Source organism: Alkalihalobacterium sp. TH-98 (assembly GCF_057473385.1).
Genome location: NZ_JBYCKM010000009.1, coordinates 230,687 through 346,029 on the forward strand (window position 1 = coordinate 230,687; position 115,343 = coordinate 346,029).

Genomic DNA, 115,343 nt, shown 5'->3' on the forward strand with positions numbered 1-115,343 from the left:
CCTTGAAAAAGTGAATGGAGTAGCTGAAGACTTAACATGGGAAGTTTACCGAGATACATTAATAGAGCAAGCAGAACAAGGAGTAGACTATTTTACGATACACGCCGGGGTGCTACTCCGATATGTACCACTTACAGCTAATCGTTTAACCGGTATTGTTTCTAGAGGTGGTTCAATTATGGCTGCATGGTGCCTTGCCCACCATCAAGAAAACTTTCTCTATACTCATTTTGCTGAGATCTGTGAAATTATGAAGACGTATGATATCGCTTTCTCATTAGGTGACGGTTTGCGCCCAGGCTCAATTGCTGATGCTAATGATGAGTCCCAATTTGCTGAACTGGAAACACTAGGAGAATTAACGAAAATTGCTTGGGAACATGACGTTCAAGTAATGGTAGAAGGTCCTGGACATGTACCCATGCACAAAATCAAAGAAAATATGGATAAACAACTTGATATTTGTCATGAAGCACCTTTCTATACATTAGGTCCACTCACTACTGATATCGCACCAGGGTATGACCATATTACTTCAGCGATCGGTGCGGCGATGATTGCTTCTTACGGAACAGCCATGCTTTGCTATGTAACACCAAAGGAACATTTAGGGTTGCCGAATAAAGACGATGTTCGTGAAGGTGTTGTAACCTATAAACTTGCTGCACACGCAGCTGATTTAGCGAAAGGGCATCCAAATGCCCAACGACGAGACGATGCACTTTCAAAGGCTCGCTTTGAGTTTCGTTGGCGAGATCAATTTAACTTATCTTTAGACCCAGAAAAAGCAATGAGTTTTCATGATGAAACCCTTCCAGCAGAAGGCGCCAAAACCGCCCACTTCTGTTCAATGTGCGGGCCTAAGTTTTGTAGTATGAAAATCTCTCATGATATTCGTCAAACCGCAAAAGAAAAAGGAATCGATGAACATACTTTACTCAAAGAAGAAATGGAAAAGAAATCTGAAGAATTCAAGGAACAAGGAAGTAAAATATATAGATAATAAAAAGAAGCTGATTCATAGATAACTAATCTATAAATCAGCTTCTTTTTTGTAAAGGTCCGGTAATGTAAATGACTTAAATCCACAGCAAAATTATTGCCATTCCCCGTCGCGGTCCCACTTTCCTGAACGAAGACCAACAGTTTCAAGTAATAGAGAAATCAATGACCTTGGTTCACCTATTAATGAATTTTCTGTACAGCTTGACTCTGGTCTATACTCCATATCAAGCGCATCTTTTAATGTTACTTCCTCTAAAAAGTTCGTAACATCTGCTTCATTAAAGCAAGGAGGAGAAACATAGACGTTAAGTGAATGATCTACTATCATTCGAGCATTAGCTGGTGCGACTTCTGTCGTTTTAACCAATGATCCAATTAAAGCAAAAAGTATAATAAAAACAGAAAGCAATATAGAAATTTGTTTGTTCATTTTTTCATGCCTTTCATCTAGCTCGTAATCTATTATTTATTCTAGTACGAAATCATCAGATGAGCAATGAACAACGCTTGAACTTTATTTATATAAGCCATTCACCAAAATTTCCAAAGCATAAGGTGCTCGAATCCCTTCTGCTGCTGCAGATAATGGAATTACAATAAAATTCTCATTTTTAATAGCTGTAACATCTTCTAGTGCCGGATGACGCAGTAATGTATCTTTTTTCTCTTCAGCCGACGTTTCACCATAATCAACAATGATGATTATTTCAGGATCTCGATCCACTACTTCTTCCCAGCTTACTTCTGCCCAGTTTTTATCGATTTCACTAAATATATTTTCTGCTCCCGCTAGCGTGATTAACGAATTTAAAAAATTTTGTGCCACTGTAAAAGGTGCCGTATCTCCGCTATCAAATACAAATACTTTCTTCTTTTCTGTTACCTCTGGAATATTTTTTTGAATTTCAGATAGTTCTTCTTCCATCGAAGCAATTATTTGTGCTCCTCTTTCTTCGACGTTAAAGATACGTGCTATATTTCGAATATCTGAATAAATATCATTAATTGTCGGGCCAACTTTACTAGAAGACTCATGTAAGTATGCATTGATGCCAAACTCTTTTAATTGTTCAACAGTACCAATATTATCCTCGCGAAATGCACTTGCCCACCCTGCATAAGCGAAATCAGGTTCTTCTGCTAAAAACACTTCTTGCGATGGGTATCGATCCGAAAGAACTGGGATTGACTCATAAGCATCCTTAAATTCTGGTAAGACGGCATCATCTAAATATGCGGTTCCCACCATAAATTCTTCTAATCCAAGAGCTAGCATCACTTCAGTTACGTGTTGGTTTAACGTAACTGCACGCTTAGGTGCTTCAGTGAACACTAACAGCTGCTCATTATTTTCGATTTCAAATGATTCATATTCATTTTGGTCGACCTTTTCAACTTCTTTAACTTGAGGACTATTCGTTGTTGTCACCTCTTCGTTTGTTCCCGTCTGCTGCCCACATCCAACTAGCAGTGTGGATGTAAGTATAATAGCTGATAAGATCGATTTCATTTTATTGATTTTTTTCATATTCATTCTCCTTATTTTTTAATTTAGCAATAATTGTCCAGCGATTACTTACTTGATAATCTGTTACGTCTCCTCGAATGGGAATTGGATAACCCCCATTTGTCCAAACCTCCTCTTTAAAAGGTTCTAGATTACGTTGGAATTCATTTATACTCCCATCAAGAGTTTCATCTCTTCTTAATACCGCTTCAGCTCTTTTTTTAGCTAATTGAGGTATTAATGTTGTTCCCCTAATACGTTGATAACTAGTTTGATAATTTTCGAACATGTCGATTACTTCAAAGCCTTCTGCGTTTAATAGATAGCACATTTCCCTAGGAAGTATTAAACTATACTCCCGGTCTACTTTATATCGAGAAACTTCATTGTTTTGTTCATATGTTTCATAGGTTATCGTTGTTTCAAATGTCTGTCGGTTTAAGAGAGTTACGCCCTCGGTTGTCTTATAAATTCGTTTCTTCCCCCATTGTTTACATTGACTTACCTTCCAATTTCTCTCATTCGGTGGAATGATAAGGTCAACTGCTACTAAACCACTATCTACAAGATGTTTTTTCACGTTTGCCAATACTTGCAACTGTTCATCAGGTAACAGAAAGTGTTGTAAGAAGCCTTCTGTTAGTAGAATATGGCTAAATTTGATAGAAGAATTGATATCTAATGCATTCTTTTGTATTAAAGTTAACTTAGACACATTTCTTAACCTTTTTCGTTTCTTTTCAGCTATTTCGAGCATATCTTCACTCGTATCGAGCCCTGTTACATCAACTCCCTGAACAGCCAATTCATACGCGATTCTGGCTGTCCCAACTCCTAACTCTAATACACAAGGTTCAGGAGTAGTATTAATCATTTGTTTAAAGAATTCGACACCACTTTTTCCAGTAAAAAGATCGAAATACTCGGCTTCAAGGCCAATATAAGGTTGAGTGATTTGTCTTTTATGCCGATCCCCCTGCATACCACAGCGGTTACAAAGCGACCCAGCTAACTGTTCAAATGGTGTTCCGATTGGAATTCCGTTTTTCGTATCACCATTTCTTTCTTCATATTGAAATCCACAAAAATTACATTGATATTCGCCCATTCTCTCCTCCTAATTATTTGAAACAATAGGCCTCACATTTTCACCTTTTTACCTAACCGCCATTTTCGAAGTATATAAAACATGAACCTTCCCAGTAATTGGGTGTTTAAGAATAGTCGCATTAACATGGAAAACATCGGCTAATAGTTTTACGGTCAGCACCTCTTCTGGTGAACCTTTTGCAACGATTTGCCCTTCGTTTATCACTAGTAATTTATCGCAATAAGCAGCAGCTAAATTTAGATCATGTAAAGCTGCTAAAGACGTTAGTTTTAAACCTTTTACTACATCAAGAAGCTGTAATTGATGCTGAATATCAAGATGGTTTGTCGGCTCATCTAGTATAAATAATTTGGGTTCCTGTGCAAGAGCTCGTGCTATTAATACCCTTTGCTTTTCACCGCCTGACAAGTGTGAAAAACTCCGATTTCGGAAATGCTCCATTCCTACTTCGTTTAGTGACCGGGTTACTATTGTTTCATCGTATTCATTATCTTTTTCTAAAAACCTCTTATGTGGATGTCTCCCCATCCGCACAATATCTTCTACTGTAAAATCAAATGGCACTGAGCTTTCCTGACCAACAACAGCTACTTGTTGAGCAAAACTACGATTTTTCCACTTATTTGTGTTCGATTGGTTCATTAGTATGGTCCCGTTAGAAGGTGCATAAATCCGATAAATCGTTTTTAATAATGTCGATTTGCCACTGCCATTCGGTCCGATCACACCAACAAACTCACCATCATTTACTTGGAAATTGATATTTTGAATGATTGGATTTTGGTCAATTTCCGTCACCACATTTTGGACTGAAAGCTTCACTACTTTCCACCATCCTCTGTTCCAAATGAATAGTTACTTCTTCTTAATAGCCATATAAAAAATGGACCACCACATATAGCTGTAACAATACCTATTGGTAATTCTTGAGGTGAAACTACAGTTCTTGCTGCAACATCTGCCCATACAAGAAAAATTGCACCTATTAAACTACTGACAATTAGCACTCTTCGATGATCAGAACCAACCATTAACCGAACGATGTGTGGTACCATTAACCCGATAAATCCTATCGCACCACTCACAGAGACCATAACTCCAGTTAATAAAGCCGTTAATAAGACCAAGAATTTCTTAAACACGTCAATGTTCATCCCTAACGTTGTAGCAGTTGCATCTCCCATCAACAGTAAATTAAGAGGACGATAGGATAAAACTAAAATAATTATGCCTATTATTAATGAGAAAAAAGGAACCGGAAGTTGCTCCCATTTTGCACCAGCCAAACTCCCCATCATCCAAAACATCGCATCTCTTATTCCTTCTTCTCGCGGAGCAGAAATAACAATATAGCTTGTCACGGCAGATAACATCATCGAAACAGCAATTCCTGCTAGAAGCAGCCGGACAGTAGATATTTTTCCGCGAACTTGTGCAAGCATAAAAACGATTAATACTGAAGCAAGTGCACCTAAGAAAGCAGCCATTGACAATGCATAATGTCCAAATAGCTTAAATGCACCAAAGATAATGACTAACGTTGCACCGACAGAAGCACCAGAAGATACACCGAGAATAAAAGGATCGGCTAAGGAGTTCCGTACTAATGCTTGAATGGCCACACCTACAACCGCTAGCCCTGCACCTACTACAGCACCTAATAAAACCCTCGGAAACCGAATTTCCCATATAATCTGTTCCTGTGATTTTGACCAATCATGAACGATCATTTCATTTATATATGGGAATTTAGAAAATGCTATTTTCCAAACAGTTAATGGAGAGATAGAAACAGGGCCAATCATTACAGCTGCTGTCATGGAAGTAATTAGTATACTCACTAATATGAAAACGAAGAGCAGCTGTGAAACGTTTATTATCTTTTTCTTATGTAGTAATTTAGGAGATGATTTGATTTTTAGGTCAGTCTGCATCTTTCGTCCTCCTTTATAAATCATAATTATTACGATTTAAGTCATACTACTATTACCAATGGTCATGACTTTTATTGTTTTAACCTTGTATACGCAGGTCGTGAACTTTCCACCAAAATAGATGCTTCCATAGGAAGCTATATCTATATTTGGTGGTTATATCTTCAAGTTTCTATGACACAGTTAAAGCTTCTTCTCTAAACCACTTGATCTTTTCTCGTAAAGTTACAATTTCACCAACTAGAATAATAGCAGGATGAGAGATACTAGCTTCTCTTGCCTTCTCTTCAATCGTTGTTAGCGTACCGACAACCGTCCGTTGTCTTTCCGTTGTTCCCCATTCAATAATAGCTACTGCAGTTGAGGGTTTTTTTCCATGAAGAATTAATTGATTACAGATTAGAGGTAAGTTCTTTACGCCCATATAAAAAGCAATTGTATCTATTCCACTTGCTAATGCACTCCACTTGACTTCATTATTTTCTTCGTTTTGCAAATGCCCTGTCACTATCGCAAAGCTAGATCCGTAATCACGGTGAGTTACAGGAATGCCAGCATAAGCTGGTGCAGCTATTCCAGAGGATACACCTGGAACAATTTCATATTGGATTCTATGGTTGGCCAGAACTTCTGCTTCCTCACCAACTCTACCGAACACACAAGGGTCCCCCCCTTTTAGTCTAGTAACCACTTTTCCTTCCTCTGCTTTGGCCACTAATAATTGATTAATTTGCTCCTGTTTTAACGTATGCTGCTTCGGAAGCTTTCCGCAATATATAAATTCCGCACTTACATTTGCATAATCAAGTAAAGATGGGTTTGCTAGTCGATCATAAATAATCACATCCGATGTCTTAATACACTCCAAGCCTCGGACCGTAATTAATTTCGGGTCACCCGGTCCTGCCCCAACTAAGTACACCTTTCCATTTTTCATTTCGTTCCCGCCTTTACACCGTACTTTCTGTTGCCTCATTGCTCTTTTCAATCCCTAGGTCAGCGAAAGTAGCCATCTCTGTTAAAATTCTTGTTGCCGCATCTAGCAGTGGATAAGCTAATGCCGCTCCCGTTCCTTCTCCTAATCTTAAGTCGAGCGAAAGCAACGGTTTTTTATTTAAATATTCAAATACAGCCTTATGTCCGGGTTCAACAGACTGGTGGCTAATGATTAAATACTCCTTAATCATTGGACACATTTCATGGGCAACCAATGCGGCTGCAGTCGAAATGAACCCATCTACAATTACAGGTATACGATTTGCTGCAGCTTGAAATAGAATACCCGCCATGGCTGCAATTTCAAGTCCACCGACACGAGCTAACACTTGAAGTGCGGACGCATTATTTACATTTCGACGTCGTAGAGCCTCTTCAATGATTGCTATTTTATGTTGATGTTCGTCTGTATTGAGTCCAGTCCCACGACCGACAACATCTTGAACAGCGGCTTTCGTATAAGCTGCAATTAATGCACTGCTAGCCGTCGTATTTCCAATTCCCATTTCGCCAATAATAATTAGCTCATGTCCTTGCTGAATTAAGTTTTGAGCGACTTCCATACCTGCTTCAATCGCTTGAACAGCTTCTGTCTCACTCATCGCATCTTCTATAAAGAAATTATTAGTACCATTTTTCACCTTTTTCTTTACTAGAGAAGGATGACCTACTTCACCATTAACGCCGATATCAACGACGGTTACCGTTGCACCGATTTGATTTCCGAGAACATTAATTGCAGCACGACCGACGATAAAATTTTGAATCATTAGTTTTGTTACTTCTTGTGGATATGCTGAGACTCCTTCAGAAACAATCCCATGGTCTCCAGCACAAACCACTATGGCAGGCTTCTTAACCGTTGGCCGTTCTTTTCCAGTAATTCCGGCTAATTGTATAGCCATCTCTTCAATCCTACCGAGCGCTCCAATTGGCTTTGTTAATTGGTCAACATGTTCGCTAACTTTTTTCATTATTTGTTGATCTAGCGGTTTTATTTGGGACAATATTTTATTGATTTTCTGCATCATTCTTCTCCTTATATTCTAAACATTTCTCAACAAAGGACTTTGCCATATCTGGGTTTGAAGCAAAATGAATATGTGTATATCCAGCAACTAGATGATCGGTTTTATAGCCCTCTTTTTTTTCACCACGAAGTGCTTTTACAAAATAAGCCCTCTGAAAATCAGAATCACTTTCAAATGTAGAATAATGAAACTCATGACCACGAGCTTCTGCTTCTTTCCCTAAAAGAAACGTCCCATCAATGGCGGTTACTTGCCGGTACCCGAGAGCAGCTAAACTTTCCTGCATCTTAACTCTTCCAGGTATGACACCAACCATTGGGTATGTTTGCCCTTGACTATTTGTAATGGAGTCCGTTAAGTACATAAACCCTCCACATTCAGCAAAGGTAGGCAGTTCATTTGCTATAGCATTCTTAATATCTTTTCTCGCTAGAGCGTTTTCTGATAGCTCTTTGGCAAATTCTTCTGGAAAACCGCCACCAATGTACAAACCGTCTACTGCAGCCGGTAACGTTTCTCCTTTTAGAGGGCTAAAGAAAACTAACTCAGCACCTGCTTTCTCCAAAAGCTTAAAGTTTTCACGATAATAAAAGTTAAATGCAGAGTCATAAGCCACCGCAATTTTCACTTTAGGATCTTCCTCTTCCTGTTTTAAAAATAAATCGGTTTTAGGCTGAAGAACTGGGCATTGTTCTGCAATGCGTAATAACTCATCTAAATCCATGCGATCAGCAACTACTTCACCAAGTTCATTAAAAAACTCGTCCAGTTCACCTCGTTCAATCGCAGGAATTAATCCTAAATGTCGTTCTGGAATGTGTAAGCCGTCACCTTTTAATAAATAACCGACAACTGGAACATCACACTCTTGTTCAATTGCGGTTTTACAAAGCTCATAATGCCCTTTGCTCCCCGCTTTGTTTAGGATGACACCCGCAATATTTACGTTTGGGTCGAGTATTTGATAGCCTTTAACGATGGCAGCCGCACTCCTAGCCATACTCGCAATATTAACAACTAAAATAACTGGCGCCTGAAGTAGTAGGCTAATCTCAGCTGTACTGCCAATATTGCTCTTTGGACTTTTTCCATCATAAAAACCCATTACTCCTTCAATAATTGATATATCCGCCTCTTCACTTGCCTTCACAAAGATATCATTGACGATATCATGATCGAGCATCCAGCTATCAACATTTCGGGAATGTCTACCTGTTACAGCTGTATGATAACTAGGGTCAATATAATCTGGTCCACACTTAAATCCTTGAACAGTTAAGCCTTTCTTTTTAAAGGCTGCCATTAAGCCAATCGTTAATGTCGTCTTTCCCACTCCACTATTTGTTCCTGCAATCACTATTCTGCGTTGCATCATGTCACATCCTTACTTTTTAACAGCAATTGATATCGTTACATTTCCACTTTTCTTTTTTTCTAATATAAGCTCATCTACTCCTGCGGCTAGAAGTGCAGCCGGCTCGCTAACACCATAAGCACCGGTAAATTTATAAACTGTTTCAGACGGATTTTTTATAGGAACTGCATTTAATTGCTCTGCAGTATAGTAGAGAAACTCCCAGCCAAATTCATCACATACTTGAATCAGTCCTTCTTCATCCTTTTTCAAATCAATGGTCGCAATCGACTTTACCGAATGAATTGAAATATGTTGTTCTTTCAACGTCTCGTAAATGACGCTTTTTATTTCTTCCATATTTGTCCCACGATTACAACCAATCCCTAAATAAACAGATTTGGGCCGATATAAAACTCCATTTGCTAACAGCTTTTGCACTTGTTCTTTTGATAAAATTCTATGAGTAATAACTAGTGCTGCATTAAAATCAATATCAACTACTTCTTCATACGATTGTACCACTTTCATTTGCTTCGGGAGCGACCGTTCATGTTTCCACCATGTTCTTTCACCTGACTCTTGCAAGATAAGAAGCGGTTCCTCATTTACAACAGCTGCACTTACAGGTGTCACATTTGAAAAGTCTTCAATTATCCAGCCAAATTCACGTCCAAATATATCCACTGGAATTGTCTTTTGAACATCAGATGCTGTCGTAATTACCGGAGTCGCATTAATGTATGAAGCCACTTGACGGGTTAAATCATTCGCCCCCCCAATATGGCCTGAAAGCACACTAATTACAAATTCTCCTTTATCGTCAATCACTACTATTGCAGGGTCCGTTTTCTTATCAATTAAAATCGGCGCAATCATTCGCACGACGGCTCCTAATGAAATCACCATAATAATCCCGTCATATTTTTTGAACATATCAGGCAATAAAAGTCGAATCGAACCTTCAAATAAGTGAATATTTCTCTCGGTTTCATCCCCCCGTTCAAACTTTTTCATGTAGTACAAATCCGCTTTTGGCATGAATGTACTTAATTCTCGAATGAGTTCGACTCCATGCTTTGTAATGGCAACGATTGCAATGTTATCCATTAACGGACTCCCCTTTTCGAAAACCGTGGGTAAACGATTTATCATAGAGCTTAGACTCATATTTTCCTTCTTCCATTAATAGTTCCTCATTGGCTGCTTTACTGATGATAACCATTGCTTGTTTACGAATGCCTTCTGCTCTCATTGCTTCATCTAATTGACCTAACGTCGTTTTCACAACTTTTTGATCTGGCCACGAGGCACGATAGACTACGACTACTGGATCCGTCTCAAGCCACCCTGCTTCTAAAAATTCTCTTACTACTTTCTTAATTAGCGTCGCGCTTAAAAACAAACAGGTCGAACTATGATGATTTGCAAGATCTCGTAATTGTTCTTTCTCTGGCATTGGTGTTCGTCCTTCAGCACGCGTTAATATAACGGTTTGCGTTAATTCAGGAACCGTTAACTCGATCTGTGCAGCAGCTGCTGCTGCAAAAACTGAACTGACACCTGGAATGATTTCATAATCAACATCAGCACGTTTTAAATAGCGCATCTGTTCTAAGATCGCACCATAAACAGAAGGGTCACCTGTATGAACGCGTGCTACACTTCGCCCATGTTTAACATTTGTTATCATACAGTCAACAAGCTCTTCTAAATTCATACCGGCACTTTTTAAAACTTGTGCGTTTGGTTTTGCCACATCCATAAGCTGTTCGTTCACAAGAGAGTCTGTATATAAGATGACATCCGCTTGCTTTAAAATATTTTGCCCTTTGACTGTTATTAGTTCTGGATCCCCTGGTCCAGCTCCTACAATATAGACTTTAGCTTCCAACAAACGTTTCACCTACTTTCTTACTAACATTAACGTTAAATATTCTAGTTCAGCATTTTTTAGTTCACGAACATCTTTCCATATATATTCCTCACCTGACGTTACTTTTGTGACGACTGTCGCTTTATCAATTAAATCTAGCTCTTCTAATAGTTCAATCATCATCGGTAATACTTTAGCTACTTTTATGAACACCATTCCATCATGATCTTGTAGCGCTTTTTTCATGTCATCCCGATTGTCCGTTGCTGGAATAATCCCTGTCCAATCATCACCGTCCGCAAGTGGTATACCGAGTCTTGATGCAGCCCCATTCACACTCGATATTCCAGGAATGGATACAATATTAACTTCTGGATGAAGCTCTTTCATTAAGCGGTACATATGAATAAATGTACTATATAACATCGTGTCCCCTTCTGTTACAAACGCAACATCTTTTCCTTGTTGAATACACTCCCATACTTGATCAACAATCGTCCGCCACTCTCTATCTAGAATTTCTTGATCTTTTGTCATTGGAAACACGAGACCTAGCATTTCTTTATTCGTTGTATCGATATATTGTTCTACGATTTGATAAGCATAGCTTTTACTACCTTTTCTCTTCTTTGGGTAAGCAACAACATCTGCTTCTTTAAGCATCCTGTAGGCTTTAATCGTAAGTAGTTCCGGATCACCTGGGCCTACCCCGACGCCATACACGGTTCCGAGTGTCATTTATTGCTCCTCCTTCTTTGTGGCTGTAATAATGTAAATTGGATTCAAACCTTCAAAACGGTTCATATGTAAAATAGGTTTACTTCTTGAAATTTGGACAAGGTTAATCGATGTCTCAAACCCTAGAGAATGAAATATTTCATTGGCTAGATATAGAGTCTCAATCGTCGCTGCATTGAGAACTATTCGTCCTCCTTCTTTTAAACGTTCATCACAGATTCTTAATAGTTCTCTCATTTCTCCACCTGTTCCGCCAATAAATATGGCATCTGGATCAGAAAACTCCTCTAGGCCTTCTGGCGCTTTACTACATTTCACTGTAATATCGGTTCGAAACTTCTTCGTATTTTCTAGACAGTTTTCATAGTCTGCTTGATTTTTTTCAATCGCAAATACCTTACCTTGTCTAGCAATTCTTGCGCTTTCAATTGCCATAGACCCTGTACATGTGCCTATATCCCATATGGTTGAGTCCTCTTGAATATTTAATTCAGCTAAACTTAGAACTCGTACTTCTTTTTTTGTAATTAGTCCTTTATCGGGCTTTCTTTGTTTAAATTCATCATCGGATATTCCAATTGACCAGGTTGGCCCTTTTCTATTCTGCTTTAAGATAACGATATTAAGTGGGTGCCCTTCATAATCAGACATTTCTTCTAAAGAAAGTGAAACAACTTTTTCATTTTCTCCACCAAGAGCTTCTGCTACATAGGCATCATACTCTCTCATCCCGTATGAAAGAAGATACTTAGCAATTTCGGCTGGTGTGTTCGTTTCATCTGTTAACAGACACACCTTTTCCTTGCCATCAACCTTTTGAGCTAATCCTTTCATTGTCCGCCCGTGAACACTAATAAACGTACAGTCATGCCAACTTTCTTGCACTTCAGCAAAAGCTTCCTGAATTGAGCTGACATTAGGATAGATTTCGACGGGGATTTTTTTTGATAGATAACTACCAATCCCGTAAAATAAAGGATCTCCAGAAGCTAACAGAACACAACTTTTCGTTGAAGACTGAAGCCGCTCTACGACAGCCTTTAGGTTACCTTTCAATGGAATACGCTCTCCATTGAAATCTGGGAAAAAGCTCAGATGCCGTTCTCCCCCTATTAAACATTCACTTTCATTAATCCACTTTTCGTAAATTGGTAAAATACTAGTCCTTCCGCCATCCGTTATCCCTATCACTTTAATGGGTTGTCCCATACTACAACCTCTCTTCCTAATACTTCTTTATTCATTGATATAATATAGACTTCTATATCCAGACCGCCCTTAATTTCTTTAATACTCATATGTCCTATTGATAGACATAGTTTTGAGAAAAAGGCATGGTATTCATGCTCCAACATGAGAGTACCTACTTGGGATGCTGTATTAGCCCCACGAATTTCTTCTTGTAATTCGCTTGGTACTCCCGCTTCTTTTGCTACTTCAGCCAGAAAATTGAAGTCAACCGGCGCACTTTTAGAGTGCACCATCATGACCCCTTGAGCTACTTTTGAAAATTTCCCCATCATTCCTACAAGCGTTATTTTCTTTACCCTTTTCGCTTTACATTGCTTTAAAGCAAACCCGACAAAATCACCCATTTCAATAAAAGCTTCTTCTTTAGCTTCAGGATGAGTTTCAATGGCAAACTTCTCACTTCTACCACCTGTTGTTAAAAATAAGTGATCACATCCGTTAGTAACTGCTACTTGAATCGCCTGAGCAATACTCGCTTTAAATGCTGAAGTTGAAAAAGGTACAACCGTCCCTCTCGTACCTAATATTGAAATTCCTCCAATAATACCTAACCTGCCGTTTAATGTTTTCTTCGCAATTTCTTCTCCATCCGGTACGGAAATGATAATACTTACACCCTTTACGAGAGAAAATTTCTCTAATACGTCTATAGCAGCCTCAATGATCATTTTTCGTGGAATAGGATTGATGGCAGCTTCACCGACCGCTACTGGTAAACCAGGCTTTGTTACCCTTCCGACACCTACACCTCCGTCTAGATGGATACCTTCATCCAGACTTAATTGAACGGTCGCGATAATTTGTGCTCCATGAGTTGCGTCAGGATCATCCCCACCGTCCTTAATGATTGTTGCGCTAGCTTCACGTTCATTAAATCTTACATTTTCCATGTTGAAAGTTACCACTTCACCAACAGGTAAACGAATGGACACTTGTCTCACTTCTTTTTGCAAGAGGAGTGAAAGTAAGGCGGCTTTTGTTGCTGCCGTCGCATTAGCACCAGTTGTATATCCATGCCGCATATCCTTCGGGTCTTTTTCAACTTTCTTCTTCATGTTCTACCCCTGCTTTTCAGCCATAAGTGATAATGCATTTAATGCAGCAACAGTAACTGGGCTTCCTCCTTTACGTCCCATGTTTGTAATAAATGGGATATCTAATTTAGCCAGTTCTTCTTTTGATTCAGCAGCTGATACAAAGCCAACTGGCATCCCTATAACAAGTCCTGGTCGGGCCTCACCGTTCTTTACTAAACGAATTAATTCTAGTAATGCAGTAGGTGCATTACCAATCGCAAAAATTCCACCTTCAGCTTCTTTAATAGCTTTCCGAATAGAAATAATTGCCCGCGTTGTATTCAGACGTTTTGCTTCTTTCATAACATCTGGATCAGAGATATACACATGAACACTCCCACCGAACTTTTCAATTCTAGGTTTACTAATCCCGACTTGAACCATTTGTACATCAGCGACCACTTTTTTTCCCGATCGAATTGCTTTAATTCCTGCTTCTACTGCGTCTCTATGAAATACAACACTACGTCCTAACTCAAAATCAGCAGACGCATGTATAATGCGCTGAACAACTGGATATTGTTCTTCTGTAAAATGGTGTACACCCAACTCGTCAGTGATCATTTGAAAACTCAATCCTTCAATTTCTTGTGGTTGTACGGTTAACGGCTTAAATTCTGTTTGAAAATCCATTTATAGCACCTCAATTTTTTGATTTATCGTTTCTAAAACATCGTAATAAGTCCTGCAAACAATACCGTAGTCTAATTCAGGTCTTGAAATCATTACAATCGGTATATTTAGTTCTTTAGCAGCTTCAACTTTTTCGTCCACAGAACCGACCTTACCACTTTCTTTCGTAATCATAAGCGTTACATTATATTGCTTAAACAGTGCAATGTTTAGCTCCTTAGAAAAAGGACCTTGAATGGCTACAATATTTTTTTGTTCAACACCTAATTCCGCGCATTTTTCCATGTTATCTTTACGTGGAAGCATCCTTGCAATTAATCGAATCCCATCAACATTCAATAATTGCTCTGTAAAAATTCGAAGTGTTTTACTTCCAGTTGTAAGCATAACCGTCCCCTTTTTCTCTTTGGCAAGCAGTGCTGCTTCTTTATAAGAAGAAACATGCGTAATCTGTCCAGTACGACCCTGATACTCTTCCCTTTCATAGCGTATATAAGGTACTTGTGAGATACGACTCGCTTCAACTGCATTTTTTGATGCTTCTTCCGCAAATGGATGAGAAGCATCGACGATCATTTGTAGTCCTCTTTGTTCAATGAATGCCTCCATTTCTTCAGCGGTTAGTCTTCCAACAACGGTTTCAATATTCGCTTCACGAAGAGAAATAGCCGCATTATCTGTTACGACCGAAGCAATGATGTCATGACCTGCGTCTCTAAGTGTTATCGCCAATTCTCTTGCATCACTTGTCCCAGCTATTACATAAATCATCTTCATCCTACCTTTGAACTTCATGCTGATGGTTGTGATGATGAGTATGCCCATGATGATCATGGTGGTCATGGTCGTGGTGATGATGTATATCCATATGTTCCATTGCATGTATGCGGTACGAACAAACATCACAATTGAGTTTTGCTTTACCTTGCAGTGCTTCTTGTGCCCTTTCAACAAAGATCGTTTTCAGAATAGGATGGAAACCGAAAAATTCAGTCATCGAAAAATGTAATTCTGGATACTCAACTTGAAAGGTTTGAAGCTTTTCAGACATTCGGTCCATTAATATCCCTGTAAAGAAAAAGTAAGGAATAATATAAATGTTCTTGACTCCTAGCTTTATTGATCTGGCAACACCTTCTTCAACTGTAGGTGAAGTTACACCAATAAATGACAGTTCGACATTAACCATATCTAATTTTTCAGAAAGCAATCTACCTATCTTGTATAGCTCACTATTCGCATCTGCATCACTGCTGCCGCGGCCGACTAATAAAATACCGACATCTTCTTTTCCTTTCTCGTTAGAAAAGCCAACATCAAGTAGACGCGATTGTAAAATATCAAACACTTTATCATGAACACCGATTGGTCTACCATAATTAAATTCGACATGAGGATACATGGCTTTTGCTTCATCAATTTCAACCGGGATATGTATTTTCGCATGCCCCGCTGAAAAAAACATCATTGGAACGAGGCCAACTTTCGTTGCTCCTTGGTCCACACATCGTTTTATCCCTTCACGTATTGTTGGAGTGGAAAACTCTAAAAAGCAAGTTTCAACGATTGGATACGGTATCTCCCCTTTCATTGACTCAACAAATTGAAGAAGTTGTTCATTACCTTCCCGCTTTTTTGTACCGTGACCGATAAATAAAATTGCATTCATTGCGTTTCCTCCTTTTTATTTAGCAACGTCTATTAATCCCCACAAGCCATATCTACTACCACTTGCTCGGGAACTTCTTTGTAATAAAATCCTTCAACAACTTGTACTCGTTTAAAAAACTTATGGAAGCGCTCATTTGGTAACCCTCGATTTTTGTAATCTTCTACTATGTTAACAACAAGGTCGACAAGCTTTCCTCCTTCTAATCCTTCAGCAACAAGCTGTCCGACATGAGCATTTCTACCTGTTGTTTTAGCTCCTAAAAATAAATCAAAACCTTTCTTACGATATATGATCCCTATATCATTTGTTGGTGCACTATAGCACGCCATTCCACAGCCGTTAAATCCAATATTTATTTGCTTTGGTACAGACATTCCGCCGATTAGTTGTTGAAGTTGTTCTACTTGTGGAATCGAGTCTGCTTTTTCACCGTCACAAAAATCACATGCCTTTATGTTGACCACATCACCTGTTGGAAGAAGTAGAAAGCCTGTATTCTCCAAACTTTCCGTTATTTTATTTGGATTGGATGTCTTAACTGAAACTTTGATTAAGTGATCTGGTGTATACTCAAGTGTTGCTCCCTCTCCTACCGTTTCTACCAATGCTGTCAATTGTTGCGGTGTTATTTTTTTATTCGCAATCCCAGGTGAAACTGCAAATTCAAAAATGTCTTCCTGTTGAAACTCGTTTCCTTTTTGTCGGCTGTTTTCTAGTGGTTTTGTTTTAATATCCAGTTTTGAAAGCGCCTCTTCTGCTAGAATGCGCGGACTGAGCGGTCTGTCAGCTATCAGTCTTTCATCTTCTACTCCCCCATGAAGTGCCCAAGGTTCTGCTTCTTTTTTTAGCCGTTCATGTGGTTTAAGTTGTTGTTCAGTCTCATTCAATGTGTATTTTCGTTGATACCCTCTTGGCGTAATCATTTTTCCTTCATAGATGAACGTAGAATTATTTCCGATAATAACCGTGGTTAACATCCCTATTTCATGGTCCAACATATGTTCTAAATCAGTAATAACAATTTGTTCTCTTTCTCGATAAGCACTTTTCACCAATCCAACTGGTGTATCTGGTGAACGATACTTTAATAAAATCTTTTGTGTCTCGACAATTTGTCTTGTTCTTTTCCCGCTTCGTGGATTGTATAACGCGATTACGAAATCAGCTTCAGCAGCAGCATCCACTCGCTTTTTTATTAATTCCCACGGCGTTAAATGATCGCTTAAACTAATCGTACATGCATCATGCATAATTGGTGCTCCTAATAGCGATCCACAGGAATTGATAGCCGAAATGCCAGGTATAATTTCTACCTCAACACCCCCTTCTTCCTTCCAGCCTTTTTGAATGAGAACTTCATACACAAGGCCAGCCATACCATAAACACCTGAGTCTCCACTAGAAATGACAGCTACTTTTTTTCCTGTTTCCGCTTGGCGAACAGCTTCTTGTGCTCGACTCACTTCTTCTGTCATACCTGTGCGTACAATTTCTTGATTTGTAATTAACGGACGAATTAAATCAACGTATGTACTATAACCGATGATGGAATCGGCTTCTAAAATGGCTTCTTTCGCTCTAAAGGTCATATGCTGTTCACTACCAGGTCCAAATCCGATAATTAGTAGCTTACCTCGCTGCATCTACTTCCTCTCCTTTAATGGTTGATTTATTTTATAAAGCAATACACCAATACACCAAATAAAAAAGCACCCCTAACCATAGAGTAATGGTTAGAGATGCTCATAACTTCCGCCCAAATAAAATAATTCGCATGAATAATTAAATTCAGAAAATCCGCTCTCTAACACCTCCCTATCTCCCGTAGGTCAGACAGTGTTGTTAGAAAAGGCAGGTCTCCTGGCTCATGGTTAGTGCAATCTATTCCTTCCCATTCATAGAACAGTGGTTTAATAGACTACAACCAAATTACAGTGGCGGGACCGCGTCGGACTTTCACCGAACTTCCCTTTTAAAGATCTTAATAGCATTCTACTAGAATTGTTTACAAATTCATGTAATGAACACGAACACTGTTAAAATCTTTACCCTTTCCCAACATATGTGATTGTATTAAAAGATTAATGGAAAAGATAAAGGTTTGTCAATCTATTTTTAAAATTATCTAAATATGTCGAGTTCAATAAGGAGGACAAAAAGAGCCGAGAAAATCGAGAAAGCGTAGCCTCCGAGCACCGGAACGTATAGTGTAAATACGTGAGGAGCGTAGGAGCAAGCTGACGAAGAGTTTCGACAGCTATTTTTCCCGGACTTTTTGAAAATCCTCTAAAATTGTCGATTGATTATAGAGCACACTCTTCTATTTCAAAGCCTAAATCTTCGATAATATTATGGTCTTCTGTAACTGCTTGGCCTTTCGTAGTTAAATAATCACCTACGAATATAGAGTTTGCAGCAAATAACGCTAACGGTTGCAATGTACGAAGGTTTACTTCTCTTCCTCCAGAAACCCGAATTTCTTTTGAAGGGTTTATGAAACGCATCAAGGCTAGTACTTTTAGTGATTTCATCGGTTTCGTCCGTTTGTAGTTTTCTAGTGGAGTTCCTGGAATCGCATGTAAAAAGTTCACTGGGATGGAGTCAGCATCAATTTCTCGTAATGAATACGCAATCTCAACAATTTGCTCATCTGTCTCACCCATCCCAATAATACAGCCAGAACAAGGAGACATACCTGCCGCCTTCACTTCTTCAACCGTATTTACACGATCATCATAAGAGTGAGTTGAAGTGATGTTTGTATGATTGTCCTTATGTGTATTAAGGTTATGGTTATAACGATGAACCCCTGCTTCTTTTAACTTTTTAGCTTTTTCATCGCTTAAAATTCCTAGGCATGCACAGATTTTCAGGGGCATTGTCGCCGTAATTTCACTAACCGCATCAATAACTTGATCAACTTCTTTTTCAGTAGGACCTCGCCCGCTCGCAACAATACAATATGTACCAGCTTTTCTGTTCATAGCTTCTTTGGCACCTGCGATTAGAGTCTCTTTATCTAGTAACGAATACTTTTCAACAGGTGCTGTTGAAACGATCGATTGTGAGCAGTAACCGCAGTCTTCGGGACATAACCCACTTTTTGCATTAAAAATCATATTTAGTTTTACTTTTTTTCCGTAATAGTGTTTTCTTACACGAAAAGCGGCTTGCATAATCGGTAAAACCTCATCATCATCTGCTTGAAGAATACTTAATCCCTCTTCAATGGTTAGTAATTCGCCATTTAACGCTTTATCTGCATACTGTTCCCAAATACTTTTTGTTGATGTTGTTGTCGTCATTTTCTCCCAACCTTTCGTCAACTATCTTTTAATATAAGTTAACATTAAATAGTGAGGTTGACAAGAATTATTTACCATATTATTAGGCAGTGAAAAGGTCCAATTACCCCATTAAGACAAGTTTTTTGATGTTTATAGTTGATAAATGAAAAAATGAGCAGCCATTATGACCGCTCCTCTTCCATCTCCATGTATTGTTGCATACGCTTTTCAAACCATATTTTTCTCTCCGAATTATAAATGACCTCATCGGTGATCAACTCATTAAGAAACTGATGACATACCTTCTTTTCACTAATGTTTTCTAGAATCTCTTTTCGCGACTCCCTTAAAAATTCAACATACTCTTCATATTCTTGTCCATACTCTTCACTGAGTTGGTTGACAATTTTCTTTGCTAACATTGGACTTGCTCCTTCTGTTGAAACAGAAATCGTAAGCCTTCCTCTATGTAAGGTAGACACCATGTGAAAATCACTTAAGTCAGGTTGATCTACGATATTTATTAACTGATTTGGTTTTCGATCTTGATAAACGGTTAAATTTACCTCAGGGTCGTTTGTAGCTGCTATAATTAGAAATGCTTGATCTAGAAACACTTTATTATATGCAGATTGAATCCATTGAACCGACTGATTTTCAACTAACTCTATTAGGTTTTCACTTAATTGAGGTGAGACGACTGTTAACTTAGCCCCATGACTTACTATTTTTATAGCTTTTCGTTCGGCGATTTTTCCACCACCAATGATAACGACCGGCTTATCCTTGAGGTTCAAACTAATTGGCATGAAGCTCATGATGACTGCCTTTCATTAACTCTATCGTTTTTGAATAGATTAAGTTCCTAATTTGCTCGTGATACCCTAGAAAATTGCATAGATGTACTTGTTTATGATCAGTTATTTCTATATCGATAATAGCTCGCCCCATTCTTTTCATGAGTACACCGGTAAATAATAGATAAGGCATGACATAGATAATCTCATTATCTTCCTCTATGATTTGTTTTAGGCCGTCTTCAAATATCGGTTCAGAGGCTGCTAAATAACTAGGAGTTACTTGATTTAGTTGAAGCTTTTCTTTTAATCGTCTTGCAATTTCTTCAAAATCAGCTTTGGCCTCCATATCACTACTGCCTCTTCCGACCAGTAAAACAGAAGCCTTGATTTTATCATTTGTCTCTTTTTGAAAACCTTTTTCTTGTAAACGGTCGAATACGATGTCGATCATACGATCATCGACTCCAATAGGAGAACCATATATAAATTGAACCTCAGGGTAAAGCTGTTTCGCTTTTCCAATTTCTTCAGGAATATCTTTTTTAGCATGTCCCGCTTCTAATAATAAAACGGGCTGAACAAATATTCTTGTCGCTCCTTGTTCAATACAGCTTTTAATCCCTTCTTGGATTGTAGGTTTTGTTAATTCAATAAACGCAACCTCTTTGATTGATAATGGCAGCATCTCCATGACCTTATTAATAAACACTAGAAATTGTTTATTCCCTGCATTAATTCTTGAGCCATGCCCAATATATAATACACCATCCATTTTTTACACCCTCTTCCTTACACACTTTCAAGCTGAGATTGCTTAAGCAGAAAATCGACCAAAGCAGAATGAGATGGTTCATTTAAAACATGGTTAACTTTAAATCCAGCATTTGATGCTGCTTGGGCAGACTTTTCTCCGAAACAGATTACATCTAATTTTAATAATTCCTGATAAAGTTGTGGAGAAATTTGTTCCGCTCCAATTTTTAATTCTAGTACTGATTTTGCACTAGGAATGATAATGGTCGATAACAACTGATCATCCATCAATCGTTGCAACACAATTTGTGAAGCGTTCGTAATATGATTTTCATGGGTAACCATTGTGTCTATATTTGTAAATGCTTCTACTGCTTTTTTTTCACCGACAACTAGGTGATTAGCTGATTGTGCTATTTCTTGAATCTTTTCAGCAATACAGCCAAACTTTCCAAGCTGTTGAAGTGACTTATCAGAAAGCACTTGAAACTTCGCTTGGATTGACCGTATATCAAGTCGCTGTATAAGTAACCATTTAAAGAAATAACGAATACTGTCTGGTGATGTAAATGTGATTTTATCATATTCATTTATCTTTTTAGTTATATCATTATTTTGACTGGAAGATAGAAGTGAAGTCTCTTCAAACGAAGGATAATTATAGACATCTGCACCTAATTCACTTAGTTTTTCTTCCAGTAGGCTTTTTTCAGTACTTGTCCGTGCAACTAGTATTTGTTTGCCGATTAAAGGTTTCGTCTCGAACCATTTTATCTTCTCTCTTAACGCTACAATGTCACCAACTAATGTTATCGCTGGATTTTGAAACTTCGTTTTTTCCACCTTATCCCCAATTGTTTCTAATGTTCCTACTAACGTTTTTTGTCTTCCGTATGTCCCCCATTGAATTAATATGACAGGCGTATGGGCAGGACGACCATGCTTCATTAATTGCGTCGCAATATGAAAGATATTACTGACTCCCATATAAAAAGCGATCGTATCGATCCCTTTTGCAAGTGAACTCCAATCAATTAACGGTTGGCCTGAGGTTGATTTATCATGTCCCGTTACAACCGCAAATGTTCCTCCATATTCACGATGAGTCACTGGAATTCCAGCGTAGCTTGCGGCGGCTATACTTGAGGTTATTCCTGGGACTATTTCAAAAGGAATGTTTGCTTGTGCTAAGCTATCCGCTTCTTCTCCCACCCGTCCAAACACACTTGGGTCTCCACCTTTTAAGCGAACAACAACCTTTCCGGCTAACCCATGTTCCACAAGAGTTTCATTAATTTTTTCTTGTCTCATAATGTGACGCTTCGGAAGCTTTCCTGCATAAATTAATTCAGCATCTGGCTTAGCCAGTAACAAAAGAGTCGGGTTCACTAACCGATCATAAACAATAACATCTGCTCGTTCAATTACTTTTTGTGCTTTAATTGTAAGCAGCCCCGCATCCCCTGGTCCTGCACCTACTAAATAAACTATTCCTTTTTTCATTTTAGCTTCCCCTTTACCGTTCAGAATTCTAATCATTTTATTTATGTACTTTAAGCTTATTCATATACACTTCATGTAAATTTGTACTCGTTCCTCTTTTTATATCCGAGTTTATTTATATGTTTTATAAAGTATATTAAAAATTAACCCTTCTTGCAACAATAAAACGCATAGTTGATGCTGACTAACTTGTGTAATAGGTGGATAACTTTAGTTATATAATTTTAGTTTATACGAACTTATCTCAATATATAAAAAGTGCCGGCTATCTTGAGTAGTACTGTACAAGAGCAGATGCGGTTTGGTCTTGTATAGTCTAACATTCAAGTTTAACAGGCACTTCATTTCAAGCTTTTAGGAATAAGCGTTCAAACTCTGTTGCACATAATGGTTTACTTATAATATACCCTTGTATTTGATCACATTTATGATCTTTTAGAAACTGTAACTGTTCCTGAACTTCCACACCTTCAGCAATGACTGACATATGAAGGCTGTGTGCCATAGCTATAATGGCACGAACAATCGATGAGTCTCCATTTTTTGATATTTCATCTACAAAAGATTTATCAATTTTTAACGTATCAATCGGATAATCCTTTAAGTAGCTGAGCGATGAATAACCAATACCAAAATCATCAATTGAAATTTTAATTCCCAATTGGCGCAGTGCATTTAGTTTTTTGTTCACATAATCTTTTTCATGTACTGCTACGTTTTCTGTAATCTCAAGTTCTAAATAATTGGGATCTAGTTGAGTCTCTTTCAATATAGATGTAACGGTTTCTACAATGTGAGGGTCTAAAAATTGCCGAGCTGATAAATTTACAGATACCGTAATTGAATGAGAGTTCTTAGAATGCCACAACTTATTTTGCTGACAAGATGTTCTTAGCACCCATTCGCCAATATCATTAATCATTCCTGTTTCTTCAGCTATTGGAATAAACTCAGCTGGAGACACACTCCCTAACTCTTTGTTATTCCAACGGATCAATGCTTCCATCCCAACGATCTGTTTGGTTAGAATATTTTGCTTAGGTTGATAGTGCAAAGTAAACTCGTTATGATCTAATGCAGTTCTTAAATTTTTTTCAATTTGTAATTCTCTAGATAATGAATGGTCCATCGTCGACTCAAAGAACTGGAAAGAGTTCTTCCCCTGCTTTTTCACTCGATTTAATGCAATATCAGCCTTTTGATACAATTCCTCAAAAGTACTGCCATCTTGTGGATAAACGCTAATCCCCATACTAATGGATGCAAAATGGTCTGTCTGGTCTAAGCGAATAGGGAGCTGTAATGAGTTCATACAGTTTCTTGCAATTTGCTTTATTTCCTCATATGTCACATCACGTAAGTAAATTAAAAACTCATCACCGCCATGCCGGGCAATAAAGTCCTCTTTTCTAAGATTTCCTCTTAAACGATTAGCTACTGATTTTAATAATAGGTCACCATACCGATGACCTAATGTATCATTAATGATTTTAAATCGATCTAAATCTACACTAACAACAGCAATTTGTTCATTAACTTGCTCGACCAGCACTTGCTCTAACTGATTTTTAAAATACGTCCGATTCGGTAATTTCGTAAGTTCATCGTAATAGGCTAACTTCTTTACTTTTTCTTCAACTAACTTACGTTTACTAATATCAGTTCGGATCGAAACATATTGATAAGGTTTCCCACTGTCATCTAAGAAAGGGACGATCGTCGTTTGAACCCAGTAATAGTTATTATCTTTCGTCTTATTCTTTACTTCACCTTGCCAAACTTGACCACTTCTAATCGTTTTCCACATTTCTTTAAAGAACGAGCTAGAATGATAACCTGAATTTAAAATCCGATGATCTTGTCCTAACAATTCGTTCCTGTTGTACTTCGAAATTTCGCAAAATTTATCGTTAATGTATTGAATTTTACCGAATGGATCAGTGATTGCTACAATTGCTGATTGATCCAAAGCAAATTTAATATCCTTTATTTCTTTCATTGATTGTTTTAACTCTGCTTCAGCCTTTTTCCGCTTCGTATGATCCTCAGAAATAAGCAAAATTCCTAAAAATTGATCTTTCTCATATAAATGCACAGAAAAAATTGAAACATCAAGATAAAGTCCCGAACGTTTTTTCAATACACAATCTTGCTTTATTATGAACTCTTCATTTTTCATCTGTTCAAAAAGAGAGCTATCACTACCTTCATTTAAGAAAATAGGGTAACGTTCACCCATTACCTCTCCTTCTAGCCACCCAAACATCGTTTCAGCACCGTAATTTAACAATTTAACTTTACCATCTATATCTAAAACAGCAATTGCTAATGGTGAAGATTGGACAATCGATCTTAGGAGGTCACAATTTTCCCATAACTGGTTTCTTGCTATTTTCATGATTGTTTCAGGATCATTTGTCACCATTATGTATCCTACTTTCATTGTGAGTATCACATTAATAATCTCTTTTGTATCTTTAGTACTATTTTACATACTTTTTAAAGACAATGGTGTGAAAAGAAAGATAAGTTTTTACAAATTTTTTAACCTTTTTACTTAGAGTCTTATTTTAAGAATACATGTTAGATTATCTTACATTGAACCCTTTTGCTTATTTTCTTTGTGTTATAGTAATATTGTAGAAATAGACAGAAAAGTTTTACAAAGGAGAGGAGTCGGCGCATGTCGTATAAAGATAAAAAAGTGATTACGATTGGCATAGTCAGTGAGTTAACAGGGCTATCCGAACGAAAAATACGTTATTATGAAGAGCGCAAACTCATCTTCCCTGAACGTTCCAAAGGTGGTACACGAAAATACTCTTTTCTAGATGTCGAACGACTTGTTGATATCGCAAATAAAATGGAAGATGGAATGCAAACTTTTGAAATCCGCAAAATGGAGCAAAAGCAACTTAAGAAGAAAGAAGTTCGCGAAAAAATGCTACGCGGTCAGCTAAATGCCGCTTTCAATATGAGAAAGTAAGCAATTAAACATTAATGTTTAATTGCTTATTTTTTTTGCTTTCATAAGAAATTCAGTTTAAGGAAAACTATAAATAATATGTAATCGAAAAGTTTTTCAATTTGAGTTATGAAAGGACTGACTCTCATGTCGTACGACTGCATTATCATCGGTGGCGGTATTGGAGGACTCCAGGCAGCAATTCAACTAGGTCGTTATAAGCACAATATCGCAATTGTTGATAACGGTGGCGGCCGTTCAACCTTATGCAAGGAGTACCATAATATTCTCGGCTGGCCTGATGGAGTAAATGGTGATTTCTTTCGAGAAGCAGGAAAAAAGCAAGCTTTATCTTATGATGTAAAAATGATAGAAGATACAGCATCTTCAATAACTAAAAATGAGGACGGTACCTTTTCTGTTCACTTGAAAAATGGTAATTCTCTTCAAGGAAAAAAGCTATTATTAGCAACGGGAATGACTGAACGAATACCTGATCTTGACGGGATTTATCCATGTTTAGGTAGATCGATTTACATTTGTCCTGATTGTGATGGGTATGAAATATCGAATAAAAAAACGATCGTCATCGGTTCTGGAAATAAAGGAGCACACCTCTCTTTACTACTTACGTATTGGACAAAGGACATCATCTACGTTAACCACGATCTTGATGATATCGATAAAGAATTAAAGGCGAAATTAAAAAGTAGACATATCCCTTTATATCAAGAAGAAGTAAGCGAGCTACATTATATAGAGGAAGGATACCTGTCTGGCGTTACATTATCTAATGGCTACAAAATAGAGGCTAATCATGCTTTTCTTGCCATGAAAGGAACAAAAGTTAATTCAAATATTGCAAAGGAGATTGGAATTGAACGACTGGAAAATATGCATGTCAATGTAAATCACCGTACAAAAGAAACAAATATACCTAACGTTTGGGCCGTTGGTGACCTAGTCAATCACTCTCAATTACTGAGTGTTGCTATGGGTGATGGCGCACAAGCTGCGATTTGGATCCACAAAAGTTTACAAAAGGAGCTGGCTACATAAATGAAAAAGTCCTTGATCTTCTTGGCATTCCTTATTTTTCTTATGACATTTCAAACAACACTTGTCGCCAAAGAACATTCTACACACGAAAATTTACAAGCTGCTATAATTATCGATGATTTTGGTGGAGATGTGAAAGGTGTAAATGAATTTTTCGACTCTAAAATCCCAATTACCGTTGCGGTTATGCCCTTTTTAAAAAACAGTGAAGAACAAGCATTAAAGGCACATGAGCTAGGCTTAGAAGTAATGCTCCACCTGCCTCTTGAACCTAAAAAAGGAAAAAAATCATGGCTTGGACCTAATCCGATTACAAGTGATTTAAGTCATGAAGAAATTAGAAAAAGAGTAACTGCTGCTATCGAAAGCATTCCTCACGTTGCTGGTGTGAACAATCATATGGGATCCAAAATTGTAGAAGACGAAGAAATTATGCGAGTAATTCTAGAAGTTGTTAAAGAATATGACTTGTACGTCATCGATAGTGGAACGAGTGGAAAATCGGTTATTCCAAAATTAGCAGAAGAAATGAATATCCCTTGGTCGATCAGGGATACTTTCCTTGATGATACACATTCGTCAAGCAGTCATGTACATCAACAAATGATTAAATTAGCTAAAGTTGCAACCAAACACGGAAAAGCTATAGGAATAGGACATGTCGGAATAAAAGGAACAGAAACTGTGAAGGGCGTAAAATCTGCTCTACCTCATTTTAAAGAAAAAGGGATAGAGGTCGTACCAGCGTCACACTTATTGCAAACAAAAGTAGAAGAAAACCCTGAGAAGTTCTGGCAGTCAGAATAACTACGGGAAAGGAGGATTATCTTGTTACTTAAAGAAAAACAACAAACGAGTGAGACATTTACAGCAAAAGATGGAACTACGGTAACGATTCGCCCTGCTACAACTAAAGATAGTAAAGGTATTGTTAATGCTGTTTCAGAAATTGTAGCAGAAGGTACTTTTCTACAAAAAGAATCCGTTCGAATTGATGAAGAGGAAAAACAATTCATTCAGGAAATGCAGGAAAACGGCAACATGTATGTTGTTGTTGATATTAATGGAAAAATAAGTGGATTAGCTCGAGTCATACGCGGTTCTCTTGAAATGAAAAAACATACGGGATTGTTTCGTACATGGTTAACTCCAGATGCTCAAGGAAAAGGTATCGGAAAAAAATTAATGGCTTTTACCCTAAACTGGTGTAAATCAGTGCAATTGCATAAATTATGTCTTACTGTATTTTCTTCCAACCACATCGCAGTTGAACTTTATGAAAAAGCCGGTTTTGTTGTGGAAGGGGTTCAAAAAGAACAAGTGTGCTTAAGAGGAACTTACGATGATGAAGTATTAATGGCTTACTTTTTTAACTCAGGTGGTGAAAAGAAATGAAAAAGATGTATCAAATCGCACTATTTGTCGGTGGATTTATATTTTTAGGATTTATAGCTCTCATCCTCACTAACGGTGACCAACTGGGAATGCAACGTACCCCGCCTCCGAATCAAAAGGATGAAAAAATAGAACAAAAGGGTATGGATCAAGTGTTAGCAGAAGATCTTTCAATGACAACATCGATGTTTCTTTCACAGTTGTCTCTTCAACTTGATCGCTGGGCAGAACAAGATTTAAATGACAAAGAATTAAAACAAAAATTTCAACAGGAAGTACACGAGCATCCTCACTTTCATTCCTTCGCAATCGTTGAAAATGGAAAAATAACGGAGGCGACCGGTGAAATAAGTGCAGATAAATTGAAAAAACTTCATCACCAGCAAGGTGAATTAACTTTTTCTGACCCATATCAAGTAGAAAATGAACACCTTTTTATGATTAGTAAAGAAATGGATGATGAAAAAACCGTTGCAGGTGAGATCAATTTAAGTTTTGTGAAAAGTTATATTAAAGACTTAGCTTCTGTGGCTGATTCAAATGGAAACTTCTTCGTTTCAGGGGATGACCCAGAAGTTCAATGGAAAACAACGAAAGATTTGCCTAAAGGTGTATCGGCCCAAACCGTGCCCGAGCTCGGTTGGCAAATTGTCGTACATTCTGATCTTGAAGACGATGAGGAACAACATTATGTAGAAGGACAAGCTGTAATTAAGCTTGTTAAGAACCAAGATAGTGAAGCTTGGATTGAGGAACAGGCTGACTTATCATTAATCAAAAATAGTGACCCTTATTATGTTGTAGAATCTGCTGCTAAATCAACAAATGAACTACTGCAAGAGTTAGCTGATCATCCTGATGTCGAATTCGTGGAACCAAACTTCGTATTTACTAAACAAGCTACGCGAACCGTTGTCCCGAACGATGAATTCTTCCAACCTTATCAATGGAATTTGAGCCAAATACAAGCTGAAGAAGGTTGGGAAGTTACTGATGGTGCCGAGGAAACAACGATTGCTGTACTTGATACGGGAGTTGACCCTAACCATCAGGACCTAAAAGGAAAAGTACTTGAAGGGTTTAACGCCTTTGATGGCACTTCTAATTCAAATGATCAACACGGTCATGGTACACATGTTGCAGGTATCGCAGCAGCCCTTACAAATAACGTCACAGGGATCGCAGGAGTTGCATGGCAAAATAATATTCTACCTGTAAAAGTTCTAAATGAGAAGGGTGAAGGCTCTTCGTTTGAAGTAGCAAGAGGAATACGCTGGGCGGTTGATAACGGGGCCCAAGTAATTAATATGAGCTTGGGTGATTATCATAACTCATACATTCTACACGACGCTATTAAATACGCACATCGAAATGATGTTGTCTTAATCGCAGCAAGTGGCAATGATAACACCAATGAACCGATGTATCCCGCAGATTATGCAGAAGTACTGACAGTAGCAGCAACAGACGATACAAGAGAACGCGCCTTCTTCTCTAACTACGGGAACCACATTGATGTTGCTGCACCAGGTGAACACATTCCAAGTTTATTCCCAAACAATAATTATGTTATCATGTCCGGAACTTCCATGGCTGCCCCACATGTTGCTGGTTTAGCCGGGTTAATACGTTCGATCAACCCTGAGCTATCGAATGAACAAGTTTATGAATTAATAACAGAGACTGCCATTGACTTAGGAGAACGAGGTCATGATCCATTTTACGGATCCGGTGAAATCAATGTTGGAGACGCATTAAAACAGTTAATCAACTAATAGATCAAAACACAAAAAGGAGCACTACAGTAAATATATAATCTGTGGGTGCTCCTTTAATTTATTGGATTATGCCATTTTCCTTTAAGTACTGGACCACGCGGTTAGCTGCTTCTTCGATGGATAATACATCTGTTTCTATTGTTAATTCCGGTGAAATTGGCTCTTCATATGGCGAGCTAATTCCTGTGAAATCAGGGATTTCACCAGCTCTTGCTTTTTTATACAACCCTTTTGGATCTCTTTCCTCGCATTTTTCAAGAGAACACTTAACGTAAACTTCAATAAATTCACCCGTTTCAACTATACCTCTTACATTATCTCGGTCTTCTCGAAAAGGAGAAATAAAAGCGGTACTTGTAATCACTCCTGCGTCAACAAACAATTTAGCTACCTCACCGATTCGACGTATATTTTCTTTTCGGTCCTCATCACTGAAGCCTAGACCTTTATTTAAACCATGACGTATATTATCACCGTCTAAAACATAACTATTGATGTTACGTTTATAAAGTAAATGATCTACTGCATTAGCTAAAGTCGATTTACCTGACCCAGACAAACCTGTAAACCATAATATAACACTTTTATGTTTGTTCTTCCCTTGTCTCTCTTCTTTATCGATTGTTGATTGATGCCAGACGATATTATTACTCATTTCTACACTCCTTTTATCCTCATAGGGATACTGTGTTTTATTTCAAACTATAAGGTCCGAAAACAACTTTACTAAATTCCCCCACCATGATCATGAAAGGCTTGTTTTTCTTTTTTTACAGCTCTTGCTAAGCTAATTGAACCAACTGTAGCAATAAAAACACTGACAATCACTACCACTGTATAAAAATCAGCTTGTAAAAAGACGAGAATTAAACCATAACTCATTACTAATGAGAACACAGGGGATACAACCCAAACCTTTACAATTTTTCTAATAATCCCTTTTTGCCATAATTGAAAGCCATTTTCTGCTGTCCCAATCCCAACAATAGCTGAAGTGGTGACTTGAGTTAACGGAACAGGTAAACCAAAGATCGACGCAATAATTACTAAGGTCCCACCTGTTGTTGAAACTGCTGTTCCTTGCATTAATGACAGCTTTGTAATCCGCTTTCCGTTCGTTTCAAGAACACGTCCACCTAGTAAGATTGCACCTAACCCAACAAATAAACCGCCGACAATAACTGCTGTATTAATGTCTATAAGTCCCGCACCAACAAGCGGCCCTACAGCATTTGCGACATTATTCATCCCTGCAGCATATGCCTCTAAACATCCTGATAAAATTAATAAGAAGACGAGAACTTTCTTCCATCTTCCTTTCCCAGTAAGACTAGGATATTTTTTCTCAAGTTTTGTTATTATTTTTCCAGCTATAAAAGCCAACACAAAAGCGACAATTGGTACGATTACCCAAAAAGATACGATCATAATTAACTTATCAAAGTATAATGATTGAAAAGCTATACCTGCTCCGACAATTGCCCCAACAACAACCTCACTAGTGGAAAGAGGAATTCCCATTAGATTAGCAATAAATAACGTTAAGCACGCTGACCCTAAAATTATAATGACTAATTGAACGTCAATGATAGAAGAGGGAATAATTCCCCCTCCAATCGTCTTTACAACTTCACCACCGGCTAAAGCGCCAATGAATGCACTAACCGCTACTAGTATCATCGCGATTCTCTTTTTAGGAATTGCACCACTGCCATATGCTGGTCCCATCGCTGCAGCGGTTCCACTAGCACCAATATTCATAGCAAAAAATAAAGCAATAATATAGGCAATTGAAACTAACAGCATATTTCAATCACCACATCAGCGCGATGATGAACTTTTCTCATAGCGTTCTCTACTCCTTATGCATGAACTTTGCTCATGCCCCGTATTAATACTTCTACAACCTCTTTACGACTAAATTCAGGCGGCGGAGTTTGACCATTGCTTAGCATTTCACGCACCTTTGTTCCTGATAAAATGACATGATGTTCTTTCCCATGTGGGCATGTTTTTGTACTCGCCATATTCCCGCAAGCTTTGCAATAGAAGCTATGTTCAAAGAATAATGGTGTAATCCCAAGTTCTTCTGGTTGGAAATTCTTGAAGATTAATTGCGCATCATACGTTCCATAATAATCTCCTACTCCAGCATGGTCACGACCTACAATAAAGTGGGTGCACCCATAATTTTTACGGACAATCGCATGGAAGACGGCTTCTCTCGGTCCTGCGTAACGCATCGCAGCAGGAAATACCCCTAAAAACACTCGATTTTCTGGATAGTAATTCATTAATAAAACTTGATAGCTTTCCATACGAACATCAGCCGGAATATCATCAGACTTTGTTTCCCCTACAAGAGGATTTAAGAATAAACCGTCGACAATTTCTAATGCCGACTTTTGAATATATTCATGAGCTCGGTGAACTGGGTTTCTCGTTTGAAATCCAACAACCGTTGCCCAACCCTTTTCCTCAAATGTTTTTCTAGTTTCAGTCGGATCCAAATAAAACTCTTTAAACCTTTCACGCTCAATCCGTTTTACAAGTTTAATCGGCCCCGCCACGTATACGTTTGGTCGGGAAAATAATTTAGCGACACCTGGATGAGCTTTATCACTAGTTCTGTAAACATTTACAGCTTCATGGTCCTTATTAGGTTCAAACAACTCCGCTACTTCGATGACACCGTAAACTGAACCCTCTTTCGTAAGCTTTACTTGTTCACCCATAACAAGTTGCTCACCTTTTTCTTTTGTTACCGGTAAAGTAATGGGAATACTCCAAACCGTTCCATCTGCTAATCTCATCTGATCTACTACAGATTGATAGTCTGCTTGATTCATAAAGCCTGTTAACGGACTAAAAGCCCCGTTAGCTATTAACTCCAAATCAGATAAAGCAAAATCGTCCAATTCTATTTCTTTTTTAATATGAGAAAAATCATATGACTCGTTAATTAAATTTATAAGTTTACCACCATGTGCCTCAATTGTTGCCATTCGTTATTCTCTCCTTTTTTCGTTGAAGTAGTTTACTGTCACTTTATTTAATCTAAACTTACTTATCACTGTTACCAGGAAGGTGTAGACCGCATTCCGTTTTGGCTGAGTTTGCCCACCGTCCACTTCTCGGATCCATTCCTTCAGCTACTTGTGAAGTACAATGAAAACAACCTATACTAGGATAATTGTTATCGTGAAGCTCATTGTATGGAAGTTTATTGAGCTTGATATACATCCAAATCTCTTCTTCCTTCCAGTGGATGAGGGGGCAAATTTTTATTGAATGAAAACGACGGTCAATATTTACGTATTGTGTATTACGTCTCGTCGGTGACTGTTCTCTTCGCAAGCCCGATATCCAAGCGCTGTACTTGGATATCTCTTTTTCGAGCGGTTCCAGCTTCCGCAACTGACAGCAACGATCTGGATTGCTCTCCCACAGCTTATCCCCATATTCTATTGCTTGTTGCTCAACAGTTAGTTCAGGTTGGATGATTTGAATGTTAAGGTTCGGATACTTCTGTTTTGCCTTATCAATCAAATCATATGTTTCATTAAAATGAAAATTAGTGTCTAGAAACAGGATCGTCGCTTTCGGGTTAACCTTACTAATTAAATCAACTAACACGACTCCTTCAGCGCCGAAACTACAGGAGTACACTAACTCATCTCCATAGGTTTCATACGCCCACTTTAGAACATCGACTGTGTCTTTTTCCTTTAAGACACTTTCATTTAGATCCTCTAGTTGTCGTTCTGACACGGTTTGAAAAGTAACCATCCATCACTTCTCCCCTTTATCTTATTTTCAATTTTCAATAAACTATTAAACATTTCTGTTGTTCATCATTAAAAAAGAGGCGGCACTCAGCACGGAAATCCGGTTACTGAATGCCGCCTCTAGTTTTTCTAGTCAGCGAACGTTAGACCTTATTTTAAACGAACTTTTTCATTTTTTTCGATTTGAATGACTTTTTCATCTTGAACGACAATCGTAATTGAGCCGTATTTTAAATCGTTGAGGAGAAGTTTTATTTTTTCAAAAACTTGCTCTAGGTCTTGGTCGTTTCTTGTCCCCACCGGCTCCGCCTCCCTTGTTTTTAATTCCTTGTATTTTTATCAGATTTATATGTTTAATTGAATTATATCCATCATCTAACAGTGTGTCAACCAACTTTTTTGAAAATATATCTACAAAAAAAGGTCAGCACCCTTAACATAAAAGGTACTGACACTTTTATACAGAAAACGATTATTGGGTAATCGTTCCTGATACATTTGTAATTTCTACTTTCCCACTGCGATTTTCCAATATACTTACGTCACCATTAACTTGATCGATATAAATGGAGCCGGATCCACTGCGGACTTGAACGTTTCCTGTTATTTCTTCCACATTAATTTGACCTGATCCACTTATTAATTTAAGTTCACCTGTTTGAGTTAAAATTTCAACGGCACCGGAATTGTTATTTATTGAAATATCGCCGTTGTTATTCATAAGACTAATGGCGCCGGTCCCATCCGTAATCGTTATATTTCCATTCGTATTCTCAATCTCAATCTTTCCGGCCCCTTGAGTTAAAACTAATGAATTAGACAGTTCGCTTATTCCTAAGTTTCCACCAGCATGATCGATAATAACCTCAAGATCACGAGGCACATAAGCTTTAATATGAATGCGTGCCTCGATAGGAGATTGATCCCCACGATAAATGTTCGTTATTAATTGTGCTTCATCATCCACTTGTTCCAATGAAACACTCATATTATCAACTTGAAATTTTTCTGTAAGATCTGCTTCTTCACCTCTGGAAGCAAATGCAGCGATCACTTTTATATCCATACGGTCTTCACCGAAAACTTCAATTTCACCTTCATCTAAATCCATGACAAACCTTTGTAAATCTGTTGCATCTATTGAGTATTCTTGCTCATTTTGTATCATAGTTAAATTACAACCAACTAGTAAAAGTAGTGACAATAATACTACTAGAGATAAGCCGAGTTTCTTCATTTGAAATAAACCTTCTTTCACATTATCATATCGGCTTTACGATACCATATCGGTTAAAAAGTGTACAGTGAAAACTTAGCGTCTTTTGACAAGGTCTGAAAAGTGAATCACTTCGGCTGGTTTCTTTTCCATCACAATAAACTCAGTACGAAACCCTTCTTTTTTTCTTTTAAAAAATGTCTCTTTTGTAATAGGTCTAGGTGCAGACCAAGTTAAGGACTTTATATTTTCCCACGAGTCGTGAGTAATAATTTCTTGTTTATAGTAATAACAATTTCCTGAGGAGTATTGTTTACAAATGTACTTAACCGTTTGTTTCGTATGCATCCTACGTTCAACTCACTTTTTAACTTTTCATCTAGTTTCACCAGCTTTACTTATTTTCAAACTTACACTTATTTATCATCAGTCAACCCTCAGGTATCATATATTAGTGAGGAAGCGTTTTCTATGGATCTTGACAAAGTTTTCTGTTCCTCATAGTATTAAATAGTGCACAATTACTTCGTATTTACAATTTTTATAGAGAAGAAGTGATGCTGATCATGCTACAAAAATTAAAAGATAGTAATATCATGGATAATGAAATCAAAGAATTAATGATACCTGCTGACAAAGTTGCTCACGTTCAATTAGGAAACCCTCTAGAGCATGCCCTTCTTGTTCTTATTAAATCTGGTTATTCCGCTATTCCAGTTCTAGATTCAAGCTATAAACTGCACGGTCAAATTAGTAAGGCTCTCATTTTAGATTCTATCTTAGGACTTGAACGATTTGAATTAGAGCGGCTGAACGAGCAACGTGTAGAAAATGTAATGGAAGAAAAAATTCCATGGATTAATAAAAATTCTACTTTCTCAAGAGCATTGGCAATGTCAATCAATCACCCATTTATTTGTATTCTAGATGACGATCGTTCCTTTATTGGCATCTTAACTCGAAGGTCTATATTAGCTTTGATTAATCGTTATTTGCAAAAGTAATGAATGTAAACTGATCTGCTTATACGCTGATCAGTTTATTTTTATTTCAAAACAGTGTTAGAATAATGATTGTTATGTTATTAGAAAGGGGTTATATTTTTGGAAACCGCATTATTTTCTCCAGTTACAATAAAGAACGTTACACTACATAATAGAATCGTCATGTCTCCTATGTGCATGTATACTGCCAATACAGATGGAAAGGTAAAACCATTTCACATCACTCATTATGGGAGCAGAGCCATTGGCGGAGTCGGATTAGTGATGATTGAAGCCACCTCAGTTACCCCTGAAGGTCGTATATCTAATCAAGACCTTGGGATTTGGAATGATGAACAAATTGATGGTTTGCGTGAGATCGTAAAAGAAATTCATCGTTATGATTCAAAAGCAGCTATTCAACTAGCTCATGCTGGACGTAAGGCAGTGGCTGATGGAGATGCGATTGCTCCAAGTCCAATTCCTTTTAATGAAAAATTGAAGATGCCAACCGAGATGGACGAAAAAATGATTTACGATACAATAGAAAATTTTAAACAAGGAGCCGTTAGAGCAAAAGAAGCGGGGTTTGATGTGATTGAAATTCACGGAGCGCATGGGTACCTTATTAATCAATTCCTTTCACCTTTATCGAACAAACGCACTGATGATTTTGGTGGAGCTATTGAAAATCGATATCGCTTTCTTGAAAAAATCATTGATGCTATAAACACCGTTTGGAACGGACCATTATTTGTTAGATTATCAGCAAATGAGTATACTGCCGGTGGAAATGACATAAATGATTTTATTTATTTTTCCAAACGAATGAAAGAGCAAGGTGTTGATCTCGTTGACGTAAGCAGCGGCGGAGTTGTAGTCGCTCCTATTCATGCCTATCCAGGTTATCAGGTTACTTACGCCGAACAGATTCGAAAAGAAGCCAACATTAAAACCGGTGCTGTCGGTCTTATAACATCTGGCATTCAAGGTGAAGAAATCTTACAAAATCATCGTGCAGATTTCATTTTTGTCGGGAGAGAGTTATTACGTAATCCATATTGGGCACTACAAGCTGCAAAAGAGTTAAATGTTGAGATACCTACACCAAAGCAATATGATCGGGTTTGGTTTTAGAGCATTAATAATACAAATCTAGGTTAGTGGTCAAAACCCGTAGGTAAAGAAAAGCTTTCCACTCACACCTTAAAAGATACGGGCAGCGATATTAGCATAAGAATTAAAATGCCACGAGAATTACTCTCCCGTGGCATTTTTTATTTAGCTAGTAAATTTCTCTACCAATACTTTTTTCCTCCCAGAAAACATTTGCCTGAGAACAAGTGTGATAAATAAATTTGGGATTGATGCTTGAAAGTTCACAATGTCCGTCATTTTTGTTCGATTTCCAGCAGACTCAAACTGATGCCTGTGTTCCCACTCAATAAAAGGAAATGGAAGCTTTATTCCTTTATCAATAAAAAACTCTTCCTCTTTAACTTCAAGAATTTTGGCCGTCCATTTCTTTTTAGCTACACCGAAATTCAGTTCCATTTCAATATGGTTCCCCTCAATCGTGCTAGGATCAGAGTGAAGCTTAATTTTTGGAAACGATGTGATAACAGTCAAATTTTCAGCACTCTTAAAAAAGTCCCAAACCTCACTAAGTGGTGCATCAATAGTTGTTTCGTATTTAAATGTTCCTCTCCCCATACCTGCCACCCCCATTGGATACTTTATCCTTATTTTAAATTTATAGTACAATTAATGTAAACAATTACGACTGGAGGATTACAATGAGCTTTCGCTTTCAAAAACGAGTTCGAGTTGCACCAGGAGTACGGCTGAATATAAGCAAACGAGGGATAAGTTCTTCAATAGGTCCAAGAGGGGCAAGTCTTACTGTTGGCAAGCGCGGGCTATACGGAAATGTAGGCATACCCGGAAGCGGCCTCTCCTACCGTACACGTATTGATCGACGCAGCGGTCAGCGCCTAATTAATGTTACTGATAAAAATCAAACCTATGAAAACGTACAATTATCCTTTAATACACAGGATAATGCCGTTCAATTTTTAACAGACAAAGGAGAACCATTACCTATAACAGTGGAAAGAAAGCTTAAGAAAGAATTTTCCAAACAAGTTGAACAAATTTACCTGGAAAAAGAACAAGAAATTAATGCTCAAACCGAGAAACTTTTACAGTTACATCATCAAGTCTTTAAAGCTTTTTCCATTCAAGAATTGCAAAATCTCATTGAAAAAAATCTTTCTTTTGAAGAAATGGAACCTAATCAAAGTGAAATAATTGACCAACTAAATGAAGAAAGAAAAAAACAACTGAACTTCATTGAGCGCTTAGTCCTTCTTTTCCCTGCTAAAAAGAGAAAGTTTGAAAGTCGCTTGCAAACAGAAGCAGACGAGATGTTTCAAGAACAGTTAGAGGACTATATCGAACAAAAGCAGTTATTTTTAGAGGAAAAACAGAAAAGGGAAGACCTCCTAGCATCTGTTTTAAAACATGACGTTCAAGCAACAGAAGATTGGCTTGCTTTGCACTTAGAAGAGTTAGACTTTCCATTAGAAACAAATGTCGATTTTAAAATGCTGAGTGAACACACAATCTATTTTGATGTCGACCTGCCAGAGCTTGAAGAAGTGCCTTTAGAGAAGGCAACAATTATGAAGTCTGGAAAGTTAAAAATTCAAGAGAAATCCCAGCGTGAGACGCGTGAACATTATGCAGTGATGGTTGGAGGCACAGCACTTTATTTATGCTCCTTTGCCTTTGCCTTTGTACCTACATGTGAAAGAGTTGTCATCTCTGGATATACACAACGTTCAAATGAAACAACAGGACATAAAGATGATACTTACATATACAGCTTAATAGTTGAACGAGATCGTTTTTATTCATTAAACATGGCTGGTCTCCACCCCATTTCAGCCTTCGAAAACTTTGAGCATCGGTTAAATGCAACGAAAACGTTTATTTTTAAAGAAATTATTCCTTTTCGTCCTGAAGAGTTTACAGGGTAATCGCTATGAATTATCATTTTATACAATTAGTGACCGGACTTATCATTGCCCACCTGCTATTATGGGCCAGTTTTGCCTGGCAACCTGTTTCGTTTTGGATCATTTTCTCGCTTGCTTTATTGATTTTAATTGGTATTGCCTTCGGTTTCGGATCTATATATAGTCGTACAGTTACTCTTAGACACCTTTTGTTGGCATTAGGAAGTGGTGTTGGACTCTATGCTTTGTTTGCCTTTGGAAAATTCCTAATTGAATGGCTCAATTTACCGTTTCTTACACAACTGAATGCACTCTATGCACTAGTACAACCAATCGAATGGTGGCACTTTCTTATGCTGTTTTTAATCGTCATTCCTGGAGAAGAACTGTTCTGGCGTGGCTTTGTTTTACAGAAGTTACGCTTTTGGATGAAACCTGTTCCAGCCATCTTCATCTCAACATTTTTATACGCTGCTGCACATATTTACGCCGGAACTCTTCTATTATTGCTAGCGGCACTAGTCGCAGGACCCGTATGGGCTTATCTTTACTACCGAACTGAAAACATGGCCATCCCTATTTTATCTCACGGCATATTTAACTTATTTTTATTAGTGCTTTTTCCTTTGTTGTAAAAAAAATCCCGAGCGTCTTAGAAGCTTGGGATTTTACTATAATTGAAGAGCATTTTAACTTTTAGGCATAAATATTAACGATTAAACCTTTGATTTCACCGACCATATCAAGGATATCAAGACCTCTTTTTTGTTTATCTAACACCGCATTCGTTAAGTCCAATAACTTCCGGTCCACCTCTTGAACAATCTTATAAACTTTCGTACGGCCGCGTCGGTTAAAACCACGCTTTTCTTCGAGACGAAGCCCTAGCGAAACGGCATCTTCCATAAACTCTTTAATGAGCGCTTTATATTTTCGCAGTTCATCAACCGTTCGGGTTTCTGCTAACACTTTTCCTTGATCATCAATTTTTTGCATCAATTGATTGATTCGTTCATACGCTTGTTCATCCCGTTGCTTCCCCATTACTTCCGCAAATGAAACCGAAGCTGTCGGGCCTTGTGCTTTTTGCTCGACTCGATTTAAATTAGCTCTGCCAATACGTTGAACATCCATACTCTTACCGCCTCTACTTAAAATTCTTCTCTCATTTTATCACACTGTTGGAGCAGGAATAAGACCAAGTTAAATGAAGACTTGACCAAATTTGGCCAAGTCTCCAGAGGTATCCATTATTGAAGTAATTGAAGAACACCTTGAGGTAACTGGTTCGCTTGTGCAAGCATCGCGGTTGCCGACTGATTAAGGATATTATTCTTCGTAAATTGAGTCATTTCCAGTGCCATATCAGCATCACGGATACGTGATTCCGCAGCTGTTAAGTTTTCATGCGTTACTTGTAAGTTATTGATTGTGTGCTCCATACGGTTTTGAGTAGCACCGAGTTTAGCACGCGCTTCAGAAATTTTGTTTATTGCTTGGTCTAAAGCGTGGATTGCACTACTTGCTCCCTTATGTGTGGAGACATTTACTGTCTCAATACCTAGCGTTACAATATCCATACGTGGAATATCAATCATAACGTTTTGGTTAGTATTGGGGCCAATTTGAAATGCTAATGCATTATTAGTCACTGAAAATTTAGTTGTTCCATTTTGAATTTGATTGTTAATATTGATTTCTATTCCACCATGCCGTATTACTCCATCTTTACTTGTATACGTTTTAGCTGCAGAAAGAATATTATTAGCTGTTGCATTATTGCCCTTGTATAGTGTGACTGTTGCTTGCTTTTCTACGTTAAGTTTTACTGTACCTGCACCAAGTATATTCTGTGTATTAATTGATAATCCACCAATATTGACAGTACTACCATTATTAGCGACACCTACAGAACGGTCTCCTAAAGGGAGTCCATCTGGTCCAATTACTTCTATATGAGCACTCTTTGTTGTTACTCCACTTACAGTATCTTCCTCGTAGTTACGAATATTAATTGTATATTCACCAAACATTTGTTGACCATTATTTGCTGGATTTAAGGCTATCCCCCCTGCTTGCACATTAGTATTTGTAATTCCACCATTTTCTTGAGTTACTTCTAATTTAGGTACAACATTAGCAAATTGCATATGGTAAGTATCAGATGCTAATCTTGCATCTAAAACTTTAGGTGTGCCCATAATCCTTGCGCCATTATCGTTTGCATTATTAATTGAAGTTAACACCGCACTCGAGCCATCTAATAGTTTACGTGTATTGAACTCTGTTTTATCAGAAATACTATCAATCTCTAACTTCAACTGATCAATCTCTTTCTGGATTTGCTCACGGTCATACTCTGTGTTCGTATCGTTTGCTGCTTGTACCGCTAATTCGCGCATACGTTGAAGCATTGTGTGTACTTCTTGCATTGCACCTTCTGATGTTTGCATTAAAGAAATACCGTCTAATGCGTTACGCTCAGCTTGTTTAAGACCACGGATTTGAGATCGCATTTTTTCAGAAATCGCTAATCCCGCAGCATCGTCAGCTGCTCGGTTGATGCGTAGACCTGAAGAAAGCTTTTCTAAGTTTTTTGATGTATTAAATTGATTTTGGTATAGATTACGATAAGCATTCAATGCTTGGATATTATTATTAATTTTCATATAAGTTTGACTCCTCTTCTTTTATTCGTAGATTGATGCTTGCTCATAAGCATTCGATTTTTGTTTTATCACTTTCGGTTGGATATCTGTATTTTTCTTCATCGCTTGATTCCAAGCAGTCATAATTTCACTTAAAAGATTTAGAACCTCTTTAACACACTCTACATTTTTTGTATAGTTAGCTTGAATTAATTGATCAGCCATATAGCTATAAATACTATCTAGTTGATCGGCGACAATACCTGCTTCATAATTTAGCCCTGCACCTAATCGCTCAATAATATCACTAGCCTTTTGTAAGTATAAATTAGCTTCAATATATTCCTTATTTTCAATTTCAGTAATAGCTTTTTCTAAGTTTGTATAGCATGCTTCATAAAGTAAAGCCGTAATTTCTTGTGGAGATTTTTTATGAAGTGCTTCATTCGTCAAAATTTGCGTCAAGGTTACACCCCACTCCTATATTTCTACTTTTTTTATCGACAAAATCATTTGTTTGTTTAATACTTTTTCTCCATTTGTTCAATTAAAAGCAAAATTTCTGCCATAACCGAATATAGTTGCGGTGGAATGTTCTCACCCAAATCCATATCTAATAGATTTTCCACAAGCAACGGGTCTTCTTGCATATGAATGTTATTTTTTTTTGCTAGACTAATAATTTGATTGGCGACATCACCTTTCCCTTGCGCAACTACTTTAGGTGCCCCGCCGTCTTCCTTATCATATTGAATCACCGCAGCTGTTGTACCGTTTGTTACACGTCGCTGCTTATGATTAAAGTGTTTAGAAATCATCATATTTTATAATCAAAGCCTTTCTCTGTAAAAATCGGTTGTTGAGATTTGTTTTGTACCTCAGTCTCTTCTCTCGTTGTATCTTCTTTTTCATTATTAAAATCTAGTTTTGTATACTTTATACCGTTAACGTTATAACCAATATCTTTAATATTATCAACACATTGATCAACAAGTGGTTCCATCTTCATTTCGAACATCGGTTGATTATTTTTGAGTGTAACAGATAAATTTCGGTCGACAACTGAAACCATAATCCCTACTTCACCTAATTTCGGCGTATCTATTAAGAAATATAAATTACAATTTTCCCAGTCTACTTGCTGACCTTCATTTCTTGAATTAACAAAGACTTGTAGATTTTCTATTTGTTCTTCAAGTAAAAATGGTAAGTTAAATAACATACTTTGAAGGTTCCCTTGATCTGATTTACTAAGCAACTGTTGTCCTGTTATGTTATTCACTGCTTGATTCGCTTGTTGTCCAAGGCGACTGTTTTCTTCTTCACCGCGCATTAATGTCATTAATGCCGCTTTTAAGTTTCTCTGATTATTCTCTTGTTGTGATTGTTCCTTAGAGTTCGCTAACAACATTCCAATTTCACTATCACGGTTTAATCCCAATCCTCGAACCATTTCAAACGCTTGACGAGCCGACACTTCTTGGCCATAGGTCGGCTTTACCGTTTCATTCATTTGACTCATGACGTGCTGGTGGGGTGTTCTTGCCTCTAATAACTGTCTTTCATTACTAATGTAATGCATAACTTTCGTTTCAGAAGGCTTAAACTGTAGGCGCTCAACGACACCTTTTACCTCTTGAACAATACGATTTGCTTCTTGATATTGTCCTTTTGAAAGCAGTTTTTTCGCTTCAGCTAATTGACTACTCGCTTGCATGAGTCTTTTTTCCGTTTTCATATCCGTTAATAACATCATTTCACTTTTTAAAATGGCATTATCTAGTTTCTTAATCGTAGTTTCAAGTAGTGGTTTTACTTGGTGCTGTGCTTGATTTTTAAATTGATCCATTAATCGATTAGCCACATCTAGGTTTCTAGTAATTTCCCGTTGCAGGTTTTTAAAGTCGGCTGCAGCTTGTGCCAACTTCTCAGTAATCGTAGTCACAGCAATGTCCTTACTATTTAATTGAACACTTGTCTGGAATTGTTCATTATTTATATATTGGTTCGATTCAACCGGTTGCCTGCTAGCTTCTAATAGTTGAGTTTGCTCTTTGGCTAGCGCTTGCTGCTCTAGTTGATTTAAAGCTTGCATCAATTGTTGTCTCGCCGCCATTTCTCGTCCTTGATTCGATAACTGTTTACTTTCATCCATTGCTTTTTTTAATTTATCAATCATTTGTGCGTCACTGTTTGAGTTTTGATTGATTTGGAGCTTCACTTGCTCAACTGCCCGTTCAAAATCGGCTTCTTTTTGCAGTAGCTGTTGCATTTGACGCAACGCCTCACTTAAACGTTGGTCATTTGATTGCCCTTGTATAGTGTGATTTTGACCTAGTTGATTTGTTCCTGCTGTTTCCGCTCGTACTGTTGCTTTTTCCGCATTAACTAAAGCTTGTGACAAACGTTCTTTTGAGACATTTTCGATTTGTTGTGTTTGATTAATTACTCTTTCAACCTGCTGCTGTGTAGTTCGATCAAATGTCTGATTCGAAAGGTGGTTTCGAAGTTGGTCTACACTTCTTTGTATATTTTGATCACGGCTTAGTTGATCCCTAACGTCACGGATCGCCTCGCGTGCACGGGTATTTTCTTCAGATTTCGGTTGGTTACTTAATTGCTTTTCAACTGTTTGTAACGATTGAACCATCCGGTCTTGACTAACTTGCAATAGTTGTCTAGCTTCTCGACTAGCTCTTTCAACAGCTTGAACTGCTTCTCTATTAAGTCCAGGGTTAACTACTAATTGCTGGCGCACGTGCTCGATTGCTCGTTGCACATTCGGCTCGCGTTGGACTTGCTCTCGCACTTGGCTTAGTTGATCACTTCCTCTTTGGACTTGTGACAAGTGTTGTTCAGGTATCCTTACATTTTCAGCAACTGGTTGACGACCGGAATTTCCTTCCATTCGATTATTTTCTACAGTCGCTCTACTCGCTTCCGTTCGCTGTTGCTGTTCAAATCGTCGCACAGCTTCACTGACTTGACGTTCTAGGCTTTGTCTCGACTGCTCGTTTTCGGTATTTACTCTAGGACCGGAATTTATTTCTTGGGTAATACTGGATAACACTTGGTTTATAGGACGTCCGTGTAAAGCCTCATGAACAGCACGAACTTGTGCTGGAGTCACTTCTAATCTTTTATTTGCCATTGCTTGGATCGTTTGTTGCCGCTGGTCTACTGTTCCTTGAGTGGAGTTGAAATAGCGCTGCAGCTCTTGAACTGCTTCTCGTGTTAGCGGAACACCTTTATCTAATAAAGTTTGAGCTGCTTGACGCAACTCAGGTGTTTGAGATTGAGAAACCCCTAAATTTCTCAGGACACGCTGTATATCTTTTGAATCGCCTTGTTGTACCGTAGATCCACTTCGTTCGTCTCCTATGGAACGAACTACTGGAATATCTTGACGATTTTCACTTACTTGTATAGTTACTCGGTCTGTTGGCGGCTGAGCACCTTCGAATTTTGTATGAACTTCACGACCTCTTATTTGTAAAATAGCTTCATTGTTTGGTAAGCGTTCTTTAATAGTAGCTCGATAAACTTCACCTTCACGCAAGTTTAACGTACGATCTGATGTTTGTTGTGCAACACTTGTAGGTTGATTTGTTATTTGCATCTTTTTCACTCCCGTACATTATCTCTATCGTTAATATCGGTCTAACTTATAAAAAGGTTTATGAACAATTTTTGGAGTATTTTCATTTCCATTAAATTGAACACAAAAAAGACCTAGTTTTCATAAGAAAAGCTAGATCTTTCTTATTTTAAAAAATCTTTATCTAAACTCGTTCCTCGTCTCTTTTGATCTCGTAATTGCTCACTCCGCTGTTCACCTAACTGCCCACCCTTAAGTAGAGAATGTTGTCCATACTTCAAACGAATTTCATCAACCGTTTTTGAAAGCTTCCACTTTTTCTCATCTTCCTTATAGGAAAACAAGTCTAATTGTTTATAGGCTTCTGACTCTTCAACTAAATCGATTGCTGTAATACCTAATAACCGTATTGGCTCACCACCCCAATACTTATGCCATAAAAACAGGGCTGCTTCTAAAATATCATCGTTTGTTTGGATAGGACTCGTCAGCTTTCGACTTCGAGTAATTGTTTTTCGGTCATGATAGCGTATAGTAATTTGAATGTTTTCAGAACACATCTTTTTTGTTCTTAACCTGCGTCCTACTTCATGTGCTAAATTTGTAAATACTGTTTTAATTTTTTCCTCATCTTTAGTATCTCTTGGTAAAGTCACCGAATTTCCAACACTTTTAAACTCTGAAATTGAATTAGGATCAACTTTACGTGTATCGATGCCATTGGCTCGTTGAATTAATTTCTCACCGTAAATTCCTAGCCGGCTCTTTAACAAAGTTGGATCGAAGTTGGCTAAATCACCAATCGTATGTAGTCTCATTTTATTTAATTTATTGGCTGTCTTTTCCCCAATGCCATACATTTTTATTAAAGGGAGTGGCCAAAGCATTTCAGCAATATCTCGCCTTCTTAAGACCGTAATTCCTAAGGGCTTTTTCATTTCACTGGCCATTTTAGCAAGAAACTTATTAGGCGCTATTCCAATGCTGCAAGGTAATGATAAGTGCTCTAGTAAATAATTTTGAATTTCAGTCGCTTTTCGCAGTGGTTTATCACCTTCGTAATGAGACATATCCATAAAGCCTTCATCAATCGAAACCGGTTCAACTAAAGGCGTGTATTCCCGAAGTACATCGAACATTTGCAAAGAGGCAGATCGATATTTTGTGAAGTCCGGCTGTTTGATAATTAAGTTCGGGCATAGGCGCTTTGCTTGCCATACAGGCATTGTTGCCTTTACACCCTTTGCTCTTGCTTCATAACTACAAGTGACCACAATTCCGCGACGTTCCTCTTCATTTCCTGCAACTGCCAAAGGCTTACCTCTTAAACTTGGGTCATAAGCAGCTTCTACTGAGGCATAAAACGAGTTCATATCGATATGAAATATCACTTTTCCCTTCATTATCATCACCCACAAACATTATAAAACAAAATATTAGATGTTTCTTATTTCTAGGTGGTAAAAATAGTTTAGGAACTAAAGAAACTGCAACTATTACGTTTATTGGAAACTAAAAAGATGCGAGCTAATAGTTCACTCACACCTTCTGTATTACTTATTATCATCATCGACTTCATTAAAACTACTCGTTTTATCTACCCATTGTATAAATTCCTGCCCATAATAATGCTTACAAAAATCTTTTACAAAGTGCAATGACTCTTCCAGTCTCTTTTTTTGTTCTTCGTTTTCATTTGCATAATTATCAAGGAATTCAGAGAAACGGTAGGTAAATTCGGAAGTTGCTGCTCGCTTCTTCTCACCTTCTGGCGTTAGCATCACATATGAGATCCGAAGGTCATTTTCATCTTTAATGGTTTGAACAAGCCCTTTTGCTTTTAAACGTTTAATCACTTGCATAACTGTCGATAAATCCCACAAGCCTACTTTGGCAATATAAGACATTGAAACTTTTTTCCCAAAATAAATAATCCAGAGCATATGTTGCTCTGACTGTGTGATTCCGACTTCTTGCGCTGACTTTTGCCAGTCTTCTTCCACAACTTTATACGTTGCGCGGAAATAATTTAACATTTGATGTATAGAATTATATTCCAAATTAATCAACCCTTTCTCCCAGGCCCATAATATAAGTATTTATCTATATTTTACTTTTATTCACTAACATTTTACCAGTATAGTGTACCAAAAAACGAAAAAGAGTCCAAAACATTTGGACTCTTTTGGAAGTATTATTTATTTGTAACGGTTTTAACGATAGAAACAACTGCTTCTGCAAGCTTAATTAGCTCAGAAATAGGCATGCGTTCATTTTTCGTATGTATCTCTTCATACCCGACTGCAAGGTTTACCGTTGGAATACCGAAACCTGCAATGATATTCGCATCACTGCCACCGCCGCTTTTTAGTAAGCGTGGTGTACGGTCAATAGAAGTCATCGCTTGTTTAGCAACTTCAACTACTTCATCACCATCACCAAGTTTAAAGCCTGGGTACATGACATCCACATCAACATCCGCTGTCGTACCGAATTCTCTTGCCGTATCTTCAAACGCAGCTTTCATGGCAGTCACTTGTTTTTCCATTTTTTCAGGAAGAAGTGAACGAGCTTCAGCTAAAATCGCTACATAATCACAAACAATATTCGTTTGTGTTCCCCCTTCAAAACGGCCGATATTTGCTGTCGTTTCTTCATCAATTCGCCCTAGTGGCATTTTTGAAATCGCCTTAGCAGCTACTGTAATAGCTGAAATTCCTTTTTCAGGTGCTACACCAGCATGGGCTGTTTTTCCGTGTACTACAACATTTACTTTTGCTTGTGTTGGAGCTGCAACGATAATGTCGCCAACTGGTCCATCGCTGTCTAATGCAAATCCGAACTTTGCTTTTACTAAAGAAGGATCGAGTGCTTTAGCTCCTACTAACCCTGATTCTTCACCAACAGTAATGATAAATTGAATTGTGCCATGGTCTATGTTTTGCTCTTTTAATACTTTGATGGCTTCAAGCATTACAGCAATTCCAGCTTTATCATCAGCACCTAGAATAGTCGTTCCGTCCGTTACTACGTATCCATCCTTAATAGACGGTTTTACACCTACACCCGGAACAACAGTATCCATATGAGAAGTAAAGTAAATCGGATCTACTCCCTCTTTAGTACCAGGTAAAGTACAAATTAAATTGCCTGCACCATGTCCTGTTTCATCTGTCGTATCATCTTCAAATACTTCAACACCAAGGTCCTCAAACTTTTTCTTTAAAACAGGTGCAATCAATTGTTCATGTTTCGTTTCTGAGTCAATTTGAACGAGCTCTAAAAACTCATCCACAAGACGTTGTTCATTAATCATTTATCTGCCTCCATCTGTCGGTTTTCACTTTAAATGGTACATGATTTTCCCGAACATTTCACCTTTTGTAAAGTCTATTAGAAGAGAAAGATTATTCTGATTTATTTTTTTCACAAAACTCGTAAAGGATTCCACCTGAAGATTTGGGATGAATAAATGCAACTTGCGCTCCACCCGCTCCTTTTACCGGTTCATTATTAATCATTTGAATCCCTTTTTCTTTAATTTCGTTAATGCGGTCTTGAATACCTTCAACACCTAATGCGATATGGTGAATACCTTCACCTTTTTTAACAATGAATTTTGCTATTGGACTTTCCTCATGTAAGGGCTCTAACAATTCAATTTTTGATTCTCCAATTTTTAGAAAAGCAACTTTTACTCCTTGAGAAGCCACTTCTTCGATTGCTAGTAATTCGAGGTTTAATTGTTCAGTGTAAAAAGGTAGTGCATTTTCAATTGATTGAACAGCAATTCCGATATGATCGATTTTTTTAGGTGCATTCGAGTTTCCCATAACTATCCACTCCTAGTTTATTTTAATATTTTTATCTTTATAGTAATACCCAATGTAGAATCTTCTCTATAATTCTCATTTTTCCTCCTTTTTTGTCATTGTCAAACAATGATTAGGATGGAAAGTTCATAAGTTATAGGAATAAAAAAGATCCTTGTCCAAACGCCTATAACAAGGTACAATAATTATAGTATGTCTTTTTAGGAGGTCATTCCATATGCCACGTAAATTTCAAAAATTAGTCATCTATGTGATGATTGTAACATTAGTATTAGGTAGTTTACTCACAGGAGCCGCTTTGTGGCTCTAAATGATATGAAGAGGCGTACTCATCTAAAATGAGCCTGCCTCTTCTTTTTATTTATTCAATAGCTCCAGCTTTTCTTGCAAGTTCTTCAAAGCTTTCAGTCGTATTTACAATTAATATTTTCGTTCCGAGTGGAATTTCATTATATAACTTTTCTACATTAGTATTTTCCATTCTTACGCAACCTGCTGTTACATAATGACCTATTGATTGTGGAGCATTGGTCCCATGAACACCGTATATTCTCCCGTCCGTTTCTAGTGCGTCAAAGCCGATCCATCTCGTTCCTAGTGGATTTTCCTTTGCCCCTCCCTCAATATCTTTTTTTCGATAATAAGGGTTTGGCGCCTTAACGACAATCATAAACTCACCTTCTGGAGTTAAATCCATTTCCTTTCCAGTTGCTACAGAATATACGTTTTGAATAATGCCATCCTGAATATAAGCGAGTTGATTATATTGTTTATTAACGATAAGGTACGGATCACCAATCAATGGATTTTCACCAAGTGGCCAAATAGGAGAAGCGACTAACAACAGCGATAAGAAAAGTGTTTTCAGCATAAGACCGCCTCCAAGATCTACTCTTTTCCTTATCTTGACTAACGATCCTATTTTTATACTTACTTCTCCTTATTTATTGGTTGTTTTCTTAATGATTCCTTAATTAATAGATATTTTTCAAGTTCATGCATGACATAATACAGTGACGATCGAATTTCAAATTCTTGACGTGTTTGCGGCAATTCCATCTGCTGAAACTCTTGTCGCATTTTAGCCAGCTCGTCTAAAAAATAACTTGCTGTATTTACCGGACCCACAGCTTGACTAAGCTCTTCTAAAAAACTCGATATTTTAATTCCTTGAATAACCGTATCATCTAAGGAAGAAATAAACGGCATAATCCTTTCAATGATTTCAAATTGCCTTTCTCGCATTTTAAAGTAATGATAATACTGATCTTCATACCGTAATAAATGATTTTCAATATTTCGTATGGCGATATCTTTAGCGTCTTGAATCAACTCGTATGTTTCCGTTAACTCTTTCCCACCCCATAAATTACCACTATCACGTAAATAGTTTGAGAACTCATTTAAGATGATCTTAAAATTATCCTCAATTCGTTTTTGATACTTATGTAAATCACGGTCTACACTCGGCATATATAAATTCATTAATAAAGCTACTCCTATACCAATGATGATTATATATAATTCGTTTAAAAATATTGCGACTGAAACCGTACCTAGCGTATAAATATGTAAGATGATAACACAGCTCGTTACAATCCCTTCTTTTACTTTCAGTTTAACGGATAGAGGTATAAAGACTAATAATAAAATCACAAGAGAAATAGGATGGTAACCAATCCATTCAAACAGGATAAAAGCTAGTACTAACCCTAATAAGCATCCGACAAACCGTTGCCAGGATACTGATATCGAACTACGTCGCGTAACGGAAATACATAAAATGGTTAGGATAGCTGCTGATGCATAAAAATCTAACGAAAGCCATTGGGCGATGGCAATGGCAATACCTGCCCCAACTGCCGTTTTTAATGTTCGATAGCCTATTTTAAACATATAGTTCTCCTATTAAATAGAATAGAAAAAAGATGGCCTAGAGACCATCTTTTATTATACGGTAATTCATTTAATTTATCAGCTTGTTTAAAAGCCAAACTTATTTTATAGTACCTTTTGAAGAAAATCACGAGCACGCTCTGTTTTTGGTTGACTGAAAAATTCACTTGGAGGAGCATCTTCTAACAACTGCCCATGATCTAAGAAAATTACCCGATCAGCCACTTCTCTAGCGAAGCCCATTTCGTGTGTAACAATAGCCATTGTCATACCCGTTTGTGTTAATGATTTCATAACTTCTAAAACTTCTTTTACCATTTCAGGGTCAAGTGCAGAAGTCGGTTCATCAAATAACATTACTTCAGGGTCCATAGCTAACGCACGAGCAATTGCAACACGTTGTTTTTGACCACCAGAAAGGCGACTAGGATACTCATCTTTCTTTTCATATAAACCGACTTTTTTTAGAAGTCCTTCTGCCTTAGCGACAGCTTCGGATTTCTCCATTTTTTTAACCGACATCGGTGCGTAAGTTAAGTTTTCCAACACCGTCATATGTGGGAATAAATGAAAGTGTTGAAATACCATACCGATTTGTTGCCTAATTTTTAATATATCGACTTTAGGGTTCGTTAATTCCGTATCGTTAAACCATACCTCACCGGAAGTCGGTTGTTCAAGCATATTTAAGCATCTTAGAAACGTTGACTTCCCAGATCCAGAAGGGCCGATAATTGCAACAACTTCCCCTTTATTTATTGAAGTTGAAATATCTTTTAGTACTTCAAGCTTTCCAAATGATTTTGATAAATTCTTTACATCAATCACTGCGTTTCAATCTCCTCTCTAGCAACTTTCCAAGAAGAGTTAATGCCATTACTAGTACATAATAGATAACACCAGCAATCAGTAACGGCTCAAAATAGGCGAACGTATTCGAAGCCACGACTTGCGACCTTCTTAGAATATCCATAACACCTATAACCGATACGATCGCAGACTCTTTCGTTAGCGTAATAAATTCATTAAATAGCGCAGGTAAAATATTTCGAAACGCTTGAGGTAAAATAATCTTTAACATCATTTGATTATAAGGGATACCTAGTGCTTCTGCAGCTTCCTTTTGTCCCTTATCAACCGCTTGAATACCAGCACGAATGATTTCTGAGATGTAGGCAGCTGAGTTTAAACCAAATGTTAAAACACCTGCTTCATAGGCAGAAATATTATAATCGATTAACTGCGGTGTCGCAAAATAGATAATAGATAATTGCAAAATAAGCGGTGTCCCGCGAAAAATTGATGTATAAATGTCTGATAATATAATTAAAACTTTAACTTTCCCAATCTTAAGTACCGCAAGAAATGTCCCTAAAATTAAACCGATGATTAAAGACACACTTACAAACTTTAACGTGACCCATATCCCTCCCATAATAAAAGGGATAGAGGGCACGATTTGGCTAAAATCCAAATTCATGCCCGTATCTCATTCCTCTCTCGTATATTTCTATGTTATAAATGTTTATTCGTCAAACCATTTTAAAATTAATTCTTCTAACTTGCCATTCTCTTTCATTTCGTTAAGAACTTCATTAAATGGATCTAAAAGTTCACTACCTTTAGGGAATGCAATCGCAGAACCAGCCTCTTCAGTATGTGGTAACAGGAATGAAGTTAGTTCTTCATTTCTCTCTAAGTATCCTTTAGCAACTGTATCTTCAATAATAGCTGCATCGATACGTCCTGCTAAAATTTCTTGAATTAATTCTGGAATACGATTACGCTTTTCAATTTGTAAGCCGTCCACCTCAGGAGCTAACACACCTTCAGCCTCTTCTTCTTGAATAGAGCCAAGCTGAACACCAATAGCTTTGCCAGCTAAATCCTCTACAGTTTCAATTCCACTATCAGCCTTTGAAACAATTAAATTATTTGCTTCATGATAGATATCCGAAAAATCGGCACGCTCTAAACGATCCGGTCTAGGTGTCATACCAGCTAAAACAAAATCAACTCGTCCGCCTTCTAATGCAGGAATAAGACCACTGAAATCCATATCCCTAACTTCAAACTCATACCCTAGTTCTTCCGTAATATAACGCGCTAAATCTACATCAAATCCAACAATTTCACCTGTAGCTTCGTCAATTGATTCAAATGGAGGGTAGTCTGCTGAAGTACCCATAACAAGTACTTGTTTGTCATCTGATCCACACCCTGCAAGTAACCCTAATGATAGTAATGCTGTTACGCCTAATTTAAAAAACTTTTTCATCAATAATCCCCCTGTTTCTTAATTAAAGTAATTTTATATTCTTTGTATAAATAACTAATAAATATTCATCTTGGTGTATCTTAACACACCAAAAAAAATTTGAAAAGGTTTTTTATAAATAATATTGCAGATTTATAAATGTTTGAAAGTTCAATAGATTAACAATTTTAAATATAATACTAGTATGGTTTGGCTTTTTTTACAATACTATTTTTATTAAATAATTTAAAATTTTTTTATTCATTGGGGGACAAAATAAATGTACTGTAATAATGACGTGTGGAATTTTAGTTTTTATCTTCTTTTACTATATGTACTTAAAATACTAGAATAACGCCAAACAAAAAAGGATAACAGTGATGGTGTCACGCACCTCCGTGTTATCCTTTTGATCTTATTTATCCTTTAAACATTTCAGGGATCATTTGTAAATCCATACTCCAAACGATTGGGAGATAGAAATAGATGGCGATCACTATAACAACAATAGAAATCAGATTAATCCACAATCCGGCTCTAGCCATATCAACCATTTTTAAGTGTCCTGATGCAAAAACAACTGCATTCGGTGGTGTCGCAACTGGTAACATAAAAGCACAAGATGCTGCAATCGCTGCCGGGATCATGAGTGCATAAGGGTGAACACCGATTGCAAAAGCAAGCGAAGCCATAATTGGCAATATCATCGTTGCTGATGCAGTATTCGATGTAATTTCAGTCAGGAACATAACAAGTGCTGTAACGATGGTAACCACTAATAGGAAGTGAACTCCTTCGACAACTGTTAATTGGTTTCCAATCCAAGCTGCAAGTCCCGATTCTCTAAACCCTGCGGCTATCGCAAGTCCACCTCCAAATAAAAGGAGAATTCCCCATGGAACCTTTTTTGCTGTTTCCCAATCTAATAGAAACGTACCTCGCTTACTTAACGAAGGAATTATAAACAAAACAGATGCTGCTATAATAGCAATCATTGTATCATCGATTCCTGGAATAAGACCGTCTAGTAAAAACGAACGAGTAATCCATGCAAAGGCTGCCAATAAAAAGATCGTAAGTACAGCCTTCTCTTCAAAACTAGTTTTTCCTAGCGATTTCTTTTGTTCACGTATTAACTCATCCCCGCCAGGTAATGTTTTCATTTGAACCGGAAATGCAAATTTTATTAAATAAACCCAAGCAAGACCAAGTAGAATAATAGATAGAGGTAATCCAAACATCATCCAATTGGCAAAAGAGATATCAATGCCGTATAACTCATTTACCACACCGGCTAATATCATGTTTGGAGGTGTACCGATTAAGGTTGCTAAACCTCCAATTGAAGCCGCATATGCAATACCTAACATCATTGCACGCCCGAAATTTTTATCCTCATTCGCAATGCCTACATTTTTTTCTTTTAAACTACGGGAGACTTGATAAATAATAGCAGTACCTATTGGAACCATCATCATTGCTGTAGCCGTATTTGAAATCCACATCGATAGAAAGCCTGTCGCGACCATAAACCCAAGTACGATCCTTTGTGTACTTGTACCAATAATAGAAATGATCGTTAATGCAATTCTCTTGTGTAATTCCCAACGCTCCATAGCAAGAGCAATTAAGAAGCCTCCTAAAAATAAGAAAATGATACTATTACCGTAAGAAGAAGTGACTGCGCCACTATCCATAGCCCCCGTGATTGGGAAAAGTACAATCGGCAACAACGAAGTCGCAGGGATCGGGATCGCTTCTGTAATCCACCAAGTCGCAATCCAAACTGTACTAGCCAGAACGGCCCTTGCTTCTGGTGATAAGCCTTCTGGTGAGAAAAACATCATGATAACAGCGAAAAGTGCTGGTCCCAACATCAAACCTATAAGCTGAGACTTTTTATACATTGGATTAGAATTATTATTTTTCTCTTTTTCTCTCGAATCAGTCTTTTCATTTGTATCTTGAGAAGTTTGAGTTGCAAATGAGAAGGTTACTATATTTTTTACTTTCTTATGAGATTGCCAAAGATTATTCCATACATTAGAAATGAATGTATTATTCATATATATTCTCCCCCTCAAGATTATTCTTATTATTCTAAGTATAAAACGCTTTCATTTTTAATTGTAATTTTGTACATAAAGGTCTATTTTTGTTCTTTTTGGTCTTAATTTAAGTTTTATAACCAGGTGAAAGAGATCATCAATTATGCGAACGTTCAAAGTCGACAATTAAAAAGACACGAGGTAGGGGAAGTCTCCCTAACCTTCGTGTCTTTTATCATTGTTTATACATTTAAATGAGTTTCATTATGGTAAGCGTCCATTTTCTTCACCACTTCTTGTGAAGGTTGCTTTCCTAAATAGGAAACGACAAACATTGTTAAAAGAGATAATGGTAAAGCAATTAGTATTTCTGAATTGAATGGCATGCTAAACCCTAAGAAAAGGATCATAAATGATACTCCCCCAACGAGTAACGCCCAAATGGCTCCTTGCTGAGTCGCTCGCTTCCACCAAATACCAAGTACTAGCGGGCCGAATAGGGCTGAAACCATAAATCCAACGGCAGCTGTGTAGAGAACAATTAAGAACGGTGGAGGATTTAATGTTAACAGCATTACTGCTATACCGACTATCCATGTAAATATTACGGATGCCCGTAACACTTGTTTGTGGTTAGCATTCGGTGATAGTACTCCTTTATAAAGGTCATAAGCAAAGGCACTGCTTACAGCTAAAAGTAATGCATCCGTAGAAGACATAACAGCCGCCATAATTCCTGCCGTTATGATCCCCATGATAATTGGACCAAAAAACTCATTGGCAACTAAAAGCAGCCACATATCTGGTGCATAGTTTTGTAACGCAGTTGCATCTAAGGTAGGAATATACGGGACTACTACTAGTGTGGCACCTAGCATTAAAATCCCAAAGATCAACATACTTATATTTAAAGACAACTTGGCAGAACGAACATTTGAAGCAGTAAATATCCGCATGACCAAATGTGGTGTTACACAAACTGCTGTAGCCCATGTAACAAACGCTCCTAAATATGCGGCTACAGGGACAGTTGCACCAACTACACCTAATGCAGGATTAGCTACAGTCGCCTCCATTAGAAAACTAGACCACCCAATCGGAAGGTGAAAAATTCCAGCAATAACAATTGAGGAGATCAAGAATATCATCATAAATCCTTGGAGTATATTAGTCCACGTAACTGCTAACATACCACCTAATGATACATAAAAGATAAACACAAGAGTAATAATCACTAATCCCCATTCATAGGAAAAACCAGTTACATATGAAGCAATTAATCCTCCCGCTCTCATTTGAGACATTAAATACATGGCTGAACCGATAATGATAACAACTGGAATAGCAATCTTGAAAAATTGTCCTCCGTAGCGATCATTTACAAATTCAGATACAGTAAACTTTTGAGAGTTTCTTAATGGTTTAGCGACGAGTACACTCGCAACCGAAAATCCAACAATGGAACCAACTGTCATCCACGCTAAAAAGGGAAAACCTAAGTTCCAAATCGTTCCAGCTCCAGCCATGAAGGAACCACCACTCCCAAGAGCAGCAAGCATGGCTAAAGAATTCACACCTGTTCCAATTTTTCTTCCTGCAACGTAATATTCATCAATACTCGATGTCGATTTTGAAATTTTATGTTGCGTTATTAACCCTAGTACGACCAGAAATAATAAGTAGGCAATCATTATGGATAGCTCAACGGTTTTCAATACATATCCCTCCTTTTATAGCTGTTGGTCTTCTTGATGATCTACACTTACCTTTGCATTTCGTTCCGATAAGATAAATAAAATCGCTACTACAGGAGCAATTATGTGTAAACCGTAAGCGCCCCAAGCTAGTAATGTAACATTAAAGATCATAATGTCATAACTCCAAGGAAGAAAGAATATGGCCGAGTAAACAATTAGCCCAATTAATAATAGACAGTCACGTCGTGGCAAAGAGTACCACTGCTGATTCATTCCAATTCCCCCTAGCATTAGATTAGGTCGTCCTTAAAAAAGCAACGGTGATTATTTTCTTTTTTTAACCTATATCGTTCTAAGCCTGTTTGCTTTCTGTCGCTTTTTCTTCTTTAAGAAGTCTTCTTAGTACTTTACCTGCTCCTGTCGCGGGAAGACTGTCTCTAAATTCCACATAACGAGGATACTTATACGCTGCCATATGATTTTTTGCCCAGTTTACGACTTCTGCTTCACTAATCGTTCCTGCTGCATCTGGCTTTAATACAACAAAAGCTTTAACAGCTTCCCCTCTTGTTTCATCAGGAACTCCAATCACTGCTACTTGAGCTATGGAAGGGTGCTCCATTAATAATGCTTCAACATCTTCCGGAAAGACACTATAACCGGAAGACTTAATCATCTCCTTCACTCTGCCTTTAAAGTATAAATATCCTTCTTCACTTATATATCCGATATCGCCAGTATGGACCCAGCCGTCCTTTAATGTTTCACTTGTTGCATCTGGTCGCTTCCAATACCCTTTAAATACTCCAGGATTTTTTATCGTAATTTCTCCTGTTTCACCCGGTGGTAATTCTTCTTTTGTACTTAAATCGAGTATGCGAATGTCTGTTTCAAACGTAGGTATTCCGCAACTGCCGAATACGACTTTATCTGCCGGCATGAATGTATCGCAAGTATGTGTCTCACTAAGACCATAAGCTGCCTCGAACATTAAACACCCTTTTGTAAGCGCTTTCCACTTATTCGATAGTTCTTCTGTTACAGGTATACCGAAGCTTGTAGCTAAGTTAATTTTTAAAGATGATAGATCTCTTTCTTGTATTCCTGGATAAGTTAGCAATGCAGCGTTAATCGGCGCTATACTATACCAAGTTGTCACTTTATACTTTTCGATCGCTTGGATCGTCGCTTCGGGTTCAAAACGAGTCAATAATACACATGGAGTGTTTGTATAGACTGGAATATTTACGCCCATTACCATCCCGGCAATATGACATAACGGCATAACAGATAACCACGTATCATTTTCAGCTACTTTTTGTGCATGAACCGAAGCAGCGGTCTTAAATAACGCATTCTCATAAGTTAGCATGGCTCCCTTAGGACGGCCTGTTGTACCCGAAGTAAACACCATCAATGCAACATCGTCACTAACGTTCACTTGGTGACTCTCGTAATCCTTCAACTCACTCGTAAACACTTTCTTTAAATCTAACGTTCCTTCGGGTGTAACCTTCGATAGCTTTAATTCATCCGGAATCGGTAAAGATGGTTGCGAAGGTAAAAAGTCAGCATAATTCGTCGTAAATATAAATTCTAATGTAGAAACTTTAGCACGGATTTGCTCCAAGTTAGGATATAACTCTTGTGCAGAAATAACAGCTTTTGCTTCCATTTCATTTAGTAAATACTCAAGCTCTGAAGCTTTGTACATCGGGTTTAATGGACATACAATGGCACCAATTTTTTGAATGGCATAATGAGAAAAGATATACTGTGGACAATTTTGCATAAACAGTCCAATTCGGTCACCTTTTTTTACACCTTTTTCTAATAGATAATTTGCTAGTTTTTGAGAGTTCTCTTCTACTTCTAAGCATGTTATTTGTCTTCCATAATAAACATAAGCGGTTCTATGCGGCGTATCTTTTGCATTTTGTTTTACATACTCATGTAACGGCTTTTTCCCAAGACGATATTGTAATGTTGTTGAAACACCCTCAGGCCAATTTTTTAACCATACCTTTTCCATATTCATATCTCCCTTCTATTAGAAACCTGTAGGCCAATTGGCTAACAGTCGTTTACTTCTCCCGCCATCACGTGAACAGGCAAACTCTAGTGATTGAGCTAAGATTTTTCTAGTATCACGCGGATCAATTACGTCATCAATATAATATTTACTTGCAGCTTTGTAAGGGGAACTATCAAATTCCCACTTAGATAACAGTTCTTGCCGTGCTTCTTTAGGGTTGTCAGTTTGCATAAGTTTTCTGCCATAAACAACATTTATGCCGACCTCAGGCCCTGTAAAGTTAATTTCAGCTGTCGGCCACGCGAAAACAAAATCTCCTCCCATTGTAGGTCCACACATATTTCCGAAGGCCGCACCTATACTCTTTCGAATAATGATGGATACCTTTGGCACGGTTGATCTTGCAAGTGCTTGATTCCAAACCATTATTTTCGTTGGTATTCTTTTCTTTTCCGCGCTGCTGCTTACGCGAAAACCAGGTATATCATGTAAAAAAATAATAGGAATATGATATGAATCACATAAACAAATAAAATCAGTGGCCTTATCACACTCTTCAGCTCCACTAGAGCCAGCGAATTGCATAGGCTGATTTGCGATAATTCCGACAACCCTTCCATCGAGATGAGCAAATCCTGTAAGAAGCGACTTGCCAAACAGCGGTTTTAATTCAAAAAAATGACCATCATCAACAATTGACTTAATGACTTTTTTCATATCATAAGCTCTTGTTCTTCTAGTTGGAACAATATCCAGCAATTCCTCTAGTTGCCGGTTTGGGTCATCTTTTGTCTCTCGCCGAGGGGGAAGTTCATCTTCATGAGAAGGTAAATAACTAAAAAATTCTTTCATTGCAGCGATCGTCTCATCTTCACCCTCACCTGCATGATCAATTTGTCCCGTTTCTTCAGCATGAACCTTCCAACCGCCTAGTTCCTCTAAATCTACCTTTTCACCAGTCGCCATCTCTAACATTCTAAGACCGGCAACAGCCATGCAAGTTCCTTTCACTTGTGATACGAAATCAGATGAAACGGCCATCCATGTAGGACCTCCAAAACTATCGCCAAAAATCCCTGTGATCATGGGAACTTGACGTCCAACTGTTAAAAGGCTGTCTGGAAACAGTTTGTCACTAATGCCATCTGAGCCCATCCCATCAGGCATACGCAACCCGCCTCCTTCTGCAAGGTTAAAGATTGGAAGGCCTCGCTTAATTGCATATTCATGGGCCATGTGAGATTTTCTTAGATGAACCGCACCTTCTGTACCAGCCATGACAAATTTATCGATTGCTTCAACAACTACCGGACGTCCATTTACTTTGGCCAGACCGCAAATTAAACCGTCAGCAGGTGTCTTTTCCTCAAATCCAGGTACATCTGAGTGTGCTAACAACCCAAGCTCTAAAAATGTTCCAGGGTCGACAAGCTTTTCAATTCTCTCCCTTGCTAGTGTATTTTGTGCATCTTTTCTTTTATTTTTTCCGTAATCGAGAGAGCGCTTTTTTCGCTCCTGTAAATCATAAATATATTGCTCCATACTTACTTCATCCATTAAAACGACTCCTTCAAGTAGTTATGATTGCAGGCTTTTTTCCATTTTCGTTTGTTAATTAACTGTAGTAAAAATGCAAATTGAAACCTAGGGTGTCCCATTATTCTCCAAGGTTCTTCGGGACAATTATGGTAGAAATCAGTTAATATTTTTGCTAGTTCTGGCTTCGATTCAGGTGTAAATGTAATAGAGAGGTAACTAATCCCTTTTAAATGTCCCCGTGTCCCTAATAAAGTTGAAAAAAATCTAGTTAATGGGTCAGCAGAAACATAAATAATCGAGATTTCGAGGTCTTTGGTTTTATAAATGATTTGATCGTGGTTAGAGTCGTAGATATAAATTGGTGGATTGGTTGCTTTATTAAATGGTATTTTTCTAGTTTTCATTACTTTTTCGAGCAGATTGGAAGCCTCATGTTGAGGAATTCCTACATAAGCTTCCCACTTATTCCGATAGAATGATAGCACAGCAGCACCTCCTATTTCGTTTCTAGTAGGTCTCCTTCATATGCTTGGATTTTTTCAACGATATCATCTGGAATCGGTTGTGACCGTCCTGTTACTGAATTATAAGAAACTTGTACAGATTCAGCTGTTACTAAAATCTCATTACTGTCTCCTCGAGTAATTACATATGAACATATCATACTCGATCGACCGAGTTTTTTTATTCGACAATGAACATGAATGACATCATCTAACTTAGCCGGCTGATGATACTCGAGTGTAATTTTCACCAGTACTAAATCAAATGTATTCGTTTCAGCTAATTCTATCCAATTGCTCCCAATGATCTTCCTGAAATATTCAGTCGATGCCACATCAATGTATGTAGAATAATGCGCATTAAATACAATTTTTTGACCATCAATTTCAGAATACCTTACTCTAATTGGGTAATAAAAACGAAAATCTTCTATCATAACTAACACCCTCCCTCCTTATAAAATATACTAACCGGTTAGTATCACATAATACTATACTAATCTAAATTTTCTTAATTTTCAACCTATATTATTAAATACCACTAACTTATTTCTCATTAAGATCTTGATTTTACTTATTGAACAAGAAAAGAGGCTAACTTTTAAAAGTTAACCCCTTGTAATCTTTTGCTAGCTAATTTTTTGAGTCATTACTGGATCATCAGGTGTACGCATTCTTTGAATGAATACTGCTACTACGATAATAGATAATGCAATTAAATCCATCATCCAGTTTGCATTGATTAAACATAGAGAAGCACCAATTAATAATACGCGTACGATAATGTTCGCGCTTTTCTTCGCAAACCATCCTTGAACAGCAGCTGAAAGAAGATAGATGCCTACAGCAGCTGTTATACAAGCAACAGCAATGCTTCCTGCTGAACCTTCCATTAAAAGCTGCGGACTATAAATGAACATAAACGGTACGATAAACGCTGCAATTCCTAGCTTAAAGGCTGTTACACCGGTCTTAAACGGATCTGTACCCGCAACACCTGCTGCAGCATAAGCCGCTAGAGCAACTGGCGGTGTAATTGCTGACATAACAGCATAATAGAAGACAAACATGTGAGCAAAGATTGGCTCAATCCCAATCTGAATTAAACCTGGTGCAACAACAGAAGCTGCTACTGCATAGGCAGCTGTAGTCGGCATACCCATTCCTAAAAGAATTGAAATCCCCATTGCAAATAATAGTGCTAAGAACATGTTATTATCGGCTATTCCTAGAAGCATGGAACTAAAACGTAAGCCAACTCCTGTTAGGGCGATTACCCCAACAATGATACCTGCACACGCACAAACCGCTAATAATTGAATCGTATTTTTCATTCCTAGTTCAAGTGCATGAATGATTTTCTTTAATCCCATGCGAGTAGATGGGTGGATCCAACTTACGACTAAACACGCAATAATGGCCACAGTACCAGATCGGATAACAGAATATCCACTTAGGAGAGCTCCAATAAGAAGTACAATTGGAATAAATAAATAAGCTTGCTTAAGGATTCCTCCTAATGGTGGTAATTCTTTACGGGATAAACCTTTCATCCCATTTTTTAACGCTTGGAAATCTACCATAAAATACACAGATAAAAAGTATAAAAGAGCCGGAATAGTGGCTGCTATAATGATTTCTGAATATGGGATCCCGGTTACCTCTGCCATAATAAATGCCCCAGCACCCATAATCGGAATCATAATCTGTCCACCAGCTGATGCAGTTGCTTCTGTGGCAGCCGCAAATCTTCCACTATAACCTACACGTCTCATTAAAGGAATAGTTAATGAACCTGTTGCTACAGCATTTCCAGCAGATGTTCCGTTCATCATCCCCATTAATCCACTTGAAATAACTGAAACTTTTGCGGGTCCTCCTCTCATACCTCCTGCAAGAGAAAACGAAAAATCGATAAAGTATTTTCCTACACCAGACATTTGTAAAAATGCACCAAAAACGATAAACAATAAGATATATTTTGATGAAACATCTAGTGTTACTCCAAATACTCCGTCTGTACCGAAAATATAAGTAACAAAACGTCCAAAGCTATATCCGTTATGATTTAAAATACCTGGAAGCCACGGGCCTGCAAATGCATAAAGAATAAAGACACCGGCTAATATTGGCAAAGTCCAGCCACTAGTACGCCTTGTTAATTCAAGTACGATAATTAACCCTAAAACAGCTACGATTGTATCTTGTGTCTGTGGCATTACGCCAAACCTGAACAATAAGGCGGAAACATTAGTATAAATATAAAACGTTACATATAATGTTGCTGCAATTAATAGCCAATCAACGACATTAACTTTTTTACTCGTTTTCCAACTTTTAAATAATATGAAACCTAAAACTGCCCCTAAAGCTAAGTGAATGCTTCTAAAGACCCATGGTTCGATCGGGTGGAAGTTTAATACGTATAGATGGAAAAGAGCACCAACAACAGCTATAGTTATAAACGTGTATTTAATCCATCCTGTTAATTCACGATGGTGTAAGGCCCCCTCAACTGCTTCCTCGAGCTCTTTCGCTTTCTCATCATTAACAATTGTCTGTTCGGTTTCTTTTAAGTCCTTACTCATACTGTTTACCTCCCTTTATGAATTTCTACCTTGAAGTCAATCCTTGAGGTAATGAATAAAATAATAGATGTAATTCCAAGGATCTGCTTGTATAAACGGTATTCAAAAAGAAACCTATAAAACGGTGCCTTTTTGAATACTTTTTATATAGAGGCTGACGTAAGCAGCCAGCCTCCCATAAATACGATTTACTCTTTTTATTTTCTATTTTTTATTTTTTATATTCTGGCGGGTATACACCTTCTGGAAGGTCAATACCAATTTCTTCATAGTAACGAATTGCTCCTGGGTGCAAAGGAAGCGAGTCATTAAAAAGGATTGCCTCAGCTACAGCTTCTTCAGCGGAAGAATGTGTTGTTTTTAATAATTCTTGATTTTCATGATAAGCTTTTACAAACTCATAAACGAAATCAGGGTCCATTTCTTTGTGTACGATACCAAAGTTAAATTGAGCAATTGTTTCAAGGTCGTGATCTAATTGATTATATGTTCCTGCTGGAATTGTGAAAGGATAGAAGAACGGATATTTTTCAATAACTAGATCTCTTTGCTCTCCTTCAATTCCGAAGAAGTTTAATTCACGTTGAGCTTCGACCTCAGATACAGCTGAAATCGGGATACCAGCTGCAAAACCGATTACGTCTAATTGTCCATCCATTTGTTGACTTGTCATATCACTCGCACCCGCTTGGATTGAAGTAACATTTAGTCCTAATGCTTCGTGAATTAATGGAAGATACGTACCTGAAGTACCACCTGAAGGCCCCACTCCGACACGCTTACCATCCATATCTTCTAATGTTTCAACTCCACTGTTCTTTAAAGCCCACCAATGGAATGGTGTTGTATACATAGGGAATGCAACACGAACATCTGTTAACTTGTCGCCGCCTGTCCAATCGCCTGTACCATAGTACCCTTCATAACCCGGACCAAGAGTAATCATTCCAATATCTTGTTGCTTTCCATTTACAAGCTGCATATTGTGAACTGGCCCACCAGTTACTTCAACGTTAGCTGTAATACTAAATTCTCTCTCTAGTAATTGCGCAAGACCTCCACCATAAATGAAGTATGTCCCTCCTTGTGAAGCTGTACCAATTACAACTGTTGAAGGACGTTCAGCATAATTTACTTCGGTTTCTTCTGGCGTTTCACCTTGCCCTCCATCATTTGCTGGTGCACTACTGGAATCACTTCCACAAGCTACTGCAAAGACTAAGCTTAAACTCGCAACAGCAGTTAACATGGAACGTTTGAAAAACTTTCTCATATCTGCTCCCCCTTATTTATAAGTGTTTTATTTTTCTTACAATTCAAAGTATAAAACGCTTTCAATAGTATGTCATAAATTGAACTTAAAGGTCATTTTGGTCTTTTTGGTCTTTACATTTATTTGAATGAAATGTAACAATCCTAAGTATTTATTAAATGTGTTATACTATTTTTCTTTTATCTGTATAAATAAAAAAACTAGCACGAATATGCTAGCTTTTAATCACCTGATTGTAACCTATTCAGCTCTTCCATTAATTCAGGTCCAATCATAGTTTGGAATTTTTCATATAGAGGTTTAAACTCTTGTTTCCATAATTCTTTTTCTTCGTCTGTCTGGTAATGGATTTCTATAACTCCACTATTTTTAATCCTGTAAAGCATTTCCTCATTTATAATTTGAGAATGCTCTCGTAACCATACCGTTACTTCATCCATTGCTTCCATAATGCTTTTTTGGTAATCTACAGGCATCGTAGACCAAAATTCACTGTTCATAAAAACCGCATAACCTAAATAGTTATGATTACTTAAGGTCATGTATTTTTGCTGTTTATAAAATCCCTTAGAAAAAATATTTGATAACGTATTTTCTGTTCCGTCTATCATACCTTCACTAAGCGCATCATAAACCTCATTAAATGAAAACAGACGAGGTTGTGCACCTATTACTCTATACGTTTCCATCAATGCAATACTCGGCATGACCCTGACTGTAAGCCCTTTGAAATCTTCAGGTACGATAATCGGCCTTTCATTATTCGTAAATTGTTTGAAGCTATTATCCCAGTATGCAATTCCATGAAATCCGTAATCTTTAATACTTTCGAAAAGCAATTCTCCTATTTTACCTTCAAATGCAGCCTCAACCATTTTTTCATCCTTAAAAGCATACGGTAGATCCATAATCAGCCACTTCGGATCCAACACTGTAATTTCAGACAAAGCTGGTGCAATAATATGAATATCATTTCTCATTAATCCATCAAACTCATCTTGAGCTTCATACAAACTAGCATTAGGAAAAACTTGTACTTCTACCCAGCCATCTGTTTTCTCCCTTACTAACTGTGCAAACATGGAGGCAGCAAGTCCTTTTGGTGTATTTTCCGCAACAACATGACTAAAGCGTAATACGTACTTTTCGTTTAATCCTTCTAATTCTTTGTCGACTGCCTTAGGTTCATCTTTTTCTCCAAAACCAAACCCAATATAAAAGGCAGTTAAAACCCCAATAATTAAGAAGGAACAGATTGTAATTAACCCTCTCATCTTTTCCTCCTATTGCTTTAATCGATATAATTGAATAGGACGTCCTATTGTTCCGTATGTTAACTCCATTTCAACTTGTCCAATGTTCTCTAGATAATTCAAATAACGACGAACAGTTACTCTAGCTAAACCAACTTCACTTCCTATTTCTTCTGCTGATTTAGCTGTATCCATTTTATTAAGGTATTCATTAATTTGATTTAAAGTGTGTACATGTAAACCTTTAGGCAGAGTTGTATCCTGCTTCGCTTCTTGTTGAAAAGTAATATGATCTAACTTCTCTTGAGAAACTTTATCCACGTAATTTAATTGTCTGTATACAGTCTTATATTGGAGTAATGCCTTTTCTAGCCGTTCAAAAGTAAACGGTTTTACAATATAATCTACTACCCCGTGTCGAAGCAATGTTTTAACGGTCTCTGTATCATTTGCTGCGGTAACTGCAATGATATCGACATCAATTAACTCTTGACGAAGTTGTTTGATCAGTTCAACTCCGTCAATACCAGGCATGTATACATCTAAAAGAACTAATTCTGGTTTATACTTTTGAATTTGCTGCTTTCCCAGTTCACCAGTCGCAGCTACACCAACGACTGAGAATCCATCAATCTTTTCTATAAACATCCGGTTTACTTCCTGAACCATTGGATCATCTTCAACTAATAATACGAGTATATCCTTTTTTTTATAAGGCATGGCCAACACCATCCTCCCTCTTTAAAGGCAGCGTTATCGATATTGTTGTCCCCTCATTTTCTTCACTATCGATATCAATGGTTCCATTCACTCTTTCAACTATGGATTGAATGAGAAACAAACCAATCCCTCTACCTTCTTTCTTTTTAGTCGAGAAGCCTCTCGTAAAAATTCTTTCTTTATACTCTTTTGGAATTCCAATCCCATTGTCAGATACTTGAATAAAAAGTTCTTCTTCTAACTCCTTGACTAATATATATACTGTTTTATCGGAAGTGTCTGTTTCTAATAAAGCATCATAACTATTATCTATTAAATTTCCTATAATCACGACCAAGTCATGGTTAGTTATACCTTCTGGATAGTTTACAAACGAACTTGATTTATTAATTTTCAATGATATACCTAACTCTTTACCCCTGCTTACTTTACCTAATAATAGTCCCGCAATACTATCGTCGTGAATTTGTTGCATCAATATTCTAGATAGGGCAGAATGTTCTTCATTTAATTCGAAAATATACTCAAGTGCTTTATTTCCCTGATTTAGTTGAATCAGCCCAGCAATCGTGTGTAACTTGTTTGAGTATTCGTGATTTTGAACTCTAAGTGCATCGACAAAAGCTTGTACACCCGTTAATTCTTTTGCTAAACGGTTTACTTCTGTTTTATCTTGAAAAATAGCAACGGCACCAATCGTCCTGTCTTGATCGGTTATAGGAATACGATTGCTTAGTATCGCTCTGTTTTGTACGTAGAACTCTCGTTGATATACAGGCTGTCCTAATTCTAAAATTTCCGGCAACCGAGTATCAGGAATCACCTCAGATATCTGTTTCCCTACCACATTTCCATGTACATTTAACATCTGTTTAGCTGCTTCATTGATTACAGTAATTCTTTGATGTTCATCAATTGCAATAACCCCGTCATGTATTGCATTAAAAGTAGCTGTACGCTCTTCTAACACACGAGCTAATTCACTTGGTTCCATTTCAAAGGTTTGTTTCTTTATATGGTTAGCAAGCAACCAAGCACCCCAAAATCCAAAAAGTGTAGTAATTATAATAATGATTAAAGCTGTCCGTCCAAATTCATAAATAATATCACTTAGATAAGGAAGAACGCTACCGACTACAACTACTCCAATCTGTTCACGATCACGATTTATTATGGGTACAAACGCGCGGACGGTCTCTGTTCCATCTTCTGCTTTTGCTTTCGAAATATAAATATGTTCTGCAAATGCTGCACCCTCATCACCACCAACAAAAGGCGTTCCTAATCGTTCTTGAATGGGATGGGTAAGTCGTATCCTATCCATATTCAATATCACAATATAATCTTGTTCATTCAAAACCCGCATACGTTCTATAAGTGGTTGTAAAATCTCAGAAGCATTTGCTAATTCAATACTATCTTGCACCGTTTGGTTTTGCGCAACTAGTTGTGCGGTTATCATTGCTCGCTGTGATCGTTCTTCTTCTTTAATCTCACTAACATAGCCTAATAATATAATGCCTATTATAATAAGAGAAAAAGCAACGATCCCAAAAGATAAGCCAGTGATTTTCCATCGTATAGGTAGTTGTAATAAAGCTTTCAATTTTTTCTCCATTCGACTATTTTCAGCATATTTCTTCTTTAACTATACCATATTTTTAATAAACAATTTCTTGTTATTTTGAAAAGAACGCACGGGGAATAAGAATTAAGAAAAACGGTACCAGGTACCTTTAGTGGACTAAAGGTACCTGGTCCCCTGCCAAAATTGGATGCAAAAAAACCTGAAGAATAAGTTTCTTCAGGTTAATATGTATAAGTATATGGCGCGCCCACCAGGATTCGAACCCAGAACGCGAGAGCCGAAATCTCGTGTGATATCCATTTCACCATAGGCGCGTTTTTTAGCGACATAAATAGTATATAATAATATAATTTCAAAGTCAACATCTCATTTAAAATGAAGACTACAACAAGGTGTGGTATCTCAATAAAAAGGTGATGGGTTTAACCCATAATCCTATATTGAGATACCTTAACTTAATAGAAGCATTCTAAGTATTAGTTATTAATTAGCTTCAACTGGACCGTCTTCAAACATCTTTTCAAAACGTGCATTAATTTGGTCATCATTATAGCCAAATTTATGTAACCTAACGACAAAGTTCTTTGCCCATAGCTCATTACGTTTAGCCATTTTCTTATACTTCTTTACTAATGCCCCTTTTGTTTCTTTAGACCTTGCATCCGCATTTGACATTAGGTTTTCAACAATGAACAATGCTTTCCATACATCATCTTCAGTGAATTGTTCATTTCTTTCATTAAGGACATCTAATACTTTTTTATAGAATTGATCGAATTCTTCGAATGGAATTTCTTCGTCCATATTTAAATACCCTTGTATTTGGTTATATAGTTCTTCCATGTTGACACCCTTCCTAAACATATTCGGGTATATTATATCACATTTCCCTATAAGAAAAACACGGTTTATTAATATGTATTCACAAGACAACTGTAGCGCCCATTTAGGACGTACCGTACGGACTGGAGCCCGCCGTATGAGATAAAGGTTACACGGTGAGCTATAGTGAGCAAATGTTGACTTCTCGCTAGGCGCTCGAGCTAGACATCTTCGAATTTTACTATAAAAAAAAGGCTGACTTTATGCTGTCAGCCCTCTTTTCTAATCACAATATTGATCAAATGCAGCTTCTAATTTTTGAACAACTTCAATTGGTTCATGTCCTTCAATTTCATGACGTTCAACCATCATTTTAATTTCCCCATCCTTTAGCAGAGCAAAAGAAGGAGAAGATGGTGGATACCCTGTGAAAAACTCTCGTGCACGAGCTGTCGCATCCTTATCTTGACCTGCAAACACCGTTAGAAATTGATCTGGTTTTTTATCATAGTTGGCCATATAAGCTGCTGAAGGACGAGCAATGCCACCAGCACAACCACAAACAGAATTAATCATGACTAATGCTGTTCCTTTTTGAGATAATGCCTCATCTACTTCCTCTGGTGTTGTTAATTGCTTGTACCCCGCATTTACCATATCTTGCCTAGCTATTTGAACAACATCGTTCAAAAAATTAAATTGCATGTTTATCACTCCTTGATGTTGTTAAGTCTGTAATTATTGTACCCGTTTTCTTATGAACAACCAACTAAAACGTTTTATAAAATTATTTTTATGTTTTAAATCAATGTTTTATTTTCATAAAAGTCAAAAGAAAGGAACGAAGAGTTACTCACTCTTCGCTCCAATCCTCTTATTGTAATGCCGTTCTTAATGATTCAATATTTTTTCTCATTAAGCTAAAGTAATCTTCGTTATTGTCGATGTCTTCTTGAACCAAAACTTCTAAGTTATGAATATATACTGGTTCTGCACCTACTTCTTCTTTAACCACTTCAGCAACTTGAGATGTGAAATTTTGTTCAAATGCAACATGTTGAATGTTATGCTTTTCAGCAAACTCGATAATCTGCTCTAATTGCTTACGAGTTGGCTCATTGGTTGGAGAAAGTCCAGTAATTCCAATTTGATGAATACCGTAACGGTTTTCCCAATAACCAAACCCTGCATGTGACACGATAAATGTATCTTTTTCTACCTCTTCAACCATTGCAGAAAACTCTGCATCGATTGCTTCTAATTCAGTTTTTACTTCGTTAAAGTTTGCTTCAAACACTTCTTGTTGTTCTGGTAATAATTGAACTAATCCGTTCTTAATATTCTCAGCCATTTGAATTGCAAGAATTGGATCTAACCAAACGTGCGGATCTTCATCTCCATGAGGATGATGGTGATCATCATGCCCATGCTCATCGTGCTCATGATCATGTCCGTGTTCTTCATGCTCGTGATCATGGTCGTGGTCATGTCCATGCTCATCATGCTCATGTCCGTGGTCATGATCGTCGCCATGTCCATGATCGTCATGCTCATGTCCATGATCGTCATGCTCATGTCCATGATCGTCATGCTCATGTCCGTGATCATGGTCATGGTCGTGTCCATGATCGTCATGTTCATGTCCGTGATCATGAGAGTGGTCGTGATCGTAATCTATTAATTCAATTCCTTCGATTGCTTTTACGACTAATACATTTTCATTTGTAACCGTATCGATAATTGCATCTGCGAAACCTTCCATTCCCGCTCCGTTATAAATGAACATGTCACTTTCAGCAACACTTATCATCTCACGAGCAGTCGGTTCATATGTATGGGCATCTGCACCTACAGGAATAATGTTTGTAACGTTAACATACTCTCCACCAATTTTATTTGTAAAGTCCTCAAGAGGGAAAAGCGTTGTAAATACTTCTAGAGCATCTACCTCTTCTTCTACTACTTCCTCTTGTACGTTTTCTTCAGGCTCCTCTTGTCCTCCACAGGCTGCTAAAAAAGACGATGTTACTAACATACCTGCAAACAAGCTTGCTTTTAATTTTCGCATTATTATCCCCTTCCGTAATCATTACGTTTTCGATTATAAATTATAACGTAATAGTTCCGATTTGTAAATCATTAATCATTCTTTACTCATGTTTTTGTTTCCATAAAAAAACTGACTTTGAAAGCATCTTCACCTTTTTAGATATATGATGCAATCCCATTTTAATTACATCTAATATACTAAAAAGATTGATGCGTTAACAACAGTCAGTTTATTCGTTATTAATTAATCATCGCCAGTCTTTCTTTATACATTTTATTCAAATCTTTTTGTTGTTGAAAAACTTTTGGCAGTACTTTCTTCAATGCTTTTTCATTTCTTTGTTCCACAGCTTGGACAAACAAAGTCTGAAGCTCTTCATGCTTTTTGTACCAATCTTGATCAATTACATCACCGTGCATAAGCTCGCCGTTTTTCATTGCTTCTGAGATTTTCTTTTTAAGCACTGCTTGCTCTTTACTTATTTCTCTCCATGCATTTACATATTCTGGTGTATATTTTTCAGCTAACAACTCGTAATACATATTTAGATGAGCTGTAAAACCGTTATTAATTAATAAACAAGTTTGTGTTTGCGAACAGCATTCATCATCTTTTTGTTGATTACCAACACTGAAACCATACGTCACCTGCTGATTGCTGAAAAAAGTTATAAACGAAAATATACAAGCTAGACTGAGCGCTATTACTCTTTTCCTTGTCACTTTTAGCACTACTCCTTTTTCTTTAGTATCACGAGTAGAGTGCCCTTTTCTAACGGTTTTATGCAAGGTTATTAATAGCTTTATTATCTAGCTAAATTCTTTTTTTCTGGCCACTTTTTTTCACACGTATCAACCTGAGGAGAAATCCAAATCAAATAAAAATAAAAAGAGTTCCTAAGAACCCTTTCTATTCATTAAAAACATTATGCTATTGCAGACCCATTTTTAATAAATGGATGTATTATCTTTACCAATTCTCTCTAATTTCTCTTTCACACTTGCAAGGAAGCGTCCGCAAACTAGTCCGTCTAACACTCGGTGATCTAAAGATAAGCATAGGTTGACCATGCTTCGAACCGCAATCATATCATTTTCCATAACGACTGGTCGTTTGACGATTGACTCGACAGACAAGATTGCTGCTTGCGGGTAATTGATGATTGGAGTTGATAAAACAGAACCAAAAGAACCTGTATTATTCACTGTAAATGTACCACCTTGCATATCTGCTCCTGAAAGTTTTCCAGTACGAACTTTTCCAGCTAGGTCATTTACTTCTCGTGCAATTCCTTTAATATTCTTTTCATCTGCATGTCTGATAACAGGAACATATAAAGCATCATCCGTTGCTACAGCGATTGAAATATTAATGTCTTTCTTTTGAATAATTTTATCTCCTGCCCACATGGAATTAAGCTGAGGGTATTCTTTTAACGATTCCACAACCGCCTTAATGAAGAACGGTAAAAACGTAATATTAAACCCTTCTTTTTGCTTGAACTCATCTTTCACAGAATTACGGAAGTTTACTAAGTTTGTTACATCCACTTCAACCATCGTCCAAGCATGAGGTGCTTCATGCTTACTGCGTACCATGTTGGCTGCAATTGCTTTACGGACACCGGATACTGGAATTTCAATATCACCTGCTGCTACAGGAATTTCAATAGATGATGTTTCCTTTGCAGGCTGAGTTGCAGCTCTTGTTGGTGTTGATGAAGTCGGCGCTGGTGTTGGTTCCTGTTGTGGTGTTACTGTTTCTGCTGCTTTAGGTTGCGGGATGGCACCAGTCTCGATGACAGCAAGAATATCTTTTCTTGTAATTCGTCCGCCTTTACCAGAGCCATTGACTTGCTCAAGATCAATATTATTCTCTTGGGCTAGGCGCAATACAGCAGGTGAGTAACGTTTCTTCTGCGATTGATCCGTTTCTTCTGCTGCTTCAGCTGACGTGGATGCAGTTTCTGCAGGTTTATTTACTTTCTCTTCAGCAGCTGGCACTGCACCTTCCACTTCAATCGTACAAATAATTGCACCTACAGCTACCGTCTCATCCTCATCTGCTACTAGGTCTTGAATGACACCTGTATAAGATGACGGTACTTCTGCATTTACTTTATCTGTCATTACTTCAGCAATAGGATCGTATTTGTTTACTTTATCACCTGGCTTTACAAGCCATTTACTAATCGTTCCTTCAGTTACACTTTCCCCTAATTGGGGCATTGTAATTTCTGTAGCCATGATTGAACCTCCTTCTATTAAAACTCTGCTAAGTCTCTCATTGCTTTTTCGACTTTATCTGGATTTATCATAAAATACTTTTCCATTGTTGGCGCATAAGGCATAGGAGGTACATCAGGACCTGCTAAACGTTGAATTGGTGCATCTAAATCAAATAAGCATTCTTCTGCTATAATTGCAGAAACCTCACTCATGATGCTGCCTTCCTTATTGTCTTCCGTTACTAGTAGAACTTTTCCTGTTTTCTTTGCTGCCTCAACAATTGCTTCTTTATCAAGCGGATACACTGTTCTTAGATCAAGAATGTGTGCAGAAATACCATCTTTCGCTAACTTTTCTGCTGCCTGAAGTGCAAAATGAACAGATAAACCATACGTAATAACCGTAATGTCATCACCTTCACGTTTTACATCAGCTTTTCCGATTGGCAGCGTGTAATCTTCTTCAGGAACTTCACCTTTAATTAAACGATACGCACGCTTATGCTCAAAGAATAAAACTGGATCATTATCACGAATAGCAGCCTTTAATAAACCTTTTACATCGTAAGGAGTAGAAGGCATTACAATTTTTAACCCTGGAACAGAAGCAAACATCGCTTCTACTGATTGTGAGTGATATAGCGCTCCATGAACTCCACCACCGTAAGGAGCACGAATAACCATCGGGCAATCCCAATCATTATTTGAACGGTAACGAATTTTTGCAGCTTCACTCACAATTTGGTTTACTGCTGGCATAATAAAGTCCGCAAACTGAATTTCTGCAACAGGTCGCATCCCGTACATTGCAGCACCGACTCCAACACCAACAATTGCTGACTCAGCAAGAGGAGTATCGATGACTCGTTGCTCTCCAAATTGATCATATAAGCCTTTAGTAGCACGGAATACACCGCCGCGTGCCCCAACGTCTTCTCCTAGTACAAAAACTTTTGAATCGCGTTCCATTTCTTCTTTTAACGCTAACGTAACTGCATCAATATATGAAATAACTGCCATAATTCTCTCCCCCCTATTCTCCGTAAACGAATTTCATTGCTTCTTCTGGCTGTGCGTATGGTGCTTCTTCTGCATATTCTGTCGCCTCATTGACGATTGCCATAAGACGGTCGTTTAATTCTTTTTCCTTTTCCTCAGTAAGAAGTCCTACTCCTCTTAAGTACTCAGCAAATGTAAAGATCGCATCTTTTTTCTTCGCTTCTTCAACTTCCTCTTGTGAACGATAAGTACGATCATCGTCATCACTTGAGTGAGGTGTTAAACGATATGAAACCGTTTCAATAAGAGATGGCCCTTCTCCTCTTCTTCCACGGTCTGCCGCTTCTTTTACTGCTTCATATACGGCAAGCGGATCATTTCCATCTATCGTTACTCCTGGCATCCCGTAACCAATCGCACGGTCTGATACTTTTTCACACGCCAATTGTTTTTCGATAGGAACAGAAATCGCGTACTTATTATTCTCGCACATAAAAATAACCGGAAGCTTATGAACACCTGCAAAGTTAGCTCCTTCATGGAAATCTCCTTGGTTAGAAGAACCTTCACCAAAAGTCGTAAACGTTACAAAGTCTTTACCTTCCATTTGACCAGCAAGGGCAATACCTACAGCATGAGGAACCTGAGTTGTTACAGGAGATGAACCAGTAACGATTCTGTTCTTCTTTTGACCAAAGTGCCCAGGCATTTGACGTCCACCTGAGTTCGGGTCTTCTGCTTTAGCAAAACCTGACAACATAAGATCTTTCGCTGTCATACCAAATGTTAATACAACACCCATGTCACGATAATATGGTAAGATATAATCTTTATCTCGGTCTAAAGCAAATGCTGCGCCTACTTGTGCTGCTTCTTGCCCTTGGCAAGAAATAACAAACGGTATCTTACCAGAACGATTTAATAGCCACATACGCTCATCAATTCTTCTCGCAAGTAACATCGTTTCATACATTTCTAACACTTTATCATCAGATAATCCTAATGCTTGATGACGGTTTTCTGTCATGGATATATCCCTCCTAATTATGAATGAATCGCTTTTCCTTCAACTGCCAGCGCAGCTTCTCCGATAATCTCTGATAATGTCGGATGTGGATGGATCGTATGAGAAACTTCCCAATTGGATGCGTCTAGTACTTTTGCAATCGCTGCTTCTGAAATCATATCTGTAACATGAGGTCCAATCATATGAACGCCTAGTAAATCATCTGTTTTTTCATCAACAACAAATTTAACAAATCCATCGCTTTCTCCGAATACTAAAGCTTTACCAATCGCCTTAAATAAAAACTTTCCTGTTTTAACATTGTGCCCCTTTTCTTTTGCTTCTGCTTCAGTTAATCCAACAGAAGCGACTTCAGGGTGACTATAAATACACTTCGAAACAGTGTCATAGTTAATCGGATCAGGGTTTTGTCCAGCAATATGTTCAACTGCTACAATACCTTCATGTGATGCAACATGCGCTAATTGTAATCCACCGATAACATCCCCAATTGCATAGATGTGAGACTCTTTTGTTTGATAAAACTCATTCGTTAAGACCATCCCTTTTTCTACTTGGATGTCTGTATTTTCAAGTCCAATTCCTTCTACGTTTGCTGCTCGCCCAACCGAAACAAGAAGCTTATCTGCAGCAAATGTTTTTTCTTCACCTTTATGTTCAGCTTTAATCGTAACCCCAGCAGATTTTTCAAGAGTTTCTGGAAGCACCTTCGCACCAGTTACAATCTTAATGCCCTTTTTCTTCATCAGACGTTGTGCTTCTTTTGAAATTTCGTGATCTTCTGTAGGTAAAATACGGTCACTGTATTCGATAACCGTTACTGCTACTCCAAAGTCTGCTAACATTGAAGCCCATTCAATTCCGATAACTCCCCCACCAACGATGATGATTGAAGAAGGAAGTTCTTCAAGTTGCAGTGCCTCATCCGATGTCAGGACATGTGTTCCATCTGCTTGCATACCAGGCAACATTCGTGGTCTTGAACCCGTTGCAACGATAACGTTTTTCGGAATTAACATTTCATTTTCTTCACCATTATTCATTTCTACAGAAATCGTCCCTGGAGTTGGTGAAAAGATCGATGGTCCTAAAATACGCCCCGTTCCTTCATAAATATCTATTTTTCCTTTTTTCATTAGATGTTGAACGCCATTATGGAGCTGATCTATGATAGCTTGTTTCCGTTCCTGAACTTTAAAGAAGTTTAGTGAAACGTCACTCGTTTCTACCCCAAAATCACTTGCACGCTTCGTTGTTGCAAACACTTCTGCACTTCTTAATAGAGCTTTTGAAGGAATACACCCTTTATGTAGACATGTTCCACCAAGCTTTTCTTTTTCCACTACTGCTGTTTTCAGTCCTAATTGAGCCGCACGAATGGCAGCAACATAACCGCCTGTACCTGCACCAAGGATGACCAAATCGTATTCTTGAGCCATTTACTTACCTCCTGATATTTCTAATTCACTAAGCATCATTCCACTAGGATAATGCTTAGCTGTTTCATCTCCATTAATGATACGTATCGCACCAGTTGCAAGCGCTAACATCTCATCTTCACCTGGGTATACGAGGATATCACTAATCCACTCTAACTTTGCTGTCAGAGATGATATCAAGCGTTCACTGTATGCCAAACCGCCGGTTAGAACAATTCCATCTACTTGACCTGATAGAACAGTACTAGCTGCGCCCACTTCTTTTGCAATTTGATATGCCATAGATTCATAGTAAAGTAACGCTTCTTCATTACCATTTTCTATCGATTGCTCAATGACATGGCCGTCCTGAGTTCCTAAATAGCTAACTAAACCACCCGAACCTGCCATTAATTTTAATGCCTTTTCTTTTGTCATACCTTCTGAAAAACAAAGATCAATGACTGCTCCTGTAGGCAGTGTCCCTGCCCTTTCAGGTGAGAAGGGGCCTTCGCCATAAAGCCCGTCATTAACATCAATGACACGCCCCTCCTTATGAACACCTACGGTAATACCTCCACCCATGTGGACGATTATAAGTTTTAAGTCTTCATACTTTTTCCCAAGCGCTTTGGCTGCGATTCGCGCTGTTGCTTTTTGGTTTAAAGCATGAAAAATACTTTTTCGTTCTACACCTTTTAGACCTGACACTCTAGCTATGTCTTCCATTTCATCCACAACAACCGGGTCCACGATGAACGATGGGATGTTTAACTGGTTCGCTATTTCGTAGGCGATAATTCCGCCATAGTTCGATGCATGCCAACCAGCATATCCGTTTTTCAAATCTTCGAGTAAGAGTTCATTTATAGCATAGGTACCACTTGGGATCGGTCTAACTAATCCCCCTCGACCAACGACTGCATCTAGTTTTGAAAGGTTAATACCTTCTTCATCTAATGTTTTCAAGACTATATTCTTACGAAAATCGTATTGCTCTTCAACTGTTGATAACGATTGAATTTGAGTTAAGCTATGTTCAATTTTCGTCAAAAAAAGCGGTGTATAACCTTCATATATTGCAATTTTCGTTGAAGTCGATCCAGGATTAATAACTAAGACTCTTTGTCGACTCTCCATCCTCATTCACCAACTTATCTACGACTTAAAATGTGCTGTCCGTTTTGTAAAAATTGCTTTCTTGAATTTCTCATTCTTCTAATACGCTCTTCTGCCATGCGGTCCGCTGCTAGATATGTTGGAATTTCATCACGCTTTGAAATTTCAATTACTTTTTCAATGTTTTCATAAATACCTTCAACTTTTTTCATAGCGCGCTCTCTGTTATATCCATATAACTCATCAGCTACGTTAATAACACCACCAGCATTGATGACATAGTCAGGTGCATAAACGATTCCCATCTCATGAATGAGATCACCATGTCTTGTTTCTTTTAATTGATTGTTTGCAGCACCAGCAATTACTTTAGCTTTTAATTTTGGAATAGTTTGATCATTAATAATTGCCCCAAGCGCACACGGTGCAAAGATATCACAATCTACCTCATAGATATCGTTAATGTCAACAGCTTTTGCACCAAACTCATCTACAACACGTTGAACTGCTTCTTTATTAATATCAGTAACAATTAATTTTGCTCCTTCTTCATGAAGGTGACGGCAAAGATTGTATGCAACGTTTCCAACACCTTGAACCGCTACCGTTTTACCTTCTAAAGAGTCTGATCCAAAACCAGCTTTTGCTGCAGCCTTCATCCCAACATATACACCATATGCTGTTACAGGTGATGGGTTTCCTGAAGAACCAAACGCAGGTGAAATACCAGTTACATAATCAGTTTCCTCATGAATAAGATCCATATCTGCTACAGTTGTTCCCACATCTTCTGCTGTAATGTAACGACCGTTTAACCCTTGAATAAAACGTCCAAACGCACGGAACATTTCTTCATTTTTATCTTTACGAGGATCTCCGATAATTACAGTTTTACCGCCACCTAGATTTAAACCTGCTGCAGCATTTTTATATGTCATACCACGTGCTAAACGTAATGCATCTTCAAAAGCAGCCTCTTCACTTTCGTACATCCACATTCTCGTACCACCTAATGCCGGACCTAACGTAGTGTCGTGAATAGCAATAATCGCTTTTAAACCTGACTCTTTATCTTGACAAACAACTACCTGTTCATAATTATATAGCTCCATATACTTGAAAAGTTCCATTTTTGTTTCCTCCTAGTGTGCTTGATGTTCTAAAGCTTTTTTAGTGCTAATTGCATTTAAGGCAAAAGCTATTGAATACAATTTGTTTATTGTTGAATCTGATCTCGACGTTAATACAATCGGTGCCTTTGCTCCAGTAATAAAACCGCCGACATTTGCTTTCGCAAAATAAACTAAGGATTTATATAAGATATTTCCTATCTCTAGAGTAGGGACTAATAAAATATCAGCCTCACCTGCCACGTCTCCCTTTATTCCTTTGTACTGTGCTGCATCTTTAGAGATGGCGTTGTCTAAACCAAGCGGCCCATCAACTATACAATTTTTAATTTGACCTCTTCGGTTCATTTGGGATAATAGCGCGGCATCTACTGTAGCTGTCATTTCAGGATTTACCACTTCGACAGCAGCAATCGGAGCTACTTTAGGTAAATGAACCCCTACCTTCCGTGCAACTTCCACTGAATTCTCAATAATTTGGACCTTCTGATTTAGGTCAGGTGCTATATTAATGGCAGAATCCGTTATAAACAACAACTTATCGTAATTTGGAATATCGAACGCCGCCACATGTGAAAATAACTTACCTACTCTTAATCCGTAATCTTTATTTAAGACTGCCTTCATGAGAATTGATGTAGGGACCATTCCTTTCATTAATATATCGGCATCGCCATTGTGAACAGCCTTTACTGCTTCTTGAGCAGATTTTTCTACGCTGTCTGTGGAAACGATACTAACATGTTGCCAATTAATTTTTCTTTGTTCTACTAATTGACGGATTTTTTCTTCATTTCCAAACAACAAGAAAGATGCAAGATTTAAACGCACAGCCTCTTCTACAACGATCATCATCCGTTCATCGTCTGCAGCAGCGACAGCAACTATTTTTTTAGGGAAATCTGCAACCCTTGAAAGCATGTTTCGTAATAACATAACCTCTTTCCCTTCTTTCTCTCTTTCTCAAATTTACCATTGCAAGAACCGTGCCAAAAGTATTTCCTGTGAAAGCGCTTTATTTTACAGTTTTTCAAAAATGAAAGTGCGCAATAATTTTCATGGTATGAAAATTATTGCATGAAATTTTTTTCAATGTTATATTTGTCCATCTTATAATATAAATTCCTCACAGATAACCCAAGTGTTTTGGCAGCAGCTGTTTTGTTCCACTCACAATTCTCTAGTGTATTAATGATGATTTCCCTCTCAAGGTGTTCTACCTGCTCTGATAAAGTACTAGTCCCTAACACATGAGAGGTTGTTTTTGACTCAACTGTACCTTTTTCAATCGTAGGTAAGTGCTGAAAGTGTTTTGTTTCAATAACATGTTCATTTAATGTCATATAGATCATAGCTCGTCCAAGTACGTTTTCAAGTTCTCTTACGTTACCCGGCCAATCATACTTCTTGATTAGTTCATGCGCTTCCTCAGAGATGTTATAAATAGCTCTTCCATAATCTTGATTTAGTTTATGTATTAAATGGATACAAAGCTTTGGAAGATCTTCTTTACGTTCACGAAGTGGTGGTATGAAAATGGGCATTTTATTTAATCTATAATATAAATCCTCTCTAAAAGTATTGTCATTCATACCTTTTTCTAAATTAACATTTGTTGCAGCAATTACTCGTACATCAATTTGAATTGGTTTTGTCCCGCCAACTCTTACTATTTCTTTTTCCTGTAATACTCTTAAGAGTTTAGCTTGCATATTCCCTGACAACTCACCAATTTCATCTAGAAAAATACTGCCTTTATTTGCTTCTTCAAAAAGACCACGTTTCCCACCACGCTTTGCACCGGAAAATGCACCTTCTTCATAACCGAACAATTCACTTTCTAACAATGTTTCGGAAATGGCAGCGCAGTTTACACGAATAAACTTATTATATTTTCGTTCACTTTCATTATGTATGGCGTGCGCGAATAACTCCTTACCGGTCCCTGACTCTCCACGCAATAAAATCGTCGCTGGCGTCGTAGCCCCCAACTTCGCTTGCTCTATAGCTACTTTCATTTCGTCCGAATCACCAATAATATCATCAAACGTGTATTTGGCTTCTAATGTTCGAATAATTTGCCTTGCGCGCTGTAATTGATCTGTTAATGTTTTAATTTCAGAAGTGTCGTGAATAACTCCAACACTCCCCTTTAAAATCCCATCCACAATAACCGGCGCTACATTAACTAAAACATCTTTTCGTTTTGGACCTACCCTCATTTGGACGCCTCTTACTGCCTTCCTCGTTTTAAGGACATGCATATGCATGCTTTCACCCTCATAAATATCAGCTGTTGCGGGTTTGCCAATTACATCTTCAGGCAACAATCCTGTTAATCTCGTATAAGCAGGGTTTATCATAATTCCTAAACCTTGTTCATCTACAACTGATATGGCGTCATCTGAAGAGTGAATAATCGCCTCTAACATCGTTTGTATACTTTTTAAACTCGTAACTTCTTCAGCCATTTGAACAATTTCTGTAATATCTCTAAAAACAGCTAACGCACCAATCATTTCAGTTCCACAAATTAAAGGTACACGTGTGGTTAAGATTTTACGGCCATTATCTAACAACTGCTCTTGATTGGTTTCTTCCTTTTGCGTTTGCAGAATTCGCGGTAATTGGCTAGTCGGCATAACCATTTCAATTTTTTGTCCAATCGCTGACTTCGCATCAATATCGGCCATCTTTCCCGCAGCATCATTAAATAGTGTCACTTCACTGTCCATATTAATTGCGATCATTCCGTCATGGGTTGAATTGAGGATCGTTTCTTGAACCGTTCCGTGCTCTTTCATATAGGCGATTAACGATTCTTTTTCATCAATTAATTGAAAAATAAAGTTTGCAATGGTTCCTGAAATGACTGTCGTATCTTTATGACAAACTTCCTTAATTTCTTCTATTAGACCTTTAGAGCCTGTAGCTTCAATTACAATGTCTATTTTTGGACTTATTAAGTCTTTCCAGTTTAGAAGAGTTTGAATTTTATTTTCTCTTGCAAGATGCATACCTGGTGCATTAGGATCAATATCAGAAACGCCGATTACTTCCATTTTCTTTGTTTCCATCAGGAGCTTCAATAAAGCCGTACCGCCTCTCCCGGCACCAATAATAACAACTGTCTTCATGCGTCTTCCCCCTTCAAAGGAACTTACCTCATAAACAACTATTACTGAAACTTAGAAAACTTGCAACTGATTACTTGGACAACATGGTATAATCAATTAAAATAATAATTGTACTGTCTTTTTATAAAAGTACAGCACTTTTATAATCCATATAAATTTAGAATCACCTCAAAAAGTAATAATGAAAGGATATTTTTCTATGCAACGATTTATTGCATTAATGATTTTAGTAATACCAGCTATTATCGCAGGTTATGGAATAAAACTGATGCGGGATACCATATTCCAAATTCTCCATACTCCATTTTTCTCCCTATGGTTCCAATTTATTGCAGGTCTAATTCTCTGTATACTAGGGATTGCTTTTATTGGCGGTTTTATCTTTCATCGTGATCGTAAAAACAACAAAATCGCACCTCGTTTCCAAAAGAAACCAAAAAGAAGCTGAATTAAGCATATCCCCTCCTTATATAACGATATATAGTGAACGGTTTTCGTTGTTCAGCTATATATCGTTTTTCATTAGGAATTCAATCTACTTAAATCCAACCTCATCTATTTTATTGATAATCCCCATTTATCGACTCTCTTCATTAATGGGTGCTTTTCAATCCACTTTGAAAAAGAAATTCGCTCAGCAATTACGGTTAATAAAATTAAAAAGATAATGACAATATACTGCTGTAACACTGGAGCATATAATACAGTGACGATGGCTAAAATCCCACCTATTAACGTTGCTCCATTGTCACCTAACATGGCAACGGCATGTCCATCTAAAACATAAAAAAGAAAAAAGAATGATAACAAAAATAAGTAATAGGCAAACGGAACATCTACTACCACATACGGTAAAAATATGGCAGCATGAAGAAGTGATATTTTCCACACTCGAAGTGGTCTCGTATCAAATAAATTCATGACATGCGGTGTTAATATTAAAATGACCGAGTAACGAATCCATTGCTCTACTGTTGCAGGTTCCATTAAACTAATCCATATATAAGCTAACATCATTGTGCCTGTTAGTTTCAGTAAAGCCGTACTAAAAGTTCCCTCTTGAATTAATTTTCGAAGATGTCCTTTTAAACCTTTTGTTCTCTTATCACCCATAACATCATCGACTAACCCAATCAACCATAACCCAAATAAGTAAATCATACTTACTCCACTAAATACATGAATGTCCCAAGGTGAGAAAATCGCAAAAGTCATGTAGCTATATAGTACAAAAAAACCAATGCTATAAGGAATAGACCGTTTTAAAAAGTTTGTTGATGTCCACTTCATACGCGTAAAGAAAAGCATACTAGCAATAGCTACTAAAGGTAATGTAAACGATAAAATAATCACTTTAACCACCTCTCAATGCGGCTTCGATATCTAACCACTGCTTTCCACGATGAAAAAAACCACGCAAGTTTTTTCCTGTATGTCTATGGGTTATATTAGTATCCACTTCGACTATTTGAGCTCCTGCCATAATCAAATCAATCGTCATAGCCAATTCAATTCCAAACCCGTTGTAATTTTTACTTAATAATGCGGGTAACCACTTACGATGAAAAGCACGTTGACCTGATAACGGTGCAGTGATCCACTTACCCGTTTTTTTATAAATCACATTTTGAGCTTTTCGTTTAACAAGCCCAAAACCTCTTTTCTTAGATGGCGGTAGAGTACCAATTACTACATCAATAAACGGATATGTTAATGGAGTTAATAATTTTTCACCTTCACTTGCAGATGAACCGATATCGGCATCCAAACTAACAATATACAGGCCATTTGCTTTTTCCCAACCGGCTTTTAAAGCTTGTCCTTTTCCACGATTCGTCTTAAAATGAACCGTAACATCACTAAATTTATCGCAGATGTCACCAGTCGAATCACTACTTCCATCATTTACTGTAATAATCTCTTGAACCCATGATTGTTCTTTTAATGTCTTAAGTGTATGTTCTATTCTCTCCTGCTCATTAAATGCAGGAATTACAACGCTAGCCTGAATAGTCATGTGTATAAATTTCTCCTTTTAGTCGTAGTAACGTCAAGTAAAAATTCTGCACATCTATCTCATGAATAGGGATGGCTTCTAATGCCACATGTGGTCCTTCAAAATCATTATAAAATTCATTTCCTAATGAAATTAGTATGCCATCCTCTTCAAGTATCGGTTCTACTCCTTTTTCAATCAGCTTGACTTCAGCACCAATCGCTTCGAGCAAAAAGGCTAAACTGCTATAAGTTTCCTCTTCTGAGACGATATAAAGTGGTGTAGACCCTATTTCTTCAGCAACAAAAGTTAACCATCCGTCTCTTTCAGCCTTTAACAAACTATTCTCAGTTTGCAGTTGATTAAAATATAATAGTTGTTGCTCGTTCAACCAATCTTTATCTAAAATAACACCGACAAAAACACCGAATAAAAAAATAAACAATAAAATGAAATTAGACCGTGACTTCATTTGTTACCTTCACCCTCCCACTTTTATCCAATTCCATAAAATCATGAAAAGCAATTGAATTTTTGAAGTAGAGCTCATAATTAGTAATGCCATGATACTACCCGCAATTGGGTACATCGGTAGTGAATACTTCTCGCTGTTTGACCGCAAACGATGGATCCCCTTTAAATCGACAATACGATGGCCAGCTTGCATTCGAGTCAAAAGGGTTGCGCCCATCCCATTTCTTCCTTTTTCTAAAAAATCGTTCATTGAATTGTGACCGCCAACCAAATAAATGACTTTCGCGTTTGCCCAGTAAGAGAAAATCACAGCAACATCTTCACTCGTCCCTACAAATGGCAGCTTTTCACACGGTAAACCTAATTTACAGACTCGATCATAGCCTGGTGAATTTCCATTAAGATAACAATGGGCAATAAGCTTGGCACCTGATTGTAATAACCGCTCACTAACAGAGTCCATGTCTCCAATAATATAATCTGGAAGCACACCTAGTTCAACTAACCCATCTGCAGCCCCGTCCACTGCGACAATTGGCAATTTCTTTCGCTTTATTTTTGGTAATACCGCTAGAAAATCTTGTTTATATTTTGCCCCTCTAACAACAATGACTACTTCTTTACCATCTAGTTCGTCAAATGGTTGAAGCTGTTGATACTCACTTAAGAAATCCCCCAGCTCTTTGTCAGCATAGGTAAGTGAATTACTTACAAAATCTTTAAAGGTATCTGTCGAATGAAAAAAGGCGACTTTTTTTAGACCTTTTACCCGGTTAATTGTATATCGGTATAGTCTTGCGACTTTAAACCACTTGTTTTCTTCATATAAAAAAAGTTCATTACTTATTATTTTTGCTTTTGTTAAATTTAAGGAGATATTATGATCGACTATTTCAACAATGTCATACACAGGTATTTGGGCTTCTAACAATTCTAATACACCATTATGGTCGTACTTGCCTGTCATTGAACGCTTTACATTTATAACTGCCTTAACTTTTTTATCAATTAACGCATCTGCAGCAGTACTGTCAATATCTTCATGGTGCAGTATAACGATACTATTTGACGGAATAGTCTTCACTAAGTCTTTTGTAATTTGTCCTTCATAACATACTCCACGCAGGAAAAAATTCATACAAAATACCCCTCGTGTCTTTTTTGATAGTATGTTCCAATACGGCATATTTCAACCATATAGATAAACTGTATAAGGGAGAAAGTACAAGGAAAAAATAAAATGAATGTTGGAGGTGAAAAGATGTTTCAATTTTTACATGAACATAATGACAGGGAAGTTTATCAAGCGGAGTATTGCGAGGAACGCTTTTTGATTACGTATAATTCGGAAACAGACGAAATCGAACACATCACCCCTATGGTCGGTACTGATGCTATTGTCCGTTTATTCAAAAACTATAGACACGAACAAAAATAAAGAGGCTAACTCTACAGTCAGCCTCTTTTTATCTATTCTCGGTCCTTTCAGCTTACCTTATGTTCAATTCTTAATTTATCAGCAACCATTGCGATAAATTCACTATTCGTCGGTTTAGCTTTGGAATGACTTACAGTATAACCAAATAAGGACGAAATAGAATCGATGTTCCCACGGCTCCAAGCGACTTCAATCGCATGACGAATTGCTCGTTCTACGCGACTTGCTGTCGTATTAAATTTCTTTGCAATGTCTGGATATAAAACCTTTGTAATTGAGCCTAATAGTTCAATATCGTTATATACCATCGTAATCGCTTCTCTCAAATACATATACCCTTTAATATGAGCCGGTACTCCAATCTCATGGATAATATTTGTTATGCTCGCATCTAAATTAAATTCTTTTGTTGCAGACTTTAATTGCGGTTGTTGTTGATATGAAATGGTTTTTTGAATAAATGTTTGCTTTTGGCCGCTAATTTCACGAATGTTTGAAATAAGTGTATCCATATCAAACGGTTTTAAAATATAGTAAGAAGCCCCTAAATCTACAGCTTTCTTTGTCACATCTTCTTGACCAAAAGCAGTTAACATAATGATGTTAGTCTTTTTCTTAAGTCCCATCTGGTTCATCTTCTCTAATACCGCTAAACCGTCTAAATGAGGCATAATAATATCAAGAATAAGTACATCAGGTTGTTTCTCTTCAACAATCTTCAAACACTCCTGACCATTGTAAGCAAACCCCACAACTTCCATATCATCTTGAGCAGAAATATACTCATTTAATAAACCAACCAATTCTCGGTTATCATCAGCTATACATACCTTCACCTTTTGCACACGACGTCCTCCTCAACTTCTATAGTAGTAAAATAAATGTCAAAGTTTATATTCCAAACAACAATTTCGACATCGTTATGGAAACTCCTTTAAAATTTCTAAATTTCTTAAAAAAAATATTGTTTTTTATAAAACAAATGCGTTATAATATAAAATTCGATATTTTTCGATAACGAAATAGCAACATCTTCCATATTTGTCGAATAATCTTTATCTGTTTTTATTTTTGCAATACAATTCAATTATATGTCTACATTGCTTTATTATTAATCGTATCATAAATAAATTGTAAGATATAGACGGTTTTTGTTAAAGATACAAAAAGAAAAAAAGGAAGGTACCTTTTTAATTCTGCAGGCAATAGTTGTTCTATTATCTACTGCGGTTTTCAGGGATGAATAAGGACTCAAAGTTGATGTAACCGCAACTTCTTACCATATAAAAAAGACGAGCTTAGCTCGCCTTTGCACTGTCATCTTTCTTTCCATAAATATCAATACCAGCCTCTTGCAGCATCCATTCAATATGGCATCCATAACCAGATGTCGGATCATTAACGAATACATGTGTGACCGCACCGACTACTTTTCCATCTTGAATGATTGGACTACCGCTCATCCCTTGTACAATTCCACCTGTAGCTTCAATTAAGTCTTTGTCAGTAACTTTTAAAACAAGCCCTTTTGTAGCAGGATATTTTTGAGGGGTAGAACTAATAATTTCAATATCATACTCTTGGACTTTTTCCCCTTCCACAACGGTTAAAATTTTCGCTGGTCCTTCTTTAACCTGGGAAGATAGTGTAATAGGCATTGCTTCGTCGATCAAATCGTTCTTTACTTCCTCTGGTGAATTTAATTCACCAAAGATTCCAAATGAACTATTTTTTGTTATACTTCCTAATACATGTCGTTGATCAGAAAAGCTAGCTAATTTTTCACCTGGATCACCGTTGCTGCCTTTTTCTATGGAAGTAACCGATGATCGAATGATTTGCCCATCATGGACAACAATTGGTTTTTTAGTATCAACATCAGAAATAACATGACCTAACGCACCGTATTTCTTTGACTTCGGATCATAGAACGTTAATGTTCCTACCCCAGCAGCGGAGTCGCGAATATATAGGCCTAACCGATATGAACTTTCTCCCTTAGACTTCAATGGTAACAATTTTTTTTGCAACGTTTTCTTATCACGTTTTACTTGAATATCCAGTTTTTCTGCTTTTTCACCAGCTTCTTGAACAAATGCTGCCACTTGACTCATTCTCGTTATCTTTTCACCATTAATTTCAGTGATCATATCACCAACTTCGATTCCAGCAATCTCACCTGGTGATTCCTCTCCATCTTCCGTTTGAATAAGGTGATGTCCTACGACTAAAACTCCATCTGTGTTTAATTTAACACCGATTGATTGTCCTCCAGGTACAACTTTAATTTCCGGTAAAACTTTTACATCTACTTTCTTTACAGGCAAAGACCCTGACTGAACTGTCACCTCACCATCCCCTTGCCCTTGCGCTAATACAGTTATAGCCTGTTGTTCATCATGGTTAATTTTATTAAACCTGAGATGATCTTGATCTGTCTGAGCTGTGAGGTTTCCTGATTCAGGTGCTGATTTAACTAATTGTTGTTCCACCCCTTCAAACACAACTACTTGAGAAGGAATGTTTATCCACTCATGTACAGGCTTATAAAAGCCAATACCGATGACAAAAACAAGGAGAATTGTTCCTATAATTTTTCTAATTTGTTCTGAATACAACTAATTCACTCTCCTCGCTCCTTACACACACCTCCATGTTTGCTGTATTACTAATGTTGCCTTGTTTTGTGTCATTTATAACCGCTATCCCAAATAAAAAGCCAGCCTTATTTGGCCGACTTTTCATTTATTGGTTTTTATTTGTTCTGCTAATATTAGTAGTTCATTAGCGTGTTCCTTCGTAAGGTCAGTCACTTCAACACCTGAAATCATCCTTGCAATTTCATTAATTTTTTCTTCATTTGTAAGCTGCCTTACATTTGTTTTCGTTCTTTCCTCTATTTGCTGTTTCGAAATATATAAATGTTGATCTGCCATTGCTGCAACCTGAGGAAGATGAGTAATACACAATACTTGAGATTTTGTTGCTATTTGGTATATTTTCTCTGCAATAGCTTGTGCTACTCTGCCACTTACTCCAGTATCTACTTCATCAAATATTAATGAAGTAACTCCTTGTCCAGATGAAAAGATCGTTTTCATTGCTAACATAATTCTCGAGATTTCCCCACCAGACGCTACTTTTGATAAAGGCTTTAATGGTTCACCTGGATTAGGTGATATGTAAAATTCAGCAGTATCAACTCCATCCGCTGTAAACCGATCATTAGGTATTTTATTGACCTCAACTGTAAATTTCGTTTTTTCCATATAAAGAGCTTTTAATTGTTCATGAACAGCATCACTTAATTGCATTGCCGTATCTTTTCTAATGGCTGATAGTGCATTCGCTTCAACTTCAAGGTCTAAGCGTAGTGCATCTAATTCATGTTGTAAACTTTGGATTCGATCATCCTTATTTACAAGCGTGTCCAATTCATCTTCAACTTTTGCAGCATATTCTAAAATTTCGTCAACTGATGTTCCATATTTCTTTTTTAAAAAGCTAATTTCATTCAACCGAGTTTCAATCATTTCAAGTCGATTTGGATCAAATTCTAAATTCTCAAATTGATGGCTTAATGTAAAAGATGCTTCTTCAAGCAAGTAATAGCAGTTAGAAACTGTTTCAACAAGTGATTGTAGTTTAGGATCTATTCCGGCTGCTTCTTCTGTATGACTTAGAGCATTATGTAGCCAATCGAGTCCTTTCCCCTCACCATAGAGGCTGTTGTAGCTAGCATGAAGAGCTTTATAAAGCCTCTCATTATTAGTTAGCTTTAGTTTTTCTTCTACTAAGTCTTGATCTTCATGAGGCTTTAACTTCGCTTTTTCAATTTCATTTAATTGATACTGAATGAGATCTAAGCGATGAGCTAATTCCTGTTCATTTTTATTCATTTGTTCTAATTGATTTTTAACGTTGTTAAACTTTTTAAAAAGTGATTGATATTCACTTTTAGTCGACTTTAGAGAATCCAGGGCAAAACTATCTAAAAACGCAATGTGACGATCTTGTTGAAGTAAAGATTGATGTTCATGCTGTCCATGAATATCAACTAAAGTTTGTCCAATTTCTCGAATAATCCCTAATGTCACTAATTTACCGTTTAATCGACATATGCTCTTTCCATGAGTCGTTAAATCACGACGAACAATAATCATTCCCTCTTCAACATCAATACCCAACGATTTTGCTTTCTCAATTACTGGATGATCCTGTTCGATTGAAAATAACCCTTCGATTTCGGCTCGATTGGCTCCATACCTTATAAATTCAGTTGACCCTCTGCCACCGACTAACAAACCGATGGCATCGATAATAATTGATTTTCCTGCCCCTGTTTCACCTGTTAGTACTGTTAGTCCTTTATTCAGTGATACTGTTAACTCATCAATAATAGCAAAGTTTTTAATGGACAGTTCTACTAGCATAATATTTCACCCTCTATAGCATTTCTAAAAAGCGTTCAGTAATACTTGGACTGTCCTCTTTATGTTTACAGATGATTAAGATCGTATCATCTCCACAAATCGTCCCCATAATTTCATTCCAATCTAAGTTATCGATCAGTGCTCCTATCGAATTTGCATTTCCTGGCAAAGTTTTCATGACGATCATATTTTCTGAACGATCTATACTTACAAAGCTGTCCATAAGTGCTCTTTTCAGTTTTTGTAATGGATTAAAACGTTGATCAGCCGGCAGACTATATTTATACCTGCCATCGATCATCGGTACTTTAACTAAATGTAACTCCTTAATGTCTCGAGATACAGTTGCTTGAGTTACATTGTATCCCGAGTTTTTCAGTTGTTCGACTAAGTCGTCCTGTGTTTCTATCTCTTGATTAGTAATAATCTCTCTTATTTTAATATGCCGCTGTCCTTTATTCATTTCTTTCACCCACTCATCATTTTATCAATATTCACTAATTGTATATTCATTATTTTACATGTATCCTCAATCAATTCAAGGTCTTTACAAATATTTATAATAAGTAATGTATAAATAATAAAACCCAAAGTTTATTCGCTATTGCATATAGATGATATATTACATGTAAAAAAACAGAGGGGCCTCCCCCTCTGTTTAGTCTTTCTTCAATTGTTCATGTGCTTGACTTACAACTTCTTCTACTGAAAACGAAGGAGGAACGATGTTTTCTTTAGAATTCCATCGTAAATGTAACAAGAATTCAATATTACCCTCTCCACCTTTTATAGGGGAATAGTCTATACCAGCAATTTCATATCCTTCGTTTCTAGAAAAATCTGTAATATCTTGTACAACTTTTAGATGTGTCTTTGGCTCACGAACGATTCCCTTTTTACCAACTTCTTCTCTACCGGCTTCAAATTGTGGTTTTATTAAAGCAATCACATGACTGTTTTCTAACAGCAATGTTTTTAAAACAGGAAGAATAAGTTTTAAGGAAATAAATGAAACATCAATTGTTGCAAAGTTAGGAAGCCCGTGGGCAAGATCTTCTGCCTTGACATAACGAAAATTCGTTCGCTCCATAACACAAACACGCTCATCCGTTCTTAACTTCCAAGCTAATTGGTTATACCCTACATCTAAGGCATACACTTTTTTTGCTCCATTTTGGAGAGCACAGTCAGTAAATCCTCCCGTCGAAGCTCCAATATCTAAAACGACAGCACCCTCTAACTTAAGATTGAACACCTTCATCGCTTTTTCTAGCTTTAAACCTCCACGACTGACATAAGGTAATACATCACCTTTAACCGTTAGAGGTGCATCTATACTGATTTTCATTCCAGGCTTGTCAATACGTTCACTTTCTACATAGACTAGACCAGCCATAACTGCCCGTTTAGCTTTTTCCCTTGTTTCAATTAAACCTTTATCTACTAGTAATACATCAATTCGTTCTTTTTTGCTCATCTTTATGCCCTTTGTCTTTTTCGAGGTACCATTGCCGTAATCTTTTCTGCAACTTTCCCTGAGGTTAAACCAATTTCCTCAAGCAACTGAGAGACACTCCCATGTTCAATAAACTGATCCGGTATGCCCATACGCTCGACGACAATATTATGGAAATCATGGTCATGGAAAAATTCGAGTACCGCACTTCCAAAGCTTCCTTGAACAGAGGTTTCCTCTAATGTCAGGATCGGGATGTTAACTTCAGCAAGTTCAGTTAACATTTGCTCATCTAGCGGTTTGATCGAACGGGCATTTATTATTTTCACTGACAATCCTTGTAAAGCAAGTTGACGAACTGCTTCTTCAGCTACTGGGATCATCGTGCCAAATGTCAGTATACAGGCATCATTACCATCTTGGAGTACTTCCCACTTTCCGATAGGTACTTGTTTTAATTGTTCATCCATTTTAATGCCATAACCATTTCCTCGAGGATAGCGGACAGCAATTGGACCATCATCATATTGTACTGCCGTATATATCATATGCTGAAGTTCATTCTCATCTTTTGGCATCAATATTACCATATTTGGCAGGTGACGAAGGTAGGCAATATCAAATACACCTTGGTGTGTTTCACCATCTGCACCTACTAGACCCGCTCGGTCAATTGCAAACACAACATTTAAGTTTTGACGACAGATATCATGAACGACTTGATCATATCCTCTTTGTAAAAATGTTGAGTAAACTGCAAATACAGGCTTTATGCCTTGGGTAGCTAAACCGCCAGCCATTGTTGTTGCGTGCTGCTCAGCAATCCCGACATCAAACATCCGATCAGGAAATTCTGCTGCAAACTTATCCAACTTTGTTCCACCAGGCATCGCTGCTGTAATTGCTACTAATCGTTTATCCTCTCGTGCAATTTTTTTAAGCGTGTCACTAAATACACCGCTATAACTCGGTGGTCCAGGTTTTTTTACTACTTCTCCAGACTCCATCTTATATGGCCCTAAGCCATGCCATGTTCCCTCTGCGTCGTTTTCTGCAGGGCCATAGCCTTTCCCTTTTTTCGTTAGAACATGAATTAATACAGGTCCTTTTGTCTTTTTTGCATACCTCATATTTTCAAGCAGATCGTCAAAATCATGACCATCAACAGGTCCTAAATAAGTAAAACCTAATTCTTCAAAGAAGATCCCTGAAACGAGTAAATATTTTAAGCTGTCTTTGACTCTTTCAGCTGTCGTAGCCAATTTTCCACCGAAAGCAGGGATTTTACGAATTAACATCTCTAACTCTTCTTTAGCTTTATGATACTTCCCAGCTGTCCTTAATCGTCCTAAGACATTGTGAAGGGCACCGACGTTCGGAGCAATAGACATTTCATTATCATTTAAAATCACTATAATATCTTTTTGTTCATGGCCAATATGATTTAAGGCTTCTAAAGCCATACCGCCAGTTAAAGCTCCATCTCCAATAACAGCAACGACTGTTTCATCCGTTCCTTTTAAGTCACGTGCAGCTGCCATCCCCATCGCAGCCGATAAAGAAGTTGAACTATGTCCCGTTTCCCATACATCATGTTCACTTTCACTTCTTTTTGGGAAACCACATAAACCTTTATATTGACGTAAGGTGTCAAATTGGTCCGCTCTCCCAGTAAGAATTTTATGGACGTAAGCTTGATGTCCTACATCCCAGATAATTTTATCTTTCGGACTTTCTAAACAGTAATGTAGAACCATTGTAAGCTCAACAACACCCAAGTTAGGACCTAAATGACCACCTGTAACCGATAACTTTTCTATTAGAAAGTGACGAATTTCAGATGCTAATTCTTCTAATTCTGTTTTGGATAGCTGCTTTAACATACTAGGGTCTTTTATATTTTCAAGTTCCATTAAGAACCCTCACTTTCAATTATTTATCTCTTTTTTTACTTTTTCCGTTCTTACCATTATTAACAAAAAGTGTTATTTTTAATTTTACCTCTAAAATATATAATATTCTACCGACATGATAGATAATAGGAGTAGAATATTGTATAGCTATTGTTTTTCCTATAGACTTTCCCCCAACAGTTATTGCAGCCACTACACTTGTAAATAAAACAGAAATAAAAAATTGGTCAAGTGACCCCTCACCATGTCCTAATTGTAAGGATAGCTGAATGACTACATATGCTGAAGCCGTTCCACTCACAATTCCTGCTATATCACCAATTACATCATTACAAAAGTTTGCAAAGCGATCTGCGTTTCTTGTTATCCTTACAGCATGTTTTGCTCCTAATAGTTTCCTTGCAGCCATCGCATGGAAAGGCGCTTCATCTGCAGCTGTCGCGGCTACCCCAATTGTATCAAAAAACACACCTGTTAATACAATAAAAAACACTATAAGCATACCTATGCCCCAGGTTACACCACTTAAGAGAAACGTTGATATAACTGAAAAAATAGCCGCTAACACAAGTGTGATAACGGCAATTGCTAAACTCCAATTTATGGATTTAATAAATGATTGTTTCATTTATATTATTTGTCACCTATCTTTTTAATTTAAAAGACACACAATTAAGCAATACACATCCTTAAGATATATGTATAATGCTGAGTGGTCATTTAAAGAGTAAACGCTGTGGCTTAGGTCCAGTAGGATTTCCCAGATACGTACCGAAGCGTCGCCGCTCTGGCGGTTTCCCTTTAAACCTATCTTAGCGCCGTCACCAAACGCTAGACTGGATTACCACTTAGTCCACACTTCAATCCTCTTTAAATGTCTTGCGAACAGTCTAGGAGTTTTCCTCAGCAGCTCCTCGCTATTCTTTTATCCTCTTTTGCAGAGCAGATTTCATATGGCAAAGAGTAAACGTTGTTGGCCGACAACCTTTACACCTGCTTCCATAATCCCCTCTAACTCCACTCAAGGCAGGCTACGCTGCTGGCAGAACTACCCAAGTTTGCCTTAACAGGTTCATACCCTATGTTACCGCTATTGTATGCACCGCATACAGCTGTAAAATAAGGCCTCCGCGGTGTGAGGGTCAACGCCCACATGCCTTTGTGGATCGCCCCCACACCTTAACACCCAGCGCCGACCCAAAGCTGGGCGCCTCAAGCCGACACAAGGAGCTTCATCGATGTGCCCTTTAGCGGATTTTTAGCCCCGCCTTCAAGAATAGAGAGCCGACTAGAATACTGCACCACTCTCTTTGTAGAGTTATTATATCACTAGATAGAAAATCGCTCAATGAAAATGTCTGTCAGTCCTAAAACATGTTTCCGTTACTAACAGCTTAGTGGTCTCTTTCCACAATATAGTCGGTAATAGCCATTAACAATGAGTTTTCAAGCTTTACATTATATAAATATTCTTTTGCACGATTTGTATGCTCGAATAATTTTTCTTTTGCCCCGTCCATTGTTAATAATGCAGGGTATGTGCTTTTTTCTTTCCCGAAATCACTACCTACAGGCTTGCCAATCATAGCTGCGTCCCCTTCAATATCAAGAATATCATCCTTAATTTGAAAAACGAGACCAAGTTCCTGACCAAACAAACGTAATTGTTCAATTTCTTCCTCTTTTGCTTCAGCTAAAATTGCTCCAGCTATTACAGAGTAAGTTAAAAGGTCGCCTGTTTTATGATGGTGGATGTATTCTAATTCCTCTAAGGTAAGGTCTTTGCCTTCACCTTCCATATCAGCAACTTGCCCACCAACCATTCCTTCAGGTCCTGCAGCTTTTGCAAGCTCTTGGATTAACTTTACCTTCATTCCATCGGTTACATTTGGACTATTCATTTCACTAATTAATTGAAATGAATAAGTGAGCAATGCATCCCCTGCAAGTATAGCCATTGCTTCTCCAAACACCTTATGATTCGTTGGTTTTCCTCTTCGTAAATCATCATCGTCCATTGCTGGTAAATCATCATGTATTAAAGAATATGTATGCAACATTTCAATGGCACACGCGATATTAGTTCCAATTTTTTCATCACGATTAAAAGCATGAAGAGTTGCTAATAATAACACTGGGCGAACTCTTTTCCCTCCAGCAGAAAGCGAATAAAGCATCGCCTCTTTAAGAGTGGGCGGGGCTACTAAATGATTAATACACTCTGGTATATGTTGTTCTATTTCGGTTTTACTCTTTTGTAGAAATTGTTTAAGATCAATCACTCTGCTTGATCCTCCTGAAACGATGCTTCTTCTAGTTGGCCATCTTCGGTTAGAATTTGCTCTAATTGCTTTTCAACGACTGTCAGCTTATCGTGACAAAGCTTCGATAAGTTCATACCTTGTTGAAACATTGAAATGGCTTCTTCTAATGGTACGTCACCTTGCTCAAGCTTTTCGACGACACTCTCAAGCTCAGTTATTGCATCTTCAAAAGATAACTCCTCACGGTTTTGCTCGCTCATCACTCATCCACCTTTAATAAAGTTTCCTTTTTAGTATCTAAAACTTGACACTTTACAGTTCCATCGATAACTCTAATTTGAACTGCGTCATCTATACTTACATCACTTACCGATTTTACTAACTGGTTACTATCATTGAATGCTAAACTATACCCTCGCTCCATCATTCGTAACGGACTCAGTACTTCTAATGTCTGTACTTTATTATGAAATTCGTTTTGTTTTTCCTTTAGCAGCCATTTCATATTTTTTAGAAGTTGGTCTCTTAAAAATAACGACTGTTGCTTAGCCTCTGCAAGCTTTGCTTTCGGATGGTTCCTCATTATGTCTTTTGTTAATTGACTTATCTGTTCGGAACGTTTTTCAAGTAATCGTCGCATTTCACGTTCAAGACGATCATACAAACGGTCAAGCTCTTGCTCTTTTTGATGGACCAATTGCTGCGGGTAGCGAAATGCATATGATTTTTGCAAACGGGTTAACCTGTGTTTTTCTCGCTCAACCTTCTCCATTAAAGCTCGGCGTAATCTAAGTTTTTGGAGATCAATGGCTTTAACTAATTCTCTTAGTTCCGGTACTGCTAATTCAGCTGCAGCTGTTGGTGTTGCTGCCCTTATATCTGCAACAAAGTCAGCAATTGTAAAATCCGTTTCATGCCCAACAGCAGATATGATTGGAACTTTCGATTCATATATGGCACGTGCAACTGCTTCTTCATTGAATGCCCATAATTCCTCAATCGAACCTCCGCCACGGCCGATAATTAGGACATCAAACATATTGACTGTATTTGCTTGTCGGATTGCTTTTACAATCGAAGGTGCGGCACCCTCACCTTGTACCAATACGGGTAATATCGTAATATTAGCAATTGGAAAGCGTCTCTTTATCGTTGTAATAATATCACGAACCGCTGCTCCAGTTGGTGAAGTAGCAACGGCAATTCTCATGGCGTAGTTTGGAAGGGGCTTTTTCAAATGTGGAGAAAAAAGGCCTTCAATTTCTAATTTTTCCTTTAATTGTTCGTAGGCCATATACAAGCTTCCAACACCATCAGGTTGCATTTCTCTAGCATACATTTGGTACTGGCCATATGATTCATATACAGTGATTTCACCACGAATAAGCACTTTCATACCATCTTCTGGTTTAAACTTTAGAAAACGATTATTACCAGCAAACATGACTGCTTGCATTCGAGCTTGTTCATCTTTAATGGTGAAGTACATATGCCCGCGATTATGATGTTTAAAGTTAGAAAGTTCGCCTCTAATCCATACATTTTGCAGAACATCGTCAGCTTCAAATTGCCTTTTTATATAACGAGTCACTTCCGTTACAGATAATATATTTTCCCTAGACATAAGAACGGCTCCTTATCTTAACCTCGCTTTGCCGAAATAATCGTGTTATGTAAAAGCATCGTAATGGTCATCGGTCCAACTCCACCAGGCACAGGTGTTAGATATGATGCAACTTCTTTTACTTCATCAAAAACAACATCCCCACACAATTTTCCTGTATCTAGGCGGTTAACACCTACATCTATTACTGCAGCTCCTTCTTTTACATAACTAGCATCAACAAAGTTGGCTTTTCCTACAGCAACGATTAATATATCTGCTTGTTTTGTTAAGTCCTTCATATTTTCTGTACGTGAATGACAGTATGTAACAGTTGCATTTTCATTTAGTAGAAGTTGTCCAACTGGCTTTCCAACAATATTACTTCTTCCGATGACGACTACATGTTTACCTTCTAATTTAATACCTTTAGATTTCAGCATTTCAACAATGCCAAATGGAGTGCAAGGAAGGAAGGTTTCTTCGCCGATCATCATTTTTCCAATACTAATCGGATGGAAGCCATCTACATCTTTTTCTGGACTAATTTTTTCAATTACAGCTCTTTCTGAAATATGCTTCGGTAGTGGCAGTTGAACAAGAATTCCATGTACGCCCTTATCATTATTTAAACTATCAATTAAATTTAACAGCTCTTCTTCAGATATATCTTCTGGTTTCTCAATAAGTAATGAACGGATGCCTACTTCCTCACATGCCTTTACTTTCCCAGTTACATAAGATTTAGAAGCAGGGTGGTGACCAATTAAAATAACAGCTAAACCTGGTACAATCCCCTTTTTACTAAGTTGTTCTACTTCTACCTTCATTTCTTGCCTTTTGCTAGCTGCTAACTCTTTCCCACTAATAATCGTTGCTGACATTTTCTACACTCCTATCCCATTAAATCTTTTTTAGTTTTCTTCTTTACTTATCGCTTCGACAACATTAGATAAGACTCCATTGACAAAGCGGCCTGACTCTTCCCCGCCAAAAGCTTTTGCAAGTTCAATTGCTTCATTGAATGTAACATTCTTCGGAATGTCATCAATGTATTTCATTTCGTGCACAGCCATACGAAGCACGGCACGGTCGACATTCCCAACTCTATCTAACGACCAATTCGAGAGATTATTTGACAAAATACCATCGATCTCTTCTTGATGTGACAAAGTTCCTGAGACGATTTTCTCTAAAAATGGAGTCATCTCCTCACCGTCTTCAAGTGAGTTTGACAATGCTTCTTTCCATTCCACTGCTGTTAAGTCAATTTGAAAAAGAGCTTGAACGGCTCTTAAACGTGCTAGACGTCTATTCATACGTGTTTTCTCCTTCTGTTGGCCTAATTATATGTATGATAATAGCATATTCTACTAGCTGATAACAGAGATTGCCGATATTTATTGAACATACGACTTTTTTGTAGAATTCTCTGGAATGCAGCTATCGGACCATTATCAATTAGAAAACAGCCAAAGGCACAATCCTTTGGCTGTTTGTTTTCAAATAGTATTCCCATCGTCAAACCAGTTAATAACTATTTTAACTTTAAAATTTATTCTTCGGTAACTTCTTGTGGCTCTGTTTGAGCCTCAAATTGAACACCTACCACATGAACATTAACGGCTTCAAGATCAATACCTGTCATCGTTTGTAACGCTTGTTTTACATTAGATTGAATTTTCTTAGCTACATCCGGAATAGACACCCCGTAGATAATAATTACGGAAACATCAACAACTATTCCATCCTCTTTCAACTCAACTTTTACACCTTTGCCGTGATTTTTTCTTCCTAATCGCTCGGCAACACCTGTTGCAAAATTTCCCCTCATTGTTGCAACACCATCTACTTCTGATGATGCAATTCCTGCAATTACCTCAATTACTTCTGGAGAAATTTCTACTTTACCTAGGTCATTTTTCTGTTCCTCTAGGTCTATGATATGATTTTCTGCCATCTTACCGCACCTCCATCATTCAGCCTTATATTCATTTTACCATATTACGGTTTGGTTAAATCATATTGTTCTAAAAATTTCGTGTTAAACTCGCCTGAAATAAACTTTTCGTGACTAAGCAACTTTATATGAAACGGAATTGTAGTATCAATTCCTTCGATTTCAAACTCCGCCAACGATCGTTTCATCCTTGCAATTGCTTCTTCTCGAGTTGCTCCGTAAGTTATTACTTTGGCAATCATCGAATCATAAAAAGGTGATATCGTGTATCCAGGGTATGCTGCTGAATCTACGCGCACACCTAAACCACCAGGGGGTAAATATTTTGTAATTTTCCCAGGTGAAGGCATGAAGTTTTTACTTGGATTCTCAGCATTGATACGACATTCAATCGACCAACCATTCAGTGTAACATCTTCTTGCGTTACTGACAGCTTCTTCCCGGAAGCTACAAGAAGTTGTTCTTTAATTAAGTCGATGCCAGTAACCATCTCTGTGACTGGATGCTCTACTTGGATCCTCGTATTCATTTCCATAAAGTAAAATTGACGTAAGCGGTAATCATAGATAAATTCAACTGTCCCTGCACCTGAATAATTAACCGCCTTTGCTGCTGCAACCGCTGCCTCACCCATTTTATCTCTCATCTCTTGGTCAAGCGCCGGAGAAGGGGTTTCTTCTAATAGCTTCTGTAATCTTCTTTGTATACTACAATCTCTTTCACCTAGGTGAATTACGTTACCATAATTATCCGCTAGTACTTGAATTTCAACGTGGCGGAAATCTTCTATGTATTTTTCCAAGTAAACACCAGGGTTACCAAATGCAGTACTTGCTTCCTGTTGGGTAATTTGAATGCCTTTTTTTAACTCTGCTTCATTGCGGGCGACACGAATTCCTTTTCCGCCGCCGCCGGCTGTCGCTTTAATAATGACAGGGTATCCAATTTCGCTAGCTACTTTTAAACCTGCTTCAACATCTTCAATAATGCCCTTAGAACCAGGAACAATTGGTACATTGGCTTTCGCCATCGTTTCTCGTGCCACATCTTTAGTTCCCATTCTATTAATGGCCTCAGGGCTTGGTCCAACGAATGTTACATTACATGCTGAACAAATTTCTGCAAAGTCAGCATTCTCAGCTAAAAATCCATATCCAGGATGGATAGCATCGACCTCAGTTAAGGTAGCTACACTCATAATGTTCGTGAAGTTTAAATAGCTTTTTGCCGATGGAGTTGGACCGATACAAAACGCTTGGTCTGCCAGCCTCACATGAAGGGATTCTTTATCAGCTTCTGAATAAACTGCGACCGTTTCAATACCTAGTTCTTTACACGCCCGAATAATTCGAACGGCTATTTCTCCTCGGTTAGCAATTAGAACCTTTTTTATCATCATAAACTCTCCCTACTCTGGTTGAACAACGAATAATGGTTGTCCATATTCTACTAATTCCCCATTTTGAACGAGTATTTCTACAATTTTACCGTTAACTTCAGCTTCAAGTTCATTCATTAGTTTCATTGCTTCTAAGATACAAACAATCGTACTTTCATTGACTTGGTCGCCTGGCTTTACATAAGGTTGTGCATCTGGCGCTGGTGCAGCATAAAAAGTTCCTACCATTGGAGATTTAATAGTGACATGCGTATCATTTACCTTCATCTCAGTTTGAACTGGCTTTTCTGCCTCTACTGGTGTTTTTACTGCAGTTGTTTTTTGTTCTAGCGCTGCGTTTGTTACTTGTACGTTTTCTTGAACTGCTGGTATTTCAACGATTGTCGGTGTATATGAGTTCGTGTTTCTTTTAATCGTTATTTTTGTTCCATCTTGTTCAATTTTAACTTCATTAATAGTCGACTTATCAATTACTCTTATCAATTCTTTTATATCTTGAACTTTTAACATAATTCTTTTGTCCCTTCATGATCTAGCTATTGTATTTATTCTGTCATTTCACTCTCTTCAGTTTCTTTAACAACAACATCGTTTTTGTATTGACGAAACACAGGAAACTCAGATAAGTTATCTGGAATTTTACCGTTTTCTAATAAGATAAGTTTTACAATGTTTTTATTTCTCGCCATATGAAACTTTTCTCCATATTCATTTTCTTTCGTATATCGTTTGATGCTGTCGTAGTCTTCTTCTTGAATAGATACTGTATATGTATTTCCGCCTTCTGTTTCAAAATCCTGCACAAATCCAACTTCAAATTCAACAATTTGAATGTTATCATTTTTCAAGTTACGAGTTTGTTCAAATACTGCTTTTGCACCTTCTGTTAAATCATTCCATTCCACTATAATCACCTCATAAAATCATACTTACAATCATTTAGTACTCCGATATTGACGTATTATACCATTTCATCGTTTCCTACGCATTATAGTATATCATGTTCCAAAAGAATAAAGATATAAACATCGAATATCAAAAAGAGACTAATACGATATTAGCCTCTTTAAGTTCTCATCTTAATTTTTATTATTTTGATGGCTGATGCCCTACAACAACTAATCTTTCACCTAATTGCTCGTTTGCCATTAGAAGAATTTCATTCGCTTGCTCTTTTGATAATTCATCTGCTTTTACAATGATTTTTACTTGCTCTTCTTCAGTTAATACTAAAACATCCTTATAACCTTTTGAGCGAATTAATGTTTCTAATAAATTTTCTTTTTGCTCTAACGCTAGTAAGTTATTTTGTTTTTCTAATGCTTCCACTTTGACTTGAGCTGGTACATCTGCTTCTGCAATGATATTTGTATACTCTTGCAGCATTTTGCTACGTGATACTTCACGATCTAAGCGAATTTCTGTAAAAAACTCATCACTATTAATCGCGGAAATCATTCCGTCTTCAACTTCCCCTTCGCCTTCTTCGTTACCTTCAGTCATCATTTCTTCCATTTCATCTTCTTCAATATTTACAGAAACTTGCCCGGCATCTTCTTCACCCATCATCTCTTCAATACCTTCCATTTCCTCATCCATATAAGCTAGGTCCGTTGTATTTTGCGGTTGAGATGTCATGTAATACACTGATAAAACTACAATTAAGCTAAGCATTGTTAATAACCATACTGTTTGTTTCTTTAATACCATTTTTTATTCCTCCTTTAATTTCTTAGGCATTACTGATACACGGTGAGCTGGTACATCAAGGACTCGGCTTACAGCTTCGACAACTCTTGCTTTTACTTGCATATTGTCAGCTCCTTCAGCTACAACTAGGACCCCACGGATTTCAGGTTTTTGCTTTTTTACTAACAGCGGCTCTTCACTGTCTCCTTTACGGATAATGACAACCTGTTCATCTCTCGTTAAGTCATCTACTTGTCTCGTTCCACCTTCACGGTCAGTCTCATCCGTTTTCTGATGCTTTGTATGAATGTTTCGTTCATACACCCTTTTCTCGGTTTCTGCTAAATTGATCATAATGGAAACATCAGAAACTCCTATCATTTGTTCTAAAACTTCCTTTAATTGATTTTCATAACGGATTTCATAGTCTTCCATCGTCATAGGCCCGGAAGAGCTACTCCTTCCTAAAGCTGGCTCTGCTTCTTCATTCTCGTCTTGGTTAAACACTGGTTCACTTGGTGGAGCACTTTGATCATCACCAATGAAATTTCCTAATATCATTAGTCCAACACCTACACAAAGAACCATGATCACGTATTGGATCGTATTTTTTTTCTTTGGACTGCCAGCTTTTTGGTCAAACAGCTTTTTTAGCCATTGCTTATCCCCTTTATCACCTTTTTCCATATCATTGCTCCCCTCCTTCCCAGGCTAAAGAAATTTTATCTTTAGGAATTTGCCACTCATCTGCTAAAAATGTTTGAATGGGGACTGCGTCTACTCTTGTTTCTTCTTCAGCAGGTAGTTCTTTCCGTGTGTCGATATTTACCACAGAAACTGCTTGAACAAGTTCACCTTCATTTTCCTCTTCTGCCACTCTTTTAAGATGCACTGTTACTTTTACAATGGCATCCTCATCTGTAGTATCAAAGGCAAATTCATCGAGGGTAATTTGAACACTATCAACTTCTACATCAAACTTTGCCACCAACTCCTCTTCTACTTGTCTCTTCATTGGGACAGCCATCTGTTCTGATATATATGCACGTTGTCCTCTTTCTATTTCTATTTTCTTTCTTTCTATTGAATTTTCTAAAGAATTTTCTGAAACGTGTTCGTTGTTTGAAAAGGTTGGCAGTATATCATTAATATCTTTAGAAAAAATGGAAAGCAAAGGATTAAGAATAATAACTAGTAACAGCAAACCAACAACCATCTTGACATAGCGTTGCATACTAGAATTCGGTAATAGGAGCTCCAAGATCGTAGCTAGTAAAATAAAAATAATAATATTCGTTAGCCAATCTGTTAAAAAGCTCATTTTTTCACACTCCTTACCGCATCATTAATGAAACATTTCCGGCTGCAATGATAATCGTTAGAGCTAGGAAGAACATTAAGCATACTGTTGCTAAAGCTGCAAATATAAAAATAACTGATTTACCAATAATCGATAAACAATCAATGATTGGACCGCCTCCAAGCGGTTGAAGAACTGCAGCTGCAACTGTATAAATAATGGCAAGCGACAATACTTTGATCGCTGGAAATGCGCATAACATGAGAAGTATCGCTAGACCAGCTAGTCCAACCGTATTTTTTAGCAGGACACTAGCACCCATTACAGTATCAGCAGCATCGGTAAACATCCTCCCGACAACTGGAACAAAATTCCCTGCAATAAACTTTGCTGTTCTTACTGTTATTCCATCGGCTACAGCTGACGTTGCACCTTGGACAGAAATGACACCTAAGAAAACCGTTAAAAATACTCCTAAAATTCCAATACTAATATTACGTAAAAAGTTTGCTAGCTTCGTAACTTTGTAGTGATCACTGAGCGTACTTACAATACTTAATAACGCAGACAGGAACAGCAACGGCATGACCACATGTTGAATAAGCAGCCCGCTCGTATTGACGAGAAAAACGATTAATGGATGAAACAATGCCACAGATGTGATACTTCCAACAGCAGCCATAAGGGCTAAAAGTAAAGGTAATAAGGCGATCATGAAGTGGATCATATTACTTATTGCGTCCGATGCGTACGTAATTGCAACATGAAAACTATTCAGCGCTATGACAATTAAGACCATATAGGTGATTGCATAAGCCACTTTACTGATCGTATGCTGCTCAAAAGCATTTTGTAAGGATTGTAAAACCATCGCAAAGATGGTCAAAAGTATAAGTGAGCCAAGAAGCTTTCCATTGACTAATAATTCATGAAGAAAAAATTTTATAAGTCCACCAAACCACTCTTTAATAGAAAACTCTTTTTCACCTTTTACAAATTCCATAAATGTGCCTTTTTGACTTTCTGGAAGAAAACCTCCATATTCTGTTGCCACCTTGTCCCAAAATTCCTTAACTTCATCTACTCCTAATTTCTCTAATTGTTCTTCTACAAAAGTGTGTTCATCCATCGGTGTAGTCTCGGCTGATACTTGAAATGGTATAAAGAATAATAAAGCGAAAAAACATACAGTTAAGATGCGCATCTCTTCACCCCCTCTATGATTAATCAGGAGATGCTTGTACCACTCAATTTAGCCCGGAATTAATGAAATAATCATCTCGATAATGGAAGTCAGGATCGGGATAGCCATTACTAGAATTAAAATTTTTCCTGCTAACTCAATCTTGGAAGCGATTGCTGCTTGTCCAGCATCTTTTGCAATTTGTGCTCCAAATTCAGCAATATAGGCAATGCCGATAATCTTTAAAATCGTTTGTACATAGACCATATTAATATTGGCATTTTTCGCAATATCCTCGAGCATCGTAACCACTTTAACAATTTCATCTATGATAAATAAGAAAATCAGGATCCCGACAAATACGGTTAAAAGAAAAGCAAAGATCGGCTTTTGTTCTTTTACAACGAGAGCAAGGAAGGTGGTGATCAGCCCTAGTCCAACAATTTGAATGATTTCAATGGTCACCACCCCCTAACCTTGAAATAAGAATACACCTTTTATTTTTTGGAATAAGTCATCAACGATTGATGCCACCATATAAAGAACTACGACAAAACCGATGAGTGTTACCCATTGTGCCCAATCGTCTTTTCCCATTTGTTTTAGAACGGTATGAATCATGGCAACAACGATCCCTATTCCTGCGATTTGAAAAATGGTATTTACATCATATGCCACCGTTAAACCCTCCCTTATTCCTCAGGATGCAAAATAAATACTTATAACATTAATATAATGATGAGTAAACCAGTTAAGAAACCAAGACTTTTAATCATCTTTTCATATCGATTTTGACGATCCTTCGCTTCGCCTTCTTCACGCTCAAGGTGATTGATAGTAAGTAATATTTGTTTCTGTTGGTTCGTTCGATCATGTTGACCTAGTGTCGTGCCAAATTGTTGCATAATTTCATATTCTGCATCGCAAAGTGCGGTAAGCTGCCATGTTTCTTTCAAGCTTTCTTCCCATGCAACTGGTACACTTTCTTCCTGATTTTTCAACCTTTGAGCAAATTGCGAAAAGAAATAAGACACCGGCTTAGGCATTTGCTTAGCTAAGTTATGACAAGCTTCCGCTAATGGTGTCATACCATACATAATTTCAGCTTCTAGTGATTGAAGGGCAATTTTTAATTGTCTTAGTTGGCGTGGACGTTCACTTAACCTTCTTGCAATTTCAAAGCCGACCCAAGTCGTAGCAATTAAAATGATGATTGCACCTATAAGCTTCAAATAGCGCTCACCACATCTTTCCGAAGCTGGTTACGAATTCTCCGAATGGCACCAGCAGAATTCCTTCTCGTTAGTTCAATACATCGATTAAACACATTAGCTTTCATTAGACCTGAAATAGTCGGACGGTGATCTAATTCCTCCATATCAAAACCATGGACTGTCGTAATAATTTTTACGCCAGCATGAATGGCTTCCATGATTGCTATTGCATCTTCCTGCCGACCAATTTCATCTACAATTAACACATCAGGACTCATCGAACGGATCATCATCATCATCCCTTCCGCCTTAGGACAACCATCTAAAACATCAATTCGATGCCCTAAATCATGCTGCGGTACACCTCGTACACTAGCCGCTATTTCAGAGCGTTCATCAACAATACCTACTTTACTAGGCGGTATATTTAACTCTGGCACTCCACTACTGACAATCCGGGCAATATCTCTTAATAACGTTGTCTTCCCCGTCTGTGGTGCTCCGACGATTAATGTATTTTGCCACCCTTTTTGATAAATGTGCGGGACTACCTTGTCTGCAACACCTATCTTTTGTCTTGCAATCCTAATGTTGTATGAGCTAATATCTCTTAAAGCTTTCACTTGCCCTTGTTCAATAATCACCTTTCCAGCTAAACCAACTCGATGTCCGCCGCGGATCGTAATAAATCCTCGTTTCAATTCCTCTTCAAAAGCATATAAAGAATATTGACTAAGTTGATTTAATAGCTGTTGACCATCTTCTGGCCTAACCATATACATTTGACTTCGAACTTCGGGATAGAAGGGTTTTCCACGAGCGATGATTTCTAATGGCCGATTTACACGGATACGAATTTCTTCTAACTCTTTCTTTATTGAGTCTGGACACTGAGTAATAAGCCTGGCGATTGGATCTGGCAGAACTTCTAGGACTTCTTTCATATTTCTCTCTCCTTCATCCTCAAAAAGCTAGTCTCAACCAAATGTATGCACAAACAGCTTGTTTATTCCTTATCTTTTAATACCAATAAGAATTAATGTTACTCCTAATCCAATGAGTATGAGCTTACTTGCTGACAGTTTGTCTGCTAATCCAATAAGCCCTATTGTCATCGTAGTAATTAGAACGAGCGGCCCAACAATAGCTAATATCGCATTGATAGCTACTGCTTTTTCAATACTGTTGAACTTGAGCATAAGACCAGCTGCAGATAGTTCGATCAATCCTGAAATGACTCGCAATAAAACCATTCCTAGTAACGCTGTTTCAATTCCTGTAAAGAAGCCTTTCATTTCATTCACCTCTAAGCGAAACTCTCTTTGTACAAACTATGTTGCAAGTAATCAGTTCAGAACAGCTTGTTTAAAAAATAAAAAAGAAGCCGGAAACATTGTTCAGCTTCTTTCAATTTATTATTTTTTTCAGTTTCTTTCTTCATTTCTTCAATAGGGTTTTATATTAGTAGGTATTAAGCTATTATTGAAATTCACGCTCAGTCCCCATTCATTGATAGCCAACTAACACGGAACATAAAAAAAGCTTGATGCAAATGCATCAAGCTTTTTAAACTTAGGCACGAGACACGTAATCACCGTTACGAGTATCGATAATTAAAACATCACCTTGGTTAATAAAGAATGGTACTTGTACCGTTAACCCCGTTTCAAGAGTTGCAGGCTTTGTGCCTCCACTTGCTGTATCACCTTTAATTCCTGGCTCTGTTTCTGTAACTTCTAGTTGAACTGTATTTGGAACTTCTACTCCTAAAATTTCACTTTGGTATGTCATGATTTGAACTTCCATATTTTCTTTTAGGAATTTTAATTCACGTTCAATTTGTGAAGTCTGCAGTTCAATTTGTTCATACGATTCGTTATCCATAAATGTATGTGTATCACCACTAGCATATAAGTATTGCATTTTACGATTTTCGATATGTGCTTTAGCCACTTTTTCCCCAGCACGGAATGTTTTTTCTTGAATCCCGCCTGTACGAATGTTACGTAGTTTTGTACGAACGAACGCAGCACCTTTACCTGGCTTTACATGTTGGAATTCAAGTACTTGCCAAATTCCGTTATCTACTTCAATCGTTAATCCAGTTCTTAAATCATTTACAGAAATCATCCTTTGTCCTCCATCTTCGTTCAATCAATTGTTTAGTTCACTATAAGAATATACCATACATTATCCGCAGGGTGCATAATTTATTCGCCGACGAAAAGTAGTTCTTTAGTCGACTTTGTAAAAGAACGATTTCCCTCTTCTGTAATAAGAGTATCATCCTCAATACGGGTACCGCCTACACCAGAAATATAAATTCCTGGTTCAACCGTCACAATCATACCTGGCTCCAAAATCGTATCAGACTTTGTTGATAATGATGGGCCTTCATGAACTTCCATTCCTAAGCCATGTCCAGTTGAATGACCAAAATACTCGCCATACCCTTGCTCGGTAATATAATCACGAGTTAAAGCGTCTGCTTGTTTACCAGTCAGACCTGGCTTAATTCCGTCCATTCCTCTTTTTTGTGCTTCTAGAACTGTATCATAGATCTTTCTTAACTCATCGCTAATTTGACCAACCGCCAGCGTACGAGTAATATCTGAGCAGTACCCTTGATAATATGCACCAAAATCAAGTGTAACCAGCTCTCCTTTTTCAATTACCTTATCGCTGGCCACACCGTGGGGAAGAGCAGAACGTAACCCTGATGCGACAATAATATCAAATGATGATGACGCTGCTCCTTGTTTTCTCATGAAAAACTCTAGTTCATTGGCCACATCAAGTTCTGTTAATCCTGGTCTTATGTATTTTGTAATATGATCAAAAGCCGCATCAGCTATTTCTGCTGCTGCCGTAATAATTTTTATTTCGTGCTCATCTTTTATTAATCGAAGCTTTTCCACAACGCCACTTACAGGAATGAATTCTCCTTGTATTTGTTTTTTATAAATTTCAAACGTTTGATACGTCGTATGGTCACTCTCAAAACCTAACTGACTAATCCCCATATTTTTGGCTTGCTTAGCTACTTCTTCAAAAATAGGTCCTGTATGCTGTACAACCTCAAAACCAGTTGCTTGCGCTTGAGCTTGTTCCACATAACGAAAATCTGTAATAAATTTAGCTTCTTTTTCTGAAACAAGAGCTACTCCAGCTGTACCTGTAAAATTCGTCATATACCGACGATTATAAGAGCTTGCGATCAATAATCCATCAATACCTTGCTCTTTAAATGTCGCACGTAACTTTTGTAAACGTTCCACTTAACTTCCCCCTTTAATTATTGCTTGAATTGCAAGTTCATAACCCAAAAAACCTAATCCAACAATTTGCCCTTTCGTAACAGGTGAAATGACCGAGGTATGTCGAAAAGTTTCTCTAGCATGCACATTTGAAATATGCACCTCAATAACAGGCACTGAAATACTAGCAACTGCATCTCTAATTGCATAACTATAGTGAGTAAACGCCCCAGGATTGATAACAATACCTGCGCAGCCAGTATCTTGGGCTTCGTGAATCCAATCAATAATTTGACCCTCAAGATTGGATTGCTTACATACCACTTCATAACCTAGACCTTTACCATGTTCTACAAGTCTACTCTCTAAGTCCGCTAGTGTTTCATGACCATAAATATCAGGCTCTCGCATTCCAAGTCGATTAAGATTTGGTCCATTAATTACAAGAATCGAGTTCATTGATTCTTTCTCCTCTTTTTGAAATAGGCTCTTTAAAGTGGATAAATGATGATCATTGATTTGGGCCCTTGTGTAAAATAATGCTACACACCAATCAATTTTCTAATCAGTTATTGAGCCCAAACCGCCATTAGTATCACTCTAGAAATTACTCTAAAAGAGCCAGTATATATGTTTCTTTATGGTTTATTCTACCATAGTTTTTTCTTCTTTTGCCAATGAACTCATTACCTTTATGATGATTGTACTCTTTTCAATTCCTGATATTCAAAGGAAATTGAGTATCCAATAAACACACCATATAGCAAATACAAACATAAAGTAGTTATTATAGTGTTCGAATCTAAATTTGCCACACTTTTCAGGCCAGGGAAAATTGGATTCAATAAGTAAAACACAATTAACCACAGAATAATTCCATATAAAGCTCCTGCCCACATGTTATTAACCTTTTCAAGTAACAGCTTATAAATAAATGCAACTAGAATTGATAACAATCCAATGACAATAATCCCAACGATCTGTCCCATGTAACCATTTTTCCAATCGCCTAACGCCCACGGCATCAATACAAGAGCAGGACCAATTCGCGCAAAATTAAAAAAGAAGGCAATATAACCTATCGTACTCCATAATAACCCGCCGACTACTCCAATGGTTGCAATTTTGGCATTATATGACATCGGGTCATCTTTTTGGTTTTGTTCTAATGATTGTTGATTTTCCAATGTTCAACACCTCCAATTGTAGTATGTCCCATCTTTTTCTATAGTTTTCATTAAATTTCAATTCCATTCATTTGGTCTGTATTATGGATAACTTTAGAAAATTTCTAGAAATATGTGTAATTTAAAAAATAAAGGGGAAATCTATGAACAGGAAGATATCATTAGAGGAATTATGGACATTGTTGTAGAATATAAATTAAAAAATAATAATCTTATGATAGCATTCGCTAACATATGCAACTATGATAAACGAGGCCAAGCCGTCTCATACACATATACTGAACTAGGGTGTTAATAAATTCTTGTAATTTCTTTTATATAACAACTTGTGCTAAATCTTTGGAGGTGAGCCAAATGTCTCGTAAAATGTACAATCCGCTTGTTTTAATTCTTATTGGGTTAGCTGTGTTCGGCTTCTTTTATCGACTAATTACAGAGCCGCTGCAATTATTGACCCAATTCCTTATTTTTGGGGCGATAGCTGCTATCCTATTTTTCTTGTACAAACGCTTCCTTGCGAAGCAATTTGGAGTGGAAGGGACCTCTCACCGTCCGAAACAGCCGGTCAAAAATAAAATAAAGAAAACGACCAATGTTATCCCGCATCGTAAGAAGGCCGGACAAAAGAAAGCTTCTAATCGTACGCTTAATAAACGAAGTTCAGCACCAACTTTAACAGTGATTGAAGGAAAAAAAGGAAAGAAAAAAAATCGTGCACTGTTTTAAGATGCGCGATTTTTTCTTTTATCCATGAAATAGGAAAAATTTTCACATATAATAAGAGAGAGTCTTTTATTTATATTCGTTTATGAAAGGAGGTCAACATGTTTGAGTCAAACTTCCTCACCTGGTTACTATCGATAGAACATCCGATCCTTGACTTTTTCATGTCACTTTTTCAACTGATTAGCCATGAATATATTTATTTCATATTCATTCCAATTATTTACTGGGCTATTCACAAACAGACCGGTTTTCAGCTTTTGTCTTTATTTTTATTTTCCATGTATGTTAACAGCTTCATTAAAGATGTTTTTATGATTGAGCGACCAGAAGTTACACCACTTGATAACGGCTATTCTTTCCCGAGCGCTCATACACAAGCGGCGACTACGTTTTGGGGTTATCTCATCCCTGCCGTAACTAAACAATGGTTTACTATTTTTGCTTGCTTTATTATTGCCTTAGTTGCGTTTTCTCAGTTATATTCAGGAGCGCATTGGCCATTTGATGTTTTAGGGGCCATTATTATTGGAGCGTTTCTAGTTTATGCTAGCTATCGGTCATTAGACTGGACGGGTGGAATGCCTGAGCGAATCAAACTTTCACTCTGGGTCATTATTCCTGTTGCACTTTTTGTCCTATCCCCGGATCAAGCTTTATTTAGTGGTGCTTTACTAGGTGCCGGTATTGGCTATCACCTAGAACAAACTAAGAACCGGATGGATATGAAAGTCACGTTTATCAAAAAATTAATCGCTATAATTATAGGTTTAATGGGAATTATTGCTCTTCAGACTATTGGACTGTATTTACCAGATCAAGTAGTTATTGAATTCATTTATGCAATTGGAATCGGATTATGGATTACCTATATTGCACCGGTTTTATTTGTTAGTTTAAAAATTTATGGACAGCAAGGAAATAAAATAGGGGTGTAACCGTTGTTAGTACACCCACTTTTTTAAAAACTTGTGTGTACGCTCTCTTCCTAATAGAATGAGAGCTTCTTTTTTTTCTTCCGTTAAATCGAAATCCGTAGCTTTGACATCTGTTACAGGGATAAATACAATATTTTTGGCGTGTTCCTTCACGATATAACGGACATCGTGAGCTTTACGCATTGTTTCAAACAAGGACTGGAACATATCGATCCCAGTTTTAATTTCATGTGGTGGAATTTCGTCTAAGTCTGGTGTCAACCTAAACCCTAATACAGGCCTTACAATCTTTTGATTTATATCCTTCATGAAAAGCCATAATGGAAAATTACTCAGAACCCCTCCGTCAACTATATACGATTTTTTACCTGATGGATTATATACTTTCACCGGTTCAAAGAAATAGGGGATGCTGCTACTCATTCTAACCGCTCTGGCAACTGAAAATTTTTCCGGCATAATACCATAGGCCGGTAAATCATCAGGAAGAACAACGATCTGCCCTCTGCTTAAGTCAGAAGCAATAATTTTAAGTGTTCCTTCTGGTAAATCAGCAAATGTTTTTATTCCTTTCTTTGCCAACTTCTCATCAATCCACTGTTCTAATGCATCTCCCTTATACATCCCTAAGTTAAAATATAATTGTACCCATTTCATCCATTTAAAAGGGAGTACCGTTTTTCTACCGTCCATAAATTGAGCCACATTAAGTTCATTCATCATGTCATTAAGTTCATGACTCGTATAACCTGCTTTCAATAGCGCTGAAAATAAAGCGCCTGCACTTGTACCTGCTAATCTCTCGAAAGTATACCCTTTTTCCTCGAGAACTTGTGTTGCCCCAATAAACGCAAATGCACGGACGCCCCCTCCAGCAAAAACACCATCTATTTTCATACCCTTCTCCTCCTCCTCACAATAAAATATGTGTTATTCGTCTAAGGAGGTACAATAGTTGAGAATTTTTTTATTACGGTAATGAAATATTTTAGGGGACTACGTGAAGTGTGTTGGTGTCCTCTAGGGGATAGCACAACCAGCAACCCGATTGTAAACCTTAAAGCAATTACTAGGATAAAAACACAAAAGACTGACTCATCCGGTCACTAAACGTGCCCTTTTGAGTCAGCCTCTTCTTCATTTCGTTTTTGAACATCACGCAATTCATTAATACGCTTTTCATCTTCTTGAAAATATTGAACGAGATCACCAATCCGATCTATTGCGTCCCAGCTTAAATGATGTTCAATTCCCTCAACATCTACATAAATGTTTTCGTTTGTAACACCGATTATTTTCATAAAGTCTTCTAATAGGTCATGGCGGTATACTAAACGCTTACCTATTTTTTTTCCTTTTGGAGTTAAAACCAATCCGCGGTATTTCTCATATATTAAGTATTCGCTTTTGTCTAATTTTTGAACCATTTTTGTAACGGAAGACGGATGAACTTCCAACGCCTCTGCAATATCAGAAACCCTCGCATACCCTTTATCTTCTATAAGCATATATATCCGTTCTAAATAATCTTCCATACTAGGTGTTGGCATCGGTACTCCTCCACTCCATTCGTCTCTTGTCCAATTAAGTCTAAACTATATTTTACTATAACTGACGATAGACAACAATGTTTTTCGACTCCAATAATTTGCCAAAAGCTTAAACACATTAAAAGCATCCCAAAATTAAAGAGTCTGGCCTCATATCTCGCGTTTTAATAGTGACATACATAGAACACACTATAAGCGAAAGAGCCAGACTCTTTTTATTATCTTTGTTTACTTTTATCGTTTATACCTTAGAGGCCACACTTTAATTGAGCGCCACAACTTGTACATGTGTTACAACCGCCAAGGTCTTCCACTGTCCCTTCACGACAAACAGGGCAAGTATCTCCAACTTCAGAACCAAATGTTACTTTAGTTGAACGAAGATCTGCAATTGTGTCTACTAATACAACAGGTTGCCTTTTCGTTGCACTTTCCGGTGCTTCATTATCAAATGTATTTTCTTCAGCACTTAACGTTAGTACTTGAGCGTCACGACTTCCATCAACATAAACCGTTCCACCCTTAGCTCCGCCTTTATAGAGACGCTCGTACACTTTTTGTACTTGTTCTACTGTGTAGCCTTTTGGAGCATTTACCGTTTTTGATAAAGAGCTGTCAACCCAACGTTGGATAACACACTGTACATCAGCATGTGCTTCTGGAGCTAACTCCATCGAAGAAACAAACCATTCAGGTAAGTTATCCTTGCTTGCTTCGGGATTATCATTCAAGTATTCTTGAACAATTTCAGCATTTACTTCAATAAATTTTCCTAAGCGGCCACTACGGTAGTACGAAAATGAGAAGTATGGTTCAAGACCTGTCGATACACCAACCATCGTCCCGGTAGAACCAGTAGGAGCTACGGTTAATAGATGAGAGTTACGGATCCCATGTTCAAGGATTCCTTGACGAATATCCTCAGGCATTTTTTCCATGTATCCTGTATTGATAAATGCTTCTCTTAATGCAACCGTGTCTTCGTACGTTTCCCCTACTAGAAAAGGAAAACTTCCTTTTTCTTTCGCAAGGTCAATACTTGTACGATAAGCTGTAGTTGCAATAGTCTCGAAAATACGGTCTACCAGTTGATCTCCTTGTTCAGAACCGTAAACTGTTTCACAATAGATGAGTAAGTCGTGTAATCCCATTACTCCTAAACCGACACGGCGTTCACCTTTTGCTTGTTTTGTATTTTGCTCTAAGAAGTAAGGCGTAGCGTCAATTAC

Annotated in this window: 118 protein-coding genes, 1 tRNA gene, 1 pseudogene and 1 riboswitch (2 of these 121 running past the window's edge); of the genes and pseudogenes, 15 read left to right on the plus strand and 105 right to left on the minus strand. The window is 37.5% G+C overall.

Annotation, left to right across the window (positions count from 1 at the left end; translation table 11 throughout):
- On the plus strand, window positions 1-1,003 hold the 3' portion of the coding sequence (thiC, locus tag AC2VNP_RS04380; RefSeq protein WP_486916180.1) for a phosphomethylpyrimidine synthase ThiC. Its footprint begins 752 nt before the window's first position; only the last 1,003 of its 1,755 coding nucleotides appear in the window; its start codon lies beyond the left edge, outside the window; it ends in the stop codon at window positions 1,001-1,003.
- Between the two features lie 93 nt (window positions 1,004-1,096).
- Here thiC and AC2VNP_RS04385 read toward each other — a convergent pair whose 3' ends face one another.
- From AC2VNP_RS04385 to AC2VNP_RS04490, 22 genes are all read right to left on the minus strand, one after another.
- Window positions 1,097-1,435: a hypothetical protein gene (locus tag AC2VNP_RS04385; RefSeq protein ID WP_486916181.1), complete on the minus strand. Its 339-nt coding sequence runs from the start codon at window positions 1,433-1,435 to the stop codon at window positions 1,097-1,099.
- An 84-nt stretch (window positions 1,436-1,519) separates the two neighbouring features.
- A complete protein-coding gene (locus AC2VNP_RS04390) occupies window positions 1,520-2,533 on the minus strand; it encodes an ABC transporter substrate-binding protein (RefSeq protein ID WP_486916182.1) in 1,014 nt (337 codons plus the stop codon).
- Window positions 2,517-3,620 (minus strand): methyltransferase domain-containing protein, encoded by a 1,104-nt coding sequence (locus AC2VNP_RS04395; protein ID WP_486916183.1) that lies wholly within the window; start codon window positions 3,618-3,620, stop codon window positions 2,517-2,519. Before AC2VNP_RS04395 ends, AC2VNP_RS04390 begins: the two co-directional genes overlap by 17 nt.
- 48 nt (window positions 3,621-3,668) lie before the next feature.
- On the minus strand, window positions 3,669-4,445 hold the full coding sequence (locus AC2VNP_RS04400) for a heme ABC transporter ATP-binding protein (RefSeq protein WP_486916184.1): 777 nt from the start codon (window positions 4,443-4,445) through the stop codon (window positions 3,669-3,671).
- Window positions 4,445-5,443, minus strand: coding sequence for a FecCD family ABC transporter permease (locus tag AC2VNP_RS04405; RefSeq protein ID WP_486916311.1), 999 nt, complete (start codon window positions 5,441-5,443; stop codon window positions 4,445-4,447). The genes AC2VNP_RS04400 and AC2VNP_RS04405 overlap by 1 nt, the downstream gene beginning before the upstream one ends.
- Before the next feature lie 286 nt (window positions 5,444-5,729).
- Window positions 5,730-6,494, minus strand: coding sequence for a uroporphyrinogen-III C-methyltransferase (cobA, locus tag AC2VNP_RS04410; RefSeq protein ID WP_486916185.1), 765 nt, complete (start codon window positions 6,492-6,494; stop codon window positions 5,730-5,732).
- Between the two features lie 13 nt (window positions 6,495-6,507).
- Window positions 6,508-7,584, minus strand: a complete 1,077-nt coding sequence (gene cobT, locus AC2VNP_RS04415; protein WP_486916186.1) for a nicotinate-nucleotide--dimethylbenzimidazole phosphoribosyltransferase — start codon at window positions 7,582-7,584, stop codon at window positions 6,508-6,510.
- Entirely contained in the window at window positions 7,565-8,959 is a 1,395-nt protein-coding gene (locus AC2VNP_RS04420; RefSeq protein ID WP_486916187.1) for a cobyrinic acid a,c-diamide synthase CobB, read from the minus strand. The genes cobT and AC2VNP_RS04420 overlap by 20 nt, the downstream gene beginning before the upstream one ends.
- Before the next feature lie 9 nt (window positions 8,960-8,968).
- Complete coding sequence (locus tag AC2VNP_RS04425; protein ID WP_486916188.1) at window positions 8,969-10,048, minus strand: cobalt-precorrin 5A hydrolase; 1,080 nt, start codon at window positions 10,046-10,048, stop codon at window positions 8,969-8,971.
- Window positions 10,041-10,832, minus strand: a complete 792-nt coding sequence (gene cobM, locus AC2VNP_RS04430) for a precorrin-4 C(11)-methyltransferase (protein WP_486916189.1) — start codon at window positions 10,830-10,832, stop codon at window positions 10,041-10,043. The genes AC2VNP_RS04425 and cobM overlap by 8 nt, the downstream gene beginning before the upstream one ends.
- A 12-nt stretch (window positions 10,833-10,844) precedes the next feature.
- Entirely contained in the window at window positions 10,845-11,552 is a 708-nt protein-coding gene (cobI, locus tag AC2VNP_RS04435) for a precorrin-2 C(20)-methyltransferase (RefSeq protein ID WP_486916190.1), read from the minus strand.
- Window positions 11,553-12,761 (minus strand): precorrin-6y C5,15-methyltransferase (decarboxylating) subunit CbiE, encoded by a 1,209-nt coding sequence (gene cbiE / locus AC2VNP_RS04440; RefSeq protein ID WP_486916191.1) that lies wholly within the window; start codon window positions 12,759-12,761, stop codon window positions 11,553-11,555.
- A complete protein-coding gene (locus tag AC2VNP_RS04445) occupies window positions 12,740-13,858 on the minus strand; it encodes a cobalt-precorrin-5B (C(1))-methyltransferase (protein ID WP_486916192.1) in 1,119 nt (372 codons plus the stop codon). The genes cbiE and AC2VNP_RS04445 overlap by 22 nt, the downstream gene beginning before the upstream one ends.
- Before the next feature lie 3 nt (window positions 13,859-13,861).
- On the minus strand, window positions 13,862-14,512 hold the full coding sequence (locus tag AC2VNP_RS04450; RefSeq protein ID WP_486916193.1) for a precorrin-8X methylmutase: 651 nt from the start codon (window positions 14,510-14,512) through the stop codon (window positions 13,862-13,864).
- The gene (cobK, locus tag AC2VNP_RS04455; RefSeq protein WP_486916194.1) at window positions 14,513-15,283 is read right to left on the minus strand and encodes a precorrin-6A reductase; all 771 of its coding nucleotides are present in this window, start codon (window positions 15,281-15,283) and stop codon (window positions 14,513-14,515) included.
- A gap of 7 nt (window positions 15,284-15,290) precedes the next feature.
- Complete coding sequence (locus AC2VNP_RS04460; RefSeq protein WP_486916195.1) at window positions 15,291-16,181, minus strand: sirohydrochlorin chelatase; 891 nt, start codon at window positions 16,179-16,181, stop codon at window positions 15,291-15,293.
- A gap of 32 nt (window positions 16,182-16,213) precedes the next feature.
- A complete protein-coding gene (cobJ, locus tag AC2VNP_RS04465) occupies window positions 16,214-17,827 on the minus strand; it encodes a precorrin-3B C(17)-methyltransferase (RefSeq protein WP_486916196.1) in 1,614 nt (537 codons plus the stop codon).
- Window positions 17,828-18,017: 190 nt separating this feature from the next.
- Window positions 18,018-18,193, minus strand: a riboswitch (cobalamin riboswitch).
- 294 nt (window positions 18,194-18,487) lie between these two features.
- Window positions 18,488-19,489, minus strand: a complete 1,002-nt coding sequence (bioB, locus tag AC2VNP_RS04470) for a biotin synthase BioB (RefSeq protein ID WP_486916197.1) — start codon at window positions 19,487-19,489, stop codon at window positions 18,488-18,490.
- A 164-nt stretch (window positions 19,490-19,653) separates the two neighbouring features.
- Window positions 19,654-20,268, minus strand: coding sequence for a precorrin-2 dehydrogenase/sirohydrochlorin ferrochelatase family protein (locus AC2VNP_RS04475; protein WP_486916198.1), 615 nt, complete (start codon window positions 20,266-20,268; stop codon window positions 19,654-19,656).
- Between the two features lies 1 nt (window position 20,269).
- Entirely contained in the window at window positions 20,270-21,043 is a 774-nt protein-coding gene (locus AC2VNP_RS04480) for a sirohydrochlorin chelatase (RefSeq protein ID WP_486916199.1), read from the minus strand.
- Between the two features lie 17 nt (window positions 21,044-21,060).
- Window positions 21,061-22,527 carry a uroporphyrinogen-III C-methyltransferase gene (gene cobA / locus AC2VNP_RS04485; RefSeq protein ID WP_486916200.1) on the minus strand — a complete coding sequence of 489 codons (1,467 nt, stop codon included), beginning with the start codon at window positions 22,525-22,527 and terminating at the stop codon, window positions 21,061-21,063.
- Between the two features lie 346 nt (window positions 22,528-22,873).
- On the minus strand, window positions 22,874-24,952 hold the full coding sequence (locus tag AC2VNP_RS04490; RefSeq protein ID WP_486916201.1) for an EAL domain-containing protein: 2,079 nt from the start codon (window positions 24,950-24,952) through the stop codon (window positions 22,874-22,876).
- A 258-nt stretch (window positions 24,953-25,210) separates the two neighbouring features.
- Here AC2VNP_RS04490 and AC2VNP_RS04495 point away from each other — a divergent pair, with 258 nt between their 5' ends.
- From AC2VNP_RS04495 to AC2VNP_RS04515, 5 genes are all read left to right on the plus strand, one after another.
- Complete coding sequence (locus AC2VNP_RS04495; protein ID WP_275116794.1) at window positions 25,211-25,513, plus strand: MerR family transcriptional regulator; 303 nt, start codon at window positions 25,211-25,213, stop codon at window positions 25,511-25,513.
- 126 nt (window positions 25,514-25,639) lie between these two features.
- Window positions 25,640-26,551 carry an NAD(P)/FAD-dependent oxidoreductase gene (locus AC2VNP_RS04500; RefSeq protein ID WP_486916202.1) on the plus strand — a complete coding sequence of 304 codons (912 nt, stop codon included), beginning with the start codon at window positions 25,640-25,642 and terminating at the stop codon, window positions 26,549-26,551.
- A 42-nt stretch (window positions 26,552-26,593) separates the two neighbouring features.
- Window positions 26,594-27,358: a divergent polysaccharide deacetylase family protein gene (locus AC2VNP_RS04505; protein ID WP_486916203.1), complete on the plus strand. Its 765-nt coding sequence runs from the start codon at window positions 26,594-26,596 to the stop codon at window positions 27,356-27,358.
- A gap of 15 nt (window positions 27,359-27,373) precedes the next feature.
- Window positions 27,374-27,946, plus strand: a complete 573-nt coding sequence (locus AC2VNP_RS04510; protein ID WP_486916312.1) for a GNAT family N-acetyltransferase — start codon at window positions 27,374-27,376, stop codon at window positions 27,944-27,946.
- Window positions 27,943-29,721: a S8 family peptidase gene (locus AC2VNP_RS04515; protein ID WP_486916204.1), complete on the plus strand. Its 1,779-nt coding sequence runs from the start codon at window positions 27,943-27,945 to the stop codon at window positions 29,719-29,721. Before AC2VNP_RS04510 ends, AC2VNP_RS04515 begins: the two co-directional genes overlap by 4 nt.
- A gap of 61 nt (window positions 29,722-29,782) precedes the next feature.
- Here AC2VNP_RS04515 and cysC read toward each other — a convergent pair whose 3' ends face one another.
- The 7 genes from cysC to AC2VNP_RS04550 all read right to left on the minus strand — a co-directional run bounded on the left by cysC (window position 29,783) and on the right by AC2VNP_RS04550 (window position 35,076).
- A complete protein-coding gene (cysC, locus tag AC2VNP_RS04520; protein ID WP_486916205.1) occupies window positions 29,783-30,379 on the minus strand; it encodes an adenylyl-sulfate kinase in 597 nt (198 codons plus the stop codon).
- A 71-nt stretch (window positions 30,380-30,450) separates the two neighbouring features.
- Complete coding sequence (cysP, locus tag AC2VNP_RS04525) at window positions 30,451-31,527, minus strand: sulfate permease (RefSeq protein WP_486916313.1); 1,077 nt, start codon at window positions 31,525-31,527, stop codon at window positions 30,451-30,453.
- Between the two features lie 59 nt (window positions 31,528-31,586).
- Window positions 31,587-32,729 (minus strand): sulfate adenylyltransferase, encoded by a 1,143-nt coding sequence (gene sat, locus AC2VNP_RS04530; protein WP_486916206.1) that lies wholly within the window; start codon window positions 32,727-32,729, stop codon window positions 31,587-31,589.
- Window positions 32,730-32,787: 58 nt separating this feature from the next.
- Complete coding sequence (locus tag AC2VNP_RS04535; protein ID WP_486916207.1) at window positions 32,788-33,513, minus strand: phosphoadenylyl-sulfate reductase; 726 nt, start codon at window positions 33,511-33,513, stop codon at window positions 32,788-32,790.
- Window positions 33,514-33,662: 149 nt separating this feature from the next.
- Complete coding sequence (locus AC2VNP_RS04540; protein WP_486916208.1) at window positions 33,663-33,812, minus strand: YezD family protein; 150 nt, start codon at window positions 33,810-33,812, stop codon at window positions 33,663-33,665.
- Between the two features lie 172 nt (window positions 33,813-33,984).
- Complete coding sequence (locus AC2VNP_RS04545) at window positions 33,985-34,749, minus strand: DUF4097 family beta strand repeat-containing protein (RefSeq protein WP_486916209.1); 765 nt, start codon at window positions 34,747-34,749, stop codon at window positions 33,985-33,987.
- A gap of 75 nt (window positions 34,750-34,824) precedes the next feature.
- Complete coding sequence (locus tag AC2VNP_RS04550; protein ID WP_486916210.1) at window positions 34,825-35,076, minus strand: hypothetical protein; 252 nt, start codon at window positions 35,074-35,076, stop codon at window positions 34,825-34,827.
- 218 nt (window positions 35,077-35,294) lie between these two features.
- On the opposite strand from AC2VNP_RS04550, the gene cbpB reads away from it, so the two are divergent.
- Window positions 35,295-35,732, plus strand: coding sequence for a cyclic-di-AMP-binding protein CbpB (gene cbpB, locus AC2VNP_RS04555; RefSeq protein ID WP_486916211.1), 438 nt, complete (start codon window positions 35,295-35,297; stop codon window positions 35,730-35,732).
- 99 nt (window positions 35,733-35,831) lie between these two features.
- Window positions 35,832-36,848, plus strand: coding sequence for an NADPH dehydrogenase NamA (gene namA, locus AC2VNP_RS04560; protein WP_486916212.1), 1,017 nt, complete (start codon window positions 35,832-35,834; stop codon window positions 36,846-36,848).
- Between the two features lie 144 nt (window positions 36,849-36,992).
- Here the strand turns inward: namA and AC2VNP_RS04565 are convergent, their stop codons facing one another.
- The gene (locus AC2VNP_RS04565) at window positions 36,993-37,424 is read right to left on the minus strand and encodes an SRPBCC family protein (RefSeq protein WP_486916213.1); all 432 of its coding nucleotides are present in this window, start codon (window positions 37,422-37,424) and stop codon (window positions 36,993-36,995) included.
- 83 nt (window positions 37,425-37,507) lie between these two features.
- Between AC2VNP_RS04565 and AC2VNP_RS04570 the strand changes: the two genes are divergently transcribed.
- Both AC2VNP_RS04570 and AC2VNP_RS04575 read left to right on the plus strand, forming a co-directional pair.
- Window positions 37,508-38,752, plus strand: coding sequence for a DUF4236 domain-containing protein (locus AC2VNP_RS04570; RefSeq protein ID WP_486916214.1), 1,245 nt, complete (start codon window positions 37,508-37,510; stop codon window positions 38,750-38,752).
- Window positions 38,753-38,757: 5 nt separating this feature from the next.
- Window positions 38,758-39,366, plus strand: a complete 609-nt coding sequence (locus AC2VNP_RS04575; RefSeq protein ID WP_486916215.1) for a CPBP family intramembrane glutamic endopeptidase — start codon at window positions 38,758-38,760, stop codon at window positions 39,364-39,366.
- A 61-nt stretch (window positions 39,367-39,427) separates the two neighbouring features.
- Here AC2VNP_RS04575 and AC2VNP_RS04580 read toward each other — a convergent pair whose 3' ends face one another.
- The 9 genes from AC2VNP_RS04580 to mce all read right to left on the minus strand — a co-directional run bounded on the left by AC2VNP_RS04580 (window position 39,428) and on the right by mce (window position 48,810).
- Window positions 39,428-39,865 carry a YaaR family protein gene (locus AC2VNP_RS04580; protein WP_418199591.1) on the minus strand — a complete coding sequence of 146 codons (438 nt, stop codon included), beginning with the start codon at window positions 39,863-39,865 and terminating at the stop codon, window positions 39,428-39,430.
- A gap of 116 nt (window positions 39,866-39,981) precedes the next feature.
- On the minus strand, window positions 39,982-41,400 hold the full coding sequence (locus tag AC2VNP_RS04585; protein WP_486916216.1) for a flagellin N-terminal helical domain-containing protein: 1,419 nt from the start codon (window positions 41,398-41,400) through the stop codon (window positions 39,982-39,984).
- A gap of 21 nt (window positions 41,401-41,421) precedes the next feature.
- Entirely contained in the window at window positions 41,422-41,844 is a 423-nt protein-coding gene (gene fliS, locus AC2VNP_RS04590) for a flagellar export chaperone FliS (protein ID WP_486916217.1), read from the minus strand.
- A 56-nt stretch (window positions 41,845-41,900) separates the two neighbouring features.
- Window positions 41,901-42,200, minus strand: a complete 300-nt coding sequence (locus tag AC2VNP_RS04595) for an EscU/YscU/HrcU family type III secretion system export apparatus switch protein (RefSeq protein WP_486916218.1) — start codon at window positions 42,198-42,200, stop codon at window positions 41,901-41,903.
- Window positions 42,197-44,998, minus strand: coding sequence for a hypothetical protein (locus tag AC2VNP_RS04600; protein WP_486916219.1), 2,802 nt, complete (start codon window positions 44,996-44,998; stop codon window positions 42,197-42,199). The genes AC2VNP_RS04595 and AC2VNP_RS04600 overlap by 4 nt, the downstream gene beginning before the upstream one ends.
- A 143-nt stretch (window positions 44,999-45,141) precedes the next feature.
- On the minus strand, window positions 45,142-46,380 hold the full coding sequence (locus AC2VNP_RS04605) for a DNA polymerase IV (RefSeq protein WP_486916220.1): 1,239 nt from the start codon (window positions 46,378-46,380) through the stop codon (window positions 45,142-45,144).
- Between the two features lie 150 nt (window positions 46,381-46,530).
- Window positions 46,531-47,046 (minus strand): MarR family winged helix-turn-helix transcriptional regulator, encoded by a 516-nt coding sequence (locus tag AC2VNP_RS04610; protein WP_486916221.1) that lies wholly within the window; start codon window positions 47,044-47,046, stop codon window positions 46,531-46,533.
- Between the two features lie 125 nt (window positions 47,047-47,171).
- Window positions 47,172-48,293: a tripeptidase T gene (locus tag AC2VNP_RS04615; protein WP_486916222.1), complete on the minus strand. Its 1,122-nt coding sequence runs from the start codon at window positions 48,291-48,293 to the stop codon at window positions 47,172-47,174.
- Between the two features lie 91 nt (window positions 48,294-48,384).
- Window positions 48,385-48,810 carry a methylmalonyl-CoA epimerase gene (mce, locus tag AC2VNP_RS04620; RefSeq protein WP_486916223.1) on the minus strand — a complete coding sequence of 142 codons (426 nt, stop codon included), beginning with the start codon at window positions 48,808-48,810 and terminating at the stop codon, window positions 48,385-48,387.
- A gap of 217 nt (window positions 48,811-49,027) precedes the next feature.
- On the opposite strand from mce, the gene prli42 reads away from it, so the two are divergent.
- Complete coding sequence (prli42, locus tag AC2VNP_RS04625) at window positions 49,028-49,120, plus strand: stressosome-associated protein Prli42 (protein ID WP_216829483.1); 93 nt, start codon at window positions 49,028-49,030, stop codon at window positions 49,118-49,120.
- Window positions 49,121-49,171: 51 nt separating this feature from the next.
- Here prli42 and AC2VNP_RS04630 read toward each other — a convergent pair whose 3' ends face one another.
- The 30 genes from AC2VNP_RS04630 to AC2VNP_RS04775 all read right to left on the minus strand — a co-directional run bounded on the left by AC2VNP_RS04630 (window position 49,172) and on the right by AC2VNP_RS04775 (window position 82,136).
- Complete coding sequence (locus tag AC2VNP_RS04630; protein ID WP_486916224.1) at window positions 49,172-49,681, minus strand: L,D-transpeptidase; 510 nt, start codon at window positions 49,679-49,681, stop codon at window positions 49,172-49,174.
- Window positions 49,682-49,740: 59 nt separating this feature from the next.
- Window positions 49,741-50,706, minus strand: a complete 966-nt coding sequence (locus AC2VNP_RS04635) for an aromatic acid exporter family protein (RefSeq protein ID WP_486916225.1) — start codon at window positions 50,704-50,706, stop codon at window positions 49,741-49,743.
- A 105-nt stretch (window positions 50,707-50,811) separates the two neighbouring features.
- The gene (locus AC2VNP_RS04640; RefSeq protein WP_486916226.1) at window positions 50,812-51,534 is read right to left on the minus strand and encodes an amino acid ABC transporter ATP-binding protein; all 723 of its coding nucleotides are present in this window, start codon (window positions 51,532-51,534) and stop codon (window positions 50,812-50,814) included.
- A complete protein-coding gene (locus AC2VNP_RS04645) occupies window positions 51,527-52,186 on the minus strand; it encodes an amino acid ABC transporter permease (RefSeq protein WP_486916227.1) in 660 nt (219 codons plus the stop codon). The genes AC2VNP_RS04640 and AC2VNP_RS04645 overlap by 8 nt, the downstream gene beginning before the upstream one ends.
- Window positions 52,187-52,231: 45 nt before the next feature.
- A complete protein-coding gene (locus AC2VNP_RS04650; protein ID WP_486916228.1) occupies window positions 52,232-52,984 on the minus strand; it encodes a transporter substrate-binding domain-containing protein in 753 nt (250 codons plus the stop codon).
- A 398-nt stretch (window positions 52,985-53,382) separates the two neighbouring features.
- Window positions 53,383-55,029, minus strand: a complete 1,647-nt coding sequence (locus AC2VNP_RS04655) for an SLC13 family permease (RefSeq protein WP_486916229.1) — start codon at window positions 55,027-55,029, stop codon at window positions 53,383-53,385.
- 224 nt (window positions 55,030-55,253) lie between these two features.
- The gene (locus AC2VNP_RS04660; protein WP_486916230.1) at window positions 55,254-56,726 is read right to left on the minus strand and encodes a sodium:solute symporter family protein; all 1,473 of its coding nucleotides are present in this window, start codon (window positions 56,724-56,726) and stop codon (window positions 55,254-55,256) included.
- Between the two features lie 15 nt (window positions 56,727-56,741).
- The gene (locus tag AC2VNP_RS04665) at window positions 56,742-56,981 is read right to left on the minus strand and encodes a hypothetical protein (protein ID WP_486916231.1); all 240 of its coding nucleotides are present in this window, start codon (window positions 56,979-56,981) and stop codon (window positions 56,742-56,744) included.
- A gap of 79 nt (window positions 56,982-57,060) precedes the next feature.
- Window positions 57,061-58,740, minus strand: coding sequence for an AMP-binding protein (locus tag AC2VNP_RS04670; protein ID WP_486916232.1), 1,680 nt, complete (start codon window positions 58,738-58,740; stop codon window positions 57,061-57,063).
- Window positions 58,741-58,758: 18 nt separating this feature from the next.
- On the minus strand, window positions 58,759-60,300 hold the full coding sequence (locus tag AC2VNP_RS04675) for an acyl-CoA carboxylase subunit beta (protein WP_486916233.1): 1,542 nt from the start codon (window positions 60,298-60,300) through the stop codon (window positions 58,759-58,761).
- Window positions 60,300-60,767: a hypothetical protein gene (locus AC2VNP_RS04680; RefSeq protein WP_486916234.1), complete on the minus strand. Its 468-nt coding sequence runs from the start codon at window positions 60,765-60,767 to the stop codon at window positions 60,300-60,302. The genes AC2VNP_RS04675 and AC2VNP_RS04680 overlap by 1 nt, the downstream gene beginning before the upstream one ends.
- 11 nt (window positions 60,768-60,778) lie before the next feature.
- Window positions 60,779-61,222, minus strand: a complete 444-nt coding sequence (locus AC2VNP_RS04685; RefSeq protein WP_486916235.1) for an acyl-CoA thioesterase — start codon at window positions 61,220-61,222, stop codon at window positions 60,779-60,781.
- A 192-nt stretch (window positions 61,223-61,414) separates the two neighbouring features.
- Window positions 61,415-63,373, minus strand: coding sequence for a TRAP transporter permease (locus tag AC2VNP_RS04690; protein ID WP_486916236.1), 1,959 nt, complete (start codon window positions 63,371-63,373; stop codon window positions 61,415-61,417).
- Window positions 63,374-63,584: 211 nt separating this feature from the next.
- Window positions 63,585-64,646 carry a TAXI family TRAP transporter solute-binding subunit gene (locus tag AC2VNP_RS04695; RefSeq protein ID WP_486916237.1) on the minus strand — a complete coding sequence of 354 codons (1,062 nt, stop codon included), beginning with the start codon at window positions 64,644-64,646 and terminating at the stop codon, window positions 63,585-63,587.
- Between the two features lie 221 nt (window positions 64,647-64,867).
- Window positions 64,868-65,920 (minus strand): DctP family TRAP transporter solute-binding subunit, encoded by a 1,053-nt coding sequence (locus AC2VNP_RS04700; RefSeq protein WP_486916238.1) that lies wholly within the window; start codon window positions 65,918-65,920, stop codon window positions 64,868-64,870.
- A gap of 9 nt (window positions 65,921-65,929) precedes the next feature.
- Complete coding sequence (locus tag AC2VNP_RS04705; RefSeq protein ID WP_486916239.1) at window positions 65,930-66,619, minus strand: response regulator; 690 nt, start codon at window positions 66,617-66,619, stop codon at window positions 65,930-65,932.
- Window positions 66,609-68,237 carry an ATP-binding protein gene (locus AC2VNP_RS04710; RefSeq protein ID WP_486916240.1) on the minus strand — a complete coding sequence of 543 codons (1,629 nt, stop codon included), beginning with the start codon at window positions 68,235-68,237 and terminating at the stop codon, window positions 66,609-66,611. The genes AC2VNP_RS04705 and AC2VNP_RS04710 overlap by 11 nt, the downstream gene beginning before the upstream one ends.
- Before the next feature lie 209 nt (window positions 68,238-68,446).
- Window positions 68,447-68,521 (minus strand) — tRNA-Arg (locus tag AC2VNP_RS04715).
- 169 nt (window positions 68,522-68,690) lie between these two features.
- Window positions 68,691-69,050, minus strand: coding sequence for a hypothetical protein (locus AC2VNP_RS04720; RefSeq protein WP_486916241.1), 360 nt, complete (start codon window positions 69,048-69,050; stop codon window positions 68,691-68,693).
- Between the two features lie 261 nt (window positions 69,051-69,311).
- Entirely contained in the window at window positions 69,312-69,734 is a 423-nt protein-coding gene (locus AC2VNP_RS04725; RefSeq protein ID WP_275116836.1) for a BrxA/BrxB family bacilliredoxin, read from the minus strand.
- A 169-nt stretch (window positions 69,735-69,903) separates the two neighbouring features.
- Window positions 69,904-71,097: a metal ABC transporter solute-binding protein, Zn/Mn family gene (locus AC2VNP_RS04730; protein ID WP_486916242.1), complete on the minus strand. Its 1,194-nt coding sequence runs from the start codon at window positions 71,095-71,097 to the stop codon at window positions 69,904-69,906.
- A 221-nt stretch (window positions 71,098-71,318) separates the two neighbouring features.
- Window positions 71,319-71,801, minus strand: coding sequence for a hypothetical protein (locus AC2VNP_RS04735; protein ID WP_486916243.1), 483 nt, complete (start codon window positions 71,799-71,801; stop codon window positions 71,319-71,321).
- Window positions 71,802-72,026: 225 nt separating this feature from the next.
- Entirely contained in the window at window positions 72,027-73,325 is a 1,299-nt protein-coding gene (locus tag AC2VNP_RS04740) for a dihydrolipoamide acetyltransferase family protein (RefSeq protein ID WP_486916244.1), read from the minus strand.
- A 17-nt stretch (window positions 73,326-73,342) separates the two neighbouring features.
- The gene (locus tag AC2VNP_RS04745; RefSeq protein WP_275116840.1) at window positions 73,343-74,326 is read right to left on the minus strand and encodes an alpha-ketoacid dehydrogenase subunit beta; all 984 of its coding nucleotides are present in this window, start codon (window positions 74,324-74,326) and stop codon (window positions 73,343-73,345) included.
- A 13-nt stretch (window positions 74,327-74,339) separates the two neighbouring features.
- Window positions 74,340-75,332: a thiamine pyrophosphate-dependent dehydrogenase E1 component subunit alpha gene (locus tag AC2VNP_RS04750; protein ID WP_486916245.1), complete on the minus strand. Its 993-nt coding sequence runs from the start codon at window positions 75,330-75,332 to the stop codon at window positions 74,340-74,342.
- A gap of 17 nt (window positions 75,333-75,349) precedes the next feature.
- Window positions 75,350-76,771: a dihydrolipoyl dehydrogenase gene (gene lpdA, locus AC2VNP_RS04755; protein ID WP_486916246.1), complete on the minus strand. Its 1,422-nt coding sequence runs from the start codon at window positions 76,769-76,771 to the stop codon at window positions 75,350-75,352.
- Window positions 76,772-77,890: a butyrate kinase gene (gene buk, locus AC2VNP_RS04760; RefSeq protein WP_486916247.1), complete on the minus strand. Its 1,119-nt coding sequence runs from the start codon at window positions 77,888-77,890 to the stop codon at window positions 76,772-76,774.
- A 14-nt stretch (window positions 77,891-77,904) separates the two neighbouring features.
- On the minus strand, window positions 77,905-78,999 hold the full coding sequence (gene bcd, locus AC2VNP_RS04765) for a branched-chain amino acid dehydrogenase (RefSeq protein WP_486916248.1): 1,095 nt from the start codon (window positions 78,997-78,999) through the stop codon (window positions 77,905-77,907).
- Window positions 79,000-79,011: 12 nt separating this feature from the next.
- The gene (yqiS, locus tag AC2VNP_RS04770; protein ID WP_486916249.1) at window positions 79,012-79,935 is read right to left on the minus strand and encodes a phosphate butyryltransferase; all 924 of its coding nucleotides are present in this window, start codon (window positions 79,933-79,935) and stop codon (window positions 79,012-79,014) included.
- Window positions 79,936-80,069: 134 nt separating this feature from the next.
- Window positions 80,070-82,136, minus strand: coding sequence for a sigma-54 interaction domain-containing protein (locus AC2VNP_RS04775; protein WP_486916250.1), 2,067 nt, complete (start codon window positions 82,134-82,136; stop codon window positions 80,070-80,072).
- 199 nt (window positions 82,137-82,335) lie between these two features.
- On the opposite strand from AC2VNP_RS04775, the gene AC2VNP_RS04780 reads away from it, so the two are divergent.
- On the plus strand, window positions 82,336-82,584 hold the full coding sequence (locus AC2VNP_RS04780) for a DUF2627 domain-containing protein (RefSeq protein ID WP_486916251.1): 249 nt from the start codon (window positions 82,336-82,338) through the stop codon (window positions 82,582-82,584).
- Window positions 82,585-82,691: 107 nt separating this feature from the next.
- Here AC2VNP_RS04780 and AC2VNP_RS04785 read toward each other — a convergent pair whose 3' ends face one another.
- From AC2VNP_RS04785 to steA, 4 genes are read right to left on the minus strand one after another with little or no spacing between them, the layout of a single operon-like run.
- Entirely contained in the window at window positions 82,692-83,489 is a 798-nt protein-coding gene (locus AC2VNP_RS04785; RefSeq protein ID WP_486916252.1) for a hypothetical protein, read from the minus strand.
- A gap of 1 nt (window position 83,490) precedes the next feature.
- Entirely contained in the window at window positions 83,491-84,153 is a 663-nt protein-coding gene (locus AC2VNP_RS04790) for a glycosyltransferase family 2 protein (RefSeq protein WP_486916253.1), read from the minus strand.
- On the minus strand, window positions 84,137-84,604 hold the full coding sequence (locus AC2VNP_RS04795; RefSeq protein WP_486916254.1) for a hypothetical protein: 468 nt from the start codon (window positions 84,602-84,604) through the stop codon (window positions 84,137-84,139). Before AC2VNP_RS04795 ends, AC2VNP_RS04790 begins: the two co-directional genes overlap by 17 nt.
- 9 nt (window positions 84,605-84,613) lie before the next feature.
- A complete protein-coding gene (gene steA / locus AC2VNP_RS04800) occupies window positions 84,614-85,744 on the minus strand; it encodes a putative cytokinetic ring protein SteA (RefSeq protein ID WP_486916255.1) in 1,131 nt (376 codons plus the stop codon).
- Between the two features lie 123 nt (window positions 85,745-85,867).
- On the opposite strand from steA, the gene AC2VNP_RS04805 reads away from it, so the two are divergent.
- Window positions 85,868-86,044 (plus strand): hypothetical protein, encoded by a 177-nt coding sequence (locus tag AC2VNP_RS04805; protein ID WP_486916256.1) that lies wholly within the window; start codon window positions 85,868-85,870, stop codon window positions 86,042-86,044.
- 47 nt (window positions 86,045-86,091) lie between these two features.
- On the opposite strand, the gene spo0A is transcribed toward AC2VNP_RS04805, so the two are convergent.
- From spo0A to AC2VNP_RS04950, 29 genes are all read right to left on the minus strand, one after another.
- A complete protein-coding gene (gene spo0A / locus AC2VNP_RS04810) occupies window positions 86,092-86,889 on the minus strand; it encodes a sporulation transcription factor Spo0A (RefSeq protein WP_486916257.1) in 798 nt (265 codons plus the stop codon).
- 453 nt (window positions 86,890-87,342) lie between these two features.
- Complete coding sequence (spoIVB, locus tag AC2VNP_RS04815) at window positions 87,343-88,662, minus strand: SpoIVB peptidase (RefSeq protein WP_486916258.1); 1,320 nt, start codon at window positions 88,660-88,662, stop codon at window positions 87,343-87,345.
- Between the two features lie 123 nt (window positions 88,663-88,785).
- Window positions 88,786-90,477 (minus strand): DNA repair protein RecN, encoded by a 1,692-nt coding sequence (gene recN / locus AC2VNP_RS04820; protein WP_486916259.1) that lies wholly within the window; start codon window positions 90,475-90,477, stop codon window positions 88,786-88,788.
- A gap of 13 nt (window positions 90,478-90,490) precedes the next feature.
- Complete coding sequence (gene ahrC / locus AC2VNP_RS04825; protein ID WP_486916260.1) at window positions 90,491-90,940, minus strand: transcriptional regulator AhrC/ArgR; 450 nt, start codon at window positions 90,938-90,940, stop codon at window positions 90,491-90,493.
- A 195-nt stretch (window positions 90,941-91,135) separates the two neighbouring features.
- Entirely contained in the window at window positions 91,136-91,954 is an 819-nt protein-coding gene (locus AC2VNP_RS04830; RefSeq protein WP_486916261.1) for a TlyA family RNA methyltransferase, read from the minus strand.
- 2 nt (window positions 91,955-91,956) lie between these two features.
- Entirely contained in the window at window positions 91,957-93,846 is a 1,890-nt protein-coding gene (gene dxs, locus AC2VNP_RS04835; protein ID WP_486916262.1) for a 1-deoxy-D-xylulose-5-phosphate synthase, read from the minus strand.
- A 19-nt stretch (window positions 93,847-93,865) separates the two neighbouring features.
- Entirely contained in the window at window positions 93,866-94,474 is a 609-nt protein-coding gene (locus AC2VNP_RS04840) for a CNNM metal transporter family protein (RefSeq protein WP_275116859.1), read from the minus strand.
- A 766-nt stretch (window positions 94,475-95,240) separates the two neighbouring features.
- Window positions 95,241-96,125 (minus strand): polyprenyl synthetase family protein, encoded by an 885-nt coding sequence (locus tag AC2VNP_RS04845; RefSeq protein ID WP_486916314.1) that lies wholly within the window; start codon window positions 96,123-96,125, stop codon window positions 95,241-95,243.
- Complete coding sequence (locus AC2VNP_RS04850; protein WP_275116860.1) at window positions 96,125-96,370, minus strand: exodeoxyribonuclease VII small subunit; 246 nt, start codon at window positions 96,368-96,370, stop codon at window positions 96,125-96,127. Before AC2VNP_RS04850 ends, AC2VNP_RS04845 begins: the two co-directional genes overlap by 1 nt.
- The gene (xseA, locus tag AC2VNP_RS04855) at window positions 96,370-97,734 is read right to left on the minus strand and encodes an exodeoxyribonuclease VII large subunit (protein ID WP_486916263.1); all 1,365 of its coding nucleotides are present in this window, start codon (window positions 97,732-97,734) and stop codon (window positions 96,370-96,372) included. Before xseA ends, AC2VNP_RS04850 begins: the two co-directional genes overlap by 1 nt.
- Window positions 97,735-97,751: 17 nt before the next feature.
- Window positions 97,752-98,597 carry a bifunctional methylenetetrahydrofolate dehydrogenase/methenyltetrahydrofolate cyclohydrolase FolD gene (folD, locus tag AC2VNP_RS04860; protein WP_486916264.1) on the minus strand — a complete coding sequence of 282 codons (846 nt, stop codon included), beginning with the start codon at window positions 98,595-98,597 and terminating at the stop codon, window positions 97,752-97,754.
- Between the two features lie 30 nt (window positions 98,598-98,627).
- Window positions 98,628-99,032 carry a transcription antitermination factor NusB gene (nusB, locus tag AC2VNP_RS04865; RefSeq protein WP_486916265.1) on the minus strand — a complete coding sequence of 135 codons (405 nt, stop codon included), beginning with the start codon at window positions 99,030-99,032 and terminating at the stop codon, window positions 98,628-98,630.
- A 236-nt stretch (window positions 99,033-99,268) separates the two neighbouring features.
- Entirely contained in the window at window positions 99,269-99,673 is a 405-nt protein-coding gene (locus tag AC2VNP_RS04870) for an Asp23/Gls24 family envelope stress response protein (RefSeq protein ID WP_486916266.1), read from the minus strand.
- A 44-nt stretch (window positions 99,674-99,717) separates the two neighbouring features.
- A complete protein-coding gene (gene accC, locus AC2VNP_RS04875) occupies window positions 99,718-101,070 on the minus strand; it encodes an acetyl-CoA carboxylase biotin carboxylase subunit (RefSeq protein ID WP_486916315.1) in 1,353 nt (450 codons plus the stop codon).
- Window positions 101,071-101,082: 12 nt separating this feature from the next.
- Complete coding sequence (accB, locus tag AC2VNP_RS04880; protein WP_486916267.1) at window positions 101,083-101,583, minus strand: acetyl-CoA carboxylase biotin carboxyl carrier protein; 501 nt, start codon at window positions 101,581-101,583, stop codon at window positions 101,083-101,085.
- A 35-nt stretch (window positions 101,584-101,618) separates the two neighbouring features.
- Window positions 101,619-101,978 (minus strand): hypothetical protein, encoded by a 360-nt coding sequence (locus AC2VNP_RS04885; RefSeq protein WP_486916268.1) that lies wholly within the window; start codon window positions 101,976-101,978, stop codon window positions 101,619-101,621.
- Between the two features lie 184 nt (window positions 101,979-102,162).
- On the minus strand, window positions 102,163-102,783 hold the full coding sequence (locus AC2VNP_RS04890) for a SpoIIIAH-like family protein (RefSeq protein WP_486916269.1): 621 nt from the start codon (window positions 102,781-102,783) through the stop codon (window positions 102,163-102,165).
- A 3-nt stretch (window positions 102,784-102,786) separates the two neighbouring features.
- Window positions 102,787-103,449, minus strand: coding sequence for a stage III sporulation protein AG (gene spoIIIAG, locus AC2VNP_RS04895; protein ID WP_486916270.1), 663 nt, complete (start codon window positions 103,447-103,449; stop codon window positions 102,787-102,789).
- Between the two features lies 1 nt (window position 103,450).
- Complete coding sequence (gene spoIIIAF, locus AC2VNP_RS04900; RefSeq protein ID WP_486916271.1) at window positions 103,451-104,083, minus strand: stage III sporulation protein AF; 633 nt, start codon at window positions 104,081-104,083, stop codon at window positions 103,451-103,453.
- 13 nt (window positions 104,084-104,096) lie between these two features.
- Window positions 104,097-105,266, minus strand: a complete 1,170-nt coding sequence (gene spoIIIAE / locus AC2VNP_RS04905) for a stage III sporulation protein AE (RefSeq protein ID WP_486916272.1) — start codon at window positions 105,264-105,266, stop codon at window positions 104,097-104,099.
- A 48-nt stretch (window positions 105,267-105,314) separates the two neighbouring features.
- A complete protein-coding gene (spoIIIAD, locus tag AC2VNP_RS04910) occupies window positions 105,315-105,710 on the minus strand; it encodes a stage III sporulation protein AD (RefSeq protein ID WP_486916273.1) in 396 nt (131 codons plus the stop codon).
- Between the two features lie 6 nt (window positions 105,711-105,716).
- A complete protein-coding gene (gene spoIIIAC / locus AC2VNP_RS04915; RefSeq protein ID WP_216829433.1) occupies window positions 105,717-105,923 on the minus strand; it encodes a stage III sporulation protein AC in 207 nt (68 codons plus the stop codon).
- Between the two features lie 41 nt (window positions 105,924-105,964).
- The gene (spoIIIAB, locus tag AC2VNP_RS04920) at window positions 105,965-106,477 is read right to left on the minus strand and encodes a stage III sporulation protein SpoIIIAB (RefSeq protein WP_486916274.1); all 513 of its coding nucleotides are present in this window, start codon (window positions 106,475-106,477) and stop codon (window positions 105,965-105,967) included.
- Window positions 106,474-107,403, minus strand: a complete 930-nt coding sequence (spoIIIAA, locus tag AC2VNP_RS04925) for a stage III sporulation protein AA (RefSeq protein ID WP_486916275.1) — start codon at window positions 107,401-107,403, stop codon at window positions 106,474-106,476. Before spoIIIAA ends, spoIIIAB begins: the two co-directional genes overlap by 4 nt.
- A 69-nt stretch (window positions 107,404-107,472) precedes the next feature.
- Complete coding sequence (locus AC2VNP_RS04930) at window positions 107,473-107,754, minus strand: YqhV family protein (protein ID WP_216829430.1); 282 nt, start codon at window positions 107,752-107,754, stop codon at window positions 107,473-107,475.
- 277 nt (window positions 107,755-108,031) lie between these two features.
- Window positions 108,032-108,589 (minus strand): elongation factor P, encoded by a 558-nt coding sequence (gene efp, locus AC2VNP_RS04935; RefSeq protein WP_486916276.1) that lies wholly within the window; start codon window positions 108,587-108,589, stop codon window positions 108,032-108,034.
- Between the two features lie 80 nt (window positions 108,590-108,669).
- Window positions 108,670-109,737, minus strand: coding sequence for a M24 family metallopeptidase (locus AC2VNP_RS04940; protein ID WP_486916277.1), 1,068 nt, complete (start codon window positions 109,735-109,737; stop codon window positions 108,670-108,672).
- Window positions 109,738-110,175 carry a type II 3-dehydroquinate dehydratase gene (gene aroQ, locus AC2VNP_RS04945; RefSeq protein ID WP_486916278.1) on the minus strand — a complete coding sequence of 146 codons (438 nt, stop codon included), beginning with the start codon at window positions 110,173-110,175 and terminating at the stop codon, window positions 109,738-109,740. It lies immediately after the preceding gene.
- Window positions 110,176-110,408: 233 nt separating this feature from the next.
- Window positions 110,409-110,903 (minus strand): YqhR family membrane protein, encoded by a 495-nt coding sequence (locus AC2VNP_RS04950; protein ID WP_486916279.1) that lies wholly within the window; start codon window positions 110,901-110,903, stop codon window positions 110,409-110,411.
- A 354-nt stretch (window positions 110,904-111,257) separates the two neighbouring features.
- Between AC2VNP_RS04950 and AC2VNP_RS04955 the strand changes: the two genes are divergently transcribed.
- Entirely contained in the window at window positions 111,258-111,629 is a 372-nt protein-coding gene (locus tag AC2VNP_RS04955) for an SA1362 family protein (RefSeq protein WP_275116878.1), read from the plus strand.
- 98 nt (window positions 111,630-111,727) lie between these two features.
- Window positions 111,728-112,564 (plus strand): phosphatase PAP2 family protein, encoded by an 837-nt coding sequence (locus AC2VNP_RS04960; RefSeq protein WP_486916280.1) that lies wholly within the window; start codon window positions 111,728-111,730, stop codon window positions 112,562-112,564.
- A 6-nt stretch (window positions 112,565-112,570) separates the two neighbouring features.
- On the opposite strand, the gene AC2VNP_RS04965 is transcribed toward AC2VNP_RS04960, so the two are convergent.
- The 3 genes and pseudogenes from AC2VNP_RS04965 to AC2VNP_RS04975 form a co-directional block, all read right to left on the minus strand.
- Window positions 112,571-113,461: a patatin-like phospholipase family protein gene (locus tag AC2VNP_RS04965; protein ID WP_486916281.1), complete on the minus strand. Its 891-nt coding sequence runs from the start codon at window positions 113,459-113,461 to the stop codon at window positions 112,571-112,573.
- Between the two features lie 209 nt (window positions 113,462-113,670).
- The gene (gene mntR, locus AC2VNP_RS04970; RefSeq protein ID WP_486916282.1) at window positions 113,671-114,114 is read right to left on the minus strand and encodes a transcriptional regulator MntR; all 444 of its coding nucleotides are present in this window, start codon (window positions 114,112-114,114) and stop codon (window positions 113,671-113,673) included.
- A gap of 248 nt (window positions 114,115-114,362) precedes the next feature.
- A pseudogene (locus AC2VNP_RS04975) lies at window positions 114,363-115,343 on the minus strand (vitamin B12-dependent ribonucleotide reductase); its annotated part runs 138 nt beyond the window's last position; the annotation flags it as partial.

What these genes read in the sequence shown, in the direction of transcription:
- AC2VNP_RS04385 (WP_486916181.1), bottom strand. Translation starts at nt 1,435, where the DNA reads ATGAACAAACAAATTTCTATATTGCTTTCTGTTTTTATTATACTTTTT.
- AC2VNP_RS04390 (WP_486916182.1), bottom strand. Translation starts at nt 2,533, where the DNA reads ATGAAAAAAATCAATAAAATGAAATCGATCTTATCAGCTATTATACTT.
- AC2VNP_RS04395 (WP_486916183.1), bottom strand. Translation starts at nt 3,620, where the DNA reads ATGGGCGAATATCAATGTAATTTTTGTGGATTTCAATATGAAGAAAGA.
- AC2VNP_RS04405 (WP_486916311.1), bottom strand. Translation starts at nt 5,443, where the DNA reads ATGACAGCAGCTGTAATGATTGGCCCTGTTTCTATCTCTCCATTAACT.
- cobA (WP_486916185.1), bottom strand. Translation starts at nt 6,494, where the DNA reads ATGAAAAATGGAAAGGTGTACTTAGTTGGGGCAGGACCGGGTGACCCG.
- cobT (WP_486916186.1), bottom strand. Translation starts at nt 7,584, where the DNA reads ATGATGCAGAAAATCAATAAAATATTGTCCCAAATAAAACCGCTAGAT.
- AC2VNP_RS04420 (WP_486916187.1), bottom strand. Translation starts at nt 8,959, where the DNA reads ATGATGCAACGCAGAATAGTGATTGCAGGAACAAATAGTGGAGTGGGA.
- AC2VNP_RS04425 (WP_486916188.1), bottom strand. Translation starts at nt 10,048, where the DNA reads ATGGATAACATTGCAATCGTTGCCATTACAAAGCATGGAGTCGAACTC.
- cobI (WP_486916190.1), bottom strand. Translation starts at nt 11,552, where the DNA reads ATGACACTCGGAACCGTGTATGGCGTCGGGGTAGGCCCAGGTGATCCG.
- cbiE (WP_486916191.1), bottom strand. Translation starts at nt 12,761, where the DNA reads ATGGGACAACCCATTAAAGTGATAGGGATAACGGATGGCGGAAGGACT.
- AC2VNP_RS04445 (WP_486916192.1), bottom strand. Translation starts at nt 13,858, where the DNA reads ATGAAGAAGAAAGTTGAAAAAGACCCGAAGGATATGCGGCATGGATAT.
- AC2VNP_RS04450 (WP_486916193.1), bottom strand. Translation starts at nt 14,512, where the DNA reads ATGGATTTTCAAACAGAATTTAAGCCGTTAACCGTACAACCACAAGAA.
- cobK (WP_486916194.1), bottom strand. Translation starts at nt 15,283, where the DNA reads ATGATTTATGTAATAGCTGGGACAAGTGATGCAAGAGAATTGGCGATA.
- AC2VNP_RS04460 (WP_486916195.1), bottom strand. Translation starts at nt 16,181, where the DNA reads ATGAATGCAATTTTATTTATCGGTCACGGTACAAAAAAGCGGGAAGGT.
- cobJ (WP_486916196.1), bottom strand. Translation starts at nt 17,827, where the DNA reads ATGCAGCGAGGTAAGCTACTAATTATCGGATTTGGACCTGGTAGTGAA.
- bioB (WP_486916197.1), bottom strand. Translation starts at nt 19,489, where the DNA reads ATGACGACAACAACATCAACAAAAAGTATTTGGGAACAGTATGCAGAT.
- AC2VNP_RS04480 (WP_486916199.1), bottom strand. Translation starts at nt 21,043, where the DNA reads ATGGATGGTGTATTATATATTGGGCATGGCTCAAGAATTAATGCAGGG.
- cobA (WP_486916200.1), bottom strand. Translation starts at nt 22,527, where the DNA reads ATGAAAAAAGGAATAGTTTATTTAGTAGGTGCAGGACCAGGGGATGCG.
- AC2VNP_RS04490 (WP_486916201.1), bottom strand. Translation starts at nt 24,952, where the DNA reads ATGGTGACAAATGATCCTGAAACAATCATGAAAATAGCAAGAAACCAG.
- AC2VNP_RS04495 (WP_275116794.1), top strand. Translation starts at nt 25,211, where the DNA reads ATGTCGTATAAAGATAAAAAAGTGATTACGATTGGCATAGTCAGTGAG.
- AC2VNP_RS04500 (WP_486916202.1), top strand. Translation starts at nt 25,640, where the DNA reads ATGTCGTACGACTGCATTATCATCGGTGGCGGTATTGGAGGACTCCAG.
- AC2VNP_RS04505 (WP_486916203.1), top strand. Translation starts at nt 26,594, where the DNA reads ATGACATTTCAAACAACACTTGTCGCCAAAGAACATTCTACACACGAA.
- AC2VNP_RS04515 (WP_486916204.1), top strand. Translation starts at nt 27,943, where the DNA reads ATGAAAAAGATGTATCAAATCGCACTATTTGTCGGTGGATTTATATTT.
- cysC (WP_486916205.1), bottom strand. Translation starts at nt 30,379, where the DNA reads ATGAGTAATAATATCGTCTGGCATCAATCAACAATCGATAAAGAAGAG.
- sat (WP_486916206.1), bottom strand. Translation starts at nt 32,729, where the DNA reads ATGGCAACAATTGAGGCACATGGTGGTAAACTTATAAATTTAATTAAC.
- AC2VNP_RS04535 (WP_486916207.1), bottom strand. Translation starts at nt 33,513, where the DNA reads ATGGTTACTTTTCAAACCGTGTCAGAACGACAACTAGAGGATCTAAAT.
- AC2VNP_RS04545 (WP_486916209.1), bottom strand. Translation starts at nt 34,749, where the DNA reads ATGAAGAAACTCGGCTTATCTCTAGTAGTATTATTGTCACTACTTTTA.
- AC2VNP_RS04550 (WP_486916210.1), bottom strand. Translation starts at nt 35,076, where the DNA reads ATGCATACGAAACAAACGGTTAAGTACATTTGTAAACAATACTCCTCA.
- cbpB (WP_486916211.1), top strand. Translation starts at nt 35,295, where the DNA reads ATGCTACAAAAATTAAAAGATAGTAATATCATGGATAATGAAATCAAA.
- AC2VNP_RS04565 (WP_486916213.1), bottom strand. Translation starts at nt 37,424, where the DNA reads ATGGGGAGAGGAACATTTAAATACGAAACAACTATTGATGCACCACTT.
- AC2VNP_RS04570 (WP_486916214.1), top strand. Translation starts at nt 37,508, where the DNA reads ATGAGCTTTCGCTTTCAAAAACGAGTTCGAGTTGCACCAGGAGTACGG.
- AC2VNP_RS04575 (WP_486916215.1), top strand. Translation starts at nt 38,758, where the DNA reads ATGAATTATCATTTTATACAATTAGTGACCGGACTTATCATTGCCCAC.
- AC2VNP_RS04580 (WP_418199591.1), bottom strand. Translation starts at nt 39,865, where the DNA reads ATGGATGTTCAACGTATTGGCAGAGCTAATTTAAATCGAGTCGAGCAA.
- AC2VNP_RS04585 (WP_486916216.1), bottom strand. Translation starts at nt 41,400, where the DNA reads ATGAAAATTAATAATAATATCCAAGCATTGAATGCTTATCGTAATCTA.
- AC2VNP_RS04595 (WP_486916218.1), bottom strand. Translation starts at nt 42,200, where the DNA reads ATGATGATTTCTAAACACTTTAATCATAAGCAGCGACGTGTAACAAAC.
- AC2VNP_RS04600 (WP_486916219.1), bottom strand. Translation starts at nt 44,998, where the DNA reads ATGCAAATAACAAATCAACCTACAAGTGTTGCACAACAAACATCAGAT.
- AC2VNP_RS04605 (WP_486916220.1), bottom strand. Translation starts at nt 46,380, where the DNA reads ATGAAGGGAAAAGTGATATTTCATATCGATATGAACTCGTTTTATGCC.
- AC2VNP_RS04615 (WP_486916222.1), bottom strand. Translation starts at nt 48,293, where the DNA reads ATGATTAATGAACAACGTCTTGTGGATGAGTTTTTAGAGCTCGTTCAA.
- mce (WP_486916223.1), bottom strand. Translation starts at nt 48,810, where the DNA reads ATGGGAAACTCGAATGCACCTAAAAAAATCGATCATATCGGAATTGCT.
- prli42 (WP_216829483.1), top strand. Translation starts at nt 49,028, where the DNA reads ATGCCACGTAAATTTCAAAAATTAGTCATCTATGTGATGATTGTAACA.
- AC2VNP_RS04630 (WP_486916224.1), bottom strand. Translation starts at nt 49,681, where the DNA reads ATGCTGAAAACACTTTTCTTATCGCTGTTGTTAGTCGCTTCTCCTATT.
- AC2VNP_RS04635 (WP_486916225.1), bottom strand. Translation starts at nt 50,706, where the DNA reads ATGTTTAAAATAGGCTATCGAACATTAAAAACGGCAGTTGGGGCAGGT.
- AC2VNP_RS04645 (WP_486916227.1), bottom strand. Translation starts at nt 52,186, where the DNA reads ATGAATTTGGATTTTAGCCAAATCGTGCCCTCTATCCCTTTTATTATG.
- AC2VNP_RS04650 (WP_486916228.1), bottom strand. Translation starts at nt 52,984, where the DNA reads ATGAAAAAGTTTTTTAAATTAGGCGTAACAGCATTACTATCATTAGGG.
- AC2VNP_RS04655 (WP_486916229.1), bottom strand. Translation starts at nt 55,029, where the DNA reads ATGAATAATACATTCATTTCTAATGTATGGAATAATCTTTGGCAATCT.
- AC2VNP_RS04665 (WP_486916231.1), bottom strand. Translation starts at nt 56,981, where the DNA reads ATGAATCAGCAGTGGTACTCTTTGCCACGACGTGACTGTCTATTATTA.
- AC2VNP_RS04670 (WP_486916232.1), bottom strand. Translation starts at nt 58,740, where the DNA reads ATGGAAAAGGTATGGTTAAAAAATTGGCCTGAGGGTGTTTCAACAACA.
- AC2VNP_RS04675 (WP_486916233.1), bottom strand. Translation starts at nt 60,300, where the DNA reads ATGGATGAAGTAAGTATGGAGCAATATATTTATGATTTACAGGAGCGA.
- AC2VNP_RS04685 (WP_486916235.1), bottom strand. Translation starts at nt 61,222, where the DNA reads ATGATAGAAGATTTTCGTTTTTATTACCCAATTAGAGTAAGGTATTCT.
- AC2VNP_RS04690 (WP_486916236.1), bottom strand. Translation starts at nt 63,373, where the DNA reads ATGAGTAAGGACTTAAAAGAAACCGAACAGACAATTGTTAATGATGAG.
- AC2VNP_RS04695 (WP_486916237.1), bottom strand. Translation starts at nt 64,646, where the DNA reads ATGAGAAAGTTTTTCAAACGTTCCATGTTAACTGCTGTTGCGAGTTTA.
- AC2VNP_RS04700 (WP_486916238.1), bottom strand. Translation starts at nt 65,920, where the DNA reads ATGAGAGGGTTAATTACAATCTGTTCCTTCTTAATTATTGGGGTTTTA.
- AC2VNP_RS04705 (WP_486916239.1), bottom strand. Translation starts at nt 66,619, where the DNA reads ATGCCTTATAAAAAAAAGGATATACTCGTATTATTAGTTGAAGATGAT.
- AC2VNP_RS04710 (WP_486916240.1), bottom strand. Translation starts at nt 68,237, where the DNA reads ATGGAGAAAAAATTGAAAGCTTTATTACAACTACCTATACGATGGAAA.
- AC2VNP_RS04720 (WP_486916241.1), bottom strand. Translation starts at nt 69,050, where the DNA reads ATGGAAGAACTATATAACCAAATACAAGGGTATTTAAATATGGACGAA.
- AC2VNP_RS04725 (WP_275116836.1), bottom strand. Translation starts at nt 69,734, where the DNA reads ATGCAATTTAATTTTTTGAACGATGTTGTTCAAATAGCTAGGCAAGAT.
- AC2VNP_RS04730 (WP_486916242.1), bottom strand. Translation starts at nt 71,097, where the DNA reads ATGCGAAAATTAAAAGCAAGCTTGTTTGCAGGTATGTTAGTAACATCG.
- AC2VNP_RS04740 (WP_486916244.1), bottom strand. Translation starts at nt 73,325, where the DNA reads ATGGCTACAGAAATTACAATGCCCCAATTAGGGGAAAGTGTAACTGAA.
- AC2VNP_RS04745 (WP_275116840.1), bottom strand. Translation starts at nt 74,326, where the DNA reads ATGGCAGTTATTTCATATATTGATGCAGTTACGTTAGCGTTAAAAGAA.
- AC2VNP_RS04750 (WP_486916245.1), bottom strand. Translation starts at nt 75,332, where the DNA reads ATGACAGAAAACCGTCATCAAGCATTAGGATTATCTGATGATAAAGTG.
- lpdA (WP_486916246.1), bottom strand. Translation starts at nt 76,771, where the DNA reads ATGGCTCAAGAATACGATTTGGTCATCCTTGGTGCAGGTACAGGCGGT.
- buk (WP_486916247.1), bottom strand. Translation starts at nt 77,890, where the DNA reads ATGGAGAGTCGACAAAGAGTCTTAGTTATTAATCCTGGATCGACTTCA.
- bcd (WP_486916248.1), bottom strand. Translation starts at nt 78,999, where the DNA reads ATGGAACTTTTCAAGTATATGGAGCTATATAATTATGAACAGGTAGTT.
- yqiS (WP_486916249.1), bottom strand. Translation starts at nt 79,935, where the DNA reads ATGTTATTACGAAACATGCTTTCAAGGGTTGCAGATTTCCCTAAAAAA.
- AC2VNP_RS04775 (WP_486916250.1), bottom strand. Translation starts at nt 82,136, where the DNA reads ATGAAGACAGTTGTTATTATTGGTGCCGGGAGAGGCGGTACGGCTTTA.
- AC2VNP_RS04780 (WP_486916251.1), top strand. Translation starts at nt 82,336, where the DNA reads ATGCAACGATTTATTGCATTAATGATTTTAGTAATACCAGCTATTATC.
- AC2VNP_RS04790 (WP_486916253.1), bottom strand. Translation starts at nt 84,153, where the DNA reads ATGACTATTCAGGCTAGCGTTGTAATTCCTGCATTTAATGAGCAGGAG.
- AC2VNP_RS04795 (WP_486916254.1), bottom strand. Translation starts at nt 84,604, where the DNA reads ATGAAGTCACGGTCTAATTTCATTTTATTGTTTATTTTTTTATTCGGT.
- steA (WP_486916255.1), bottom strand. Translation starts at nt 85,744, where the DNA reads ATGAATTTTTTCCTGCGTGGAGTATGTTATGAAGGACAAATTACAAAA.
- AC2VNP_RS04805 (WP_486916256.1), top strand. Translation starts at nt 85,868, where the DNA reads ATGTTTCAATTTTTACATGAACATAATGACAGGGAAGTTTATCAAGCG.
- recN (WP_486916259.1), bottom strand. Translation starts at nt 90,477, where the DNA reads ATGCTAGTAGAACTGTCCATTAAAAACTTTGCTATTATTGATGAGTTA.
- ahrC (WP_486916260.1), bottom strand. Translation starts at nt 90,940, where the DNA reads ATGAATAAAGGACAGCGGCATATTAAAATAAGAGAGATTATTACTAAT.
- AC2VNP_RS04830 (WP_486916261.1), bottom strand. Translation starts at nt 91,954, where the DNA reads ATGAGCAAAAAAGAACGAATTGATGTATTACTAGTAGATAAAGGTTTA.
- dxs (WP_486916262.1), bottom strand. Translation starts at nt 93,846, where the DNA reads ATGGAACTTGAAAATATAAAAGACCCTAGTATGTTAAAGCAGCTATCC.
- AC2VNP_RS04840 (WP_275116859.1), bottom strand. Translation starts at nt 94,474, where the DNA reads ATGAAACAATCATTTATTAAATCCATAAATTGGAGTTTAGCAATTGCC.
- AC2VNP_RS04850 (WP_275116860.1), bottom strand. Translation starts at nt 96,370, where the DNA reads ATGAGCGAGCAAAACCGTGAGGAGTTATCTTTTGAAGATGCAATAACT.
- xseA (WP_486916263.1), bottom strand. Translation starts at nt 97,734, where the DNA reads ATGTCTAGGGAAAATATATTATCTGTAACGGAAGTGACTCGTTATATA.
- folD (WP_486916264.1), bottom strand. Translation starts at nt 98,597, where the DNA reads ATGTCAGCAACGATTATTAGTGGGAAAGAGTTAGCAGCTAGCAAAAGG.
- nusB (WP_486916265.1), bottom strand. Translation starts at nt 99,032, where the DNA reads ATGAATAGACGTCTAGCACGTTTAAGAGCCGTTCAAGCTCTTTTTCAA.
- AC2VNP_RS04870 (WP_486916266.1), bottom strand. Translation starts at nt 99,673, where the DNA reads ATGGCAGAAAATCATATCATAGACCTAGAGGAACAGAAAAATGACCTA.
- accC (WP_486916315.1), bottom strand. Translation starts at nt 101,070, where the DNA reads ATGATAAAAAAGGTTCTAATTGCTAACCGAGGAGAAATAGCCGTTCGA.
- accB (WP_486916267.1), bottom strand. Translation starts at nt 101,583, where the DNA reads ATGTTAAAAGTTCAAGATATAAAAGAATTGATAAGAGTAATTGATAAG.
- AC2VNP_RS04890 (WP_486916269.1), bottom strand. Translation starts at nt 102,783, where the DNA reads ATGGTATTAAAGAAACAAACAGTATGGTTATTAACAATGCTTAGCTTA.
- spoIIIAG (WP_486916270.1), bottom strand. Translation starts at nt 103,449, where the DNA reads ATGGAAAAAGGTGATAAAGGGGATAAGCAATGGCTAAAAAAGCTGTTT.
- spoIIIAF (WP_486916271.1), bottom strand. Translation starts at nt 104,083, where the DNA reads ATGAGCTTTTTAACAGATTGGCTAACGAATATTATTATTTTTATTTTA.
- spoIIIAE (WP_486916272.1), bottom strand. Translation starts at nt 105,266, where the DNA reads ATGCGCATCTTAACTGTATGTTTTTTCGCTTTATTATTCTTTATACCA.
- spoIIIAA (WP_486916275.1), bottom strand. Translation starts at nt 107,403, where the DNA reads ATGAAAGAAGTCCTAGAAGTTCTGCCAGATCCAATCGCCAGGCTTATT.
- AC2VNP_RS04930 (WP_216829430.1), bottom strand. Translation starts at nt 107,754, where the DNA reads ATGAAAGGCTTCTTTACAGGAATTGAAACAGCGTTACTAGGAATGGTT.
- efp (WP_486916276.1), bottom strand. Translation starts at nt 108,589, where the DNA reads ATGATTTCTGTAAATGATTTAAGAACTGGATTAACGATTGAAGTAGAT.
- aroQ (WP_486916278.1), bottom strand. Translation starts at nt 110,175, where the DNA reads ATGAACTCGATTCTTGTAATTAATGGACCAAATCTTAATCGACTTGGA.
- AC2VNP_RS04955 (WP_275116878.1), top strand. Translation starts at nt 111,258, where the DNA reads ATGTCTCGTAAAATGTACAATCCGCTTGTTTTAATTCTTATTGGGTTA.
- AC2VNP_RS04960 (WP_486916280.1), top strand. Translation starts at nt 111,728, where the DNA reads ATGTTTGAGTCAAACTTCCTCACCTGGTTACTATCGATAGAACATCCG.
- AC2VNP_RS04965 (WP_486916281.1), bottom strand. Translation starts at nt 113,461, where the DNA reads ATGAAAATAGATGGTGTTTTTGCTGGAGGGGGCGTCCGTGCATTTGCG.
- mntR (WP_486916282.1), bottom strand. Translation starts at nt 114,114, where the DNA reads ATGCCAACACCTAGTATGGAAGATTATTTAGAACGGATATATATGCTT.